Source organism: Desulfamplus magnetovallimortis, from assembly GCF_900170035.1.
GTDB classification, from domain to species: domain Bacteria; phylum Desulfobacterota; class Desulfobacteria; order Desulfobacterales; family Desulfobacteraceae; genus Desulfamplus; species Desulfamplus magnetovallimortis.
Genome location: NZ_LT828540.1, coordinates 438,303 through 553,645 on the forward strand (window position 1 = coordinate 438,303; position 115,343 = coordinate 553,645).

The following is a 115,343-nucleotide window of genomic DNA, read 5'->3' on the forward strand; positions in this document are numbered from 1 at the left end:
ATAACCGACCTTGAGGAGGACAAAAAAGATTACAGGGTGGAAGCTGACTATCTTGTTACCAAACTTAATGCCGCTCTTGACAAGAACAAACTTCATATGGACGAAATAAAAGAGCTTTCCCAGGAGAAGCGGGCCGCAGTTGAAAAGATCAGAATGCTTGAACAGGAGCTAAGAAAGGCAGATGAAGAGCGCTACAGAATCTACAAGGAGCGTGCAAAATGACCGGAAAATCTCTCCAGGCAGATGGCACACTGAAACAGAGTAAAAGCAGCCTTAAACAAAATAAAAATTTCTCGGGTCAAGATAATTATAATCCAAAGGATAAATTACAGACACGGGATTACAAGGATCTTAAAAAAATAAGAACCCGCCTTAAGATCCAGAACGAATTTAACAAAAAAAAATTGAAGAGCTTTCCGAAGAGCTAAAATTTATTAAGGATAATGATTCTGTTGCAAAACTCAACAAAAATATTGAGTGGTACCAGGAAAGAATTGATGCATTTCCAGATAGAATCAAAAAACTTTCCCTTGAAAACGATGCAATGACAGCAGAGCTAAACTCGATGCGTCATAAAATAAAAAGTATCCATTCAGATGAACAGAGCACCATGCTATTGATTGAAACTCTTATGGATGAATATGAATCCCTGAGAAATGATAAAACCGAGCTTGTTAAACGAATAAAGACACTGCATGACGTTATTGAGGAGCTGAACAGGGAGAAAGAGGAAAAACTTCCCAAACTCAAAGAGTACAATAACATGCTCAAAAATGCATGGTATGACATGCAGGAGACAGAAAACAGCATGGAGATATCGTTAAAGCTGTGGCAGAGAAGATCATCCTACAAATCACTAACCAGAGATACAGATAAAAATTAGCAGAGAAACGGAATGCAGACATCCCCTCTATTTCTTGTTCGATATGAAGATCATTCCAGAGAGCTGAATCGAATCATCCAGGCTGAACAACATCAGGGCAGAGCAACAATGGTATGGAACCAGGTGCAGGGTTTCACCCTTTACCATGATTCCAAGATCTATCCCCTGTCTGAAAAAAATGACTCGGTCTTTAAAAACCCGAAGGATGCAGTCAGATTCATAATCAACAGGGTTCAGACAAAGGTTGTATATATACTTGAAGATTTCCACCACTTCCTTGGTGACAAAAATGCTGTTCATGCAGATGTAGGTGAAATTCGAGCCCTGATCAAGGAGATTGCCCGCAGTTTTTATGAAAGGGAAGAAAAGGTTTACCTGTTTGTCCCTCCATCCTATGAACTCCCTGATGAACTTGTATCCTTTTTTGACCTGACATATGCAGCAGAAAAAAATAAAACCGAATTTCTCCAGAAATATGGGACTCTTCTGACTGAAAAAAAGTATCTGGAAAAGTCAAAACCTGTAATCGGAGCAGAAAACCAAATAGAACGCGTAGTGCAGATTCTTTCCCAGATGGAGACAAACAACCCGCTTCTTGTGGGTAATCCGGGAGTAGGCAAAACTGCAATTGTGGAAGGATTTGCAAGGGCACTCCATACAGGCGATGTTCCTTTGGGGCTTCATGGAAAACTTCTCTATCTTGTCTCCCTTAACACCCTTGTTGCCGGCACAAAATACAGGGGTGACTTTGAACAGCGACTTGAAGGGCTGATAAAGGAGGTTCAGGAGAACAAGAATCGAATAATTGTCTTTATTGATGAAATCCACACACTTCTTGGTGTTGGCGCTGCCGAAGGAGCAATCGGGGCTGTTGATTCACTTAAACCTGTTCTTGCGCGGGGAGAGTTTCCATGTATTGGAGCAACCACATTTGACGGTGCCAAACTCATGTTAAAAGATCCGGCACTCTCCAGACGGTTCAAAAAAATCCAGATTAAGGAGGCAACGCCTGAAGAGACCTTTATCATCCTGAAAGGAATCTCAAAATCCCTTGAGACCCACCATAAACTGACCATTGAGGATCGTGCCCTGATGGCAGCAGTATATTTAAGCGAAGATCACATTCCGGACGAATATTTTCCAGGCAAGGCGATTGCCCTTGTAGATGCAGCAGCCGCATATTGCAGCATGAAAAAAATTGATACTGTACGTGAGTCAGATATTGCTATGGAAGTTGAGAGAATGGGTGTAATGTCCTAAAATTCATGTTTGGTATACTGTCCCAGATAATAAAATTGGCAGGCAGTGTAGGGGCAATCCCTTGTGGTTGCCCTTCAGAATTGAGAATGCCAAAATATTTTTCTGGAAATCTATAGTTTTCCAAAAGGAGTACAAAATGCAAGCCAGCACAAAAGACCTTAGGTTTCATACTAAAGAGATTCTGGACGCTGCCATGAGAGGGGAAGAGGTAATTATTACATTTCACGGTAAACCTTACGCTAAAATCGTTCCTTTTGACAATTCTCGTAAGGCAGACAACAAACAAAATGACTTCTGTGGTATGTGGAAAGACAGAACAGATATGGATGATGTAAATAGCTACATCAGTAAGCTTCGAAAAAGGAGATCATTTTGATTGTTGATACTGACGTGCTGATCTGGTACTCAAAAGGTTCTAAGAATGCAATTGATTTTCTTCACGGTTTAGAAAGATTCAGTATCTCCGTAGTAACTTATATCGAGATAGTTCAGGGGGCAAGAAATAAAAAAGAACTAAATGCATTTAAAAAAGCATTGGGAGTTTTAAATGTTAAGGTAATTCAGATTGACGAGTTCATTTCAACAAAAGCCATGTTTTACATTGAACAATACTCATTAAGTCACTCAATGGAACTGGCAGATGCTTTAATTGGCGCAACAGCAATTACAAGAAAAATACCTTTGGCTACCGGAAATGAAAAACACTACAGACATCTACCGGAAATTAGTCTCAAAAAATTTAACGTCCATGCCTGAGCTTATACCCATCATTATTTTAATAATCGGGGGCTGGCGAAGTAGAGACAAGGCATGCCTTGTCTCTACTGCCATGATGGTTTAATCATAAAACAAAATTCTTTTCTGGAAAGCATATGACTGAAAGAAAAAAATTTTCCACTGGTCAGGATTTTGAGGAGCTTAAAAAAAGAGGAGAATTTTATCTGGATAAGACCCCTCAAATCCATAATTTTCTTGAGCAATGTGGTAAACACAATTTCATCTCCCGTCCACGTCGTTTTGGCAAAAGCCTTATGTTATCCGTCCTGAAAAATATCTTCTTAGGCAGAAAAGAGCTGTTTGAAGGACTTTATATACATGATAAGCTTAAATTTAAAAAATTTCCGGTACTGCATCTCAGTTTTGCCGGTTTTTCAGCGGAAAATGATCTCCAAGAATATATCAGGAACAAAGGCAGAATTTTTATTGATGATGAGATCGTAAAACTTAGAGAGTTTGATTATTTTGATATTGGTGAGGTGCTGGAAGAAACCAGCCAAAGAGCAGGACAGCCGGTGGTTGTGCTGGTGGATGAATATGACAAACCTATCCTGGCTCACTTGAAAAACACCCAAAAAGCAGAAGAGATCAGAAAATATTTCCAGGCCTTTTATGCTCCAATTAAAGATAGTGATCCATATATCCAGTTTTTCATGCTAACAGGCCTGACCAAGCTCATGAAAATGAGTATTTTTTCAGAGCTTAATAATCTTGACGATCTTAGTTTTGCAGGCAGACATACCGATTTGATTGGATACACACAAAAAGAGGTGGAAAATAATTTTAGTAAAGAGATCACTGCCATTGCCAGGAAGCAAAATAAGGAAAACTGGCAAATTATGCAACATATGAAGGAAGAGTATAATGGTTTTAATTTCGGTGGTGAAAAACTTTACAACCCCTGGGATATTAATAATTTTATTAAAAATGAAGAGTTCGGCAATTACTGGTCAGATACAGTTATTCCAAGTGCAATAAGCAATTATGTCAAGAGCAATGCAATTGATGTACAAACAATTATCGACAGGGAAAGAACTAACAGCCTTGTTGTAAGTGAAATGACTTTACGTGTACATAATCTGGAACAACTGCGCCCGGAAGTTTTGTTTTTCAATGCCGGTTATTTTACAATCCGGAATAAAGATGAAAAAAATCACTATTTTTTGAAATTCCCCAACAATGAAACCGAACAGGTCATGCTGGAATATTTTTTAAGTCTAAGTTCCGAAGGGCAATATGATCTTGATGCCTGGAAACAAGTGTCTCAAAAGATAGTATCCGGTATTTTTGATCAAGATAGAGACTTGATTCAGCAAGGTATAAAAGAGTTAATTTACAATAACTGCGCTGATATTCCCTATGATTGGCACAGTAAAAATCCTGAAGGCTGGCTTAAATCAATGGTTGGGGTCGCTATCCGTATGAACAGCATCTATTACATTGGTGAGAACCAGAATATTATAGGTAGAACCGATTTGCACATTCCCAAAGACGATACTGTCTATATCCTGGAATTGAAAGTAGATGATAAAGCAATAAATGCCATTACCCAAATCGAAGAAAAATATGAAGCAAGTTATCAAAAAAGTTTTGCAAGGATTGTCAAGATCGGGATAAATTGGGAGAAAACCGTTAAAAATGTTGATGTGGTTATAAAATAAACGGGCATGATTGATTACGTATCAATCACCCCCAAATATAAAAATGATAGTCATTTTCACGGTAAAAAAACCGCAAATATTTGGCATCTTTCATTTGTCGGTTTACACTTTTTTTGAACCATTATTTTCATGATTAAGGGATTACCTTGATTTTTAATCGTGTTAATCCTTACTCAAAATCGACACCTATGATCTTGTAAGCCTTGTCAACATTGTCTGAGTCAGGATTCCCAAGATTAACAAAGATAAGGCAGGATTATCTATCCTGAGCATCCTATCCATCCTGGTTATCCTGGTTCAGACAACTGCAATAACTTATGAAAAAGCAATAAGATGTGGATTTTGAGTAATCTTTAAATCCTTTAATCATGGTTCAGAATTTTTCGAAAAGTGTAAACTAATTTTGAGTTGATATGAAGGATCTCAAACATTTATCAAATTTATTATTGAGAAATTACAACTATTCATGTAATTTGCATAAAAAAATAGAAAACCAGTTTCGGATATTGAGACTATGTCCGTCATATATGAATTTGCGAAGGGGGAAAAATGGCTGATGAGAAAGAGCTGAAAGACTTTCAGAACCGCGTGGAGGAACTGAAACAGAAAGAAGGAGAGATCAAACCTGCTCCAAATAATGAAAAAAAGGCAGAAAACGGAAATTCCGGCGAAAAGACGGAATTAAAGTTCATGAATGCCGCAGAACAGGTATCGGAAAAACCTCTGAAATCCAAAGAGAGAGATGCTTCTGACAGGGCAGAGTCCCCTGAAGGGCCTGTGGGACTTGACATCGGTACCACAAACATTGTTGTTTCACAGAACAGGCGTAATTTCATTGAGTCCAAAAAAGAGCTCAATGCATTCTTCACCATCCCGAAATCAAAGTTTGCAAAAAGCATTCTTAAAAAGAATGATGTCCTCTATTATGAGCAGGATGATTTTTTTTACATATTCGGCTATTCAGCAGAACATTTTGCCAACATGTTCAACACCAATACCCGCAGAACCATCAAAAAAGGAATTTTGAGTGCTGATGAAAAAGATGGCCTTCCTGTTATCCAGGCCATTATTTTATCTCTTCTCAAAAAACCGAAAAATTTTGGTGAAATTCTATGCTTTGCAGTGCCCGGAGAACCACTTGACTCACCATTTGCAGGCTCGGTTGTCTATCATGAGCAGTCCTTCAAGCGTTCCATCACACATATGGGATACACCCCCATATCCATAAACGAAGGCATGGCAGTTGTTCTTTCCGAACTTGGAGATAACGACTATACAGGAATCGGAATAAGCATGGGTGGCGGAATGTGCAATATTTGCCTATCATATCTCTCATTTCCTGTTATTACCTATAGTATCCAGATGGCGGGTGACTATATTGATGCAATGGTTGGAATGTCCGTGGGAGAACCTGCAACCAAAATTAAATCCATCAAGGAGTCCGAATTCAAGCTCTCCACGCAGCCCAGGGGAAGAATTGACACTGCCCTTAATATCTTCTATGATGACCTTATTACAAAACTCATTACAAGCCTTGAACGGGTTCTCTCATCATCTGATCAGATGCCCACGATAGCAAGTTCCGTTCCAATTGTGCTAAGCGGTGGCACAGCCATGCCCGAAGGGTGCACGGACAAGTTTGAAAAGATATTGTCAAAATATCATTTGCCAATTAAAATATCGGAAGTACGCCTTGCAGCAGATCCTCTGAACTCAACTTCACGGGGAACGCTGATGATGGCAATGACAGAAGCGGAATAACAGCTCTAAAATATATTGTGACTGAAAACCGTCTTATATATAGAGATTTCCAGACAAAATTTTAGCATCTCAATTTTGAAGGGCTACCACAAAGGGGCGCCCTAAAATATTTTTGCCAATTTAATTATCTGGAATACTATATTATGAAACTTCCGGATAATAAACAGGAGTTCCAATGCCAATAAAATCTACCATTTCAGAGGATAACAAAACACTAACCATTGCAATTGAGGGCAGGCTGGATGTAAGCAGACACAAAGCCTTTGGTGATGCCTATGCAGGGAAAGTGGAAAACGTTGACAAGGTGATTCTGGATCTTGTTGATCTTGAGTATATCGACAGTTCAGGTCTGGGAATGATGCTGATGTTGAGGGAAAAAGCCATTGCATCAAAGGCAGAGGTTGAAATTATCAATACAAGCCCCGGGGTTCTTAAGATTTTCAAAATGACAAACTACAACAAGCTGTTCAAAATTATTGAGTAACAGCTTTGTATTGACCCTGCCCCTCACCTGCATCAACCTGACGTATGCCAGGTGGGGGCTCTTCCCTGTTTTTCAATGTGGATGGAGAGGCTATGCTTATGCATTCTCATCGTATCATTATCTATTCTGCAGACAGGGTCAGGGGAGGAATTCTGAAAAAAATATTGACCCTGCACAGCATCCAATCAACTCTCTGCCATAACGTCCTTGAAGTAAAAACAACCATTTCTGATAACAAACCTGCGATCCTTATTCTTGATATTCATCGCTCCATTGAAAGTGAAATAATTTTTCTGGCGGATTTTACCAAAATTATTTTGAATAAAACCCCCTCTACCCATCCTTCTGAAATAGATACAGAAAAACAATTCCCTTCAACATATGTGTTACTTCTTGGAAAACCTTCGGACATTATTAGCTTTGACCTTCCTGCCCCTGATGATAACCTGAACCGCCCTGCCCTGCTGCATGGTAAAGTTCTGTTTATGCCTAACTTCGACCCTGAAAAGATCCTTGAAAAAACAAAAAAGATCCTTGCAATCTCAAACAATTACAGCATAAAATACCCTGAAAATACCCCACAGGATAAAGATATCATTGAAGCTAATCCCAAATATATCACTGAAGATGATCCCAAAGATATCATTGAAGATGATTCAGAAGATATTATTGAAGCTGATCTAAAGGAATTTCTAAAACTGGCATGAGCGAATTAAAGGCCAATATTATGGCAATGGTAGGGCCTAAGGGTGGCGTTGGAAAGACAACAATATCAGTCAATCTTGCCATTGCCCTCTCAAGGCTTGGAAAAAAGGTGACAGTGGTTGATCTGGATCTTGGTGCATCCAATCTTCACACTTACCTTGGGCTGAAGCAGTCAAGGGTCTCCCTCAATGACTTTGTGCTGAAAAAAGTGGATAATCTCTCTGACATCGTAATATCAACCGATATTGATGGAATGAGTGTAATCTGCGGCGGAGACATTCCAGGTATTGCCAATCTCCATTACCAGAAAAAGATGAAGCTTATTCGGCATCTTAAAAACCTTAAGGCAGATATTGTTCTGCTTGATCTTGGTGCTGGTGCGTCATTCAATGTTGTTGATTTTGTGATTTTTTCACAACAGGGACTTCTGGTTACAACACCGGAAATACCGTCTCTTTATAACCTGTACAGTTTTATAAAAACCTATCTTTTCCGACGTCTGATCTTTAAATTCAAAGGGTTAAAGAACAACGCAATATTGACTTTACTGGAAGATGCAAAGGATTTTGAAGCAAATCCCCATCTCAATACCATGAACGGTATTCTTACGGAAGCTGAAAAAATTGATCCCGCATCAGTTGAACTGATCAACGGACTGCTTAATACCATAAAGCCTTTTGTAATTGTCAACAGGGCAAAATCCCAAAAGGATTCCAATACCGGCAAGGTGATCCAGAATCTCATGAACACATATCTCAACATTAACAGCAGTGTCCTGTTTTCCGTGCATGAAGACAACAGAGTAGGATATTCCCTTACCAAATCCCGCCCGGTAATGATAGAAGCACCGGATTCACTTTTTGCTTCCGATATTAACAGCATTGCTGCCATGTTGTGTCGGGATTACCTGTGAGCATTAAGTTTTTTTATCTATAAAAGCATTTATTTAAGGGTTTAAAAATGGTGAAAAGCCCTCTAACTATTGGGGAACAGCGTTATGGTTTGTCAGTAACTATTTTTTCTGTGGAGAATACGGCCTATTTCTATAACGTCTCCATCCACATCAAACAATATGCGATAACAACCTGCACGTAATCTATAGGCAGGTTCAAAATTTGTCAATTTTTTAATATTTGAAGTATTTGGAAATTTTTTTAATAGAAGTATTTTTTGATGAATTTTCTCTCTATTGACTTTATCAATTCTCTTTAAGTCCTTAATTGCGCTGCTTCTAATGTTAATCTTCATTTTTAAGATACTCGTCAAAAGGGATGCTTTCATCGTCTCGTGTAGCCTTTAACAGCTCCAGATCTTTTGCCTCACTGCCTATGACAATTTCTACACCATCTTCTTTGATATGATTCAATAACCATAAAATTTTTTCAAAAACAGCATCATTGGTAATTTTAAGGGTGACCGTTTCCATAATTTTAAACCTCAATCTATATAATTTAGCACCTTACATCTTGATTCTTGATTCTTGCTCAAAAAACAAGAATTTGATGAGAGGTGCATGGGTTATGGGTTTCCCGCGTTAGTAGTACAGCAATTTCCATTTTACCACATGTAAAAAAAGGTGATTATGTACTCAAAATTGACATTTTATTGCTTTTTTCCATTTATTGAATTTGTCTGAACCAGGATAAAAAAGATATTCAAGATAGAAAATCTTGCTTTATCCTGTTAATCTTGGGAATCCTGATTCAGACAGTATTGACAAGGCTCAAGAGGTCATAGGCGTCGATTTTGATTATGTAATAACTGCTGAAAAAGCAATATGATAGCGATTTTGATAATATAACATATTAATATTAAAAAGGATAATAAAACCATGACCATTCACATTCTTGTAGTTGATGACGACAGGTTGACCCGTACGATTTTATCCTCATATTTTTCAAAACCCCAGTATCAAGTTGATCTTGCAGTTGACGGAAAAGATGCTTTGCAGAAAATAATTGATTCCAACAATACCACAGAACAGTACGATCTTGTAATTACAGACATTGAAATGCCGAACATGAACGGCATTGAACTGATGAACGAAATGAACCGTATGGATCTGATGCTGCCTGTCATGGCCATTACAGCAGCCACAGATGATAAAAATATTATTATAAATCTTTTAAGGCAAGGATGCTCTGAATATGTTCCCAAACCCATCAAAAAAGAGGATCTGCTTCAGAGGACACAGAAGATATTGAGTCAGAAAGCCTTGAAATCCTCCAAGAAAGAACTTGAAATTCACAAGGAAATTGATCAGATATTTATTCAGCATCCAACGGAAAAAATTGACCTCCAGATTCAGCGATTTCTGACTGTTCTTTTAAGCTTCATGAAAAGCGATTTTGCTGCATACGGCTCAGTTGACAGCCAGAATCACAACATCTCCCTCCAGACCGCAAGTTCCAGTAACTTCTCAACAGCTCTCCACAAAACACTTGGCTCATATACTTTAAAAAAGCTGGGTAAAAAATGCTTAGAAACCAGTTCCATTTTGATCAACAACAATATCAAGTCACCTGCCGAAGCCTTTATGCACCCTGTTCGCTTTGCTGCTGTGCCCATGTACCTCCAGAGCTACAACGCTTTTTTTATTGTTGCCTCATCGCACCGCCATGCTGCCTACTCCCATGAGGACAGCATAATTCTGAAGAGCATTGCAAATCATATCGCTCCAATTCTTGAAATCAAGTCACAGATGGATGAATCTGAATCACAGCGCCGTATTGTACAGGATCATCTTGAATATTCAAACAAGGAGCTAATGAAACTCAATGAGGAGCTGCAACTTGGTCAGCAGCTTGCCGAAAGCATTTTCAGCAACATACTTGCTGATATGCCGGCAGCTTCAAATAACATTGACCTTTATATGAAGCCCATGGAAAAAGTTGGTGGTGATATCTTTCTCTCCACACCAGTATTCCATAACAGGCAATACATGATTCTCGGGGATTTTACAGGCCATGGACTGGCTGCTGCCATAGGAGCAGTTCCTGTTTTGAACATCTTCAGCAAAATAAGGGACAACTCCCACTCCATCAGCGACATTGCCCGAGAAATCAATAGAGAGTTGAAAAAACTTCTGCCTACCGGACTCTTTCTATGTGCAGGACTGCTGGAAATTGATTATGATGCAGATATTCTCCATGTGTGGCTTGGAGGTCTTCCTGATCTGCTGGTATTTGACAGCAACGGAAATCTTAAACACCGTGTAAACTCAAGGCATATTCCCATGGCAATTATCGGAGATGAGGCATTTGATGGCACCCTTGATATAATAGATATAAAAACCGGTGACTCATTCTACATTTTTTCTGATGGTATAATTGAATCCCAGAACGATGATGAAGAGATGTTCGGCCAGGAGCGGGTTGAAAAAATCCTTGGCAGAACAATTGCTGCTTCAAATGAAAATCATCACAAAAGCTCTTCTGATACAAATCCCAATAATGAAGAGACAGATAAAACAGACGGCAAGGTTAATTGTATGGTGAATAACATTGCACCCCTTATAAGCACTTTTAATGATTTTTGTGGAAAAACACCTCCAGGTGACGATATAACTATTGCCGGAATATGCTATCTTCCCGAGAGAATAATTAAGCAGAAAAATAAAAGGATTACGGAGTGGAAGCTTTCCTGGGAGATAGGAGTTGAACTGCTGAAACAGTCATCTTCCATATATACGGAGCTTCTGTCACTATGCATTGAACCCTATCCAGCACTTCATGCAAGAAAAGAGGAGTTATTCCTGGTTCTTGTGGAGCTTTTCACAAATGCCTTTGAGCATGGTGTGCTTGCTCTGGATGCAACCCTTAAAAAAGATATTGCAACCATGGGGCAATATTTTATAAAGCGGGAAGAGGCCATAGCAAATCTTGAATCTGGATGGATCAACATTGAAATTGAACTTATTAAATATGATGAAAAACGGGAACTTATAATCAATATTACAGATTGCGGCTCCGGTTTTGATTACAAAAACGAATGCTGCCTGGCTCTCTCTGATTTAGACGACGTAACCCCCAGTGGACGGGGTCTTCCCCTTCTTAAAAGCATCTGTGACGACATTACCTTCATGGGAAGGGGTAACAAGGTAAGGGCAGTCTATTCCTGGGATAATGATTGACTATGTTGGTTAAGCCTTTACGAATTTGATTTTAAGATTTTAATACTACATTTGTACTTTTCTAAATAACGTACATGGCTGATGACCGCCACAATCGAAGGGATGAAAGTCTTTATGAAAACAGCCATTTGTGGGGACTTTCATATAACGTACATGGCGGATGTCCGCCACAATCGAAGAAATGAAAGTCGTTTTAAAAACAGCTATTTATTGAGACTTTCATATAAAAGCATTATGTACCTGTCCCCATTTCCCTGTCCCCATTTCTCCCATTTCTACAACAATGCTTCTCCCTGCATGATTTCAGCAAATTCAGAATTTTTTGCTGCAAATTTCTTCATTACGTTTAACTGCCGTCTCAATAGGGAGCCTTCGGCATGATTCAAATCCAGATCGCTGATCACCTCATGCTCAAACCGATGGAGCTTCTCCGCAACCGGTTTCATCATGGTGCGGCGATCCCACAGAATATAACCGAAAAGGGCAACGATCAATGCGATAAGTGAGGTGAACAGAACCAACATGGTCGCATTGATGTCGGCTTGCCTTGCACTTAAGTCATCCATTCTTTTGCCAATGGCTTCAAGCCCTGTTTTCATCTCCGCTCTCAACGCTTCCTGACTCGATTTCATCTCCGCTCTCAAATCAGATATCCTAACTGAAAGTGCTTCCTGTCCAGACTTCATTTCTGATCGCAGCGCCTCCTGTCCCGACTTCATCTCTGATCGCAGCGCCTCCTGTCCCGACTTCATCTCTGATCGCAACGCCTCCTGTCCCGACTTCATCTCTGATCGCAACGCCTCCTGTCCCACCTCCAGACGCATCAGTTTATCCGTAATTTCACGATCCGTTATCCGTTGCGCTATCTCCACGGCATACAGCTTGACCGGTATCCCCACCTGAATTATCAGCCATAAACCCATTGTCCATATTAATACGCTAAATTTCATCTCACTCTCCTCCGTCGTTTTTTTCTCTCACAACATGAGTATAACCATCAAGGGGTAAAAGGGCAATCACAAAACAAAACGGAGATGGCACATGCATTATGTATCTCTCCCCTTTTTCCTTTCAAAAAATAAAATTCCAACCCCACTTCACCAAACTCTGGGATTAAACCCTTCCGGCCTGCTGATATCCACACCTTCACCGTTCTGGTACAACACATAAAAACCCTTGCTGTGGGCATAAGTTTTTACACTTTCACTCATTACCATCGCGGCCACACATCCCAGAGCCTTATGGTTTTTATAAAGCGGCAAAAGACGCTTGAGTTTTTCCATCCTGATTACATGTTCGTCCACATGCTCTCTTGCCAGTTTACTTTTACACTCTACGGCAATGAGGGTGTTGTCATTTACCACCAGAAGGTCAATTTCAATCCCTTCCCCATTACGACGGGCTTCAACTCCAGGGTAAACTTCATGCACCTTAATACCCATGCTCTGAAACAACTTCACAACAGCAGGTGACACCATATTCTCCACAAACTCTCCAAGACGGTTGCCCAAAGCACCAAGGTTTTTAGAAAGATTCTTGATGATGCGATCTGTCTCCTGAATTTTCCTATCTGTCTCCTGAAACTTCCTATCTGTCTCCTGAAACTTCCGATCTGTCTCCTTGGACCTTCGTTCTGCCTCTTGAGACTGCTCTTTAATAAGGCGGTCTGTCTCTTTATACAAATCTTTTATTTCCTGAAAAAAATTCAGAATATTATCCGGTGACAAAGCCTGTTCCATCACTTATCCTCCCTCTGCTTCCTGTTATTTCTCCTCTACATAGTTTTATTTTAGTATAACCACTGAAGCGATAGATGACAATCACAAAATAAAAACGCGGACGGCTCATGCATTATGTACCTGTCCCCACTTTACTTACTTAAACACTTTACTTAAACACTTTACTTAAAGAGAGTTATTTCTTGTTCTTGTGGAATATTTCACAAATGCCTTTGAGCATGGTGTTATTGCCCTTGATGCAACCTTTAAAAAAGATATTGCAACCATGGGTGAGTATTTCATAAAGCGGAAAGAGGGTTATGAGGGAAAACCCGAATATTTATGAGCATATTCTTGACAAAATTTATTTACACCATTAGAATTATAAGTCATTGTTAATTTAATAATTGCTCCAGCAATGTAGAACCCTTCACAAATAAAAGAGATACAAATGACATACAAACTTCTGCTCATTGACAATGACGCACCTGCATTGATGACTCCCCTTTTCAAATCATTTTACCAGAATATGGATTATGGTTTTGATACCAGAACCCATGTGACAGATATATCATGGGATCTTGTGGATCGGGCTGACATTATCCTTCTGGGCTACTCATTTTCTGACAACCACCTTGGAGTTGAGTTTCTTCGTGAACTCAGGCAAAAACGTCCGGGTCTCAGGATTCCTGTGGTGCTTCTAAGTGCCCCCAACGATATCAGGAACTCAGAATGGCAGGAGTGCCTGGAGCTTGGTGTCAACGACTTTATCTGTAAAACAACACCACCGGAAATTGTGAAACGAAAACTTGACTCCATTCTTGAGGGTGAATCCTACAGGAAACTTAGCGAAGAACTAAAGGAAAAATTGTCCTTTGAAGAGTCAAGATCCCCCATTGAAGAACTTGATTTCCGTGCAATTTCAGCATTGATACCAGATGCCAGGGAATGGGCATACACATTCAGGATAATACTCAAGGAAGGCCCCTTGCACCGGCGTCAGGCCAATGGTTTTTTTCTGGCCGTCCTTAACAGATTTCTTGTAAATATTTCACAACAGACAGGCAAAAAGATTACCCCCTACCCCTTTGATACAGTGAACGGGCAACTTCAGGAATCTTCATCCCCGGCAGCTTCTCCTGGCCATGAATTTTCCGAAAAAGGCAACCAGGAAAGGATATCTTCAGGGAATCTGCGTAACTTAAAAGAAGAAAGCTCAATGCAGGGCACCATTTCAAAACAAGTAATAAATAATGGTCGTTCTGTTCCATTGGGAATTCCTGCCAGACTTATGACAGAGATGTTTGACAATAATCGCACAAAAATTGCAGATTTTTCAAAAAACATGTTAACAGGTCCTCCCCATGATGTCTTCATGAACCTTCTGCTTCTTCATGTTCTTGAAGCTTTTAGGGATATTATAGGCACGGGAGAAACCCCGTGAAACACTCAGCTACTGATCTTGATCCCAGGGTAATATTGCGAACCATTGAGTCAGCCATATCGGAACTCGGGACATTCAGCACTGCTCTTATACTTCAGGATACTGTGAGCAAAATCACAGGTGATTCAGAAGCTTTTGACCTTGCTGAGACTCTCTCTGAAACATTTCCCATGTACGGTGAACTCATTGCAACAGGAAATGACCCTGACGATATAAAAAATTTCATAAAGGAAAATACAAAATATCTGGCTGAAACCCTCAAAGGTTTTACATCCATTGTGGTTGTTGGCATTGAGGCTGTGATCCTTGATCAACTTGCCAGACATCTGCCGGATTCCATTATTTATATTGTACCCCATACCGGAAACATGGATGCTGAAAGGGTACTTTCCAATTTTCCTGCAAATGTCCGCTTGATTGACCTTCGGGATCTTATGCCCCTTGGTGGTGTCAGAAGTGTTCTGATATCATACATATTCTGCCCAATGGGTGACGACTCTTTTGTATATCCGGTCACCTTCAGGGCAGTTGGTCCTGATATCAGAAGTGCCTATAACCAAATTATCGGCCTCAATATGCTTTCCGGCTACCAGCGTTACCTTTCAGATATGGCACCCCTCTACTCCACAAGCCGATTTTTCACGACCCAATTCAGGATGGTATAAAAAATGACCAGTATTGCCCTGATTATTGTAATGATGCTCACCCTGCTCCTTCAGGCCATCATTCCCACAAGAAAAATGCTCATTATCTTCTGCGGTGCAACCGTTACCATAACAATTGCAGCAGTGCTGGACAACCAGAGCATCATTTCCATATACAACGGTGTTCCCTGGGATGTGCTTGTGATTCTACTGGGGCTTGGTATTTTTTCAACCCTTTTTGCCAGAAGCCGGATCTTCAGCTACCTTGCGGTATGGTGTTCCGGTGCCAGCAAAGGGGATTCACTTCTTATTCTTGCCATGTTTTCAGCCATCATGTTTTTTCTCTCATGCACTCTGAACAATCTGACAGCATTACTTCTGGTGCTGCCGGTGCTGCTGACAATTTTAAAGGCCCTTGGTGTCACACAGGATTTTATCGGTCTATGCTTTTCACTTCTTATTGTTGCCTGCAACCTTGGCGGTGCTGCAACCCCAATAGGTGATTTTCCTGCCATCCTTCTTATGGGAACAGGAAGCATCTCATTTCTCAGATATCTTGCCCTGGCCTTTCCAATGTGTCTTCTTATTTTTGGTATCATTTTATCTGTTGCGGTCTATTACCACAAAAAAAAAGTCAAAGAGAACACCTCTCTTCTGGAGCGCTCCCTTGCCCTGACATCAATGGCAAAGTTATACAGAAACATTGCCATTGATAAAACCATACTATATCCCGGAATTGCAGTCTTTTGCCTAATGTTCGGCCTGTGGATTGCTGCTGCGGAGATCGGTTTAAGTCCAGGAGTAATATGTTTTACAGGTGTTGGTATCTACATGATCATTAAAAACGAGGCTGCCGAGGAGATCATCAGACATCATGTTGATTTTGAATCCATTCTGTTTCTCACAGCCCTTTTTCTTATGGTATCCTGCATGGCCGGCTCCGGCCTTCTTGATCAGGTTGCAGCTTTACTTTCCGACTCTTTCAAAGATACCCGTATGCTTATATGCGCCCTAATGATCTGCTGCGGCATATCAACAGCCATATTTTCAGCAGGCCCCAGTATGGCAACCATGCTGCCCATTGCAAAGCAGATAATTTTAAGGGGAGATGTGGCAGGGGATACTGTTTATGTTGGCCTTGCACTATCTGTGTGTGCAGGCTCAAGCTTTCTTTTGACTGCTGCAACAGCAGGGCCTCTGGCACAATCCATGGTTGAAAAATCTGGATTAAAGACTCGGGAAGGCTCCCCTGCAATATTTAACTTTATGACATTCATTCCATTTGGAATTGTATCTTTTACTATCATTCAACTTTGCGGCCTTGCATTTGTTCTGGCAAGGATATAAAAATAGTCATTTTCAGGCATCTTCCATTTCCCAGTTTACACTTTCCCGAACAGAATGCCCGTTTTTCGGGGATACTGTTCCGGAAAGTGTAAAGTACTTTCTGTATGATATGAAGGATGCCCATTTTTACGGTAAAAAATTGAAAAATAAAGGAGACCAGGAATTGAACTGGATAGAATATGCATGTGAATTTATCGGTACAGCCATCCATGTTTCTTTTGGACTTGCCGGTATTTTTCTGGTGAGTCAGATGAATATCGGGGATATAACAAAATTTTTTATCATTGGATGTTTCTTTGCCACAGGACTTCTTGTTGTTATCTATTCCCCCATTGGTAAAAGAAGCGGGGGGCACCTTAATCCTGCTGTGACAACAGCCTTCTGGCTAAATGGACTTATGACAGGACTTGATACTTTATGGTATATCATTGCCCAGTTTGCCGGTGCTGTTTTTGGAGCATGGGTTGCTTTTATCATATTTCCATGGCAGACTTTCTATACAACATTAACCCTTCCAGCCATGGAATATCCCCTGCTGATATCCCTTTTCATTGAGTTTACGATCATTTTTGTGTTGATTATGACCATATTTTCCTTTGTATCTTCTGATCGCTCAGGCCGTTTCACAGGTATTGCGGCAGCCTGCTACGTTGTTTTGATAACTGTTCTTTTTGCCACAATTTCCGGAGCAAGCATGAATCTTGCCAGAACATTTGGAACAGCAGCAATTCTTATGCGATTTGACTATCTTTTGCTCTATTTTACAGCATCTGTTCTTGGTGCCTTTGCTGCATATTACCTGTTCAGCAAGGCCACAAAAGGGGCAAAACCTGTTTGCAGCAAACTTTGTCACAAGACAGAAGGACCATGCCTGTTTAAATGTACCTGCGAATACAGCCATATTACAAAAATTCAGTCAACAATGCCCAATATGAATAATTCCGGATTGAAAAGCTGCAATGATCCTCTGCTTACAGGCGAAGAGTCTCTGCCATGGAACTGAGCAAATATGAAAAATACGCACTGATCAAAATCAGGAAATGGGAGACAAAACGACGGGGCTTTCTTGTGGATACAGCCGCAAAACCTGTTGATTATCTTATTCAGAAAATAGGCAAGGAAAAGTTCAAACATATTGAAAATGTTGTGGAAACAACTCTGGACAAGATGCTTCATACGGCAACTTACAGCGTCAATGAAAAGGAGCTGTTAAAAAGAGCCCATGACAACGGCATTATTATCAATGATCTTTCAGAGCTTAAAACATGCCCACTTAAGCTTCTTGACAACTGCAATGAAAAGCATATCAGGATGCACGAAAGAGTAAGTGCAGCCCAGGGAGCAGCAGCAGGACTTGGTGGTGCCTTGACAGCCACTGCTGATTTAACTGCAATACTTATCCAGATATTTCATCTGCTCCAGGAAATTGCCTTTTGCTACGGATTTGATCCAAATGATCCTGTTGAAAAGCTTATTCTGCTGCGGATCATTGAAGGTGGTATCGGGAGTACAGAGAGTAAATTCAAGGCACTGAGGGAAATAAGCATTCTTGAAAAAATCCAGTTAAATGGAGATATAGACCCTATATCTGGCAAGCCTGTAAAGGCATTCAGCACCAAAGCCATGTCCGAATATATCGAAAAACTAACCCTTGCCATCATCAGCAGGTTCATGAGGCGTGCCCTGCCAATACCTCTTTTGACAATTGCTGCCGGTGCCCATTCAAACCATGAAATGATGGAAAATTCGGGTGAGACAGCTTTCATGGTTTACAGAAAAAAATTCATAATAAGAAAAAGAGATTTACTGTAAACGTTCATGCTTGCCATCAAGCCACCCCAGAATATGGAAAATGGTATCCATTGCCACGGTAAACCCTCATGGCCAAATGATATTTCGGCCACCCCCGATCATGAAAACAGAATGTGTTTTCACGGTAAACGGTCATGGCTGCCATCCAGCCACCCCCGAATATGGAAAATTGTATCCATTTCCACGGTAAAAAAGAGCATCCTTCATATCGCCGTTGATATTCGCCTTCATTGAACTCTTCTGTTTGTCCTTGCAAAGGATAGAAAAGAGTGAAGATTACTGCCAAACCTGCGCCAGCTATCCGGAGATTTCCACAGCATGGAGAGATAGCCGGCCATTACTTTTGGACGTAGAAAATGCGATTTATAAAAGAATGTGAAAAGCTCATCAAGTCGTTCTTTATTCATACCTTGAGGAACAAAGGTAAATGACATGCAGTCCATTTTTTCCCAGTTTTCTTCAAAAGAGCCGTGTAATTTGCCGGCTTTTATCTCTTTGTAAATGGGTGAACCTGGAAACGGCGTGAATTTTGCCAGATTGAAATCATCAAGAGGGAGCGAAAAAACATACTCCCTGCTCTTTTTTATGGAGCTTTCAGTCTCTCCGGGAAGCCCGATCATTAAAAGCCCTTTTACACGGATACCTGCCTTTTTGATCATATGTACTTTACAGGAGAGCATATTGAGATCTGCATTTTGTCGATGCATGGCAAGCAGGGACTCATCTCCAGTTTCGATCCCAAGACTTATCATCCAGCAACCAGCTTCCTTCATTTTGCCAAGCAATTCAGAATCAAGATGCTCTGCTCTGGCAGCGCAGTTAAAAGTCATCTTCATCCCGCTTGCAATCATATAGTCGCAAAATTTAATGATTCTTTTACGATGAAAGGTAAACTGATCATCATAAAAATTGATATGCCTGATATTAAAACGATCTTTTAAATATTTCACATGCTCAAACAGATACTCTGCACTGTTGAATCGAAAAGTTCTGCCAAAAACTGAACGATCACAATAGGAACAGGCATATGGACAGCCTCTGCTTGATATACAGCTTGCATTGGGGGTGGAAGGATAGTTAAAAATGGGCAATCTGTAGATTTCAGGGTAACCTGCAAGTTTTTCATAGGCAGGGAAAGGCAGTTGATCCAGCTCAATTTGCTTTCCGGGCATTCCGGAAAAACAGGCGTTTCCATTGGAATCCCGATAAACCAGACCCTTTACCAGCGGAATATCTCTGGATTGAGCTTTGATAAGGTTTAAAAAAGTCTCTTCCCCTTCCCCGGCAACAACAAAATCCACATGATCTGAATAGTTAAGAATCTCCTGTTTCAATGCAGAGACATGTGCACCGCCAAAAACTGTTTTTATCTCAGGAAGGAGTTTTTTTTGCATATCCGGCAATAGTCAAACCGTCCAGAAATGTGGATGTTGCACATGAGAACCCAATAAATGCAGGCTTTTCCCGCAAAAGGGCATCTTTTATGATTTTTTCAGCATCCGGACAGGCATAACAATCTATGATTTCACAGTTAATGGAGTGTTGTGAAAGATAGGCCGCAATACTGGCAAGTCCCAAAGGAGGCGTGACACTTGCCAATCTGGAAATATCCACACTGTTTTTACGGTATTTATATCCAAGAGGATGAACAAGTAATACTTTTTCGTTATTCAGCAAAAAAAGACTCCTATCTTTTTTATTTTATTTATCCACAGTCAAACAATTTCACATGGTATCAACTCAAAATCGACATCTTATTGCTTTTTTAGAAGTTATTGCAGTTGTCTGAACCAGGATAACCAGGATGGATAGGATGCTCAGGATAGATAATCCTGCCTTATCCTGTTAATCTTGGGAATCCTGATTCAGACAGTGTTGACAAGGCTTACAAGATCATAGGTGTCGATTTTGAGTATCAAGAGGATTTTCCATACACTGAGAGGTCATCAAAGAGTTGTGATGAGAAAAGCAATTTTCTCAACTTTGACAGATCATCATGGAAAATCCTTGATTCATCATAAACCTGAATTTTATCCTGAAGGATGTTGTAAATTTTGCGTGTGCCAAACCCGAGTTTATCACTGTTTCTAAACGACAGTGCCTGAAAATCGGCAAAGGTTTCCAAAGTGATGACATGTTTTGCTTTGCTGACAATTCCAAAGGCTTTTCTCGCTGCCACCGTACCCATGCTGACGATATCCTGGTTTGATGCATTGCACGAAATGGAATTTACGCTCATGGGTGCTGTCTGATTGCGATTCTCCGCAGTGGTGGATGTGGCAAGATATTGTGCCCCCATGAATCCCATGGATAGCCCTGGTTCATTGACAATAAGAAATTCAGGAAGCCCTTCGTTCAGCTTTTTGTCCAGTATTTTGTTCAACCTGCGCTCTGAAAGATTGCAAAGTGTAGAAAGTGCTATGCTCAAGGCATCCATTGCAAAGGCTATGCTCTGGCCATGGAAATTTCCTCCATGCAGAATCTTTCCTTTTTCAGGAACAATGATAGGATTGTCATTTGTGGAGTTGGCCTCTATTTCAAGGGTTGCAATACACTGATCAATGGTCTCCATAACCGGTGCCAGCACCTGTGGAGTACAGCGCAACGAGTAAACATCTTGAACATTGATGTTGGTCTCAAAAACAGCGATCTCTTCATTGCTCTGTTCCCGTATCTTGTCATGTATGTCGTCCCGGAAAGTAAGATTTCCTGTGCCCCTGTAGAGGCTACGAATGGCCTCTGTTACAGCTATCTGTCCAGGATGTGGTTTTAAAAAATGAAGATCCATATCAAATGCATCGTCTATTCCGCCAAATATCTCAATGGCAAAGGCTGCATTGACACAGGCTATATTGAGCAGCTTTTTTGCACCAAACAGGGCAAAAGCTCCAATGGCAGTCATGGCGGCTGTCCCATTGATAAGAGCAAGCCCTTCTTTGTAACTAAGAGTCAAAGGAGTCAAACCTGTCTCCATAAATGCTTTTTTTGCATCCATGAGTTTCCGGTTCAAATAGACCTTTCCCTCTCCTATGATGGCAAGCGCCATATGGGCAAGATGAATCAAATCTCCGGATGCACCCACACTTCCACACTCAGGTATATAAGGTGCAATACCAGAGTTTATCATATCTCGCATAAGTTCCAGAAGTTCAATCCTAACACCTGAATATCCCTTGACAAGCGTATTTAGCCTCACGGTTAAAATACTTAAGGCAATATAGGGTAATATAGGTGCCCCAAGCCCGGCAGCATGGCTTTTGATCAAATTTTCCTGAAGAATTTTTATTTCTCTCTCATTGACAATCTTGTTGCACATGGGGCCAAATGAAGTATTTACACCATAAATAACTTTTCTGGCCTCAACTGCAACTTTTAAAAATTCCCTGGATCTTCTGCATTTCTCTAAGGAACTATCAGCAAGCTCAACCTTTTTGTCTCCAATGCCAACTGCAACAATATCTTTGAAAGTCAAATCATTTCCGGTCAAAACCACAACGGGTCTCTCATCCATTTTTAAGTCGCTCCTGTCGTATTATCCTCTTTTACCGTGAAAAACTCCCTTGAATCAGCACATAGCTATCCTGTAACACTGAACCAAGAGATTCGTGTTTGAAATTAAAAAGACTTAATTGCCATAGTTATCAATTGGCAACAGCCTCGCCAAGATAACCAAATTTAATCAAGGCTTGAAGCCAACGCGGTGCGTTCCGTTCGACTACAATGGCTTCATAGTCGATATCCGGATCACGATACGGCTGTTTATTCTTGAGCATTGAAAAAATGACCCTAAGAATTTTGTGACCGACAGCAACGATGGTACGCTTGTGTCCCCGACGAATTACAAGCGCTTTGTATTTACCCTTGAACTGGCTGTTGGTCTTTCTTGCCGCATTGGCTACTTCGCACAAAATGCGCCGGACTGTCCCGTTCCCTTTTCGGGTACGTCCGCTTTTCTTCTTTCCGGCGCTTTCATTGTTTCCGGGACACATTCCCGCCCAGGATGATAGATTGCCGGCGCTGCCAAACTGATCCATATCCACGCCTATCTCAATGATCAGCATGGCGGCACTGAATTTATCCACACCCGGCAATGTTTGCAAAATGCCCCACTGTTCAGCATACGGGGTCATTGCTGCAAACAGATAGTCATCCATCTTCTGAATTTCCTTTTCCAGATACCGGATGTGGCTCTGTATATTTTGGAGCAAAAAGCGATGGGACTCGCCAAGGGTTTCATCCATTGAATCCATCAATTCATGCGCTTTAGATTTCAAACGACCACGGGCACATTCCACCAGCTCTTTGATTGGACGGCCATCAATCAAACCATCAATCATCTCTTGCGCAGAGATACCATTGATGTCGCTGACTACCCCGCCCAGGCGAATACCGGCATCATCAAGTATTTTATGAAGCCGATTTTTTTCCGCAGCCAACATATCTTTAACCTTCATTCTTTGACGACCTATCAGACGCAGTTCGCGCAAGTCTTTGGGGGGAATGAAGCTTGGCTTCAAGAGACCGGCCCTGCCGAGGACAGCAAGCCACTCGCTGTCCATTACATCTGTTTTTCGACCCGGGACATTCTTGACATGTCTCGCGTTTACGACATAGGTCTTGATTCCGGCCTTTTCAAGAACATCGTAAACACTTTTCCAGAAAATGCCGGTACTTTCCATTATCACCAACTCAACTTCGTGATTTATGAGCCAGCGGCAAAGCTGACGGCGGTGTTTCCTGAATGTACCGAATTCCCGGGTCTCTTTTTGGAACGTACCATCTGCCTGCTCCACCAATACGGTTGCGACAATAATCATCTTATGGATGTCTAGCCCGGCACAACGTTTGACGATCGGTTCTAAATCCGACATAATACACCTCCAAGCGAATTTCGGGTTGATCGTAAATTTTTGCAGGGGTAGGTCAAAATTTTGAAAAATCCATACACTTAAACAGTGCAGGCCATTTTACCGTACGTTCAATATACGCAACCAAATTGACTGAGGTGCGTATATGAAACAATCGGGGGTACGAATCAAAATTCCTGTTCAGTTTACTCATCAGGGTATAATAAGCCACTATAAAAAAACTCGAACAATGGGCCTACCCGAAGCAAAAACATATAGGGTATAGTAAGCATTATTTCATGTTTTTCATCCTCGGGGGTGACGGAATCGAGCCATGAGGGTTTATCAAAAAATTAACCTCTTTTATCAAAAAAGATAGTACGTTTTCTTTTTTTATTAAATTGATATACAATATTATCTGCTTTTTCACATGAAATAACTTGAATTTCGGGGACAACCCGTACTTTAGCACGAATTTTCTCCTCAAGCCACGACGTTCCGGATGCAGGTTCTGTCAAAGACACAAAAAGAGTGACGCGATCTGTTCCATCCTGATTTTTCAAGGCTTCCACAAAACCTGTATGAAACCTTGCATCCCCCTCCAGGGCACTTATTATGGCATTTGGAAAAACCGTAGTGCCTTTGTATTTAAGCATCTGATTTTTTCGACCAAGTACAGGTGCAAGACGCTTTGTAGTACGTCCACAGGAACAGGGTTTATCAATGATAAAGGAGATATCATTGGTTCTAAAACGAATTAAAGGCATTCCGGTTATCCCAAGGGGAGTTGTGATCACTTCACCAGGCTCACCATCCGGCAGATTTTTTCCATTCTCATCCACAATTTCAATGACATTCATTTCCGGCCGAAGGTGACCCCCACAGCGACTCTCACACTCACAGAAGGTTGTTGCAAGTTCTGTTGAGGCATAGGTGGAAAAAATTGGTGCATCCCACATGGATTCAAGTGCTGTTGCCATGGTAAGCAAATCAAGATTTCCGTCCCTTATGGGTTCTCCTATTGCCACAAGTTTTTTGATGCCCGATGAATCCGGATGCTCTTTGTTCTCAATGGCATATGTCCCAATGAGATGCATCAGGGAAGGCACCCCTATTATTACAGTTGGTTTTGTAAGTTTTACCAGCTCCCACAAATGGGCAGCATTTGATGACCCAGCCCTAACGGCAGTTGTCTGAAGTTTCAGGCTTCCCATGAAATAGGCAAGGCCAGCCATGAAACAGCGATCCATTGCAGCACAGATCATAACGGTATCTGAAGCAGTGATCCCGGCTATACGGAAAGCCATCTCTTCGTTGTACGCAAGACGTGCAATATCTCCGGCAGTCTGGGGAACCATTGTGGGATGGGGACCTGTGGTGGCGGATGTAAGACATATATCCACAATCTCTTCCGGTGAAACAGTTAGAAAATCACCGGCATTTTCCAGGTGAGCCTTTTCGGTAAATGGAATCTGCGCCAGATCCTCCATGCTGCTCAAACCCTGAAACTTTCCGTCAAGACTTTTGAAAAGAGTCAAACTATTCCGGCTTTCTTCAGCATCTTTGAAAGGAGCCAAGACTTTCCCGCTTTCTTCAGCCCCCTTGAAAGGAGTCAAGGCTTTCCAGTTTTTTTCTGCACCATTAAAAAGACGACGGTAGTAAGGGCTCTTAGAGAAGGCATAATCTAACTGCTCGTTGAGCAACCTAAACTGAACATCCAATATCTTTTCAGAATCTGCATACTGCAAATGGGCGTACTGCCGAAGCGGAGAATCCACAATTAACCCTCTTTCATTGCTTAAAATGGTATTTTCTGGCGTTATCGTCATATAGGTTTTCCTGTATATATATACGGGCATGAATGTTGCCGAAATTAGAACCAATATCAACTCAACATCTTTGTATCTTGCCGCTCAAAGTTTTTTCAATTATATCTGTTTTGACAAACTCTTTTGGTATCTTATAAATGTCCAGTCTCTCTTTCAAAAAACGTTTCAGCGCACCCAGGTCAATCTCTTTGACATTGCCCGACACAGTATATTGAGCAACCGGAAGCTGACCGTACATCCTGTGTGTTTCTCCATAGACCTTAACTTCCTCAATTCCTTCAAACTGAAGCATTGCCTGCTCCACCTCTTCAGGAAAAATCTTCATTCCATTGAAATTTATAAGATTTTTCTTTCGCCCGCAGATGAACAGAAAACCATCCTTTATCTCTCCTATGTCTCCGGTGTCAAACCACTCTTCTCTTCTCTGCCAGGGGGATACATATCCTTCAAACATCCCTTTGCCTTTCAACAAAATTCTCCCTCTCCCATCTAAATCCTTATCTTCCAGTTTCATCTGATATGCAGGCAGAATCTGCCCCACAGAAGCAATATATTCGTCATCTGTTCTATGGTTGATAAAGGGAAGTCCCACCTCAATGATGCCATATGCCTGAACAAGAGCGATATGAAATTTTTCCATAAATTCCACAGCAACTTTTTTTTCCAGAGCCATGGCAGTTGAAATTGCCATGCGGACATTGGATAAAAGTTCTCCTGAAAAATCATTGTTACGGGTCATCAGAGTATAGTGAAAAGGAGATGCATATAAAAATGATGGTGGATGTCGTTGAAATGCCTCTGCCGCCCCTTTTGGAAAAGAGTCACCGCACAGCACAATGTGTGCTCCCCTTCGGAGAAAAAGCAGGATAGTTACCACAAAATGGTAACTCATGGACAAAAACCAGGCGATTGTATCACTTTCTGTAATCTTCAGGCGCTCATCAGCAGCATCTGTCCTCTGGATTATGGCACTATGTGTCAGCAATACCCCTTTGCTCATCCCTGTGGTTCCCGAAGAGAAGCGAATGAATGCAGGATCAATAACCTCTTCCTCTTTACAAAAGGGTTGCAACTTCTTTCCATCATTATACAAGGGTTGCAGCTTCTTTCCCGTATTATAAATGGATAGCTTTTCGGAAAGATCAACAAATTTGTGAAAAATGTCCCGACTCCTCTGACAAATCACACAGTTGACCTCCATTCTCTGACATAAAGAGTCAAATTCCCTGGATGAAAGTGATGGAGAAGCCGGAAGCATGACTGCGCCAATATCAAGCAGTGCAAGGGCTGTAATTATATATTCAATGGAGTCTTCACACAAAAGAGCTACCCTGTAATGCTCTTCAATACCACATTCGTTGACAAGAAAAAGAGAAAGTTCTTCCACCTTTTCAAGAAGCTCTCCATATGTGATGCTTTTTTTTTCCTGACTTACGGCATATCGGGAAAGATAAGAAGCTGTCTCCCTGCGGATGGTATCGACAATGTTTATGCGGTTCAGATCACTTATCATTAAAATCATTTCTTATTAAGGAATGAGCACGAAATAAGATGCTCAATTAGAATTTTCAAACGTACTGCCTGCAATGGTCGCCTGTTTTTAAATGGGCAAGTTATTTAAGACCCATTCCTAAATGCACCATCTATCTTTTTAGACTCATGGAGCAGCTCATCGCCGCTTTTTTTCCACAACTGTTCCGGATAGTCCTTGTATATCTGATAGAGTGAAAAAATATACCTTGTTCCCATATATATCGAGTAAAAAAGATCTTTCAGAGGAACTTTTATTCTGTTTCTTCTAAGGGGATTTGCTCTCAAAGCAAGGGAATATAGACGTCCGAAGTGCTGATAAAACTTTTGCAGAGGCAATCGGGTCGGAAGCAGGGAGTGCATACAGTCATAAAAACGAAAGGGTTCACAGATAAAGCGATGGCTGTTCTGCCGAAAAAGTTCTGTGCCAGGGGATGGAGAAAGCACCGTAAAGGTTATTTCAGCAGGGCTTACAAACTCCATATCTTTTTCAAGGGCTTTGAAATCATCAACAGAAAAATCGGGATTGACAATAAAGGCAGCGTGCAATGTGATGTTAATCTCTTTTAATATGGAGACAGCTTTTCTGTTGGTCTCCATGGAGGTTTTTTTATTGTATTCCGAAAGCCTTTTCTCATCCATGGATTCAAGTCCAACATACACCACATCAAGCCCCACCTCTTTCCACTCCCTGAAAAGCTCAGGATGGCTTACAATGGTATCGCTTCTTGCCCAGCTTATATATTTTTTCCGGATATTCTCTTCCTTGAGTAACCTTGCGATTGCAGATACCCGCTTTGTGTTTATAAACATCTCGTCATCCACAAAGTAGATATATTCTTCTTTGATATTTCGGATCTCCTCCACCACATCTTCCGGACTTTTTTGAAGATACGCTCCGTTCATGGCAAAGTGAATAACACAAAAAGAGCAGGAAAAAGGGCATCCCAGGGATGTTCGCAAACTGGCAACCCTTGGGAAAAGGGTATCAAGACGACCTGTGTCACTGTGTGTCCATATACAAAAATATTTATCCCGCTGGACAAGATCACGCCTTGGAAGTGGGATATCCCGTATATTTGCATATGGTGGAGGCGGTAGCTTACTTGCTGCTACAAAATCATCTGATAAGGGTTCAAGTACAGATATGGAATCAGATATTTGTTTGCCCTTTTCAATTCGCTCCAGAATTCGGGACATGGCCGTGGCACCCTCCCCTCTGACAATGAGATCAATGGAGCCTGTATTGTAGTCATAAGGGTAAATGGTTGCATGAATCCCTCCAACAACAATAAGGATATCGGGAGAAATTTCCTTTGCCCTTTCGGCAAGTTCCTTGACAATATGAGCTGTGGAGCTGTAACCGGAAAGAGCAAGCATCCCGGGGGAATATTCTCTAATGAGATCATTGAAACGCTTCAAGGGATTTTTTTCAATACTCAGATCCAATATACGGACATCGTGTTCCGGCCCTATTCCACCGGCAACAATCTCAAGTTCCAGTGGTTCTAAGTGCAGGAAAGCCTCGGAAAGGCGTTTGGCTACATTCAATTCCGCATGGGGTTTTACAAGTAATATCTTCATTGCACAACATTCTTTCCAGTTACAAAAAAATTAATAGGGTGTCGATTTTGAGTTAATATATTGAGCTGCACAGTGTGCTGCAAGCTCACCTGTGGCCATGCACGTCCCCATGACTCTGATGGAAGATTGTGCCGACACTGAGGCACTTATGCATCTGCCTCCGAAAAATAGGTTTTCAGCAAAGGCTGAAGTAAGAGTTTCTTTTGGCACACAATAATACCGGCCAGGGGAATGATACTCATATTGAGTACCGGTTTCAGGATTCCAGAATTCACCGGGCCAGGTGCCTTTTACAAATTCAAGGGTTAAATTGCCTTTTTGCGGAGGAACACAAGAGACATCTGTCTCAATTCCATCCTTTGAAGTGGAATTCCCTGAAACGTAATTAACCGTTCCAACCCCAGCAGATAAAAGCCCAACCCTTGGGTTAAAAACTTCTGATCTATCAAGCACTCGAATTGTTTTTTCAATGTTGAGGCGTTTCATTAACTGATCAAAAATATATTGGCATTTCGGGATCTCGGTTTCATCTACAAGGGAAAATTTAACCACCCAGGTCTTATTGAGTTCGTTTAAACTTATAGTGACAAAAGCAAGATATTTTTTCCAACCCAACTCATTAATAATGGAACGGGCAGTATAAGGAATCTTAAGGAAGAACTCTTTTAAAAAGCCTCCTTCAAGTAAAAAGCAATATCCGCCAAGTTGGACTCTGTCCGGTGTAAAAACAGCATCAGGGGAGCACAAAAAACTGAGATCAGCATTGCCTGTTGTATCAATAAAAGCATCAGCTTTGAGGATAATTATTTCTTCTTTTTCATGGGAAGAGTCATGGGAATAGAAGAGTTTCAAAGAGACAATGTTACCCTTTTCCACAATAACAGATTCACATTTTGAGAGTAAATGGAGTGACACCCTACCCTCTTCAATGCGATCTGTTAAAAAACCCCAAAGCCATGAAGGTTCAAAGGCCAGCAATTCCACCTTTCCCCTTTTGACAAGTACCTTTTTACTGTATTGCCCAACAAGAGCATCATGGATATCTTTGCATATTCCATGATTTGCCAGAGAAAATGGAGAAGATGGATCGTTCAAAAAGAATCCACCCATGTGGGTATGAAAACAATCCCTGGCCACCCCGCCGATAACATCCTTTTTTTCCACAATGGCTGTCTTCAAACCGAGTTTTGCAGCAGTGATAGCAGCAGACATACCTGAGACACCTGCACCAACAACCACAACGTCATATTTTTGATGCCCATCCATGCAGTACTTCTCTTTCAGATCTCTTATATATTCAGTAATTTTTTTTCAGATAGATTATTCACGCAATATTTATCTTTCAGATGCCGTGTCCACTCAGTACTTCTTTTTTAACAGCCCTTGCCAAAAAATCTATTACTGTTTTTCCAGCTTTATTATCAAATGCAGATACCACAAGGTTCAATTTTCCATTGAATCTGGTAAAATAAATTCCAATCCCTGGCTCTATGGGCACCACCGGCATATGAAACAATCGCTTAACCTTGTGTCCCAGAATATGCTCCTGATGAAACGCCTGTTCTCCAATATAGGAAAAAGAGAAAGAGTAAGGTTTCTCTTTCATTATCTGGTTCATAAAAAAACCTGTAACCTTTATGGGAAGAATCCTCATCAAAAGAGTGGCATTTTTGAAATGGTGTGGATTTTTCTCCTTTATCTGCTGCAAAAACTGCTGTTTGATGTATGAGATCATCTTTTCTTTTCCAAGGTTTCGCTTTATACTAAACATAAGAAAAGAGATGCGGTTGAAAAAAATTTCCGAAGATGCCATTTTCATCCCACGTGTATCTATGTTCACAGGCACCACCATATCTCCTGAATCTCCCAATTGAGAGAAAAAAAAATCAAAAACAGTTGCAGCACATGCCAACAGATAAACGCCCCCCATTAGATAACCTGCTTTTTTAAGGGTATTGGCATCAAACTGACGTGTCTCTTCCATGTTGAATGGAACAACAACGAAATTCAATTCAGGTTTTTTCCGGCCTACAGGAAGTGAAGCAGCTTTGCCATTTTGAGGATAGACAGCACGAAGGAATCTATTGATGATCCTTCCGGATACAAATCTACTCTGCCATGAGTGTAGTTGAGAACCCTGCACAGGAAAAGGGAGTAAGGAGAGATCTGGGCATTTGTTCTTTCCATCTACAGCGACACCATCACCATTGAAAAAACATTTGTTCTTTCCATCTACAGCGGCACCACCACCATTGAAAAAACATTTGTTCTTTCCATCTACAGCGGCACCACCATGGGAGAAACAAAAGTCTTTATTATAACAGCTATTTGCGGAGACTTTCATATTAAATATGAGATTAAGAAGAGCTTCTGCTCCCCGGGCATCCAGCATCCTGTGGTCAAAACGAAAAAGAAGAAGTGTACGATCATCTGAATAGATAATATCAAATGCCATCATCAACGAATCTTCCGGAAAAGGAAGGCAGCAACGCTCACAAATGAGTCGTTCCACTTTATGGGTATCACACAAATCCAGACTTTGAATATGAACCTGAGAAGAATGGAAAGATGATTTTTCCCATCTCCAGAACGGGGCAAGATGCCATGCCCTGACAGCTCTCCCCTGAATAAAAAAGAGCTTTTCATTGCAAGGTCAAGCCATTTCAACAGCAATTCCTGTTTCATGGTTCCAGCGATCTCAATGACAATCTGGGAATGATTTCCGATTCCGGCATTTCTTTTATTCAATGCATCAAGGCCGGCCATTACCCAATCCATACCATTAAGATAATAGCGGAATTTTCCATTGACTCTATTCATATTCCAGCACTTTCATATAACGGCCATGGCAGATCCATCTGCCACAACGAAGCGTGAAAGTCCTATAGATCCTTAAAAGACGGGACTTTCTTATAAAACGGCCATGGCAGACACACCTGCCACAACGAAGCATGAAAGTCCTAAAGAAGCTTAAAAGACGGGGACTTTCATATAAAACGATCATTGCCAGACCCATCTGCCACAACAGAAAAATTGTAATTTTTATAAAAACAGGAGATTACTGATACTTTCACATAAAAAAATACCCTAAATTCCCTTGATGGCAGCAGCCAGAGTTGTGACGCTCATGATGTCATCATGGGTAATATTAGATTCAAGAAGGTTAACCGCGAACTCCTTTTCTATAAACACAAACAGCTCCACAAGCATGAGAGAATCTATCCCAATATCGTGAAACAGCGTCTTATCACCAATTTCATCCGGAGAGACACCGGTATTCTCAGTCAAAAATTCGAGCAACTTTTCTCTTATTGTATCTTCTGATACCATATACATACATCTCCTGTGAACTAAAGAGTAACGGTCATAAACCTTGATGAACATGTAAAAAGTCCAATTGCGAGATTTTTTCACGATAATTATTACGGCCCATCGGGAATTACAAAGCCCTCTCCTTCTGTCAGCAAAAAAGCTACAGCCCCTTCTTTTATACCTTTTTTTGAATATGACGGCATGGAAGAATGTTTATGGAAAGTATCAAAGGGAATAGATTTTTCCTCAACATAGCAGAGAAGCACACGGCTGACCCGTTTTAATTTAATCCATATATCTGCAAGGGCAAATGCCTGGAAGAGAGGTTCCTTAAAACAGGTGAACGTCAATGTAGGCCCGCGAAGATCCAACACTGTGGCAATGTATGAAGTAGCAGCATTGTGTACAGAATGCGAAAAAAGTGTTGGGGAGACCTTTGTGTCGGAATGTTCCAGCATACCATCCAGAAATTTAAAGGTGGTTGCATGTGGCCCAAATTGAGTCGTAACAATAATACCTGTGTCAGGATCACCTGTGGGAAATTCAAAATCCTTTGATGCACCAATGGATGCTTTCAAAGCCATTCTGGAAAAAAGATCCGCTCTTCTGGCCCCGGGTATCTTCAAGTCAGAACGGCTGTCTGCCTTATCTTTACCAATCAGCTTCATAATTTGAGGTTCCTGAAAATCAACACAGAATTCATTCCACCAAAGGCAAGCGATGTGGAGATGGCATACTCTGCACAAATTTGTTTTTCATGTTTCACAGGGCAGATACCAATTGCATGATCAATGGTTGCAAAACCTGCACTTTTAAACAGACGCTGTTCCCTCAATGCAGAGATTGTCAATACAGCTTCAATGCCTCCTGCTGCTCCAAGTGTATGCCCTGTAAATCCTTTGGTAGCCCATATATCCAAAGAGGAACCAAACATTTTTTTGAAAACCTTTCCCTCAATAAGATCATTTGTGGGTGTGCCGGTACCATGTGCATTGATGAATCCCACCATCTCTTCACAAATTCCTGCACAATTAAGGGCTTTTTTAATGGCGGATTCAAGTCCTGAACCATCGGGCCGGGGAGAGGTTAGATGATATGCATCCGCTACAGTTGCATAGGAACAACACTCTGCAATCGGTTTTGCCCTCCTCTTTTTTGCAGAAGATTCGGTTTCCAGTACCAGGAATCCTGCCCCTTCCCCCAAATTCAAGCCGTTTCGCTCTGCGTCAAATGGACGGCAAGGTGCTGCGCTTAAAATTCCCAGGGCATTGAATCCGGAAATGGGTACCCTATTAAGCTCATCTGCTCCTCCGGCAACAGCGATATCACAAAGACCAGCTTTGAGCCAGTCCATGGCTACTCCTATGGCATCTGTGGCTGAAGAGCATGCATTGACAATTGTCATTGCCGGACCGGTTGCTTTGAAGCTATCCTTCAATGCTTCTGCAAGATTGCCGGAAAGATAGTGATTAAAAGCATCATAGGATTTAAGTCTGTTCTCCCGAAAGGATTGATAAAAATCAATATCATTGAGCTGGCTTGCTACGGTTGTACCAGAACAAATGCCAATCCCAAAGTCAGAGCCATCCGATAAACCAGCTTGTGTTACCGCCTCCTGAAAAGCCACCCTGGCAAGCTTTAAGGTTCGGCTTTCCCCCTGTTTTTCTATGTCAAGCCAACCTGATTTATCAAATCTCCGTGCTTCATCAATTCCTGGTGATTCATAAAGTCCCCGTGCTTCATCAATTCCTGGTGATTCATAAAGTCCTCGTGATTCGTAAAGTCCTCGTGATTCATCAATTCCTCGTACTTCGTCAAACCCACGTGCTTTAAAAACCGGTTTTTGAATCGTGCAACCCGGCAATTGAGGCGAAGCTGGTTCAACCACGCCATTTGCAAGGGTATCCATGCTTTGAAAAACAGACTCTCCCAAAGCAGAAATTATCCCCATTCCAGTGACAACAATGGCTTCTTTGCAATCCATCATTCCATTTCACCGTCATATTTCATTTCAAAATCATAAATCCTGAGCATGATCGTAGATATATTGAACCAGGACATCCAGTGATGCAAATATCTCCCTGCCTTTTTCCATATCCATATCGGTCAGGTCAATTCCCCAATTCTGCTGAAGAATCAAAACGATTTCCACTGCATCAAGTGAGTCCAGGCCAAGGCCATCTTCCCCAAACAGAATCTCGTCATCTTTTATCTCTTCCGGTGTGATATCTTCCAGAGAAAGTTCTTCAACCAAGCTTTTTTTCAGTTGTACACTGATCTCCTCCAAACTCTGCTTAACTGCCATACAAACTCCTTAATTCCATTACAATTGCATCCAAAATTACAATAAATTATATATTACGGCCATGGCAGACGAACCTGCCACAACAAAGCATGAAAATACTTTAAAAAAACAAGCGTTTACAGGGATTTTCTTATAAAAACAGGCATCAGAATTCCTCAATTCACTGTTTCCAGACATCATAAAAGAGAAAACATTGATACGGTTTTTGCTGAAAAAAAGCGGAAAGAATATCTGCATACATCTGTGACCAGCGTATTAATTGAGATTTTTTATTCTCTCCCTTCTCATATACCGGAGTGATAATATTGGTCAAATCCACATCATATAATTTATACCCTACCCTTGATGCCAGAAGAACTGCAACCGGAACCTTTGCAGCAGCAGCAACGGCAAAGGCACCCAGAGGAAATTGTGCTTTCTCTCCCAAAAAATCCACACTTCCGGAAACAGCGCCATAGGCTCTGTCACCCATAAATGAGACTATGTGTCCCTCTTTGAGTAATTTTATCATCCTGAGAATATCACCTGGAGCCCCGCCCGGCGGTATGGTATCAATGAAATCGCCCTCTCCGGAAATACCAAGGGATGCTTTAACAGCAGCATTGTGTTCCGGAAGCATTACGAGATAGACTTTTTTTTTGAATCCGGCAAGGGTGGTCATGGCAATCTGCCAGTTTCCTGCATGTGCGGTGAGTAAAACAAAACCTTTTTGCTGATTTGCAAGTTTCTCCAAATTATCCTGACCAAGGAGCCTGAAGTTAAAATCAGCTCCACCGGAAAACGCTGCCATTCTATCCACAAGCTGTTTCCCCTGACTTACAAAAAGCCGGTAACATTTCAGCCGAATCATTAATGGTGAACTTTCCGGAAAACGTCGGCGAAGATAGGCAGAAGCAGCTTTTACAGCTTTGCCATCAAAAAGCCAGTAATGGAGAGCCACACCATAAAGCAATGTATATGCGGCAAACAATCCTCCCATACGCAGAAATAACCTGAAAAACCAAAACCCTAGTGCGTTACCACGCTTTTTTGATATCTGTTCCAAAAAAATAGTTCCTATTTCGACATCCTTCATATCAACTCAAAATTAGTTTACACTTTTCGGCATGTTTCATTTACCGCTTTACACTTTCCGGGACACCATTCCCATTTATCGGTATTCTTCATAAAAAAAGTGTAAACTACTTTGGTGCAGATATGAAAGATGCCCACTTTTCGAAAAATTCTGAACCATGATTAAAGGATTTAAGGATTAACACGATTAAAAATCAAGGTAATCCCTTAATCATGAAAATCTGGTTCAAAAAAACGGGATAAGGCAGGATTATATATCCTGAACATCTTTTTTATCCTGGTTATCCTGATTCAGACAAATTAAGCAACTGCAAAAAAGCAATAAGATGTCGATTTTGAGAATCTAAGAAGATCGTCGGGATTTTGGGAGCAACATATCCCACATAAGCCCCTTATGGCCAAGTTTGTGCAGAAATTTAACACTCCTGTCATAGGAATCCGGCGGAAAAACACAGTGCCTATGGGGCTTGAATGCCTTTTCCATAGTCTCTTCCAGCCATTTTTTATCCACATCCGGAGAGATATAATATACAGGCGACAGCAAATTTTCTTGACCGGTCAAAATTCCCTGTTTTACAGCCATGTGTTTCAAGGATGTTCCCGGCAATATTCTAATCCCTATAAACATGAAGGATACTGTATTTTCAAGTGATATGATGTTTTTGATACCTTCATCGGCAGTTTCAGGTGTCTCGCCAGGAGCTCCGAACATGAAAAAATTGGCTGTGGCAATCCCATTGTCTGCAAACAATTGATTGCAGGCCACAATATCCTTGAACAAAAAAGATTTTCCAAGGGCTTTTAAGGTCGTATCCGTGGCTCCATCGGAACCTAATTCCACGCCTCTTACTCCGGTACGGATCATAAGATCAATGATAGATTGCTCCAGTATCTCGGGTTTTATATATGCTGTCCAGGGTACGGAAAAGCCCCGTCTCTCCATTTCGTTCAAAAGATCTATATAATGGCCTTCGCCATCATTAAAAATGGAGTCTGTAAAAAAAATCATACGAGCACCATGTTTTTTCACAAGAATTTCCATGTCGTCAACAGTATCTTTTTCATCCCTTGGTCTTATTCGACTGCCTTCCAGGGCAGGGTAGGAACAGTAGATACATTTATGTGGACAACCACGTTTGGTCTGGACATTTGCAAGGGAGCCATTTTCAAGATAGTATGCCATGATATTGCTGTCATACAAAGCACCCTGTATCTGGCTTGAAGTCATGCTGGATTCGGCAATCAAAACAGGTTCAGGAATCTCCTCTCCTTGCTCAAGGCTTCCAACAAGCTTAATCATAAGCTCCTCACCTTCGCCGACAATTCCGTAATCTGCCCCAAGATGCTCTAAAAGCGTATCAGGCAACAGTGAAAAGGCCGTGCCGCCCAAAATGATTTTCGCATCTGTAACTGCTTTGATTTCTTTTACAATTGATTTGACAACCCCGATATATTCCTGCTCATTCATGAGGTTGACATTATCAATATTTCTCATGGAAATCCCTACTGCATCGGGTTTTTCATTTTGAACACACTCCCTTAAACGGGAAAGGGATTGATCGTTCTGCAAAAAATCATACTGAACCACTTCATACCCGGCATTGACAAGGGCACGGGCAACCATGCTCATACCCAAAGGGTACACAAGATAGGGTGATATGGCCACATTGGAATCTACAAGCACTATTTTCATAAGTTTTTATTCCACCATCCCAGGATTTCCGGTTTACAGCCCTGCTAAATTATTTTGGTATTGTCCCAAACCTGCCAATAACTCTCTTGAAATAGTTATCGCTATGGTCAATAGTTATCGTTATGTTAGTTTGATTATCACATCAACGGATTTGGTACATCACCATGATTTTTATGAAGATGCGGCAGAACGCCGTTTTCCCCACTTGCGTTTGTTTCTTGTGTCATAGCGCCTGTGAGTGCCGTCTTTTTTCTCTTTTTTCAGCACATCCAGAAATAGTTTTGCCATTCTCATCTCTCTTGATGACTCTGCATAAAAGGTCTCCCATGCATAGTCATACATCTTTTCCAATGCTTCAGGGGTGATCATATGGGGTTGAAAGACAGCTTTATCACAGGTGTATTTACTCCAGTCATTGTGCAATATCCGTTTTTCAGATTGATATTGTTTCCGAATATTGCTTCCGGGAAATGGTGTCAGGATAGTAAACTCAGCCATATCAAGGTCAATCTCCAGCAGAAAATCCACAAGCTTCTTGATCTCATCCTCATCATGTGCCGGAGATTTACCTATCTTGTCGCACCCAAGTATTATGGTTCCTTCCACCAGGATACCATGATCTTTATACCTTTTGATTCTGTCCCTTATATGATCTGACATATCCACAACAGCCTGATAGACGTACCAAGCTCCGGCTTTTGCCGCAAGGTCAAGAATTTCTGGATCATCTTTAATGGGATGGGAAATCCACTTCTTTTTCAAAGGAGCCATCTCCCGAAAAAGATCCTTTTCCCACTGATCATCCTGGGCAAGGGAGTTATCCACCATAAAAATGCGGTTATTGGGAATGGATTCAAGCTCCTCAAGTACCTTGTCTATGGGGCGGGGCCTGAATTGCCGGCCTCCGAGATAAGGTGTGCAGCAGGGAAAACAGTTGAACCGACATCCCCTGGATGCATGTACAAGATCCACCATCTGGATTCCACGAAAATTGTAAAGCTCCCTATCAAGGATATCTCTTCTTGCTGTTTTTACAAGATTTATGTCGGGGAAAATAGCATGATAATCATAGACTTTCTTAAGTTGACCTTTCCGGAAATCCCCCAAAACTCCTTCCATACGACCTTCAGCCTCTCCGAGAAAAACGCTGTCTCCATGTTGCAATGTCTCATCTGCATGAAGCTGGGTTGCAATCCCGCCAAAAATAACCGTTTTTCCCCGTTTTCGGAATTCATCGGCAATTTCCCAGGCCCTGGGAATCTGACAGGTGAGCATAACCGACATAAATATAATGTCAGCGTCATCATCAAAATCTATATCTGTAACGTGTTCATCTGTAAAACATATTTCAACATCATCCGGCAGTGCTGAAGCAAAGACCACTGGCCCGTGAGGGGGAAGATGAAATTCAGGTTGATATTTTAGCTTGGGCCATTTGGCGTAAATGATTCTAACTTTCATTTTCGGCTCCGGGGTGTAAGGTTATGAAGGCCGCTTTGATAGAGTCATTATCATGGACAAACAGATATATATGATCATGATGTCCTGTATGGACTATATCTTCAGCCTGATTCAAAGCAAAGGAGTAGAGATCGGACTCTGTTGAACTCATGTAAAGAAGTGCCCCACTTATCCCGAAACAGATACCAATTTCTGCGCAAATACTTGTGGGTAAAGTGTAGATGAATTTATTGGGGCTCCCCATACTCCTGCCGTTTTCAAGGTAATGGTTAAAATAGTGGGTATTGGCATCAAGTGCGCCGTCACGATCAACAACCAGAATAGCTGTTTTTGAAGGCTCCCATTTTTGTCCTTTTGTTTTTGTAATCAGTTTAAAGGCAGCCAGAAAAAGATTTTTACCATATGTATCAAATTTTTTGAAATTTTTCACAGATTTAAGGATGCTCTCTTCCACACGGAGACTCTGATATTCTTCCAACATTTTTTCATTTTCATGGCTACATATAAATTGGATTTCAGATCTGATTTTTATTGGATATTCTCCATAATCAGCCGTTTTAGCAAGATTTTCATGACACATCCTCCCCCTGGCAACTATCAATGCACTGTTTATTCCTCCAAATCCGGCATTTGCCACCAGAGCGTTGCTGGATGGTTTGTTCAATGCCACAGAGTGTACCCATCCCACAGCCTCTTTATCCAGATTGGATATACCTGTACTTGGAGGAGTTGTACCTGTTTTCATGGCCTGAACAGAAACAGCAAGTTGCAGAAGGCCGGCATTTCCCATGGTATGACCAACAGCTCCTTTTATTGAAAAAAGGGGAGATGGGTTTGAAAAAATCTTTTTGTAGGCTTTCAACTCCATGCCATCATTGTATCTGGTTCCGGTACCGTGGCCGGCAATGAAATCAATCTCTCCGGGTTGCAAACCAGCATCACGCAAGGCATTTTCAACAGCCCTTGCAAGGCCGGAGCCATCCCTTGACGGCCCTGTCATGTGGTTGGCGTCACTTGAAGAGGCTGCACCTGCAACATAAAAATGCTCTTCTGAGGGAACATCATCAGCCGTAAGCAAAATAATTCCTGCTGCCTCCCCTGGGGTGAGACCGCTTCTATCCCTATCAAAGGGTCTGGCTCCCTCTTTATCAATTGCCATCAAAGCTGAAAAACCTGAGAAAACAAATTCACTGACGCAATCGGCAGATGCCACAAGTACATCTTTCTCTTTTCCCGACTGGATAAGAAATTTCGCCCTTTCAACAGCCGCTGATGCAGAAGCACAGGCCGCAGAGACAACATAAGGGGGCTTTTTCAATCCCAATGCATCCCCAAGCCAGGAAGCGGTTTTAAGAAGTGTAGAAGCTCCTGTTCCTGAAGAATCACAATTTAACAGAGCCTTTTCCAGTCTATCTATTTCTCCAACTGTGGCGGCAAAAATAAGTCTCGTATCTTCCGGGATAAGTTGAGCATTTCTTGTGATCAGTTTCTCAAACATCTGGGCAAGAGATGTTTTGTTATCTGCAGAAGATGTTCCGTCACCCGCAGAAGATCTTCTGTCTCCTGGCGATATGCCAGGTACCAAAGCTGCCATTTGAGATCGAAAGGCACTGCAATCAAAACGGTTATTGGGAGCAATGGCACTTTTCCCTTTGACAAGCTCCCTGAAAAAGATTTCAAGGGTGTCTCCCATAGGGGTCAACAGGTCAATGTGGGATATTCTTGCATATATCACAGCTATTGAAGCCTCCGGCCGAACATTATGAAGGTTCCGGCATCATTTATTTTCAAACTCGCCACTTTGCTATTTACCAAACTCGCCACTTTACAATTTCCCAAACCCACCACTTTACAATTTCCCAAACTCGCCACTTTACAATTTCCCAAACCCGCCACTTTACAATTTCCCAAACCCGCCACTTTGCCATTTACCAAGGATTGTTTCAAGCAAAGGAGGTGGCAGAATATATGGTTCACCGCTTGCAGCGTCTGTAAACATCTGAACAGTGTATCCTGTTGCCGCAATGATACCATTTTCTTGATAAATGGTATATTCGGTATTCAGGCGTGCCGCTTTGCTCCAGATCAGGGCAGCCTTGATCCTTATTTTTGCCTCAAGCGGCAGGGGTCGATGGTAATCCACATGCATCTGAACGATGGGGGCACGTAGGTTGTTTTCATAGTAAGCTTTATAGGTAAGACCAATATGCCCTGCCAAAGCTTCAGCAGCCATCTCAAAAAATCTTGGATAGCGCCCATGCCATACAATGGCCATTGCATCTGTATCACTGAAGCGAACACGACTTTCCACTGTAATCTCCACAGGGGAAGGATCTCCGGCCACTCTGGGAAAATATGTCTTTTTTCTTCTTGTCACGCTAAATCTCCTTCCATATCAAGGAGTATTGAAATCTTTGCCACTATTTTTTCCTCTTTGCCATGACCGTTATAAAAAATCCCCTTAACCAACGTCCCTTCGGCTTTTTTCCGGCGGGGCAATGTCGCAACCAAAGTCACCAACTGATTGGGAAAAACCGGTACCATGAACCTGGAGTCCTTTATAGATTGCAGACGCGCATTTTTTCCCGTAATTTTTTCACACATAAGTTGCAATGTTTGAATCATGACAATACCTGGCAAAACAGGCTGACCTGGAAAATGCCCCTGAAAACCGATGAATTCATCATCAAAAACCAGTCGGGCGTAATAGTTTTTTTCGTTTCTCTGAAGAGATTCTTCTTCGTTCTTCTGAAGAGATTCTTCTTCATTCTTCTGAGGAGATTTTTCTTCATTATTTTGAAAGCATTTTTCTTTATCCTTATGAAAAAACTTTTCTTTATTCTTCTGAAAAGAATTATCAAGAATAAGACGGATTTGATCACTCAACAGGCTCATTTTCTCTATTCATGTATTTTTTTGTGGTTATGGCTAAAGTATAATGGTGCATGTAATGTTTGAAAAAAGTCTCCTGGGGAAAGATTTTTCCTTTTTCATCTGTTAAATAGCTGTAATAGTCTGCTGACCATACCTTCTCTCCATCTCTGAAGAAAATTTTAGATATCAGGCGAAGCGGTTCCCCGCTGAAAATGTACTGGATGACCCCATCTTCTTCTCCCTCCATCTTAAAGCTTACACTTTCCGGTTTCCTATATATTTTCCTTCCTGCCGTGGTGACAGATCTATCAAAATATAGTCTTTGAATGTCCGTCCGGATGGTTTGAACCGCTTTTTTCAACTCCTTGAATTCAGGGAGAGTGTATGCTTTTTCAATCTCTCCGTTTTTTACCTGTACCTGAAAAAGCAAAACCCCCATGGGATTGAGAGCAGCCATGGAAAAAGAGTTATCAGACTCATCTATCTTCAATGGCCCCAGTGACACAAAGGATTGCCCCCGATAAGAAAAAACCACCGAGTTGATGCACTCGACTTTTGTGGCAATGTCACTGTTGTACTGCTCCAGTTGACGGGAAATGGAGAGATCGGTCATCCCCTCCGGCAGCTTGAGCTGATGCTCCGGTACAAGCGGTGTGCATGCAGAGATGAGCAAGAGCGCCAAAAGTCTGACCTGCAAAAGTCGCCTGTTTTGAAATAGACAAGTTATTGCAGATCTGTTCCTGAAAGAGATAAAATCACGCATTTTAAAGAACCTTTTCCAGAGCCGGAATAGAAAATATAGCACTCAAATAGGCAGAGACAATACCGCTTATCATGGTAACTCCAACAACAAACATTGCCGGGTGGGATGCGAAAAGAAGACCCAATGTACCGGCTATTGTGGTAAGCATTGAAAAAGTTACAGCCTTTATGGCAGGCTCCCGTGCCTCTCCATCCTTGAAACTTGACAAAAAAATACCGTAATCAATACTCAGCCCCAATACGACTATCAGTGTAATTAAAACCACCACATTGGCCTTGATATTAAAAAGAGATAATACCCCAAATACAACAAGTACAGATGTTGCCACAGGTATCAGGGCAAGCAGTGTTTTTTTGACTGTTTTCAAAAAAAGGACCGTGATCATCAAAACCCCGGAAATAGAGAAGATTGAGACCTTTTTCATATCTGCAAAGACCTGCTCTGATATGGTATCTGACAGTTCTTCCCTTGAAACCACATATGCGTCAGGATATTCATCAACAACGGAATGGACATGGGAAAGTGCCTCGGAAGAGTCTTCAAAGTACCCCAGAAGCAGAACGCCCTCTTCTTCGATTTTGAGAAAACGTTCTTTAAAAGGAAGCAACAGTTCCGGCATTTTTTCATCTCCAGTTAAAGCACCGGCATCAAGCATATTATAAAACGGCCTGAATGCATCCTTTGAAAATCCATAAACAGCAGCCTTAAAAAAGATTTTTGACTCCATCTCCCTTGCCCGCTCTTCTGTCCAGTATTTTCTGAACTCATTGAGATTGAGTTTTCTTGTTTCCTGGGAGGGCCATACCAGGGCAAGAGAGGTAAAACTTTTCTCCTTCTGAAAAATTTTTTGACTTAATTGTTCATAGGATGTCCATCCGGTCTCAAGATCACTTGCCTTCAGAACAACAACCCCAGGCTGTTTTCCTCCCTCCATACATTTTGAAACCGCTCTTCTGCCTGCAAAACCTCTTCACTGCTTCCGTCAAAGGAAGCAATATCTGTTGTGAATTGAAGTTTCATGGAAAAGAGAGATGAGATTATCAACACCACAATCCATATGCTGATAACCCAAAAGGAAGAGATGGATGGGAAAAAGGAGGATGGTGATAAAAAATTAAGAGATGCAGGCGTACAGCCATTGCCGTCAACTGTTTTCCATAAATGGGGAATTAAAAAAAGATAGATAAGAACACATATTAAAATGCTGATAATGGAAAAAGTTGCCAACTCCCAGTAATCCTGCACAGAAGAAGCGTAAAATGAAACAAACACGCCTATGGTGGTTATGGATGCCATGAAAATCCGCTTTCCTGTCTGCCTTAAAACATTATAACCGCCAGCTTTAAAAGCAGTGTATGCGTGAATTCCGTAATCCACTGATATTCCGGCTATCACCGCAGCAAATCCAAGCATGAAAACAGATAGCTCTTGGTACATAAAGGATGCCACACAGACCGAAATGGCAATTGCGGCAAAGGGAGAAAGAAAAATAAGCAGAGCTTCAGGGCTTCTGAAAACAAAAAACATCAGTAAAGTAAATGAGATGGTGACCAGGAGTACTGCAAGGCGGATATCTTTTTTAATGACATCCTCATTGCTTACGGCATGGGCATGGCCGCTGATCATGGTGATATCAAGATCGGAAAAAGTATGGATAAGGGAAGATATTGCATCCATCATCTCTCTGCTGCCTTTGCTGTCCGTGACAGGAACCGATGTCCTGGCTACAAGTAATGCATGGTTGCCATCAGCATCAATGAATCGTCCATTAAAGAGCTTTACACGATACCCCATGGTTCCTGCCATACGGTTGATCTCTTCCAAAAATAAGCTGGACCATCCCAAAGGGTCTGTCCGCATGCCACCCTTTATAAAACCACTCCCGGGTGTGGTAAGAGCAATATAGATCTGCTTTAACCGAATGTTGATCTCTTCCTCAGAGTTCAATGGATTAGAAAATTCGTAACGGGATTGGGGAAGCAGCAAGGGCAACATGGATACCAGTTGATGGCGTGCCTTTTCAATATCAACCTGCTCAATGCCATCTACAACTTTAGTAATAGAGGGGAGTAGAGTAAACTCGTTACCAAAAGTTCGGGATCGCTCCATGAGAAGGAGTTTTCCTCCCGCACCATTTGGGTGAAGAGATTTGCTTTCTGCATCTTTCGGGTGAAGCGGTTTCTTTCCAGAATCTTTTGAATTTGTCGGTTTCTTTACAGAATCCATCGAATTTGCAAGGTCAAGAGATTTGTCCGCTGCATCTTTCAGGCGTATGGAAAAAGCGATGGTTCCGGCCATATCACTGTTGCGCAGAAAATCAAGTTGTCTCTGAATAACGGGATTGTCAGGAAGCATTGCAGTTACATCATTGTTGAACGGAATGGATAGAATGCGAAAAACGGAAAGAAACAAAAGCAGAATAAAAAAAAGGCTTATCTTTTTCCAGTGGGAGCCTGCAAAGGTGTAGATCAGATCAAAACCGTATGAATTCATTTTGCAGTTGTCCAGACCGAGGATTCAATAGGAAGATTTATGCGTATATCTTCAAACCTGATCAGCGTGTCATCTCCACTTATTTCGGTTATCCGAATCTGCTCCAGATATCTTTTGTCTTCCCTGAAGTCAACGACAACTGCTTCAATGATTCCGGAAGCCGGATTTTCCGGTTTAGGCTGGAATCTCAAAGAGAGGGGTGTTTCAGAAAGGGCAACAATATCATAATCGGTTAAAAAATCCGAATATTGTCCGGAAAACCACTTTTTTATCTGGGAAACTGCTGTATCCACCATCATGTTGTCATTTAGGGAAATGGTTGTGCTCTTTTTGCTCTCTGCATCCCATTTCACCATCTGTTTTCCGTCCATGACAAGGGAGTATTCAACAGGCTCTTCAACCTTCCAGGCAAACCTGTCCGGTTTATCCACATGAATGGTTCCCCTGATTTCAAGAGGCATCTCAAACATGGCCATCTTCTTGACCTGGACAAACCTTGCCGACAGAGTCCGCACAGAATCCATGCGCTGCTCCACATCTTTTATTTCCGACAGGAGATCCAGCCCACTGCATGGAACGCAATAAAAAAAGATCATGACGAAAACAAAGAGAAGAGAAAAACTCAAACAAAATACTCGATTCATTTTAAATCCAGCCCACTGCATGGAACGCAGTAAAAAAAGATCATGACGAAAACAAAAAGAAGAGAAAAACTTAAACAAAATACTCGATTTATTTTATACAATTTCATCCTCCCTGAACACCTTGAAATTCCCTTCTGCAACGGGCCTGTCTCCACACAGCACAATGCCGTGCATTACTCCAAAGCCGCCCAGCTTAGCTTTTTTTGTAACCTGAATAGTCATGGGCACTTCAGGGTATATTTTGTCAAGTATTTGTATATTCTTGCCACCAAGCAACACGCCTTGATGTGGACTTTCCCCTGTATCAAAGCCCTCGAAACCATTCATGGCTGCTGCTGCCTGAGCCATCATTTCAAAGAGAATCACCTCTTCAAGGGTTCCGTCCTTTTTAAGAAAAATGGTATCATGGGGTATCACAGATTCAATCTCAGCATAACGCTCTTTAACGGCAATAAGCTTTGTTATTACCTGAATGGGTCTTTTCTGTGGAATGAAGGCATCCACAGAAGCGGGAAGATGGACTATCTGATCAATTTTATCCTGATTTTTCCAGCAAAAAGGATCTGAGCCCATATAGTCTCCTGTCAGGGCATAAGCAAGAGCTCGACTTCCGCAGCATTGATCTGCATCATCGCATCTGCGGCACGGGCCTTTTATTTTTATCTTACCGTTTTCTCCCGCAAGATTCATAAGTACTTCACTCTCCTTTAGTATAACACCAAGGGGCTTTTGCCTTATGTTGCCCAAAGATATGGGAAGTCTTTTGCGAGGATAGATATCTCCTGTATCAGTCACAGTGCAACAACGCAAATAAGAAGGTATTTCAGGGCCTGGAATCGGTGGAAGGGGTTTCCAGTTAATTTTATACTTCACAGCATCTATTCCGGAAAGTTCCTCAAAAAGTGCTCTGACATCATCTGGTTCAGGGAGTCTGCAATGTTTTTTATCACTATCTGCACCCACAAAAAGTCCTGGAACTGGAAGAGTCATCAAAGGCACAAGTTTATTATCTCTCGCCCATCGCCAAAAACCTGGAATACCCGTCAGATGCTCCCTGGAAATGATTGACTCAAGAAAAAGTTTTGCATTGTCATCAGGATATCCGGCAGACATGAAAATATTTACTATATCACATATATTATAAAACCCTTTACCCACGACTGAGCAGGGTTCTCCGGAGGGTTTTCCGGAGCTGGAGGTATTATTTTCTCGATATGCATCCTGATCTTTAAGTATCTCCTTATCCACGCAGAAGCAGTTGTCTCCGGAACCGGTTGTTTTTTTGGGGAACAGATCCTGATGCATCAGGATGACATTCACTCCATCAGTGAAAAGCCTTTGAGCCACTTCACGGGTTATTCCCATACCGAAAGTGCAAAACCCCGCACGCAATCCATTAATACGAATATGAGCAAGAATATCAAAAAACCAGGGATGCACAGAAAAATTTTCATCTGTAATGATAATTTCCTCCACCCCAAGGCGTGAAGCCTGATCAACAATGCCAAGGATCTCTTTAAGATCCAGTTTGTCATCTTCAGCGCAGTACAGCTTACAGTCATCAGGCAAACCGGGTTTACCAGCTTCAGCCAGAGAGCAGTCAGTGCTCTCAAAAAGCACCCGGGGAAGCTTAACAGCAATGGTTTTCACCGTCATGTTCATATTTCCGCCCATTATATGAGACTATCCTTTTCACCCATATGCAAGACTCTCCGGTTTTCATGGGCATCAATGAAATCCTGCATGATCTTTCTGACATGTTTTTTCAAGGCAAAAGGGCTTAAGTGAGCATACTCTGCAAAGTTAATAGGAGGCAGCATGTGAACATCCACAACGCCAGGTTTGATAAGAAGAGAACCTTTCTTAGGCTTATCTTCATTTCCCATGATACAAACAGGAATCACGCTCACTTTTTCAGACTGTGCTGCCCGAAAAATCGCACCATGGAAATGGTTGATCCTGGATGAACCGGATCTGGTTCCTTCGGGAAAACAGACCACAGACACTTTTTGTTGTACTAAATTCCTAAAAATTTTTAGGAAATCATCAAAGGGCATCTCACGAATACTGATATAACCCGCAAGCTTGGCGCAAATGCCAAGTATGGGAAGTCTGAATGGCCAAATATTGACTATCTGGACAAACTCTCCGGGCAATACCGCCATGAGAAAAGCATCCGAGGCAGCTCTGTGGTTAACCACATAAACACATGGAAAATTAATCTCTCTGCCCCCTGTGGAATCTATAAATCTGACATGGGCTACCAGTCTGCCCAAACCGAAAACGATACACTTGCCATAAAGGACAATGAAGCTGCGTAGAGTAGAGAGAATGGTTCTTTCAGGAAAAAAACAGCGCATTAGAAGCAATATGAACAATCCGGCACAAAAAGCAATAATGGTGAACAGCGCAGATAAAATATAAAAAACCGTATTTTTAAAAACAACCATCAGCAGGTATGTTCCGTTTTTATCAATGCAATGAAGTCATACAGGTTCTCCAGGGTGACAATATTTTTGACACGCTCATCATCCCGCAAAGTCACATTGAATTTATCCTGAAGAGCGACAATCAAGTCAACAACATCAAGACTGTCGAGACCAAGATCCTCAAAAATGGTGGCTTCCGGAATAAGTTCCTCCTCTTCAAGTTCAAAGGACTCCATAAAAACCTCATTCACCATTTCAATAATCTTTTCATCCATGCTCAAATTCATTCTCAAATCTCCGGTTTAAACTTTGTACATACAAGAGAAGCGTTTATGCCGCCAAAGGCAAAACAGTTTTTCAAAACCACATCAACGGATCGATGCAAGGTCTCTCTTACATGAAAGACAACGTCACACCCATTGTCCACAACTTCAAGATTGCATGTGGGGTATATCATATTTTGCTTCATCATATCCATAACAACAGCAAGCTCTATGGAACCCGATGCCCCGAGTGTATGACCTATATATCCTTTCAGGCTCTGCACTGGGGTATTGGCACCAAAAACAGTTGCAATGGCTTGGGCCTCCTCCTCATCGCCATGACGTGTGGCTGTGGCATGCGCACTTACCAGATCAACCTTTGAGGGTAAAATATCAGCTTCGGACAATGCCATATTCATACAGTGAATCATGGACTCCCTGTGGGCCTGGCTCACATGTGAGCCGCTGCTGCATGTATGATAACCTCTGATCTCAGCCAAAATATTTGCTCCTCGCTCAACAGCATGTTCATAATCTTCCAGCACAAGAATTCCTGCGCCTTCCCCGCAAACAATGCCATCCCGATCCTTATCAAAGGGTCTTGGTGACTTTTCAGGAATATCATTATAGTTTGTGGAAGATGCAAAAAGAATATCAAAAGAGCCTGTAACAGTGGGATGAAGCTCTTCTGCTCCACCGCAAAGCACCATTGACTGCCTTCTGTTTCTGATAAGATCAAAACCTGTTCCCACAGCCTGCAATGAGGAAGCACATGCTGCGGAAGTTGCCATGACAATTCCCCTTAAGCCAAGATACTGGGCAAGATTCATTGCTGCCGTATGGGAGACCGTATGAAAAAATTTCATGGCAGAGAGTTTTGAAAGGTCATGATCCGGCAGCATTGTCTCAAAAGTGTCGTTCAAAGCCTCGGCACCCCCCATTGTGGAACCCACTACGCATCCGCACTTGCCCTCCAGGAAATCAAGGCTCTTTATTCCTGCTGAGGAAAGTGCCTCATCTGCTGCAAACAGGGTAAGCAGGCTCAGTCTCCCCATGGATCGTCTAATCTTTCTGGGAATATGCCTGTAATCCGGCATATCAACTGGAACTCCAATAAGGCTTCTGAGACCTTTATATCTCTCCCAGCCTGGCATTCTTCTGGTGGCACATTTACCCTTTTCAATACCAGAGATCAGTGCATCCATACCGCAGCCCATACCTGTTATCACACCCTTTCCCGTTATGACTACTCTGGCTGCTGTCATTTGTCTCTACCTCCAAGTGAATATTCAATAAATCGGGCATACTCCTGACGATCAAGCAGCAGGCGGCATAAAACAAAAGATGACATCATGCTCCCCATTATACCGGGAAGAAGAGCGCTCTGACCTGCGCAATAGAGATTGCGGAAAGGAAGCCTGCCAAAAAGGTTAAACTGCCCCATTTTCTGTTTGATCCCATAAGCACACCCAAAAGGCGTATTGAGATAATCCCGAAAGGTTAGCATGCTGGCAGCATCCAGCAACTGCAATGAGTTTTCATATTCAGGAAATTGCCGTACTATTCTATCCTTAATTCTGGATATTTTATCTTTTTTGTAGGCATCATACCCAGAAACTCTTTTCCCCACAGTTGAATCTGCCCATTTTTCCACATGCTCATAGTGGGACATTTCAAATGCATTGATAAGATTTACAACTTCTCCCTTAACCACTTCGTGGCTTTTTATCATTACTAAAGGAAAATCTCCGCTCCTTGAAGTATCAAAAACCTCCCTGATGTCATCCTGGGGCAACAGTGTTATCAAGGCAGGAGAAAATGGTTGAGATGCCATATTACTAATGTGAAATGCATCCTCATTATCTTTATGATTGGAGCTGATCGTTGAAGTTGACCATGAAGGGTTACCGTGGAAAGAGATTTGATTTTCACATATGGGGGGGGCTTCAGCCGGAAATGAAGGTTTAACCTTGAAAAAAACAGAAAAAAACCAATGGAACGCTCAAAAGATTCAACCCTCTTTTGAAAGGCTCTTGTCAGATGCTCTGAAGGTAAAATTTTCAGAACCTCTTTGGGATGAATGGTGAAAATGCACTCCTTTGCCTGCAAAGGTTTTCCGTCATTGAGAATAAAGATGCCAACAGTGCGGTTTTCAATCTCCTCCATGCTCTTAATAGAGGAATTTGTTCTGACTGTAACTCCAAATTTATCAAGTTGCTTTTTAAAGGCACGAATAAATGCATCGCCCCCGTTCTTTACCCTTGCAATGGATTGATAAAGCCCGTAAACTACCCGGCTGTGGTTGGCAAAGGAGATGGCAGAAGGTTCTGACCCGTAACACATGGAAAGAGATGCCAATATAGATTTTAAACGGATATCATCGGTCAATGAATCAAGTACATCCGCAAGAGTTACAAAATCATCTTTGGATTGTAAAGGACGCTCAGTCAATATACTCCTGATATCCATTGCCCCTGTCTCCTGTACCAATTTTCTGATACGGGAAAAATAAGAGGTTACAGCATCTGCCTCATCAGGAAAGTCAGATATCATGGCATTGGCCACTGTCAGCCATCCAAAGGGAAGTTTATGACAATCTCCTGTGGATTCAAAGATGAATTGATTATCCTCGGCACTCTTCACAAATTCCGGAAAAATATCTTTGTCCATGGACAAGATTTTCAACATATCCGTAAGGATAGCTTCTTCTGAAAAGCCGCCGGTAAAATGAAATCCAGTGTCAAGTGGTACACCCTGTCTGTAAAATCGACGCAGGGAGCCCCCAATGGCAGGGCCTTTTTCCAGAAGAATCACTTTACGCCCGTTCATGGCAAGGAGCAAAGCCATGGTTAGCCCACTGACACCACCTCCCACCACAATATTGTCATAACACTCATTTTTTCCCATATTTTTCATTTATTTATGAATCAATCCCATGCCTATGATCGGCATCTGCCGATTTACACTTTCCGGTAAAACCTGTACATTTTTTGGCAATTTATAGTTTTCCAGAATAGTTAAATTGGCAATACTACTGTAGGACTGCCCTGTGTGGCTGCCCTTTCCAAAGTTGAGATGCCAAAATTTTTTTCTGAAAGTCTATAAATCCAGAAAGTGTAAAGTACTACCGGGGATGATATGAAGAGTGTACAATGATTCAATCAAAATCATGTTCTCAATCCACCATTTACGCTGATCACCTGACCGTGGATATACATATTTTTCTCACTTGCAAGGAAATCAACAACAGAGGCAACGTCTTCAGGTGTTCCGATTCGTCCCATGGGAATCAGCGGCAAAACCTTATCCATGGGAAATTTATCTGTCATGTCAGTTTCAATAACCCCTGGAGAAACAACATTCACAATAATTCCCTTTTTACCAACTTCCCGGGCAAGGGCTTTTGCTGCGCCAATAAGACCTGCTTTGGAGGCAGAGTAGTTGACTTGTCCTGCCTGACCCTGTTCTCCGGAAACTGAGGAAACAACTATAATTCGTCCCTTTTTTGCCCTCAACATATTGAAAACCATAGGCTTGACAACATTGTAAAATCCATCCAGATTTGTCCTCAATACATCGTTCCATTGATCTTTTTTCATCCACAACAGTAGATTGTCACGGGTAATACCTGCATTGTGTAGCAATACATCCGGAGCAGTTTTGCCAAACTGTTCTTTTAATACTTTCTCACACTCATCGGTATCAGCAACATCAAAGGAGAGCAGATCGCATCGTTTTCCCAACTTTGTGATCTCTTCTTTTACCTCAAGAGCCTGCTCTTCGCTGCTTTTATAGGAAAGAACAATGTCAAACCCTGATCTGGCCAATCTGAGGGCACATGCCTTTCCGATCCCCCGACTTCCACCAATAACCAGGGCGCAACCTTTGTGTTCCATTTTGTTCCTCCTTGTACACCTTCTGTGTGCAAACTCAAAATTATTAACTATAGTAAAACTGCTCTTTTAATCCAAGAAAAAATGAATGTCAAGAGGGTTTTTTTATTGCAGAAATGGAAAAATAAATATATTTTTTTCTTAAATTATCTTTGATATATTTTTTAAAATTATTATTTTATATATATTTTTATCAATTTTTATTGTTTATAAAAAATAAAATCCAGTTAACAATTTCAATAACTTATATTCAATATCTATAGTCAGGAGGAATAATCATCACAAAGCACTATTAAAGTCATTGTATGCTTTTACCGTGGAAATGGATACAATTTTCCATATTCGGGGTAGCTGGATGGCAGCCATGCCCGTTTACCACAATGTAAGAATACAAAATAGTATATTATAAAATTTTGATTCATATATGACTTTTTGTTTTATTATCTAAAAAATAATCACTATCAGAAAATTGATGTTAATGTTGGATTCCTCTGGTTTTCTATGATAAGAAAAATATTACATTTCTTGGCACCCTTCAATAATGAGATCAGAATAAAAAAGGTGAACCCATATGGATTACTCATGCATTATTTTTGAGGTAAAAGATCAAACAGCCATAATTACCCTTAACAGACCCAAGGTACTCAACGCCATGAATCGCCAGATGTGGCTTGAAATCATGGATGCCCTTGAACATATAAAAAATAACAAAAATATAAAGGTAGCGGTTTTTACAGGTCATGGCAGGGCTTTTTCAACAGGAGCGGATCTTAAGGACTCAAAAGACCGCACAATTGAAGATTACCGAAAGTACCTTGAATCACTTCAGGAAGCATCAAGAAAAATCATATACTTTGAAAAACCAACACTTGCTGCTGTAAACGGCTATGCACTGGGGTCAGGTTATGAGCTTGCCCTGGCATGTGATATCCGTTTTGCTGCTTCCGATGCCCTTATTGGCTCTCCTGAAGCAAGGGTAACATCTTCAGTAACAGGTGGAGCTTTCCGGTTAATACAGAATATTGTGGGCCCTGGAAAAGCAAGGGAGCTTCTTTTTACAGCCGAAAACATCACAGGTGAAGAGGCAGAAAAAATTGGCCTTGTAAACTATGCAGTCCCTTCTGAATCACTCATGGAGGAAACCTTGAAAATGGCGGATAAAATTGCTGCCAACTCTGCGTTTTCCCTTGCAATGATAAAAAAAGGCCTTCTTATGGCCCAGGGAGAAGCAAGCCTTAATGCTGTTATGGATTTTGAAATTGAAGCGTGCCTTGCGTGTGTATCCACAAAGGAACGCCAAAGCTCACTTGAGGCCTTTGAAAAACGTAAAGAGTAATCAAAAAAATGGGGTTGACCACAGTAGGAGTAAATCTGCCTGCCTTGACTAAGGCATTCACAGGGGATTGCCCCTACACAAATGGCTGAAAATTGAATCAAACCCCCCAAAAATTACCTTGGAGGTAATACATGCTTAAAAAATTGCTGGATGCCACATCTGTTGCCATTATTGGTGCTTCAAAAAACCCTACCAAAAGAGGTTATCAGGCCATAAAAACCCTTCAGGAAGAGGGATACGAAGGAGATATCTTTCCTGTAAATCCAAAGGAAGATGTGATTCTTGGCCTTAAATGCCATGAAAGTGTCTCGGCCATCCCACAAAGCGTTGATCTGGCTCTTATTACCACACCGGCAAGAACCATACCCTCGCTTCTGAAAGAGTGCGGAGAAAAGGGAATAGCCGGTGCTGTCATTATTGCCGGAGGATTCAGAGAACTTGGGGAGCATGGGCAGGAACTTGAAAACGAAATGCTGGTATCTGCCAAAAAATATGGAGTGCGTCTCATAGGTCCCAATACCTCGGGGATGATCAACATGAAATCAAACATGAACCTCGTGGGAATCAAAAACGCACCCAAAGGAAATATTGCCCTGTTGTGCCAGAGTGGCAACATGGCATTGACCCTTATTACTGAAGCCATGATCCGAAAACATGAAGGTTTTACATATTATGTGGGTGTTGGAAATGAATCTGATATTAAGTTCCACGAATATCTTGATTATTTCAGCAATGATCCTGCCACAAAATCCATTCTTATGTATGTGGAAGGAATGAGTAACGGCAGGGAATTTCTACAACAGGCCTATCAGACAACAACAAAAAAACCAATCATACTTCTGAAAAGTGGTCGATCAGATTCCGGGAAAAAATCAGCAGGCTCCCACACAGGTTCCCTTGCCGGCATGAGTGAAGTTGCAAAAGCTGCATTTGAACGTGCAGGTATAATTGTCATTGAAAACTCTGATGAGCTTTTTCCGGTTGCAGAAACCCTCTCAAGCCAGCCCCCCATAAAAAACAACAGTGTTGCAATTCTGGCTGATGGCGGAGGCCATGCAACAATTGCAGCAGATCTTTTATCAGATTATGGTATAAAATTACCCAACCTTACATCCCAGACCCAGAAAAAACTAAAGGAGATCCTTCCAAATGCAGCATCTGTTGTCAATCCTGTGGATGTTGCAGGAGGAACTGACTCTGATCCGTCAATTTTTGCCGACTGTGCCCGCATTCTCCTGAAAGATCCCAATGTAGGCGGCCTTCTTATTGTTGGGTTGTTTGGCGGTTACGGCATTCGCTTTGATAAAAGCCTTACATTTGCCGAAGAAGAGGCAGCCCATCGCCTTGGAAAAATGGTAAAAACAAAAAACAAGCCAATCGTCATGCACAGCCTTTACAGCTCTTATAACTCTCATCCAATACAACTTCTTGGTTACTATGATATACCTGTAAATGACTCTCTTGATATCTCCTGCAAGTGCATAGCTGCCCTTTGTGAGTATGGTGACACACTTACCTCCTACCAGGCCAAGACCAACTTCCTTTTTAATTGGGGAGCAAAAGCAAAAAAGAGCGGAGTCGATATCATCAACAAGGCAAGAAGTGAAAATCGAAGGGTGCTTTTGGAGCATGAGGCAAAACAGCTTATAAAGATGCATGGAGCACCTGTCTGCGGGGATACTGTAGCAGAAAGCGAAGAACAGGCTGTTAAGATGGCAAACAGTATTAACGGTAAGGTGGTACTTAAGATCGTCTCTCCGGATATTCTCCACAAAAGCGATGCAGGTGGTGTAAAAGTGGATCTTGAGACAGAAGAGGATGTCCGGTCAGCATATCAAAAAATCATTGAAAATGCCAAAAACTACAATCCTGATGCAGATATCAGGGGAGTACTTGTATCTCCTATGGTAACAAGTGGACTTGAAGTTATTATAGGTACAAAAATAGATGATCTGTTTGGGCCTGTTATCATGTATGGATTAGGTGGAATCATGGTTGAAATCATGAAAGATGTTACATTTTGGGTTCTACCAATATCTGAACGATCTGCAAGAAAAATGATTGAAAAAACCCGTTCTTCAGTCATACTTGATGGTGTAAGGGGACAACCCGGATATGACAAAAAAGCACTGAAAAAACTTTTGCTTATATGCTCAGAGCTTATAGAGTCCTATCCTGAAATTGAAGAGATGGACTTAAATCCTGTAATTCTCAACCATCAGGGGGTCAATGTTGTAGATGCAAGGATAATACTTAAAAAATAATCTAAATATCGGGACAACGGCTATAATGTGCATGGCGGATACCCTCCACAATCTAAGAATTGAAAATCATTTTACCGTGGAAATAGATACAAATTTCAATATTCGGGGGTGGCTTAATGCCGGCCATGACCGTTTACAAACAAGTAGTTTTTGAGACTTTCATCTAAACAAAACAGTGGGGAGTTTTTATGAATGAGGAAAGTGAAAAACAGAGAGAAATAGAAAGCCGTATCATAAGGCTTAAGCTGACTGATAAAACTTTTATTACCGGACAGATAAATATAAACAGAGAAGAGTTAAGCCATGATAAAAGATTGAGCGATCTTCTGACAAAAAACAAGGAGCAGTTTCTGATACTTTTTTCAGCAACAGAGATGCGTGATGACTTAGACAAAGGCATTAAACATGGAACTATTTTTATAAATAAACACCATATTCTCTGGGCAGCTCCGGAAGAGGATCAAAAATAGATTGGCATCCATATATATAAGGATGCCATTGTCTGAATCAGGATATCCAAGATTAACAGGATAAAACAGGATTACCTATCCTGAAAATCCTTTCCATCTTGGTTATCCTGATTCAAATGGGAAAGGAAGAGTTTTTTCAGCGGCAACCCTTGAAAAAAGAAAAATGGCAATAACCAGTATAACCAGATCAGAAATCCACATGCCGATAAAAGGTGGTGAGTAGCCTGTCTCACAGGCCGACCATCCAGCGGCGAGAAGCAGATAATAAAAAAGAAACAGAGATAAACCCATTCCAAACCCGGATGAGCGGCGTGATGAAGCAGAGCTGACCCCGACAGGAATGGAAAGAAAACCAAGTGCTATACATGCAAAAGGAATTGAAAACTTTTCGTGCAGCTCCATTCTTGCAGATAAAAGCTCTTTTTTGCCACCCTCTCCTTTTCTGATGAATTCAAATAACTCATCAGGATACATCTCATTATAATCCTTTTTTTGATATTGGATATCACGCAAACGGGCATTCATATCAAAATTTATATCATAGGTCTCAAAAGACATGGTATTTACAGAACCGTTCTTAATGTTGACCTGATTTACAATACCGTCAACGAGGTGGAGTGTATAGATATTTTTCTGTTCATTTGAAATAAGCATCCCTTCTGATGCAATGGTGATATTGTGATTATCACTGTTCTGACTCTCCTGAATAAAAATATCAGACATCTGATAGTTTTTTACATTCACAGAAGTTACATAGATCATTATCCCATCAAACATTGTGTTAAACTGACGCTCTTTTAAAGCAAACTGAACAGTGGATCGTGCAAGCTCCGCCCCTTTTGTGGTAAAAGAGAATTTTCCCCATGGTACCCCCCATAATGCAATCCACAACGTTAATATTGTTCCCAATACAGAAAAAAGCATTACCGGCGGCACAAGCCTGTAAAGAGAAATTCCAGCTCCTTTGACAGCAATGATTTCGTTGTCACTGGCCATTCGCATCATGGTCAAAAGCACAGAAATCATTACTGACATGGGAATGGTAAACTCCATAAATCGAGGCAGGGAGTATAGAATCAACAGAAATACTGCAGGAATACCAGCATGGTAGTTCACTACCATGTTGGTAATATCAGGAATACGCGTCATCAAAAAGACAAAGGTTAAAAATATCAATGAGGTAAAAAAAGGAGATAAGAGTTCCCTGAAAATATAGCGATTTAATATGGTACTGATTTTCATTACCCCGGAATGGTAAATCTTGATTTGTTATTATCGGAATTTTTGTAGGTGGCAAGTTTTGCCATATCAATATCACCGAGGGTAATCTGCAATCCCTCTTTTCTGGCCAGTGCCAGTTTGAACCAGTTCTCAATCTCTTTTGAGAGGATCTCCTCTCCAACTGCTTTTGAACCGTTTTCTCCTGAAACTGTATTATCCATGACTCCTGAATTAATAAAGGTCCATGTATCATCTTTTCTGGAAATCACTCCTGTATGTCCCCTTGTACGTGTTGAAAAAGAGAGAATCTGGCCCTCTTTCAAATATTGCTCCATCTCATGCATAACCTTTTCAGAATCGCTATCCGGATTATTTACCCTTAAAAATCTTTTGTGATATATATTGTTTCCAGTTGCCGCAACAAGTCCTTCACCATTTAAGTAATGATTATCAGGCAGTCCATTATCCAGTGCCTTGCTGACAAGATAGTTCCCAAGCCCATTTTTTCCCTGATAATTGATTCCCATATCCTTAAGACCTTCAACTACCATTTCATAGCAATCCATCTGATCATAATCCATGCCTATAAATTTACTTACAACATGGTTAAGCGCAGTGTTTGTTGTATTTGCTGGCAAGCCGCCTTCAGTATGGTTAAGGGTTTCAGTATGGTTAAGGGTATTGGTATTATCTAAAGATACACTTAAGTTTAAGTTGTCTTCTGAACCTTTTGTTTTACTATCTGACATAAGGGGCATAAAAGAGGATGGGGAAGATTTTTGAAGGATATCTGTCAACACAGGACTATTGTTTTTAATTTCAGGCGGAGGCTCAGACAGTGAGTTATTTTTTTCTCCCCAGATAATTTCAGAGGTTGTGGTGTCAAGGTAAATATCAGTGCCTGGGCGAATTTGCCTGAAAGGCTTCAAAGAATTGACATCTCTGTCAAGAATCTGCCAGCAATCTTTTTTGTATGGAGATTCATACAAAAGCTCTGAAACAGTAGGAATTTTACTGGATATAGTTCCAATATAAACTCTTTTGTTTTCTTTATCATACGTATTATTATGTAAAGATTCAGCAGCAGATCTACCGGCTGCTGAATCTGACTGCTCACTTAAAAGTTCTCTGAAAGACTTATTGACGGTGGCGGTAGAGTTTCTCTGTGTAAACTGTTCCAGATAGTTATATCTGTTGTCAACCTGATTTGTCGGCAGCATATCCCCTCCCATCATATAAAATGAGAATTGCTTTTTCTGAAAACCTTTAAAGGTAGATAAACCTATTGAAAGCCCTTTAAAAACAAGCATTTACAGAGGCTTTCTAATAAACATCCATGTTTGCTGATGCATCACAACGAAACATGAAAGTCGTTGTATATCAGCATGTTATGGAGATTGTCTAATAAACGGTCATGACCGGCATTCAGCCACCCCCGAATATGGAAATTTGTATCTATTTCCACGGTAAAAAAAGGTACAAACAAAGGTTTTCATCTCTTGAATTTTGATCATCAAATAGTAGAATTCAAGAAAAGCAATAAACATGCCCAAAGTACAATAAATCAGAAAAGCGCTTTTGTTCAGGTTTTCTCAAACCTTAAATTACTGTGCTCCAGCTTCCTTTGCAAAAGATGTATCAATAAATTTTTCAAGATCAATAAGACTTGTCATTATCTTCATTTTGTCCATCATATATTGCTGAATCATGTCAAGATCTTCAATAACAGGCAAAAGCTCATTTGTTGTAATGCGGTCTGCCGGCTTGGTCAACACTCTTTTTATTACCTCGACATCCTGGGAGAGAAAATTTGCACCAATAACAGAAGCCGGATCAGGCTGGGCATCAATTGCCTTTCCTGATTTAACAAGACTTGTTGTAATCTCCTGGATTGCTTCCGGATGTTTTTCGATAATTTCATCTCTTACCACAAAAACACAACATGGATGCTTGGGCCAAAGTTCTTTAGAAAGATAGAATTCTTCTCCAAGGCCAGAGGTAATTACCTGTGAACCAAAAGGTTCTGCAACAATAAAACCTCCGATTTCACCCTCTTCATCATACTGGAGTGCTTCAGGCATCTGAAATGGTGCGACAACTTCGAGAGTTACATCAACATCAGGCTCAACAGATCTGCCTGGCTTGAGGCCCTTTTCTGAAAGCAGCCTGTGAAAAAGCATGTTATGGATGGATAACTGATATGGAATCAAAACGGTTTTACCGGCAAAGTCTTCAATTTTTTCAATATGTGCCCGCTTATTCTTAACAAGAATACTGCCGTTTTTATGGGTCAGCAATAACAGCTTTATGCCAACTCCAGATTTATAAAGATCCATGGCTGTGGGTGCAAGAATAAAAGCACCATCAAGTGATTTAACCGTCAATGCGTCTGCAACTTCATTCCAACCATTTTTAAGAACAGTCTGAAGATTACAGTGTTCAAATTTTTCAGCACCTTTTTTCAACTTCAAATCCGTTACACCGAGAATCAAATGATCAGTAATGGATAGGTGGCCAATCCGCAGCGTTGGTTTTTCTGCCATTATAGTCTCCTTGAGTTTATTTATATGAAAGTCTCGGTAACAGCCTGTTTTTAAAACGACTTTCATCTCTTCGATTGTGGCGGTCATCAGCCATGTACGTTTTTATAGGAAAGTCCCCGTCTTTTAAGGATCTATAGGACTTTCATGCTTCGTTGTGGCAGATGGCTCTGCCATGGCCGTTATACAGGAATCAAAGTTTCAGGAAGTGATTCCAGACATGTTTATGCAATTTAGCAAAACATGTTAAATGTCGTGCATCAGATCGCCCTGACACTATAGGACACACCTATTTATTATGTCAATATTTTTTCAGAACGCTGTTCCTGACAGTATAACGCTGCCAATTATGGATGCCTTACAATACCAAAATTTTAATTGCAATCAGGCTTTCTCGAAGTGATATACTCTGCAAATCGAAGATCTTCTCTGGTTGTGATCTTGATATTTTGGGAATCACCCTGAACAACGAATACTTTTTTGCCAAGGCTTTCAACAAGAGCAGCATCATCAGTACCACTAAAACCATTTATCAAAGCATATTTATGGGCAGACATAATCAAATCAAAGGTAAATGCCTGTGGGGTCTGGGCACGATAGAGCTTTTTACGGTCAAGGGTACCGTTTAAAGGAACGATAAACCCATTTTCATCAATTTTTTTTAGAGTATCCACAACAGGAAGAACCGGAATTGATGCACCATGTTTTACTGCTCCTGAAAGTACTCTTGAAATTAGGGCATGATCCACAAATGGACGCACTCCATCATGAATCAAAACTATAGGCTCTTTTTTTTCTGTTTTGTGACCATCTTCAGATTTAACTGAGTGGTTTTTACTTATAACAGATCTTTTATGTTCAAGTATGCTTTCAAGCTTTTTAAGTCCCATCATGACAGAGTTCTGGCGTTCTTCCCCACCTGGCACCAATTGAACCTTACTTTGAAGATCATACTTGATCAGAATATTGCTGTTACAGTATAAGATATCTGTTTCAGGAACCACAAGAACAATATCTTTAATATGATGAAACGAGCAAAAAACGTTCAAGGTGTGAACAATTACAGGAGTACCTGAAAGGTTGATATACTGCTTGCGGAGATCACTCTCCATGCGAAGCCCCTTGCCGCCTGCCACAATAACAACATAAACAGAAAGGTCTTTCAAATCAAATAGTTCTGAGTCAAGTGGTTGATCAGTCATAGGCTCCTGCTTCCTCACCTAAGGTAAGATAACTCTTTTGGAAGAGGGACTCCTTTACCCATAAAGTCCTCTGCATAATTAACACTGGCAAGAACTTTTAAATCCTCAAGAGCCCTTGAATCCCCTTCAAAAACAACTTCTTCAATCTCTTCTTTTTTTATCAGCCCCCCTGCCCACTGCAAATCCAAAACACTTGATGCATCAAAGCGATTTTCGCCCACAACCATCTCCACTTCACCTCCGTAGTGCTGGACAATCTTAGCCACAAGAAGACTTGGACGACTGTGGAATCCTCGCTCCTTTGGTATCCCCACAGTGATTGAGGCTCGCTCTATATTTTCATTAAGAATATCAGATGCTAGACGCTTCCCTGAGGAGAGAAACTGCCAGGCATAAAAAAGGCAATAATTTACGGAACGATCCAGCAGAACATCCGGATCAATGAGATCTGTCAATGCTTCGCTTACACTTTTATACACATCTTTATATGATACATCATAAAGGTGACGTTCATAAAAATGGAGCAGCCTTCCCATTACCTGCAGAATATGAAAGACAACTGAAAAGTGACTTCTCAGTTGTTTCAATTTTCTGTTACCGTGGAAAAATCCCCCGTGTATTACGTAGGAATCAAAGGTTGACTGCAAATTATGAAGAAGCATTTCAAAACGACGGATTGCAACTTCATTAATTTTTGAAGGAACAATATCTCTTATCTCTTTGCTGGTATATCGCTCGTAAAAGCCAAACTGCTCAAACTCCTTGATCAGTTCCAGAAAATCACTTGCTATTATGCTCAGATTCTTCTGTTGCTGATCAAGGTCGTCAAAATCATCAATATTATATTCAAGCTGCTCACAAGTACCAATACCAGGAAAAAAGCCTCTATCATAGCCTGTTGCAGGTATATCAATATCTAAATTTGCCGCTTCTTCAAGGATAACAGGGGCTGCAATCTGCAGGGAGCCCTGTATCATCATCAGGGTATCACGGGACTCATGGAGAAAAGAGATATCCCGTTTTTCAAATTCATAAAACCCGATGCGGTTAAATATATGTTTCTGGGAATACCCTGCAAGGGAAAGATGCCTTACAGCCGCTGTAAGCTCCCTGTAAAAAATCCACTGCCTGTTATTTTTAGCTCCATGAAAATCAAGGAAATCCTCAAGCAGGTGTGATGCTGTAATAAGTTTGGAATAGACCTTTTTGGTCAGAAGATGATCTTCATCCTTGACATCCAGAATATATAAAATACATTTAAGATACTCAAAGGAAAAATGGTTTGCTTTTTCCCCGAATGATATGTCACAGGAAAATTCCATGGGGCTTCCTTTCAGAGTAAACGGACATGGCTGTGATTCAGCCACCCCCGAATATGAAAATTCGTATCCATTTTCACGGTAAAAAAAGTGTCAATCACGCTACATCATATCCTTTTCAGTCTCTTTTACAGCCTGATCAATCTTTGCAGCAAGTTCAGCCGGAAGCCCCTCTATTTCAACATTCAAAAATCCCCTTACAATTGTTGAAATAGCTTCCTCTTCATCAAGTCCCCTTGCCATGAGATACTCTATTTCCCGCTTGTCAATCTTGCCAACAGCAGCTTCATGGGACATTTCCACACCTGGTGTATGGCCGGAAAGTTCAGGAATAGCATGAAGAAGCCCGTTTTTAAGTATAAGGCCCTTGCATTCCAGGTGACCTTTTACTCCAGGCTCCTTACCCATAAGGTGGCCTCTGGAGATAATTGTGCCACCTGCAACTATTGCCCTTGAAATAATCTCAGCTCTTGCACCAGGAGCATTGAGTTCCACAATTGATCCCATATCCATAAAGCTGCCCTGACCTGCAACAAGAACACTGTTGATCCTTGCAGTTGCATTTTTTTCAAGATATGTAACAGGATTGGCAACAATTGAACCTACAGGTTTCAAGGAGATGTAATTTGAAATATAAACACCACCCTCTTCCACATGAACAGCGGTTTTTGGTCTGACACAGACATTTTCACCCCAGTCATGGATCATGGTGTATTTTAACACAGCACCTTTTTTGACATAAAACTCTGAAAGACCTATGTGAAGTCCTGATTTTAAATGTTCAGATGTGGAACAGCCGGCAATGATATGAATTTCAGAGTCCTCTTCAGCCACAATAATATTGTGCACCTTCTGTGAGAAGTTTTCTTTTGCTATGTGAAGGCAGGTTTGAAGGGGCTTTGCAGCCTTGACACCTTTTTTGATGCCGATAAAAAAACCCTGGTCAGGAACCTTGTTCATGTTGCGTGTTATGTCATCCTTGTCGTGGGGAATAAGACGCCAGACATATTCCCCAAGCCATTCGTGCTCCTTTAATGCACTGGCAATACCTTTTACTTCCACCCCTTCCATACTGCGGCTGCAATGGAGAATGGAGCTGTCTTTCTGGATAAATGTGCCTGCCCTGAGTGCTTTGTCTGTTTCAATGCCGACCTTGACAAACTCCCTGACATCGGTTTCAGGTATTGTTTCAAGGTTGTCAATATATCCGTGGTTGTCTGCAACTTCGTTGTAGGCAGACAGATTGATTTCCTCTTTATTATTCATGCTGAACATTCAACGCACTCCTCATACCCATATTCTCTTATCCATTTCAGTATTTCCCTTGCATTTCTTGAGCATCGCAGTTTGCCTTTATAAAGCACCTGCCCCTTGTCTGCTGTGATATAATCCAGGATATGACCTGTGTGTGTAATAACAAGCGCAGATTTTGGAGTTCTCTCCATTATGGTAGTGTGACATGGAGATTGTCGCTTTATTCCACGGTTGAGAAGTGAATTGATGCTGTCTCCAAGCAATGCTATTGATTCAAGATCAACCCCTGATTCAGGTTCATCAAGAAGCAGCAGATCCGGCTGCTGTGCAGAAAGTTGCAGCAACTCTGAACGCTTGATTTCACCTCCGGAAAGGTTATGGTTTACATCCCTTTCAATGAATGAATCAAATCGTAAAGTCCTTGACAGAGCGTCCACATCAACTTTTTTGCCACCTGCACATATTTCAACCATACGACGTGTAGAAAGGCCATTTATTGTAGGGGGGCGCTGAAAAAGCACTCCTATGCCGAGACGTGCTCTTTCATGTATGGGCATATAGGTGACATCTTCACCCTTGAATGTAATTTTCCCGCCGGTGACCTTGTAGCCAGAAAAGCCCATTATAGTCATCATTAATGATGTTTTTCCAGAGCCATTGGGTCCGAATAAAATGTGAGTTTCTCCAGGAGGCACATGGAGGTTGACATTCTGGAGAATCTCGGTGTCTCCCACCTCCACCTTTAAATCTTCAATAATTAACATAGATTATAATCCTTTTTGGATAGCGGTGAAAGCAGTCCATAAGCCGAATTCTGTTCCCTGTTCAGGTTACCCCGAAACAGGGTGGTGACCATTCATCTGGGATGTACGTTGCCGCACACCTCATGCGACCTACCCGGAAGCTTGGACGGGCAGCCCTCAAACACTTCCCTATTTGGTCTTGCACCGGACGGGGTTTACCAAGCTTTTCCAGTCACCTGGAAAACTGGTGCGCTCTTACCGCACCGTTTCACCCTTACCCCCTGCTGCTGAATGGCAAAAGATGTCATTGAAATATCAACAAGTGATAAATCATGAGATCCAGTGTTTTTCAGACAGAAAAAGGGGCGGTCTGCTCTCTGTTGCACTTTCCTTCACGTCACCGTGACTCCACGTTATGGAGCGTCCTGCCCTTTGGTGTTCGGACTTTCCTCCAGATTTTTCAATCCAGCGATCACCTGTACTGCTTCCACCGCTATAAAAAAACAAAATTACTCATTATAATACAGGATACGATTGCACTGAGGACAAAGAATCAGCGTCTTGCACCTGCGAACTTCAATATACAGTTGTGGAGGAATATTCATAAAACAGCCTCTGCACAACTGATCCTTTACTTCCACAACAGCAAGCCCACCGCTTGTTTCTGAAATTTCATTGAACTGTTTTAAAAGCCAGGGAGCAAGATTGACAGCAATTTTCTGACGTTCTTCTTCGTACTCCTTCATACGCAATCTGTGCGAACGGCTTTTTTCATCAATCTCTTCTTGCTGACTCCTTATCTGCTCTGTCAGTTGCTGAAGTTGCTGGAAATGTTCTTCAAGAGCCGTGGCACGAGATTCCTTCTCATCAAGCAGTTCAATGTAGCTGTTTTCAAGGGAGTCCCTGCGTTTTTTGTTATCATCCACTTCCCTTTGCAATGCAGCATAAGCTTTATGATTGGCAAGAGTTTTCAGTGTTTGAGTGCTTTTTTCAATTCGCTCCTCATTACTCTTCATTTCAAGCTCGGCAGCAGAACATGATTTTTCAGCAATATCAAACTCTGCAACAAGTTTTTCGTGGGCAGACTTAAATTCATTCAGTTTATCTTCCAGGGCAGATTTTTCTGCTTCGACATTTTGTAAAAAAGCTCTTATATTAACGGTATCTGTCTCAGCTTTCTGTAGTTGAACCAGAATATCAATATCTGCCCTCGTGATGTCAACCATTTATACTCCTCTTAAGTGTTCTGATGTAAGTGCCTGGACAAAGGCTTTTTTTAAAGTTCTTTCTGGCATATTCCATTTCTCGTCAATTATAAGTTCTCTCAATGGACACAGCAGCTATTATTTTTTCAGGCCTTTATAAGGCATGCTTCATTTTCCAGTTTACACTTTCCGGAGAGAAAACTCTGTGTGGCGGGAATCTCTCACAAAAAAGTGTAAAGTATTTTTGGGTTCAAATGAAGGATGCCCTTTATAAGATTTATTTACCCTAATTTTTAGCTTTGACAATGCAGTCGTTTGGTTTTAGAAAGAGTAAAGTAACTCAAAATCGACACCTATAACCTCTTGAGCCTTGTCAATACTGTCTGAATCAGGATTTCCAAGATTAACAGGATAAGGCAGGATTATCTATCCTGAACATCTTGTTTATCCTGGTTATCCTGATTCAGACAAATTCAGTAAATGGAAAAAAGCAATAAGATGTCGATTTTGAGAAAGTAATCATGAAACATGCCAAATCATAATGTCACAAAAGGATCTTTTTCTTCCTGATATTCAACTATATCTAAGATAATTTTATTTTCAGAGGCCAGGGTTCTTATTTTTTCAGCAAGAAGTTTCACAGCAATTATCTCTGAGGCAAAATGACCAAGGTCAATCAAACCAAGTCCAGCAGTCTCAATATCCCTTGCTTCATGGTACTTGATATCTCCTGTCACAAAGAGATCTGCACCTGACATAAAAAATGTCTTAAGAAGAGAACCACCACTTCCGGTACATAATGCAACCCTTTTGACCTTCATCTCCGGCGAACCTGCAATTCTTACATTTTCTGCATGAAAAACATCCTTGATAACAATTGCAAAATCCCTTAATTGAATGGATTTTTCAAGTTCTCCAATGCGACCTATACCATCAAAAGATTCCTCTTCACCATGGAGCAATGAAATATTGTGCAACCCTGCTTTGGTTGCAAAGAAGTCATTCAATCCACCCCTTACCTTGTCAAGATTTGTGTGAGCAGATAAAATGGCAATTTTTTCCATTGCTGAAACAGCAATTGCAGAGCCGGGCATTTTACTGAAATCAATAAATTTTGGAGTGCTTAACATCAAAGGGTGATGAGTAATAAGTGCATCTGCATTAATTGATGCCGCACAATCCATTGAGGCAAGCGTAACATCAAGGGCCACAAGAATTTTTTTTACAGGCCATGAAAAATCACCTGCCTGAAGTCCGCAGTTATCCCATGGCTCTGCAAGATTAAAAGGTGCAATGGTGTTAAGCAGATCATAAAGATCGCCCACAGATATCTCTCTTCCAGTTTCAACCAAGATTTCTTTGTCCACAGATTCTTTCCTGTAAAAGCATTGTTTGGCATCTTTCATATAACCAACATGGCGGTTCAGCGTCACAATCGAAGTGTTGAAAGTCTATATAAAAACAGCCATTTGCGGGGACTTTCATATAAACCAACATGAGGTTCACCGCCACAATCGAAGAGATGAAAGTCGTTTTAAAAACAGGCTGTTACCGAGACTTTCATATAAACGGCCATGGCAGCTCCATCTGCCACAACGAAGCATGAAAGTCCTATAGATCCTTAAAAGACGGGAACTTTCTTATAACGTACATGGCTGATCACCGCCACAATCGAAGAGATGAAAGTCGTTTTAAAAACAGGCTGTTACCGCGACTTTCATATAAAAAATCGGTAATGTTGTTGCGGAAAATGCAAGCCTGAAAATGAATATGCCTTTTTAAAATGAATACGCCTTGTTTAAAATGAGTGATGCCTTGTTTTTATGATAAAAACAAATACCGGAAATAAAAAAAGCGTGGTATCGCTACCACGCTTTCAATTAACTCTTAATTTCCGATGATAATCCATATTGCCACATTGTCTGTAAAAGATCCTGACTTCAATAGATTTAAGCCATCTATGTAACATACATGGCGAATACCCGCCACAATCAAAGGAGTGAAAGTCGTTTAAAAAAAGCCAATCATGCAGACTTTCACGTATTTTATTTTACCACATCTCCATTGACGAACCACTCACTGAAATGTGGTGGGCCCACCTGGATTCGAACCAGGGACCGACCGGTTATGAGCCGGTGGCTCTACCAAACTGAGCTATAGGCCCTCATCAACTCAGACGAACTTGGCAATTATATATAATTTTTTTGCAATGTCAAGTATGGAGTCTATATTTCAATAAAACTTTTTAACTTTTTGCTTCTTGTTGGGTGTCGAAGCTTTCTCAGTGCCTTTGCTTCAATCTGTCGGATTCTCTCTCTTGTAACTGTAAAGTCTTTGCCCACCTCTTCAAGTGTATGATCTGCCTTTTCACCAATACCGAATCGCATCCTGAGAACTTTCTCTTCACGGGGGGTAAGCGTTGCAAGAACTTTTCTTGTCTGCTCTGCCAGATTGAGATTTATGGCAGCTTCTGAAGGAAGAGAGAATTTTTTTATCTTCAATAAAATCTCCAAGGTGGCTGTCCTCTTCTTCTCCTATGGGTGTCTCAAGTGAGATGGGCTCCCTGGCAATTTTTAAAACCCTGCGCACCTTGTCAAGTGATATCTCCATCTTTTCAGCAATCTCCTCAGGTGACGGCTCCTTACCCATCTCCTGAACAAGATAACGTGATGTACGAATAAGCTTGTTTATTGTTTCAATCATGTGGACAGGTATTCTTATTGTCCTTGCCTGATCGGCAATTGCCCTGGTTATGGCCTGCCTTATCCACCATGTTGCATAGGTGCTGAATTTATAACCACGTCTGTACTCAAACTTATCAACAGCCTTCATCAAGCCAATATTACCTTCCTGTATAAGATCAAGAAACTGAAGACCACGGTTGGTATATTTTTTTGCAATGCTTACCACAAGACGAAGATTTGCACGTACAAGCTCGCTTTTTGCATGCTTTGCCTGCCGCCTGCCTTTATCAATCCCCTTGATAACTTTCCTTAAGGTTGTTACATCGCCTTTTACAAGTTCTTTTTTATGCTCAATCTGCTCTGTTATACTCAATAGATCACTGTAAAGCTGTTCAGCCCTGGGCTCAGCAATATCTGAATGGTTCATTGCCCACTTTACAAAACCTTCCTGGCTTGCAAGCTCCAGAGTCATGTCATCTTTTTTTGCCCGAAATGTCATGGCACATCTCTTAAGAAGGTTATCCATGACATCAAACCATTTAACATGATCCCTGATTCTTTTTTCAATGTCATCAATAACACTGTTTTCTATACGCCACTCACTGAGAAGCTCATAAATTTCATCATTGCTGCTGCGTATTTCAGCCTTGATTTTTCGAACCTGGGAAGGCTCAAGTTCTCCACCAAGCACAAGATCCCTTTTTGCCTGATTGGCCTCATGAATGGTTCTAATACCGGCAAAGGTCATCAATACCTTTTCTCTCCTGGTTGTATCATCAACGCCAGTATCTGCTTCATCAATATCCCTTAAAAACTGCTTCAAGGGCATTCTGCGCGCCTCAATACGATCCCCCCTTGCCAAAATGGCAGATACAGCCAAAGGACTTGCCAGCATGGATTTGAGTATTTCATGCTCACCAACTTCAATCTTTTTGGCAATCTCAATCTCCCCTTCACGACTGAGGAGAGTCACCATACCCATCTCCCTCAAGTACATCTTTACAGGATCAGTGACAGCCCCAAACTCCATGTCCGCATCTGTGGTTCGTTGTTGAAATACCTTGCGCTTGGTCTTCTTCAATCTCTCTGTTTTGTCACTATTGACAATCTCATCTGCATCAGATTTATTATAATCCTCCTCATCCAAAGACTCTATTTCATCACCGGGATAGTTTTTTTCAGGCATATCGTCTGGGTAAGCCTCATTTTCTGATATATTTTCATCTTGTTTCTTTTTAAAAGAGACAGACAATTCATCACATTTATCATTAGTATCACAATTTTCGATGTTTACCTCTGCAACTCTTTTATCATATGGCCTGCAATCATGTTTTTCCCGTGATTTATTCTTCTGATTACCCCCGTCGCCGGTCATGGCTTCGACCGAAGGAATATGTTTCCCCGAGGTGTCATACACCTTTTTGCTCCGCAAATTTTCTGGCAGCTCCTCTTTAAGAGTTCGAGAACTCTCTGCCGTTCCCTTTTTAGAATGAGTAATGCTTTCCGCATTTCCAGTTTTTCGTTTCTCTTTTTCCAAATCAACAAGGGTGATACCCATCTCCTTAAAAATCAACAGAATATCATCCAGTTGATCAGAAGATTTCAGGTCATCAGAAATGGCCTCATTAATCTCGGCATAGGAGAGACACCCCTCTTGTTTTCCCTTTGCAATCAAACGTTTCAACAATACCCTTGAAACAGCTTCATTCCCCCCGGATTTTACCGACTCTGCTGCCATAAAAAAATGCCTCCCCACAGGCTCTTTGTTATTCATAACCCCGCAGCTTCCTGATCTCCATCTGCCTTTTTCTAAGCAACTCAAGCGGGATATCGTTATTACTGCTCTGTTCAATTTTTCTGATTTGATTGATCAGGCGGTTCTCATGTTTTTGCCTGATGTGAATCACTCTGTTCATTAAAACCACTGCCTTTTCCGGCACGCAGTCTCCATCTGCCAGGTCAATCATGGCAAGAGAGGCTATCATCTCCCGCTCCTCATCACTTTGTGCTGCACCCATTGCATCTGACACAACTTTTTCAGGAGAGGTTGATTCAGCAACTCTTACCACAAGTTCTCCAAGGGCTTTAAGGCGGATGGAATAAAAATTATCAAGCACATTTCGTGCCTTGATCTCTTCAATAATTGCAGGAAATTGGAGCATCATGGAGATTATCTGCTTCTCCCTTTTTTCAGAACCTGTACTTCCGGGAAAATCCGTTCCTGAATGTTTCTCCATATCAGGTTCTTGCACACTGTCCAAAGAGGGCTTTCCGGCCAAATAAGAGTTCCTGCCACCACCTTTACTATTTTCTGCTGAAAAGACATTATGCCTGGCCGATTTACCACTGCCTGCTGAAAAGTAATCACGCCTGCCTGAAGCTATTCCTGATTCATGGGGTGTCAACGCCCTTGACACATGACCTGATCTGGTATGACCGGAAGAACTCACTTTTACAAGTTGGCGAACCTTTTCCAGCACTGCTTTTTCATCTATGCCGAGTCGATGTGCCAAATCCCTGACATAAAGAGATCTTGCAGCACTCTCCTGAACCAGGGAAAGATAAGAGCTTAAATCATCAAGCACAGCCATCTTTCCTTCAATTGAAAGGCCGTGCCTGTTCACTGCTGTTTCTGTTAAAAATTCCATGATTGACATGGCTTTTTCAGCAGCTTCTTCAAAACCATGCCTGCCATTTTCCCGTACAAAAGAGTCAGGATCTTGCCCCTTTGGTAAAATGAGAATACGAACAGCAACACCCTCTTTTATAAAAAGTTCTATGCTTCTTACTGCTGCATTGACACCAGCATCATCAGAATCAAAAACAAGAATCATCTGTTGTGCATATCCCTTTAAAAGCCTTATATGGGATATGGTAAGAGCTGTCCCAAGGGATGCTACACAATTTTTAATACCATTTTGAAAAAGGGTCAGAAAATCAAGGTATCCTTCAACAATATAAACACTTCCCTGCTCTCTGCAATGCTGCCTTGATGCATGAAGCCCATAAAGTATTCTGCTCTTGCTGTAAACAGGTGTTTCAGGAGAGTTGAGATACTTTGGCATTGCATCATCCATGACCCTTCCACCAAAACCTGCCACCTGCATATTTACATCAATTATGGGAAATATAATTCGATTCCTGAACCTGTCATAATATCCACTTCCTCTTTCCCGTCTCAGAACCAGGCCTGACTTTTCAGCTTCACTTCTCGAAAGCTTTAGTTTTCTCAGCAGTTTAACCGAGGAATCCCAGGAATCAGGCGCATATCCAATGCTGAACTGGTCAAGGGTTTCCCCTGTAAGCCCCCTTCCTTCAAGATACTCTCTGGCTTTTGCAGCACCAGTTGTGTTACGGAGGTGTTCCATAAAAAAGTTTCTGGCATGATCATTCACCCTAAAAAGAGTATCCTTTAAAAGCATACTCTTTTGTTGAACAGGATCAAGACGGGAAGTTTCAATGGTAATACCGTATTTTCTGGCAAGCATGGTTGCTGCTTCAGGAAAGGAAAGCCCATGATATTTCATGATAAATGAAAAAAGATTGCCACCTGCACCACATCCAAAGCAGTGAAAAATCTGTTTGTCCGGACTGACTGAAAAAGATGGTGTTTTTTCAGAATGAAACGGACAGAGGCCAAAATAGTTTCTGCCAGATTTTTTAAGATTCACGGCATCGGATATAATATCAACAATATCTGATGCATTCAGAATCTGGGCAATTTTTTCTTCCGGAATGAACATTATTATAATTAATTATCCCCGGTTGAATGAATTTTTACAGGATTCCCTTACTTGACAATGTTCCTGATATTTGTGAATCAATTCGACAGGCTTCTCTCAATGCCCTTCCAAGGGCCTTGAAAACTGATTCAAGAATGTGGTGTTCATTCTGGCCATATGCAACATTAATATGAAGATTCATGCCTGCCTGAACACTGAATGCACGGAAGAACTCCTCTGCAAGCCATGCATCAAAGGTACCTGAAGAGCGTATATTTTCCGGAAGATGATAAACCAGGAAAGGCCGGTTGGAAAGATCAACATTAACCCTTGAAAATGCTTCATCCATTGGAACAGCACCTTCTCCGTATCTACAGATCCCCTTCCTGTCTGACAGTGCTTTAGAAAAAAGCTGCCCCATAACAAGCCCGACATCTTCAACCGTGTGGTGATAGTCCACATCAAGATCTCCCTTTGCAACAAGATGAAGATCAAAAAAGCCATGTACTGTAAACAGGGTTAACATATGGTCAAAAAATGCAATGCCTGTATTGATCTCCGGTGTTCCCTTTCCTTCAATTGTGAGCGTTGCATCAATTTCAGTCTCTTTTGTTTTTCGTGTTACTGTTGCCGTTCTAATCAATCCGGACATATTAAAATACCCTTGCAAATAATCGGTAAAAACATTAGAATGCTGTCATTATTTTATCTTATGAATGAGCCCGTTGATTTAGTCGATTTTTTAAAAAATCACCACAAAAAAAATCACCACAATATGATATGTTTCTTGATTACTTGAAAATCTTTATATCGTGGCAAAATCAAATATGTAAATACTTAATCAACAGAGTCATGAATGACTCTCATTTTTATTTTTGGGAGGTTACTTATACACAACCATCCCGCCTATGGGAGATTTCTTTATAACAGCCATGGCAGATCCATCTGCCACAACGAAGGATGAAAGTCCTTAAAAGCTTTAAAATACAAGAACAAAAATCAAATCTTCAAGGCCAGCTCTTCTCAACCACCCTCTAATTTTAAATTCGATTAGAATACTTCCAAACAAGCCGTAATGTCAATTATTTTTTATATTTCAAGGGGTACAGCCTTTACATGACAGCATCATATAAACAACTCGCAGACGCCTTTAAAGTTGAAGGCGCTGACCATGACAAAATAACTTCACCAGAAGCAACAATAGAAAACTTCAAATCAAGATCACGCACTGCAAGTCTCAAGATTTTAAAAGAGACCAGAAGAATAGACAATAATCGACTAGGTATTCCTGTCTATTACAGCATCTGTGGACATGATGCCGGAAGACTCACAGGTACCAGAAAGCAGATGGGAAAGGGAGTCACACCCGCTCTTGCAGAGGCAAGCGCAGTTATGGAACTTGCAGAAAGATTCAGTCTTTACAGCTTCATGGACAATGAATCAAATATATTTAAAACCACGTTTGAGAAAATAGACAATGAAAAGAAGTGTGAAGCCATATCATTTGACTTACTACTTAAATCTGTAGAAACAAATAATGTTGCTAATCCATATTCCAGTAAGGAAAAGGAAAAGCTGCTCAGGATTTTCTCCATGCTTGAACTGAAGTGGGTAAAGGCATTTAACCACACCACCTGTAAAGAGATATTTATACCCATGGATTGGTTCTTTATGATCAATGAATTCAATGGTTCATCAGCAGGAAACTGCCATGAGGAGGCCATCTGCCAGGGTGCATGCGAAATAATTGAGCGTCATGTCTCAGCCATTGTCTGCAAAAGTAAAAACCTTGACATTCCATCCATTGACCCTGATTCTGTCACAAATCCATCCAATGTAGATTTAATCAGAAAATTTCATAATGCAGGAATAAAAATATACATAAACGACTTTTCACTCAATACTGGGGTTCCCACAATCGGTGTCTTGGCATATGACCCTTCTACCTTTCCCGATTCAAGTGAAATTGTCTGGACAGCCGGAACTGCGCCAAGTCCTGATAAGGCACTTAGCAGGGCATTGACCGAAGTTGCCCAGCTTGCCGGAGACTTCAATACATCATCAAATTATGTTGCAAGTGGTCTGCCCAAATATAAAACCCTTGAAGAGGCATCACACATAATTGACCCCATTGAAAAGGGAGAATCTTCAAAAATATCCCTTGGCGAACTTCCGGATATTTCAAGTTCCAATATAAAAGATGAAGTTGAGGCAATTATCAATGCCATGAAAAAACTTGGGTTTGAACTTATCATTGTAGATACCACAGACCCCAGGCTATGCATACCTGCATGCTACACAGTTGTACCAGGGGCACAGTTCAGGGAAAGAGCAGAAAACAGCAGCATTCCAATGTTTGCAGCAAGACATGTATATTCAAACAATGCCCCTGAAAAAGCCTGTGATATCCTTGAAAAGATATCACTAATCATGCCTGATCAATACTGCATTGAGTTTTATCTGGGTTTGTGCAACATGGAACTCCAAGAATATAATAAAGCACTTGTCAATCTTGAAGCTGCCATGCAAATGAATCCTTCAATTCAGGACATTCCAAGTATATGTTCATATACAGGGATATGCCTTAAGGAGCTTGGAGATTACAAGAGAGCAATTGAACTCCTTGAACATGGCGTTTCTATAGATGACGAAAGACCTGATTTGTATAATCTTCTTGGTTTCTGTCATTTTCAGTTAAAAGAACATGAGACTTCAATATCATATTTTGAAAAAGTTCTTAAAATAACCCCGGCATCAGGTATTGATCATGCAAGTATAGCCTCTAATTACAGAGAGCTTGGAAACTTTGAAAAGGCTTTAGATTACTATGAGATGGCACTAAACCTTGATCCATCCCTTGATTTTGCAAAGGAAAATATGATCAGGCTGAAAAAACAGGTAAATCATCCATGAAATACCCATTGCCAGAAAGAATAGGCGAACCAGAACTCCTTGCAGGCCGTGAAAAGGAATTTGCCCTGTTCCATAAATGGATCGAACGTATCCCCAGAAGACTTTCAAAATCCCGCGTGATTCTTGCCAGGCGCAAAAGTGGCAAAACCGCATTCATACAGAGGATTTTTAATCAACTCTGGAGTGAAAACGGCAAGGTGATTCCTTTTTTTTTCGAGATAGCTGAAGAGAAAAAATGGTTTCTTGATTTTGCAATAAAATATTACCGCACTTTTGCGACTCAATACATCTCTTTTATGGAAAGAGATAGTACACTTGTCACAATGCCCATGGATTTGCAAGCTATAAAATCCTGGGGAAAATCAAGATCCCATAGCTATATTGTTAATGATGTCGATATTATTCTAAGGGCAAAGCAGGAGAATTTATATGGCCAAATTTGGGAGATTGCCTACACTGCCCCCGAAAGATTTGCTGCTGCTTTTGATCTCAGATTTATAGTCATTATTGATGAATTCCAGAATATTACCGAGTATATTTACAGAGATCAAGCTTGTGACACTGCAAAGGATAAAACCCTTGCAGGCAGTTTCCACGGAGTATCAGAATCTAAAATTGCGCCCATGCTTGTAACAGGTTCCTATGTAGGCTGGCTTGTGGGAGTTTTAGATGAGTACTTAGAAGCAGGCCGATTGAAACGTTTTTTCATGAATCCCTACCTGACACCAGATGAGGGGCTTCAAGCTGTTTTTAAATATTCTGAATATTATGAGGAGCCTGTCACCAGCGAAACTGCAATTCAAATTAATCAGCTATGCCAATCAGATCCGTTTTTTATATCCTGTGTAATTGAAAGTGACTTTGAAGGCAAAGATTTGACAACACGTAAGGGGGTTGTGGATACAGTCAATTACGAAATTTCTGATAAAAGATCTGAGATGTCCATGACCTGGGCAGAGTATATTGAGCTTACATTAAAGCGCGTAAATGACATTAACGCCAAAAAAATCCTGCTTCACATGAGCAAACATGCAGAACGTGAGTGGACTCCCAGGGAGTTAAAGGATTTACTGGGGCTTGACATTGAAGTAAAGGAGATACACCAGAAGCTTCGTACACTTGTCAAAGCAGACCTATTGACTGAAGGCAACTCTGATATTGACTTTCAGGGTCTCAGGGATGGTACCTTGTATCTTGTATTACGAAGCCGATTTGAAAAAGAGATCAGTAGTTTTGAGCCTGACCTGAAAAAGGATTTTCATAAAGAGCTGGATCGCCTTGCAAGGGATAAAAAAGCACTACAGGGAAAACTGAATAATCTTGTGGGGAAGGTTGCAGAATACCAGCTTGCCACGGATTTCAGGAGCCGAAAACGTTTTCCGGTTTCCAGATATTTTAAGGGTGTCGCAGATTCGACTGTGCTTAACATAATTGATGTAAAACTGCGTGTAAAGTTCCAGAGACCTGATGGAAAAGAGATGGAAATTGATGTCATGGCAAAGTCTGACTGCAGCAGAATTATTCTGGTTGAAGTTAAAAAAACAAAAGAGAAAATCGGTTTTAAAGCTGTGCAGGATTTTATGGAAAAAAGCAATGTTTATGCAGAACAATGGCCTGACATGATCGTGATACCTGCTTTTCTCTCCACAGGAGGCTTTACTGATGAAGCCTTGAAATTTTGCCGTGATAATTCAATTGGTACAGCAACAACAGTTTCATCATATATTCTGTAATTTTATTAGAAAGTCTGCATAACATACTGATATGCAATGACTTTCATGTTTCGTTGTGATGCATCAGCAAACATGGGGGGTATTAAAAAGTCTTCAGGATACACAATCTCCTGCCTTATCCTGTTAATCTTGGGTATCCTGATTCAGAAAGTATTGACAAAGCGGCATTCTTCATATGACCCCAAAAGTACTTTACACTTTTTTGTGAGAGATTCCCGCCACTCAGAGTTTTCTCTCAGGAAAGTGTAAAGCGGGAAATGAAAGACGCCGACAAAGCTCACAAATAGGTATCGTCTTTGAGTAACCTACAAGACAGATACCCACCAGTGGTTTTAAAATTGACCAATCTGAAATCTTTTAGTAACGCACAAGACAGATACCGGTAAATAAAAAATTATCACCTCATACAGATACTTCAATTGCCATCACCACAAAAAGATATCTCATAAATTTTCCAATGGTCACAAGACACAGAAATGATAAAGGATTAACCTTCAATATTCCGGCAACAACAGTCAAGGGATCTCCAATAACCGGCAGCCACGCAAGCAGAAGAACTATCTGGCCATGTTTTTTGAACTTTTCCTCAGCTTTTGACATCTCATGCTCAGATATCCTGAGCAGTCTTATAACTATCCAGCGTCCTCCCCTGATCCCAATAATATAGTTTACAATGGAACCAAGGACATTTCCTGATGTTGCAACCATAAGCAACAAAAAATGATCGTATGCATTGAGCCACAACATTGTCAGTATAATTTCAGATGCCAGAGGCAGGATAGTAGCTGCCCCAAAAGCTGACAGAAAAAGGCCTGCATAGCCATATTCAGCAAGAAATTCCATACTTACAGCCACTCAGGCAGAAAATTTGGCTTCATCAAGCACCTTACGAATAACTTTAATAAGATTTTCGGCAATCAAAGGTTTTTCATAATATTCACATATTCCCATTGCAGCCGCTTTTTCTGCATCAATGAGATCACTGTGTCCGGTACATATGATAATGGGTTGATCTGGTTTTATTTCAAGTATTCTTTTTGCAAGCTCCACACCTGTCATTTTTGGCATAGTAACATCAGTGATTATAAGATCAAAGTTAGCAAAATTTTGTTTGTATTCCAATAAAGCGTCAACTCCATTGGAAAAAACTTTAACTCTGTAACCATAATCTTTAAGCAACTCCTTTGTTGATGTGATTATACTCTCTTCATCATCAACCACCATTATAAATTCGTTCCCACCAGATATGACAACAGGTTCTGGTTCCGTAAAATTTAATGCAGATGAAGATTGAAACACCGGAAGATATATTGATATTTGAGTTCCTCTGCCAACTTCACTGGTTAGGTCGATATAACCATTATGACCTGCAACAATTCCATGCACAACAGCCATGCCAAGCCCTGTTCCCTTGTTTACAGCTTTTGTTGTAAAATATGGTTCAAAAATTTTTTCCATGGTCTCTTTATCCATTCCTTTACCAGTGTCATGTACAGTTAATTTTATGTACATTCCAGGCTCAATGGGAGCAATGGAAAAGATGGCAACATCCGACCCATCAGGAAGCTCGGTTCTCTCAAGTGTAACAGAGATAACTCCACCTGTCTCTTCCATTGCATGATAGGCATTGGTGCACAGGTTCATCATAATCTGATGAATCTGAGTACTATCTCCAAGGATTACACTGTTAGTTGAAATATGGCTTTTAATGTCAATGGTTGAAGGGATTGTTGAACGTATCATCTTGAGAGCTTCCATAACTATGGATGATACTTGCAAAGGCTGTTTTTTATGTTCTGTATTGCGGCTGAAGGTGAGAATCTGCTTTACAAGTTCGCCTGCCCGCTTGCTGCTGATATCAATTTTATCAAGATAGATGCTTAATTTTTCAGGATCTGAAAGGTGAAGCATTGCCAATTGGTTATAACCAAAAATTGCTGAAAGGATATTATTGAAATCATGGGCAATTCCACCTGCAAGGGTTCCTATTGACTCCATCTTCTGAGCCTTCTGAAGCCTGAGGGTCATGGCTCTTTTTTCCTGCTCTGCAACTTTAAGTTCTGTAATGTCCCTGCCTTCAACAATAAGAAAAAGCACATTTCCAAATTCGTCCAGTACAGGCTTTATGGAGATATCAATATTTCTGACATCACCTGTTTGAGTGATATTGGAAGTGTTATATCTTACAAATTCCCCTTTGCCTGCAAGCTCTATTGATTTCTTCAATTTTCTTTGAACTTCAGCATCGTGATTCCACCACGGAGTTTCCCAGAAAAAGCGGTTTTTAACGTCCAGGGCACTGCAACCTATCAGATCAAGAGCTGTCTGATTGACATCCTGTATAATACCTGATGGAGAAAGAACACCTGAAAACTGAAAAAGTTGATCAAAAAGGCCTCTGAGTTTAAGCTCCTTCTCCTTAAGACTCTTCTGTGTTTTGATATGGTTGCAGATCTCTTTGTTAAGATTTTTATGATATAGATCAAGCCTGTCCATAAATGAATCAAAATATTCAGAAAGTTTACCAAATTCATTGGGAGCATTGTAATTCATCCTGATTGAAAAGTCACCTTTTACACCAGATTCAAGCTTTTTCATCAGCACTTCAAGGGGCCTTGTAAGGAGTCTGCTGATAATATAGGTAAGAATAATTGAGGTTGATATTGCAATCAAAAGAATAATTAATATAAGTCTTTTAAAAATATCCAAAGGCTCATATATTTCTTCCACATAGCTTGAAGAGCCTACAATCCATTTATATTCAGGCAGATGGTCAAATATTGCGATCTTTTTCCTTTCAAATTTTTCACCAGGATTTTTCCAGCTATATCTCAACGTGCCTTTTTTTATATTAATTATTTGTAAAATTACTTCATACAGAGAGTTATTTCGCTTAAAATGACCCAAATCGTCAGCAGCCGGATGGACAACAGGGATTCCATCCTCTCTTATTATAAAAGCATATCCGGTTTTTCCGCTTTTATATGAAATCACAATCTCCTTGAAGTCATCTATATCAATAAGATAATTGAATTCATTGCGATAGGATGATACCGAAATAATCCAGTCCAGGGGTTTGAAATAGGTCATATAAAGGGCCTTGGGGCGGGCATAGGGTTCGCCAGGGTTCTGCCAGTTATATTCAATATAACCATCTTTGATCTCTATCTGTTTTCTGACAAAATCAAAAGATGAAACATCAGAGCCTTTTACAGCGTTGTTTGGATGAACAACAACTGTTGCATTGCTGTCAATGCAATAAATATATCCGCTTATACCAACGCTCTGGGACAAAAACACCTCTTCAATCATCTTGATGGCTTCCTCTCTTATAAGTAGCCCAGAGCGATATTTATTATAATAATACTCGGCAATATCAAGATTTTTTTCGGCAATGGCGCAAAGCCTGTTTTTGATTGAGACAGATGCGGAGGCTTTAATCATTTTGACAAGGGCATCTGTTTTTTCATTTAACTCCTTTTCAATATTAGCCATAAGAACTTTTTTGATCTTAAAATAGGATATCCCGCTTCCTGCTATCATCAGCGGAATAAAAACAACCAGAAAGGTCAATAAAAGTCTGTCTCTGATTTTTAAATTTCCTGAGATCATCTTGTTCCTTAAGTCATGGCCGAATTCAACTGCTACTCCCAACCATGAAAATGGTTAGGGTCTTTTCACGATAAAAAAAAGAGGGACGTTTAGGCATCTTTCATTTGCAAGTTTACATTTTCCTGAACACAATGCCGGTTTTTCCAGTAGCCTGTTCCGGAAAGTGTAAAGAACTTTATGCACGATATTAAGGATGCCGACGTTTAAAAGAAATTTACCATGACAATGCTGCTTTAACAAGGAGTTTGTCCACTAAATATCCTTATGAATTGCTGACAAAAATTCATTTGCAATTGCCACAAATGATGTTAATAATAGAAAAAAACAAAAGAGTGCTTAGCGCCCTTCGGGCGGGCTTTTCCATAACTACTTGCTTTTGCAGGTGATAAATTGTAATTCTTATACGATTATATTATTGCAATGTCAGCACTTATTTTAAAACTCATTCTTTTACAGGGATTTAAAGAGTTAACTCACAATGAAAGTTTTTCCCCTGCACACTTCTGATAATAATTGCCTGTCAGATTTTTCCGGCTCCTCGGATAACATTAAAAAGGTATCCGTCAATTCCGACACACATGATTATCCAGGTAGATCTGATGATTCAGAAATATTTGATAATGCAGAGACATCTGATCATTTCGAACACACCAAAACATTTCTTTCAAAAAAAATACTTAATACAAACAATGCAAAAAATGAGATTCTCCAAGACTACAAAAATTGTACCATCAGCAAAGAGGTTACAGAAGAGGATTACAACATTTTTTTCAGCGTGGTATCAACAGATCTTACAAGCAAACAAATATGTTGCATAACAGAGCCTACACAAACATTTCCACGTCAAAAAGCAGTGCTTGCGGTTCACTGGCATCCTGAATTTATTCCCATTGAAATGATTGACAAACGTATTGAACAGATGTTTCCCAACCGTGAAAAAGAGTTGATCATTCCAACCCAACACAACGAAATCATGAGCTACAAGGGATTCTCGGGGGTTGAAGTGGACTGCTGGTCACGGGGATTTAACCAGAAAATTCAACTGCTGCTCCATTTTAAAAATGAATCAACAAAAAATGCTCATATGCTGAAAGATATGCTTGCACACACTTTTAAGTACAGATCCTCCCAGCTTTTTGAGTTTATTGATACAATCACCAAGCCACATGAAGAGCGTATTGAAGCTGCAGCAAAGCAAACCGGAGCCAACTCCGATCTTATCAGGTTTGTCCAGATTCATGTTGCAAAAATTGAACAGCTCATTGACCAGAACCTATCAAGTATTCCTGCCCAATCAATTAAAAACAAGGTTTTGAGAAATTTTTTCGATTTTCTTCGCCCAAGATACGGTGATCAATTGATTGACAGAGCACAAACATTCCTCACTGCCGTGAAGCAGCAAGTCAAAGCTGATTTTTCCCTGGAATATTTCTTCAGGACATCGGAAGTAATTGAAGAGGCAAGATCGCTAAATGCCGGAATTATTATTCCTCATCCAGAGCAGTTCTGGCCGGTTCTTCTGGCTGATTATGATGTTGACGGCGTGGAAGTATGGAATCCACAGTCACAAAGATATACAGATTTTCTCATTTCTGTTATAAGGGATCTTAACAAAAAACAGCACCACAGCGACAGGCCATTACTTATATTCATGGGAGATGATACCCATTTTGGTGAAAAAGTAATCCATCCTGACAGACAAAACCTTATGAAAGCAGCAAGAGAGATCGGTATCCAACCGCCATGGGATGATCTTAACATTGCAAAGGCCCTTGTAATGTCTGGTATAAACCGTGAAAAAGTAATTGACGAGTATAAAAATCGCATAAAATAACGGCATCTTTCATTTATCGGTTTACACTTTTTTTGAACCATGATTTTTTTGATTACAGGATTACCTTGATTATAATCATGTTATTCCTATAATCCTTTTAATCATGGTTCAAAATTTTCAGAAAAGTGTAAACTACTTTTTGAGTCGATATGAAAGATGCCAAAATAACTTCACAATTTATACTATTATTTATAATTATTTTTCATTTAAAAAAACAGCTTAATAAACAGGAAACCACTTTCCATCCATGAGAAACATCCTCGCAAATTTCAAATTTCTTGCCATTGAAACTGAAAACCAGATAAAGCTTACACGTGGTCTGCTGTCGGATTTCAACCTTGAGGTGCTGGAAAAAATAGGCGCCAAGGATGATTACATCGACAATCTGAAAACCACAGTGGAAAACGCCTGTTTTTCAACTATTGCAACACTTAAACCTGCCGGAAACCAGGACGCCATCACAAGGATCAGAGCAATACACATTATGTGTATAAATCTTGAACGAATTGCGGATTTCTGCGTCAATATCACCCGCCAGACAAGGTTTCTTTCAAGCTCGGAGTGTATTCAAAAATACGATTACAAAACCATGTTCAATGTAATCCAGCGTAGTATCTCAACCATTATGAAAGTTTTTGATGCAAACGATCTTAATGGCGCACTGCAAATCTGTAAAGCTGAGTTTGAGCTGGATCGACTCTGGGAAGATAGTTTTAAAATCATACTTGAGGATCTTAAAAAAGGTCAAAGTGTTACAGATCTCATCACCATCATTTTCATATTTAGATATCTGGAACGTATAGGAGACTCAATTCTTAACATCGGGGAAGCACTTATTTTTGCCATCATGGGTGACCGCATCAAAATAAGGCAGTTTGAAGCCCTTGAAAAGACCCTGTCAGAATCAGGCTTTGAAGGAACCCTTAACGATATTGATTTTGCATCAATATGGGGCTCAAGGTCAGGATGCCGTGTTAGTAAGGTGAGCCGGAAAAAACCTTCCGGATTCAAGGCTCAGGGAATATTCAAAGAGGGAAAAACCGAAAAGATCAAAAAAGAGCACCAGAATATATGTAGATGGGAGACCATTCATCCCGGACTTGCACCAAGGGTTTTTGGTTACTACGAAAAGTACGACACAGCATCAATGCTTGTGGAGTTTCTGTCAGGTTGTACACTGGATCAGATTTTACTCACAGAGGAGCCTGAAAATATCAACAACGTTCTCTTTATTTTTGAACAGACTGTTATGGATATCTGGGAAAAAACCTTGAAACCAGTAGAAATACAGACTGATTACATGGCACAATTGAACAAACGCCTGAACGCAATCAAGCGTGTCTATCCGGAGTTTTGCAGAACCGTAAAAAAAAATACAGGGAGCGCCGACATTCGCAGCAAATACACCACCCAGTCCCTGATCATATCATGCCAGCAGATTGAAAAAAGTATCCCTGCACCTTTTTCAGTATTTATTCACGGTGATTTTAATACCAACAATATTGTTTACAACCATGAAGAAGAGAAGATCAACTATATTGATCTCCATCGTTCAAAAGATGCAGACTATGTTCAGGATGCATCTGTATTTCTGGTTTCTAACTTCAGAATGCCTGTATTTGAAGCAGAATTCAGAGAGCGTTTAAGCCGAACAACCCTTTATTTTCTGAATGTTTTCCGAACATTTGCAAAGGATAACAATGATACCACCTTTGAAGCAAGAATGGCACTGGCACTTGCTAGATCCTTTTTCACATCAACACGTTTTGAGCTTCAATATGAATTTGCAGGACAGATGTGTCAAAGAGCACATATGCTCATGGAAAAAGTTCTAAATCATAAGGATAAATGGGAGAATTTTACACTTCCAGACTCAATCCTTATCTATTGACAATCAAAAATGTAAAAATTCATAATGGAAATATCCACATGAAAAAAATAGGCATAATCGGAACCCCTGGTGGTTGGTCTTCAGAAAGACTTGCTGATACTGTTGAAAGGAAAACAGGATACAGACTTCTTGTTCCACTAAACACTATTTCCTTTGACCTTGAAACAGGAAGCGCCTGGTTTAAGGATACTGACATCTCAAAACTTGATGCCCTGATTATTAAAAAAGCGGGACGGCATTACTCTCACAACCTCCTTGATCGTCTTGAAATCCTGAGAGCCATTAACGAGAAAGGGCTTCAAGTCTTTTCCAGCCCTTTAAGGATTATTCGTGTACTTGACCGCCTTACCTGCACTGTAACACTTAAAAATGGCGGAATACCCATGCCACCTACCACCATTACAGAAAATCATGATGCTGCTGTCAAGGCTGTTGAAAAGTATGGAGAAGCGGTTTTCAAGCCCCTATTTTCATCCAAAGCAATGGGCATGAAGATAATGCGTCCATCCCCTGAACTTGAAAATCAGATAGAACTTTTCACAAAAAAAAATTCAATGATGTATATCCAGAAAAAAGTAAATCTTGGGGGAAAAGATCTTGGAATTGTTTTTCTTGGCGGAGAATATCTGGCAACATATGCAAGGTGTAATGACGGTTCTTCCTGGAACACCACAACAAAATTTGGTGGAAAGTATCAGCCATATACTCCATCCAGTTCAATAATTGAGATAGCATACAAGGCACAGGCGCTTTTTGGCCTTGATTTTACATGTGTGGATGTGGCAGAAACAGACAACGGGCCTGTTGTCTTTGAAGTTTCTGCATTTGGTGGCTTTAAAGGTATCCTTACTGCCTGTAAGATTGATGCTGCTGAACTTTATGTTGATTATGTGTTAAATAAAATAAAAGCATAACATAAAGACCTCAAACCGGATGAATCTGCAAAAAGTGGGATTCCAAGAACTATTCAGTCATAACCCACTGGATTTATTAATAACGTTTTTGGCATTTCCGCCTTTTTAAGATACCATAAAAAGCGATTTTTAATGGACTTAAAAAATTATAATTAACAGCACGCTTGCAACTCTCTTTTAATATGTGCTATCTTGACTTTCAGTTTTGACAAAACACCTCCTGATTTATACAAACAAAATCGCAAAAAAAGCTTAGTATTCGGGTTTAATTAACTTACCCAAGCTCCCCATGGCAAGCCTGTAAGAGGTAGCTGGGGGTGAGATGAATGGGCAAGTTATTAAAAATCAATTCATTAGCGCCCTTAGGGCGGCCCTTTCCACAACATCCTGTTTTTGCACGGGAAAAAATGGATTTTTTTTACTATTAAATTATTTGGAGACATTTATGAAATATTTATCCATTCCGCAGATAGCTACAAAACTTGATATAAATGAAAATACTATTCGCAGATACATTACACGTTTTTCAATGTTTTTCAATGATATCCAGATCAGTGACCAAACTGAAAAATATGCTCCTGATGCAGTTAATATCATTCGTGATATTAACACATGCTACAGCAAAAAAGGGCTTCGTAAAGATGCAATAATAGAGCTTCTTGGTGAAAAATACACCTGCAAGACCCCTTCTGCTCCAGAAACCAATGACAACACAGCTAACGGAACATCTATGAAATCTCTTTCCAGTGACACTCAGGCATTAAGTGATATTCAGGGATTAGTTGTACGAATGGAGAACATTGAATCCAAGATTGAATATATACTGGACAAAATCATAAACAATCTGCCATCTTCAACAACAGATCAAGATCATAGTGTTCATTCAGGCAAAAAAAATCATGTGTTACCTGAGGTTGAAAGAGAGACAAACCTGCCGGAAAAAATTGAAGAGCCAGCAGCCCAGAAGAAAATAGAAGAAGAACCTATTAAGATAAAAGAGGAAACAGCTTCAGAGGCAAAAATAGAAGAACCGGACACAATAGATACCTATTCTGAAGTTGATTCCGGATTATCCAATGAAAATTCTATTTCAAAAGACTTAACAACTACTGATAGTGAAAGTGATAGTGAAGAGTTTGATAAAGATCAGGTCAGCAAAGTTATTGCTAACCTTAAAGATAACCAAAATATGACATGGGTTGAGATCTCTTACCAGTTGAAAGAAATGGGCTACAGGCCACCAGACAAAAATAGAGAACGTTTTCACCATTTAGCAATAGCTAATTATTATAAATATGGAAAAAATCGTTTTTCAACTGAAAGTATTGATAATGCATTAACTCCGCAGTTCCCTGACAATCAGAATGATGAACCCAAAAACAAATCATTGGAAACAGATCAACAAAAATCAAGCATATCTTCTGAAGAGAAAGAAGAAAATTCTTATCTATCTGACTCAAAAGAACAAAATGGGGTAAAAACAGACGATAAAAATGCAACTGACAATATACAATCGTCCGATAAAAATGAAAAAAATAACTCTGATGATATAAAATCCTCCGACGAAAGCGAAAAAAATGAAATTGAAGATTTCAAATCTTCTGACGAGAATGAAAATGAAATAGAAAATTTGAAACCTTCTGAGGCAGCTAATACTCCTGATTGGGAACAAAAGGAGGAGTATCGGGAGTTCACATTAAACCTGATCCTTAAACTGAAAAAATCTGGTATGACCTACAAGGAGATAAAAGAGACACTTTACAAAATGGGAATAAAAACCCGTAAAGGCATGGATAAATGGAGTACAGGTACCATTGGCAATATTATCACTGCTGCTGATCAATCCGGGTCAAAAAAACGTAAAAAAGCAAAGAAAAGCAAAAAAACAAAGAAAAAATGATACAAAAAATAAGATTCAGCATTTTCAGGATATAAAAACTGCCCTGGCTGTCATCAGACAGCCTTAATCATGAAAATGCGGAGATCTGTTTTCATGATAAATATGGCAGAGAGGTGATCAATGATTTCCAGTACATGGTCAGCAACACTTGACTCTTTGATATCAATGCAAGAACATGTTTCGTCCCTTGCAGTTGAGGCCGGAGCCACAGCAAAGCAGTCCTTGTCCATTTCCCTGATAGTGGAAGAGATTGCCGTCAATATAATCAACTACGCCTATGACACGGAAGAATCACAGACCATTACCATTGAGTTTGATAAAGATTCAGATCATATATATATATCCTTTATTGACACAGGCTACGCATTTGATCCTTTATCCGCAGAAGAACCTGATACAACAAAAGATTTAAATGATCGCCAAATAGGAGGCCTTGGCCTCTTTTTGGTTAAACAGATGGCTGATGATATTAAATATAACAGATGTGACAACAAAAATATTCTTACAGTTACTTTAAATTTGACCAACTGAAAGGCTATATACGGAGGAAAAATGGTTCATTCTCTCCAATCTAAAATCTTGATTCTTATTGGCGTAATTTTTGTTGCCACCACTGGAAGTATAATTTTTATTACTCAAAAAGATGTTAAAAATGCTGTGTTAAACACAGAGCAGAAAAATATCGAGAACATAAAAAATATTATTCACATAAATGTTGAAGGAAAATATAAAACCCTTCTTCTTGATAAAGTTGTTCTAATAAAGCTTTTGAAAAACCAGATTAAGAATGAGAATGTAATTCTTAAGAATGCAATTAACGAAATTTGCAGGCTATCGGACAACGAAACCGATGCCAGAGAGCAAATGGCATCATGGCTGAAAACAATAAGCATCTCATCAGATTTTTTTATATCTGACAAAAACTGCAAAATTTTTTTTCATTCTAAGGATATTCTAAAAGGGCAAAGTCTGGAAGAGATAAAAGATGTCAAATCAAAACCAGTTTCCTCAAGTATTAACAATACAAACTTACCTTTTGATAAATTTGCTGTTTTTTCCTGCATGTCAATAGACAACAAAAAACTGGCATACATAACAACACTTTCCCGTTGGGGATGGTCCATTGGAGTTACAAATGACATATCAAGGATAGAGACCGAAACCCAGAATAAAATTGATGAGATTATCAAAGTACTAAAGGAGAATTTTGACCAAATTAAAATTGCAGATACAGGAACTATTTTCCTTTTTGACAATTTAAGGAAAATATTGATTCCACCTGCTGAAAAATATACTCCTGAAATATCAAATGACCTTCTTGAAACTCTTATGGAATCTAAAAACAGCGATTCTCCATCAAAAATTCTTCTGAACCAAACAGAGATAAATGCCTACACATCCCATATAAAAGCCCTTGACTGGTATATAACAGCCCTTGTGCCTGTTGAAGAGATTAAAAGCCCTGCAAATAAACTTGCAGCAGGCCTTTCGCAAATCATCGGGGGTATTTTTCTTATTGGTCTTTTTGTTCTCATTATTGCAGTGAGGCGTTTTTCAGGACCATTGAAATCACTAACCATGAAAATCAAGGATATTCCAAGCCAGGATCTTACTTCTCCTGAGTTAACCTTGAGCCTGAAACAGGATTTTTTCACAAAGAGGAAAGATGAAGTAGGTGCCCTTGCAAATTCATTTATTTATATGTTCCAGGAGTTGCAAAAGAATATTAAGCAGCTAATTGCAACAACCGCAGCAAAGGAGCGCATTGAAAGCGAATTAAATGTTGCAAGGGATATCCAACTTGGAATCCTGCCTAAAATATTTCCTCCCTATCCGGAAAAAGATGCATTCACCCTTCATGCCTACCTTGAACCTGCAAGGGAAGTCGGCGGTGATCTTTACGATTTTTTTCTGCTGGATGAAGATCACCTATGTGTCTCAATTGGAGATGTTTCAGACAAGGGCGTACCTGCTGCACTATTTATGGTGATTACAAAAACCCTGATAAAAACCTATTCCGACAGCACAAGGTCTGCTTCAGATATTGTAACAAAAATAAATGAAGTTTTAAGCAAGGATAACCCTAATTGCATGTTTGTTACTCTGCTTATAGGTATCCTAAATATTAGAACAGGTGAGATGCGATATATTAATGCAGGTCATAATCCTCCGCTTATCAAATCAGGAAACGAGACATTTTATCAAAAAGGGTTAAGTGGCCCAATTGCCGGAGCAATGGAAGGAATTGAATACAAAGAGCTTTCTTTGACATTAAAAAAAGGCGATATGCTCTTATTCTATACAGACGGGGTAACAGAAGCCATGAACTCTGAAAAAAAGCTCTTCTCAGATGATCGTCTAAAGAAACTTATAGAATCATCAGACACCGTTATTCCAAAGGATATCATTGCTTCTGTTAATCGTGATCTTAAAAATTTTACCGCAGGAACAGCACAATCTGATGACATTACAATGCTGGCATTGGTTTTCAAAGGTGAAGAATGAATTATTATTCTAAACAAAGACCTTCATCAAAAAAAAATCAATTTACTTTAAATTTTCTTAAAGGGATTATTGTTTTTTTTATTGTTTTTCTCTTTTTTTCAATCAGCATTCTGAATGCTGATTTCACAATTACAGATGAGAACTACACAAAAACATTCTATATTGACAACAGCCAAAGCGAAACTTTACCCTCCTCCACATGGAATGCATCAGATACACAACATATAGTTTTCAAATTTTTAAGTGAAGCTCCTGGAGCAGCCCAGCCCGAAAATCCCGTTGACACATGTGATATTACAATTCCTGAAACAGAAACCGTGACAATCAATGAAGGCGTTTCCATAGATTTAGGTTCTGCTTTCAGACTTATTGTAAAAGGGGCATTAAACATCAATGGAACAGCAAAGAACAATGTAAACATTAAAGCAGGCAGAGGTATCCATTTTGAATCTGCTGTAATACCTTCAAATCTTGTTTACTGTACAGTAACCGATGGAGATTCAACAAGTGGAGGAGCATTATATGTTGAAAATTTTTCAGACCTTACACTTGATAACTGCACAATATCAGACAACAACGCTGTTTATGGGGGAGGTATTTTTTTAACAGATAATGCTGACATCACCATTAAAAACTGTATTATAACGAACAATAAGGCAACCATCTACGGAGGCGGCATATATTGTCTTAACTCCTCTCCAGATGTTGAGAACTGTCAAATTAAAAACAACAGTGGAGTAAGATTTGGCGGTGGAATATACCTGAGCTATGCCCATTCAAACATGAATGCAAACCGTATTACAGATAACAGTGCAGTTTATGGTGGAGGAGTTTTCATGCTGAATTCAAATCCACTGTTCACAAACAATATAATTTGTAATAATTTGGCTACAGCTTCAGGGGGCGCTATCCATCTTGAAAATTCCAATCCAACTATCTCTGCAACCACAACAGCCTGGAATGTTGCCTATGAAAGCGGGGGCGGTATTCATATGGATTCTTCCTCACCCCATATAATCAATACAATTATTTATGACAATATAATGTCACCTGGAGAAGACCCAAACAGCTTTGCCAACCAGATTTATCTTACCGCAAGCTCTCTTCCTGAATTAACCTTTTGTAATGTCATGGGTGGCTACGAAGATCTACTGGGAACAGGCACTGGAGAGATAGTATGGTCATCCACAAACATTGACGCACCACCAATGTTTGAAAATGCCTCTGAAACAGCAGGACCTGACGGAAACGGCTCTGATGCAGACTGGCACATAAAAGCTGATTCTCCATGTATAAACAGAGGCTCTTCTACTGCACAGTTTCAATCAACAGACATTGATGGGCAGCCAAGGCCATATAATGAAGCTCTGTCAGGTCAATATCCATATGATGAAATTTTTACCGATATGGGAGCATATGAGTTTCAGAATAATCCTCCTTTTATTGGAGAGAATGGAGATGATATCACACTTGATTCTATTGAAATGAGCCAGAGAGAACAGATTGTAATTGAAGGAATCCCGGATGGTTTTGATGTTGACGGGAATGATGTAAAAATACTTTTTTATAATCCATCTGAACAAACAGAAACCTCTAAAACCAAACAACTATTTTCAGAAGACCTGGCAGACCAGTATGGTTCAACCTATTCTGTGTACTCGACTGTCCAGTATGGCTCAACTGATTCCGTTGAAGCAACTGACCAGAATGGCTCAACCGATTCCGTGGACGCAACTGACCAGGATAGCTCAAGTGATTCCATGGAAGTAAACGACCAGGATAGCTCAACTGATTCCATGGACGTAAATGACCAGGATAGCTCAACTGATTCCATGGATGCAAATGATCCTGATAGCTCAGCAGATTCAGGAGAAACAATAGACACATCATCATACCCCTCCGAAACAGGAACATTTTACCAGTATGAGATAGACGGGGATGATATCATAAAGGGAGCTGCTCTCTATAACATGGACACAATAACCGACCCTGAAAACAGGCTCATTTATGTCCCCCCCAATGTTGAACAGAGTTTCACTGTTGATTTTCAATTCAAGGCACATGACGGAATAAGTCTCTCTCCAAACAGTGCTGTAATCTCCATTTCAGTGGATGCTGCGGCACATCACCAGGTTCTAACAGAGTCAGGAGTTACAACATACTACATTGATAACACATCAACATATCAACTTACATCTTCTGACTGGAGCAAAGCCCAAGCATCGGAAATCAAATTTGATTTCCTAAAAAACCTTGATGGACAGCCTACTCCTGACACTTCTGTGGAATCATGCGAAATTATTGTTCCACCAGGCCAAACTATAACAATCGGTAATGGGGTTACAGTTAATTTAGGAAAAAACTTCAGTCTTACCATAAAAGGCTCTATTCAGGCTATAGGAACAGAAGATCAGCTCATTCAAATAAAAGCAGGAAAAGGCATTGCTTTTACTTCAGATGCAACCCAATCCCTGTTAAGTTATTGTAACATAAGTGATGGCACCGGAACAGCAGGCGGAGCTCTCTATGTTGAAGGCTTTTCTGATCTTGTAATTGATAATTGCAATTTTTATTCAAATTCTGCAGAGAGCGGAGGGGCAATTTTCCTTTTGGACAATGCAGATGTAACCATAAGAGATACAAGAATAAACAATAATACTGCAGGAAGTTTTGGCGGAGGAATCTGTTCTCTCAATTCATCTCCACTTATTGAAAAAACCGTCATTAACAACAATATGATTATGTCACAGCAAAATCTTTATGGTGGTGGAATTTACATGAACGAATCATCACCGGAGATTAAAAACAGTACCATATGCGATAATAGCGCCGTTTGTGGTGGCGGTTTATATTTGGAGAAATCGGTACCTGTTATCGTAAACACCATTATCTGCAATAACCTTGCTGATGCTTCCGGAGGAGGTCTTTACCTCAAGAGATCAAACCCGGAAATTGGAAATGCTACCATTTCAAACAACTTAAGCTATGATAATGGTGGGGGCATATATCTTGATGAGAGTTCTCCTGTTGTGATCAATACAATAATTTACGGTAACTCATTTTCAAAAGGAGCAGGCGGTACACTTTCCAATGATCAAATATTTCTTTCTGCACTTTCAGCTCCTCAGTTGAGCTACTCTAATATCATGGGTGGGATTTCAGGCCTTTCAGGTTCAGGTACACCAGCACTCTACGAATTAAACATTGATTCAATACCTTTGTTTGTATCACCAAGCCTTCTTGCAGGCCCGACAGGTTCAGGGGTTGATGCAATATGGTCATTACAGCCTGACTCTCCCTGTATCAACAAGGGTACCTCAAGTGCATGGATTCTGGATTCTGATATTAATGGCAATGAACGGCCGTTTAATGCTGATATGAAAGGAGAGTATGCCTATGATGAAATTGCCGTGGATATGGGAGCATTTGAATTCTCAAATAACCCTCCTTTTATTGGATCAGACGGAAACAGCAAAACCTTGCCCCTTGCCTATGTTACCGAGGGAAAGCTACTTTCACTGAAAATTGAGGGAGGATTCGATGTTGACAATGATCAGGTTTCAATAATCTATTATTCACCTTCGGAGAGTGATTCACAGGTGGAAGTTTCAAGCGATGAAACAGCAAAAGGCCGGATATACCAGTACAAAGGGGGCAATGGTGAAACAACTGGCGGAGAAGAAAATAACGATTCAACAGGAGAGGAACTTTTATCTTTTAGTTCCATAGAAGATTCCCTTTACAGAATATATTATGAACCTCCGGAGGTGGAGGAGAGCTTCACAGATACACTTATGTTTAAAGCATATGATGGAAAAAGTATATCTTATAATACCATTATAGCAAATATATATGTAACAGCTATTGATCATACCGAAAAAACTGAAATAACAGGAATACAGGAAAACAGGCTCAGTTTCCTGGGAAGTATTGATGAAAATTCAGCAGCAAGCGATTTTGATGCGGTGATTGCTGCAATTACAGAGGTTGCCGGCGCTGCCCTGACAGCTTTTAACAAGAACAATTTTTTAAACGGTGCAAGGATACTTGCAGCGAATGTGAATCTTGACAGCTCACAGAAACTCACTCTTCTGAATGCACTTGATCTTTTCTGTAGTAACAACCCTGAAAAAACAGAAGAGATTCTCTCACAATCACAGGCATCCCAGCTTCTATTTACACTGGAGCAGATAGAGTCCATCGCACCAATGACAGGAGATGAAATTAGAATATGTGCCAAAATAATTGACGATCTTGTGGGGCAGCAAAAAGGATTGGAGAGTCTCTCTAAGGAACTTCACGATCAGGTCAACAATTTAAGTAATGCATTGGTTGAGCAATCCAAAAAAGCTGACTTTGATATATACAATTATGAAGTTGGTGGTGCCCTGTTCCAGGCTGTGATTCACTCAAACATTGATACTTCAGAGGATGGCAATACAACTGTTCTTGATACACTTTCCGAAAATTCAAAAATGGATATCAATACAGAACAGGTAAACCAGATTCTTGACGATATCAACACAATCCTAAATGATCAGCAGTTAACAGATGACCAACATCGCCAGATAACAGAAATTCTGGATACTCTTATAAGCAGACAGGAGCTTGGAACCCTTATTCTTTCAGATACCCTCATTGACAAGATACAAAACAGGGCAGAACTTCTTGTTAACCGATCTGCATATCTTTTTGGGCAATTTTCAATGGATACTTATAGTAATATCAGATACTGGATTGCTGAAACTGACTTTTTAAAAAAGACAGATGATATCTTTACAGGGGATAATGATCACAAAATGCCAGGAGTTGTCATTTCATCATCAGCAGTTGCTGAACTTGCAGGCATGTTTGGTACAGAAAAGTTAAGGCTAACTGTTGTATATCAAAAGTTAACAACAACTGCTGACGGATCAATGCTTAGTGTATATTTCATTAATGAGGACTCAACGCCAATTATAATTGAGAATCTTGAAAATCCCATAAGAATAACAATTCCCGTCACAGATAAAAACCGAGTTGTTCCCAAATGGCATAATAGAGCAAAAGGAGAATGGACAGAAGACACCATTACAGATGTGGATGATTCAATAAATGGCATGATATCATTTAATGTCAATCACTTAACTGATTTTGCACTCTTCAGTAACAGTGACACAGATACTGACTCATCTTCTGATGAAGATCGCTCAGACACCAATCTCGGTTCATCTGGATGTTTTATCAACACACTGTTTAGTAATTAGCCTTAATAAACTTACTTATTTCTCAAAATCGATATCTTGTTGGCTTTATCTGCATTTATTGCATTTGTCTGAATCAAGATAACCAGGATTTACAGGATGTTCAGGATTTTTATCCTGTAAATTCATTATCATCCTGGGTATCCTGATTCAGACAGTAGTGACAAGGCTCAAAAGAGCATAGGTGTCGGATTTGAAAATTTATAGAAGTCAACAAAGTAGAACTTAAGGTATAACATACATGGCAGACACATCTGCCACAACGAAGCATGAAAGTCCTGAGAAGCCTGGAATCACGGGGACTTTCTTATAACGGCCATGGCAAACCCATCTTGCCACAACGAAGCATGAAAGCCCTGAAAAAAACCTTGCAATACGGGGACTTTCTTATAACGTACATGGCGGATTACCGCCACAATCGAAGGGATGAAAGTCATTTTCAAAACAGGCTGTTACGGAGACTTTCATATAAAAAAATTAAAAATGCCATGATAAAGAGAGCGTTGTTAAAGAAGCACTCTCATCATAATCATCACTGTTTTCAAGGGATCTCAACTCTTGTGACAGATCAAACTGAAAATAGTCTTTCCCCTCTTCAGAGACATCACCAAAAGCAACACCTGCACCAAATGTGATACCCGTTACATCGGGCCATGACCAGATTGTGCTATCTCCTGATACCATGGATTGATAAAATCCAGCCCTTACAGCACTTTTTTTTATAAACCAAAAGCTCTTGCCAGTTCATACTCTGCTCCAATGGAGAGCTTGTTGTATTTAAAAATCCTCGTTTCCACTACTTGCGCCCCCCCAGTCTGTTGACCCGAACTGGGCGCTTAGGCATATGTTTTCCTTAGTGGGAAAAGATTTATTAAAGGCCATGCCAATGTCAAAACTCTGTGGTTTGTCAAAAAAAATTGAGTTAATGCCCTGGTCATACTCATTTACAACTGCTTTATTACCAATATCCGTTGATGTCTTAAAGCGATAGACAGCCCCAAGTGTCAGGTTATATGATGAATCCTTGTTTTCAAAAAGTATTCCCTGGGCTCCTATTGAACCACTCAATCCCCCCCCACTATCTTCATTCATGTTGTAAACGTCAACCCATCCCCACTGATCCCTGTAAGATATATCAGAACCACCAATATCTATAAGCACCCACTCAAGTGTCATGCCAAGTCTCAGTCTGCCATCCAGAAACGCTTTTGCCACTGGAATACCCAAAATCTGGTAGGTTTCATGAACATGCCCCCATGCCTTCTGTCTGCTGCCATCATCATATGCCCAGTATTTTGCTGTGTAAGGAGAGTAGAAAAAAAGACCTGCTTCAAGTTCCATTAGTTTAAACCACTCCAGATTTACGATACTTCCCAAAAACCATGAAGTCTGATCTGTCTCAACGGGACCATATTCTTCATCAATGGTTGGCGCCTGGGACCACTCCAAAGTGCATTGAAGCCTTTTTGTTGAAAAACCGGCTGGATTGTACCATACAGAAGAAGGATCATCTGCAACTGCCGTGAAAGCACCAGCCATGGCTTTTGCTTTGGCTCCCGGATAGGTTGAAAAAGGGCTGGCAAATGCCTTTGGGGCCATACAAAAAAACAGTATTGACAATGAAACAAAAAAGAGAATATAGAATTTTTTTCCGTGCAAAGACATCTTAAAACCCTTTCTAACAAAGTTCTATGTGATATAACAGCCCGTCATCCTGTTCATCCGGCAACTGACCAAAAAGGATCTGATCCGGAATATCGTTAAATCGGAAATAATAGGAGTGTTGATCATCTATGATATTTTTTACAGCCCATGCAGAAAATTCATTTTTTCCAAAAGAGAGCTTAATCCCCTGCATCTGATATTCCAGAACCGTTTTCAAAGGCAGAAGACCGGATGTTCCAACTCCATGTGCATTAACATCAGAGATCAACCCGCCTGCCAGTACACCTTTCCACTCTTCTCCTTTAGCCGGCCCTGTTTCAAACCAGATTCCATATCCTTGATTGGCATGTATATCAATCCTGTACTCAGTTGCAATTTTGGGGACTGGAGTATTAGCCCTTGCCGTAAATTTTGCCCCAAGGGTTTTATCAGATAGAAGTATTACTTCTGATCCTCTAAAAGGGGTTGGAAGATGTTCCGGCATCAAAGAATCATCATCTGTCACAATGAGAATGGGAAATCCAATTCCTTTAATTTTTTGTACAGAGATTGCAAGAAGAGATAAACCATACCTTACGGTTCTTGACTCAAGTGAGTTCAATGGAGCATAAATGACCCAGAGAGCATTCTCCTTTGCTGTGATACTATCCCCTGGAGTCTGCCATGCCATTTTTTTTAATATCATCAACCCAGAAATGGCCATTTGCTGCAAGCCCATATTTTTTTGCAAGGAGAAGAAGTTGTTGAACAATTTTTTCTCCTTTTACGTTTTGAGTGTTTTTTTCTGCAACGGTTTTATTCTTTTCTATATTTTTTTCGGATTTTTCATTTTTGGTGTTTTCTTGGGAACTCAGAGCAGTTATCCATATTTTCTTCTGCATTTAAGACTCCTTATCCACTGAATTCAATGGTAAATGACTCATCTTCATCCACATCCAGAAATATTTTTGATGGCATCTCTCCCTGGCTCATGTGAGTCAATATTTCCCTTGAAATTCTGGGGAAAATATTGGCATTAAGAATATAGTCAATATTTCTGGCGCCAGTCTCAACTTCTGTACACCTTGCTGTTATCTGTGAAATAACACTGTCCGAACATACAAGGGTAATTTTGTTGTTCTCCATCAAGGTTTTTCTGACTTTTTCAAGCTTAAGCCTTACAATAAGCTCCATGGCATCTGATTTTAGGCTCACAAAGGGCAGCACCGTCATTCTTGCAAGCAGGGCAGGTTTAAAATATTGCGAAAGTACAGGACGAATGGCCGATGTCAAGACATCTATAAGCGCACTCTCTTCACCTGAGGTCATCTCCTGAATAATATCGGTGGCAAGGTTACTGGTAAGAATAATTACAGTATTCTTGAAATTGATCTCCTTTCCTTCGCCATCCGTGAGAATGCCCTTGTCAAATACCTGATAGAAAAGATTAGAGATGTCGGGATGTGCCTTTTCAACTTCATCTAAAAGTACAACAGAGTAAGGTTTCCGACGCACGGCCTCTGTAAGCATTCCGCCCTCTCCAAAGCCTACATATCCTGGAGGAGATCCTATTAGGCGGCTGACTGTGTGACTTTCCTGAAACTCACTCATGTTTATTATGACGCTGTTTTTCTCACTACCAAAAAGAAGATCAGCAATTGCAAGTCCTGTTTCTGTTTTTCCAACACCGCTTGGGCCAGCAAGCAGAAAGACTCCAATTGGTTGCCCAGGATTTCTGATACCTGCTTTTGAAGCCCTTATTACCTCGGCAATTGCGGTCAGTGCATGATCCTGCCCTTTAACACGATCACTCAATCTTTTTTCAAGGTTAATTATATCCTCAGCCTCATCCTTGACCATTTTTCCCAAAGGAATGCCTGTCCAGTCTGATACAACCCTTGCAATGACATCAGGATTTACCTCAAGCTGAATAAGGGCATTGTCACCCTGAATTTCAGCAAGCTCTAAATCAGCCTCGTGAAGCTTTAGTTTTAAAGATGATATCAAATCTGAATCAACATTATTATCATGTGATCTATTATTATTTTGTTCATCTATTTCCTGATCTTTTTGCTCCGCACTCTGGTTATCCTCCTGCTGGCCATTGTGCTGATTATCCTCCTGCTGGCCATTGTGCTGATTATCCTCCTGCTGGTCATTGTGCTGGTTACCCTCCTGGTGGTCATTGTGCTGGTTACCCTCCTGGTGGCTATTGTGTTGTATTTCATTTGTGTCGTTTACGGTTTCTTTTTCACAAAATGCGGCCTGAAGCTTTGCTCTCAGAGAAAGAACCCTTTCTGCTGCTGCTTTCTCCCTATCCCAATGTTGACGGATTTCTTCTGCCTCTGCCTTGCAAACTTCTATTTTATCCAGAATTTGATTAAATTGATCGCTATCAATAGTTACATTATTGTTTCTATCTCTCTCCATGGCATTTCTATTTCTTTCAAGGGCCTGGATCATTCTCTCCTTATCTTCAAGTACCGGTGGTTTTGTAGAAAGATTTATTTTAACCCTGGCACACCCGGTATCAAGAAGATCAATGGCTTTATCCGGCAAAAAACGACCGGTTATATAGCGATCTGAAAATTCTGCAGCAGCAGTGACAGCACTGTCAGTAATAATAACATTATGTGCCTTTTCATAACCCGGCTTAAGACCCCTTAAAATCAACTCTGTATCTGCAACATCAGGTTCATCAAGTTTTATTGGCTGAAATCGTCTGGAAAGCGCCGGATCTTTTTCAAAATACTTCTTGTATTCACTCCAGGTGGTTGCCGCAACTGTTCTTAACTCTCCCCTTGCAAGGGCAGGTTTCAAAAGATTTGCAGCATCTCCTCCTCCTGCACTTCCACCAGCTCCAATTAGAGTATGGGCTTCATCAATAAATAGTATCACTGGAGACTCATGTGCCTTTATCTCGTTAATCACGCCTTTTAAACGATTTTCAAATTCACCCTTCATACCTGCACCAGCTTCAAGCAGTCCCATGTCAAGCTCAAGAAGTGTCACATTTTTAAGAACATCGGGAACATCATTTTCGATAATTCTCAAGGCAAGTCCCTCAACTACAGCAGTTTTTCCAACCCCTGGTTCCCCCACGCATATGGGGTTATTTTTTCTTCTCCTTGCCAAAACATCAATTATCTGACGTATCTCTACATCCCGTCCAAAAACTGGGTCTATACCGCCCTGACGTGCTTTTTCCGTAAAATCATTACAAAAGCGCTCAATAAATCCCTCCTTCCCCTTTGAAGCAGCAGCTTGATCCGTTCCGGCAATAGCTGATTTTTCCTTAGTTGAAAGATTTTCGACAGAACCACGTGTAATTGACCAGAACTCTTCTATAAGGGTGTCTCTATTAATTTTTTTAAGGATATCGCCATAATTTCCGGAAATATATGCAAGTGGCCTTGAGAGAAGCGCACACACTATTCCGCCGGAACGAATTTTTCTCTCCCCAAGGTCAATGGAAGATACCATCCATCCATCCTGGAAAAGATCCAGAAGGCGCGGAGAAAAAACCGGTTTGCCGGAGTTACCAGAATTAAATTCTTCAAGGGCAGATTCAATTTTTTTCTGTAACGTACCTAACTCAATATTGAATTTTTGACAGATAAATGAAAAGTCAGAACGGGAGTCTTCAATGAGTTTTAGTAAGAAATGTTCCACAGAAACCTCATAATGGGTTCTGGCAACACACATGCCCGCACCACTTTGGAGTGTACTTGTACAAAAATCGTTCAACTGAAGCAACAGAGACCTTGTATCAACATTCACCATTATATTCCTCCCTTGAAACTATTTAAATTCTTTTTTTTTGATTTTCGTGTTATTTTGGCAAGAGAATCAGAAAACATATTTGGCTCTGGCTTGTCCAGGCTAGGAATAAATTTTAAATAACGTGCCCATTTAAATCAGGGAGAGCGGGCGTCACGGCCACTTCGTTTATCAAAATGGGAAAGTTATTTTGTGCTCATTCCTTATCTTAAACAAAATTAATAGTCATGTTTCAAAACTGTTTTAACAATTTCCGGACACTGCTTTTCAGAAAACAGCCATGTATTCCATCCAAGATTTGACCATTTTTGATTACCTGGAGCAGTTGAAGCTATTTCCTTTCCTGGCAACTCAATTTCAAGTTCCCACTCCAGCGGCTGGTTGACATAAAATTTTACAAGGTGTTGCAAGGCTTCAAATTTCTTCCGTCCAGGAAGAAACTCATGAAGTGTTGTTTCATTTGCCCCCATGATAACAATCTGATATTTGCCAGAAATATCTGTTAATTCCCTGCCAATAACACAATTCTCTCCAAGCATGCAATGACTCTTGCCAATCAGGGCAAGCTGGTCATCCGGTACGGTAACTTTTCTCAAAACACACTGATTTATGCAGACCTGTCCCCTTAGGTTAAAAAAATCTGAAATGAGGGTCTCAAGCCCCTCGGCTGATCGGGGAAACTGGAGTAGAAGTCCAGTATATTTAAGATAATGTTGGTGGTTTAATATCTTTTTTCTTAATTCCGGATTTTCAAGCCCAAGCAAAGCATAAAGCATCTCAACTGTATCATTATCTCGGGCTTCACATACCTGGTATAAAAGATTATATTTACTCCAGATTTTAAACAACAGTGGATAGAGACTGTAATTGATGATGTCAAGAAAATCACGTTTTATACTGCCTTCATCATTAAATTCCTCTATCAGATCTTCTGTATAAAAAGTAGGAAGCGGGGAATAGACACCGTAAATCCCTAAAAATGTTGCCGTAACAATATATTTGAAGTCACTTTTACCGCTGTTTACTCTCTCCACATGCGTTATATCTGTTCCTGGAAATCTGAGGGAGAGTTCGGGACGGATACGGATATAGTTCTCAAGAACAGTGTCTCTGTCAGATATTAGATTATCTTCTGAAGGTTCATAATTTAATAAAAAGTCATTTCCATGACTAATTCCATCTTTGGTGTCAAATCCTTCTCCAGCAGGCAGTTTTTTTACGTTTCCAAACCTGTTTCCATCTGAACTTGTATAATCCTTTTCAACTAATATATAACGAATTAAAAGACGAACCGCCTGAATAAAAGAGAATGTGCCGCATTTTTCAATTAGCTTCTCAATTATCTCATCACAATTTGATGGAGCCATTATGAAAATTTTCCTTTTTAAGGCATGCTTCATTTACCGTTTTACACTCTCCAGGGAAGCAACCTTATTTTTAAGGATATTTCTCAAAAAAGTGTAAAGTACTTTTGATGCGATATGAAGGACGCCCTTTTTAAGGAATGGGTTTGCAATAACATGCCCATTTAAACCCTTGAGCGTGGTTTCCCCGCCGCTTCGTTTAAATCAAAATGGGGGCATCCCTCTCCTGAAAGTGTAAACTGAAAAATGAAGCATGCCAAAATGGGAAAGTTATTTCGTACTCATTCCTAAATGGTGCGTGTAACTATTGATTATGCTACTTCAAAATAGTTTTACCAACCCTTGTCTGCCATGAAAATGACTCTCCTGAAAGTGTTTCTGTGATCACAAATCGTGTAAAAGTATTGATAGTGTTATATCTGCTGAAAAATTCATCCATAACAGCACCAAAAAGCAAAACATCCCCCATAGAGACAAAATGGTCTCTGCTCACTGTCATTTCAATTTTCTGCCCCCTTACAGCCATTCCTTTTATAAGCCTGTCCTCGGGTTGAATTTTCAAATCAACTATCCCCTCTATACGTTTGAGATTGGCTGCAACATTACCTTTGTCCCTGCTGTCGGGAAAAACATAGAGCCGAAGAATATTTTTTAAACTTTCGGCATCTGCAAGGGAGAGAATGTTAAGTGTTATGTGAGAGAGCATCCTCCAAAGTGTTACCCCTTCCAGTGGAGGATCAACACTTGATGTGGGAGGTGTAATGTTACTGAAATCAAGAAGTTCCGGAGAATTAAATGTGGGGTGGCAAATATCCCCAGGCATTATATGATCCGGTTCTGCTCCATTTGTGCAGGTAAGCTCAATGCTCAAGGTTTCCCTTGAAAAATTTGTTCTTTTTTTGAATAAAGGAAATGAATATGGACTTCCTGGGCATTTGTTATTGGCGAAATAGCTCTCGTTGCATTGTAAAACGAACGCTCTTCTCCGTCCGCTGAAAAGTGATCCATGGGTGCATATTCAACTGGAGTAACACTTCCCTGAATAAACCCGACAACCTTGTCAACACTGTAAATTTGATAACCTTTACCGGTTTTTGATGATGGCCTGACCCTTATCCGTTCACGGGTGTGATCCAGAAGAGAAGGCTCTGCATCATGTGGAAAAAGATTTACAACCGGTACTGAAAAAAGGGAAAACGTAGTAGCTGTCACAGTGGGTATCTCAAAAGGTGGCTCATTGAATTCAAAGAGAATCTCAAAGGTTGTAGCATCACCTTTGTACTTCCATTTATCAAGACCTGTAATATCAAAAAAAAGAAATTTCTGAAGAAAAATAAAGTATTCCTGTAACAGTGAAAAGCCAGAAAACGACTGGCCAGGATAGGATAAAAGTGAATTTTTCTTATCAAACCCAGGAAAAATAAAATCCTGCTCAGGTACAAAATAGGTTAAATCCTGGTTTTCTGAAATAATCCTGATTGAGGATAAATAGTTTGCCAGGCACCCAAAAAGTTCTGAAGCCTTTGAATAGGAATCTGATAAAAAAAAGGAGAGTTTTTTAGGTTTCCACTGATCAAGTGTAATATTCGAAAGAGAAAATGATATTGATATGTTAAAAATGTCGCCGGAAGAGGTTGTTCTTGCAGAGGTCACTTTGAGTGGATGCACTTCAATGTCGTAGCATGTCCTGAATTTACACTGAATGTCGTTTTTTTTTCTGTTCCAAGAAAAGTTCCTGAAGGGACATGAACGCTTTCCATCAAAGATGGCTTTGGAAAAAAAGAGACAATAGAGATAGCAGGGACAGGCCTCATGTAATGTGGATATAAAATATCCATAAGCCCATGTATAATTTCAGGAAAATCATCGTCAATCTTCTGCTGAATATGGCCTGTCAAAAAGGCAGTTCCCTCAAGAAGACGTTCAACATCTGGATCAACTGATTCCCGTGCAAGCATGGGAGCGGCTGCGGGATGAGCCTGTGCAAATTCCCTTGCAAGGTTTCTCAGTTTGTCAAGCTCGTTCTGGTAATACCTGCTGTACAATAAGATTCCCCTTGTAATCCGTCAATTTTCCGGCATCTTTCATATCATCCAAAATTAGTTTACACTTTGTTTATGAAAAATCCGGCGTCCTTCATATCGCATCAAAAGTACTTTACACTTTTTTGAGAAATATCCTTAAAAATAAGGTTGCTTCCCTGGAGAGTGTAAAACGGTAAATGAAGCATGCCGAAAATCCCTATACTTACCCTTTTACTTTTATTCTACCATTGGGCTGCAAAAAGGATTCCAGAAAAACAGGCACATTCTCCTGCCTTGAAAGCACTCCTTCCAGACTAAAATGGATACTTAAAACATCTTCCTCACTGGATTCGATTTTTATCTTCAAATCAGAAAGACGTTTTTCATATTTTTCAACAGTTTCATGAATGGCTTTTTCAATTCTTCCTGCTGTTTCAAGAAACCCACCTCCCATAAAACGGGTGATGTCAGGCATACCGTAGTCATCGGCAATCAATACACTGCCCCTGTTAGTATTCAGGAGTTTTCTAAGGTGGAGAATAACGGATTTTATCTCTTTTTCGGCACTTGTCTCTTCTGCTATATCTTTCCGAGACTCAAGAGATGCTATCCGTTCAAGAAGGGTTTGTTCATACATAATATCTGTCCTGGAGTAATTCTACTGCTTCTTAATTCTACTTTGTTAACTTCCTCAAAGCCGACACCTATGATCTTTTGAGCCTTGTCAACATTGTCTGAATCAGGATGTCCAAGATTAACAAGATAAGGCAGGATTATTTATCCTGAGCATCCTTTTCATCCTGGTTATCCTGATTCAGACAGCAAAAAAAGATAAGCTATCAAAGTAGTATTAAACGGGCATGATTGCGTATCAATCACCCCCAAATATAAAAATGATAGTCATTTTCACGGTAAAGTTTAAACTGTAAAAACTTACAAGTTGTGAGCGGTAAGCAGGGCAGTCGTTAAAAAGCTACCCTGCGTATGATCACAAACGGCAGAACAATTTAATAAAAGAAACCACGCAATCAAGATCAGGCATTTGGAGTTTCCCATGAATCTTCAGTTTCAATACCATCCGGCTCATAGGTCCATATAATCTTTGAATAGGTAAAAAGTATGGATTCCATATCCTTATAAGGCTTGTTCTCTTCAAGGAATGTTAAAGGATTAGACTCCTGCATCTCAACGATAATGGCCTTTTCCAGTTTGATGGTAAAGTAATGCTCCTCTTTTCCAGTATCGTTAATGCGGAAAAACTTAAGTTCCACCTTCATCTGCTCCCCTGTACAGCATGCCTGAAAAAGTCCTGGGGAAGCCTTGTCCTTATGCTTGATAACCTGAAAAGGCTTATGAATACGTTGCCCTGTTGGTAATCCTGTGTGGGTATCCCTTGGAATCTCAACTTTGTGGTCAATGCTGTAAACCAGTATCAGATCTTCTCTGCCCTGCTGAATGCAATCGCCTTTTATCTGACCTTGTTCATTTCCTTCAACTTTAAGATACGATGTCATTGCCATGGTGTGACCTCCTTAATTTGATGTTATTGTCCTTTTTCCCCCGTATTATTTATTAGAAAGTCTCCATAACATGCTGATATACAACGAATTTCATGCTTTTTTGTTATGCGTCAACAAAAATGTAGGTTTATTAGAAAGTCCCCGTAACATACTGATATACAACGACTTTCATGTTTCGTTGTGATGCGTCAGCAAACATGGAGATTTATATGAAAGTCTCAATAAATAGCTGTTTTTAAAACGACTTTCATCTCTTCGATTGTGGCGGGCATCCGCCATGTACGTTATACGGGCATCCTTGGTATTACATAAAAATAGTACATTGTCAGCGTGTAATAGTGTGGCAATGTTTGTTTAAGATTTGTCAAGTTTACCAACAAGGGATAGTTCAAAAGAAGCACCCATATACTTGAAATGTGGTTGAAGTTTCAATGATACCCTGTACCATCCTGGTTCTCCTTCAACATCTGATACGCTTATCTGGGCCTTTCTCAGAGGCCTTCTGCTGCGAACACCAGGTCCTGGTTTTTCCTGATCAGATACATATTGCCTGATCCAGTTATTCAGCTCATCTTCAAGTTCACCACGCTCTTTCCATGTACCAATGTTTTCCCTTTGAATCACTTTCATGTAATGGGCAAGACGGCTTACAACAAAGTTGTAGGGTAACTGCGTGCCAAGTTTGTAATTCAGTTCTGCGGCTTTACCCTCTGGCGTGTTTCCAAAATTTTTGGGTTTTTGAACGGAATTAGCGGAGAAAAATGCAGCATTGTCACTTCCCTTTCTCATGGTAAGTCCAATGAAGCCCTCTTCTGCAAGTTCAAACTCCCTTCGTTCTGAAATCATCACTTCTGTTGGAATTTTTGTCTGTATGCTGCCCATGGCTTCATATTGATAAAGAGGCATATCCTCCACAGAACCGCCACCCTGGGGACCTATGATGTTGGCGCACCATCTGTATTTTGCAAAGCTTTCAGTCATTCTTGAAGCAAAGGCAAATGCTGCATTTCCCCATAGAAATTTATCATTACCATCGGAAACATCCTCGGTAAAATCAAATTTTTTAGCAGGTACAGTATCCTGACCATAGGGTAGCCTGAGCAGAAAGTGGGGAACAGTCAGTCCAATATTTCTGGCATCTTCAGATTCCCTGAAAGATTGCCACTTCATATACTGAGGCCCCTCAAATATTGAACTTAAATCTTTGAGGTTTGGTAATCCTTCAAAGCTGTCAAGGCCAAAAAAAGCAGAGCCTGCCGCAGCAATAAAAGGTGCATGGGACATTGTGGATACGCTCGCAAGATTTTGAAGCAAAGATATATCCTGGGGACCCGGGCCAAACTCATAATTTCCCACCATCAACCCATATGGCTGACCGCCAAACTGGCCATACTCAGCAGTATAGGCAAGTTTATAAAGGCCTGACTTTGTAATTTCAGGAGCATCCTCAAAATCGTCCATCAAATCCTGTTTTGAAACATTTAAAATCTCAATTTTGGTATTTTCCCTGAAATCCGTATGATCCACAAGATACTTCAATGAGCGCCACGAAGACTCAAGCTTCTGAAAATCAGGGTTGTGTAAAATGGCATTCATCTGAAGACTGAGTTTTGAATCAATTGTTGATATCATCTCATCAATGATATCCTTGCTTATCTTGATCCCCTCCCTTTCGGGTTTTAAAAGCTCATCAATAAAAGCTTGAACTCCTTGACGGGTGGTTGCATATCCTTCATCTTCCGGCTTCAGACGTGTTGCCTGGACAATTTCGTCCAGAAGAGATAAACCTTCTCCGGTGGAAGCTGCCTGTGCCTGTTCTGTACTTTTTTCCTGTTCCGCCATTACGTTGCCTCCTTATTCCTCAATTCCAAGCTCTTTCAAAATCCGCTCCTTTGCCCCCGGATCTGTCACCAGTTCATTTAGTCTCTTTTTGAACTCGGGAATATTTCCAAGGGGGCCTTTTACCGCTTTCAAGGCATTTCTCAACTCCACAAGTTTTTTAAGTTCAGGAATCTTTTCAACAATGGCATCAGGGTTGAAATCAGAAAGTGAGTTGAAATCAAGCTCTACCCTCATCTCATCATCCGGTTCATCAGACAACTTGTTCTCAACCATGGCATCCAGTTTGACGTTATAGGATTTCAGGGCATCATTAAAATTATCCTTGTCAATATTAACTGCCTCTCTGTCCTCAATGGGGGTATCATCAGCTTCCATGGTAAAATCCCCCATAACCAGCACCTTCAAGGGAAGTTCAACCTCTTCCTTTGCATCTCCAACAGCAGGTTTGTAAACAATATTAACTCGCTCCTTTGGTGCAATTGACGCTTCTTTTGCCATAGTTACCTCCTGAATTTAATACGAATCAATTTATGATGAACCTGTAAAAAGTCCGAAATAGTAAACTTGCTATTAATAATTTCAGCATGTTACAACTCAAAAAATGCTGAAATCTGGCTTTTTACGAGACCATCAATTTATAATTATCTTCTAAAAATTGTAACACGATAAATAAAATTTGCCAAAAATCATATAATATTCAATGCTTTAATAGGATCAAGCAGGGATATCTCTTTTATTATTGATGCAATCTTCTGTTCATTTCCCTCATTTTGTTGAAGTCTGAGGATGGTCAATGCAATGGAGAGGGCATCAACGGCAATTTCCGGTTCCCATGATTTTAAATTGAACGTCTCAACACCCTGTAAAATATCATCAACATATGATGATGCTATCACAATCTGTTTTGCACTGATCAAAATTTTGCACAAACCAAGTTTCCACAAAAAACGCTCCCGCTCTGAACGTGATGCAGCCTTTGATGCCATGATATACGAGAGTGCCTCATCAATCCTGTTTTCAAGAACCATTTTTTCTGCTGCTGATATTTCAAGGGCTATGCGATGCACCTGTCGCCCATCCCGCAAGCCATGGGATTGTTCGTCTCCATGGGTTTGAGTAGTGAGACTATCAAGTGCCCCTGATGCTTTGGAACTAATTCCTAACCCCTTACTTCCGGAAATGATGTTTTTCAGCCACTCCTTTGTTTCAATGTCCGCAAAAGGAGTACCATCAGAAAATGAAAGGTTTTCTATCCCCTTAAGCCTTTTTGCATAAATGGCTGTTTCTGTGGCAACAGAAGCACAGATATCCTGATAACCAAGATTTTCCATGGCTTCAAAGACATAACGACTTAAATCCAGCCAAAAAAGATATTGCTGAACTCTGGATTCACAGGCATCAACCAGATTTTGCCAATCAGAGGCGCTGTAAAGTCTTGTTATAACTGAAATAATTTGTTCATCTGGGGGTGGCAACATTGTCTTGCCGCCGGTTGCAGTGGGAAGAGAGTCCACCGGAATCCATGCTGAAATCCTGCTCAGTCTGTAGGGAACGGGGTCAAACGGGCTCTGTTGCCTCATGGCTGATGCTGCCTTTGCAAGGAGTGCAACTCCCTGTTTTAGCACAACTTCAGCATCTTTGTATGCCTGGGATTGCGTATTTGAAGAAAGCGTATCACCCGTCTTTTGAATTGGTGGGGGTGCTGATACAGAACCTGAAGGTTGTTCTCCCTGGATATCCTGGACTGTTTTTTGTGCTGAAGTATTCGTACTTCCAGCAGTTTTTGACAAGTCATTACTGACAGCAGGATCTTTTTGTGAACTCTCCACATCTGTTGATCTTTTTGATGTGACATCGCTACCAGCGAAATGCTTTGATGGTGACTCAGCATCACCTAAGGGTTTTAATGAGGTAGCGGAAGAGGATGAGGGTTCTTCCATGGATGGTGTCGTATCCGAAGCTCCTGTTGGTGTTTCATCGGGTATTTCCAGCTTTTCAACTTCTATGGTGGATTTTAATTGATTAACAAGGGAACGAAGAAGCGGAGCATCTTCCATGTTCTCCCCAAGAAAAACATCAACAGCTCCAATATTATCAAGGAGCTGGTCTCTTTTTTCTTTATTCCAGACAACGCTTTGGGTATTTGAAAGATAATCTCCAGTTTTTTCAACCCACCACTCAATAATCCCCCTCCTGCCCTTCATGCGTTTCACCGGCGGGAACAGGGAATCCCAAAAGTTTTCAAGAAGATCCCGCAATACGTGTATCCCCTTGAAAAGCCCATCCATTTCTTCTGTCTTCATCATGGCATAACAATAATATGTAGCCACTTGAAGGTGTTTGGATTGAGTGCTGAGTATGGATGTTGAAAGTTTTATTACCTTTTTCCAGTCAGTGGGAGAATCGGCTGTGGGAGAGCCAAGTTTGGAAATTTCCTGGGAAAGGGCATCAAAGTCAGGCTCATACCGGACATCCTGTCCTGAAGGTGCTTTCTCTGATATTGGAAGTTTTCCTAAATCCGGCAAATCCATATATGTACTCCAGATAACAAAATTGATCGTTCAGTTAGCAGTATTGATATTTTTTACAGTATTTTCTTTTTTTAACGTGAAAATGACTATCATTTTTATGATTGGGGTTGGTCGTTGAATTCGCCCGTGAAGGTCTATAGAGGAATTGCCTCTTTGCCTTTTATGATTGTTGTTTTTTCTTCATTGGGGGAGAGCGTTTTCTCTTTGGACAACGGGATTGATTGTGCTTCCCTGAGAGGAAGATCTCCCGAAAAATTGTATGTAATGGTTATAGAGGAGACACTATTTTTTAAAAGCGCTTCTTTTTGATCAGGGAAATCATCGCTTGTAAATGTACGTGAATGATAGTTGAATTCCTGGAGAAATTCAAGAAAATGATCGTATTCTTTAAAAAGGGTAATCTCCGGAAAATGAATCAGGAGAATCAACTTCCCGCATGTTGCAGGATCCCATTCAAACTCTGCGGTTACAGGATAATTGTTGTTTTCCACCCGAACGATATTGTTGTTACAGTTCATCCAAAAAATGGTGGAAACAGGCTTGATCTCAGCCGTTTCATTTACTTCCATTGGAAGCGTTTCCAGAAAAATATTAAACTTCTTTTTCTTATCTACCATCTCCTGAAGGGGATCAGAAGGCTCAGAGGTTTGGTTTACTTTCGGTTTTATTGCATGGCTTTCCTGGGGCACAACAGCAACTGGCGGATACTTCCCACTTCTTTTTTTAATCTCTTTAAATATAGTTTCAGGGATTGCAGGAGGTGTTCTTTTCAGAAATCTGAGAACAGGCTCAATACCCTTAATGTCATATGCAACAAAGATATCTGACACAGCATTGCTTGTAAGATATGACATTTGTTCAGGAAAATCTGATACATTAAAAATTTTTCGCCCATCCTTGAAATCCTGAAGGAAACCGGCAAAGCCAAGTTGTCCTGTGTATGTTTTTTCCACTTCAATATCTCGAAATTGAATGGAAAGTGTTACATCTCCGCATGTTTCTGGATTCCATTTAAAAAGTTTAGTTTCAGGAAAATTATTGTTTAAAAGTTCACTCTTCTGGTCAGCACACTCAAGAACAAGCTTACTTGAATGGGGCTTTATCATGGCTTCATTGTTAACATTTACAGGTAGGGTCTGGATAGTGACGGTATAATCCTGCTGCCTATCCAGAATCAAGCCTTCACCCTTGTCAAGCAGTCTGAAGAAACTGTTATCAAAAGGCAGAGTCATGCCAAATGCTGTTCTGGCAAAATAGCCTGTTTTGTTTCTATCCAGAAAAGGATTGGCATATTCATTGGTAAACTTCCATATAAGACCATTGGCTCTGTCAAACATTACTGAGTTATATTTTCCAGGCTCAACATTTTCAGAAGCACTTAGAACCATCTCCTCCCACTTGTCCTGAAGAAAATAGATGCTATGATGGATACCGTAGTGTTTGAAATAATCAAACGGGCCTTTGATAAGTTCATAGACCTCGGATGAAGCTTCACTCTGTTTTATAAGGGTGTCAAGATCAACAAGTGCATCATTGACCTGCTGGTATGCTTTGCCCTCTTTGGAAGGATCAGATAGTACTGAAAAAAAATCCGATACCATATAATAGCATTTTTCCCTGTGCGAAGTGGCTGAAGAGAGAAGCTTGAGTGCTTCTTCGTATCCAGTCCAGCTTCTGGCAAGCAGAAGGTTAAAATCCATTTCGGTTGCCTGCATGCTGTCAAAGGTTTCATAGGCTTTCTTTGCTTTACCACCAAGTAACTTACCGGCGACCTTCTCCTTTTGAAGGGAGAGCTTGGCCATAAGGGAACCGCTTTCCTTCTTTTTTTCTGTCTCAGCAAGATGCCTGATTTTTTTTACACGGATAACCATTTTTGTCCATGCAGGGACTTTGTCTTTGTTTTGCCAGGGCAATTTAACATCTTCATCGCTTTGGGTGGAGGGTGAAGGGGCGCCCTCTCCCTGACTTTTCTGCAAAAGCTCAAACTGATCTGCCATAACATCCAAAAGGAGAAAATATGGATTATGGGATGTTACCATCAAATTTGCAGCATCCTGCCAGTTTCGGGTTACCCTATCCCATTGGTTTCCCTTGGGAAAGCGTACAACAAACTCATTCCATGCCCTGTAAAATTCCGTGGTGTACCATGCCCAGAAAGATTCTTCCATCTTCACAAATGCTTCCGGTGTTGGAAAAGCATTTTTAATCAATTTAACAAATTCCCGTATATCATCTCTTCCGGCACTTGTAAAAGCGCCTTTCACTCGAAAACGAAGCTCGTTTGGCTGTATATCATAACCTTTGAAAAAATCCGCAATCGTTATATCAGATGCACTACAGACAGATGAACTGACAAGCCACCTGAAACCTCCGCTTCTATCTGCTATTTTAGCAAGCTGTGCCTGAAAGTCCTGCAAAACTTTTTTATTAAATTGATCATTGCCAAACCAGCGAAGATATGCCCTGTAAACAGATGCAAATTTTATGGCAATCGTTCCCCTGATTTTGTTGTCAAAAGATGGAAAAAGAGATTCAATACTCTTTTCAAATTCCCTTTCACCATCTATTTTTTCGTTCAGGAGTTTGGCATCACCAATAGCGCGTTTCAAAAGAGCTATTCTTCCCACTGCATAAACGGCATAATTAACAACATCCTGATATGAAGTTTTTGAATTAAGCTGATCAACAGCATCAAAAAAGAAGCGATCAAGTGGCTTGACAAGTTGTTCCTGAACCTGCTCAAGGTAACGCTCTTTAAGCCTCTTTTCCAAAAGCTTTGAGTGGACAAGGCCTAATCGGGGAAGAAAGAACTCTTTATTTTCAGCTTCAAGTTTCTCTATCTCAAACCTTTGCCTGTCAAGGGCGAGAAGATTATCGTTTATATCTGAAACATCTGCCATCTTTAAAAAAACAGACCGGTCAAAGCTGTTTAGGGCTTTCACATTATTGTAATATGAAAGGGTAAGAAGTTCACAAAAGGCCAGAATAATAACCATAAGGGAGAATACGCCAAATCCCACAGTGGTTTTTCTCCACATTATAAATTCCGTTATGGGTGTAAAAATATTGCGATCCCAAGGTAATACAAAGTGGAAAAAATTCCTGAGAAAAAAACTTTGTCGATTGCCTGTACCTTCATTTGCTGAAGACGTATTCTGGCCTTTTATTAAAATATTGCTGGCTGCTGAAGAATTATTGGGCAGTGGTGAAGAGTCAACTCTGTTGTATTCTAAAGTGATTTTTGTGCGGTGTGCTGAAGAGAAATATATTCCCCTGAAAAACGGGGTTGCCTGATAGGTATCTTCACCAAAAAGAGCTTTTACACAGGATGTCAAACCTTGCTTCAGGCGTATGAATTCGGTTGGAAACAAAATGGCGCTGCTGTTCAGTCTGTTCTGTACAAAAATTGTTCTCAACTTTTTTAATTGATTAAATACAGATGCCATACACGAATCAAGTATCTCAAGAGCATCTACATTATCCTTTTCGTTGAGGTATCCCATTACCTGACTTTCTCTCTGCACAGGAATATGCTCGCAAAAATCAGTGAATCCGTTTACAAGATCCATTTTTGTCACTAAAAGATAGACCGGAAACTTAACTCCCATCACCCGCATTATCTGATTAATACGTTTACGGATGTTTTTAGCTTTTTCACTCAGATAGAGATCATCATCATTGAGAAGAGAATCAACTGAAATTGTTACGACAACTCCGTTGAGAGGTTCTTTCTTTCGATATTTTGCAAGTAGAACAAGAAATGCCTCAAAATCTTGCCTGTCAACTGATTCATCCACAGGAAGAGTATATCTGCCTGCTGTATCAAGGACAACAGAATGGTCAAAAAACCACCAGTCACAATCTTTTGTACCGGAATGAATTGCATCTTCGCTGACATCAGTAAGCGGTGAGCTCAGATTTGTATTTTTTAAGGCAGAGGTTTTTCCTGAGCCAGTCTCTCCCATAACAAGAAACCATGGCAGCACATAAAGAGGATTTCCTTTTCTCCTTAAATGGGAATGCTGTAGTTTTGCAATGGAATATTTCCATTTGGCAAGCATCTCTTTTTGACTGTCTTCTTCTGGACCCTGGGGTATTTTTTCCGCATCTTCCCGAATAACCCTCTGAACAAATTTTTTTTCATTACGCCTCACAAGATATCGGCGTATGGCAAGAACAGCAAAAATTATGCCTATAATCCCCCCTGCAAAACAGGCAAAAAACCACCACTGCCACCCCTTAATATAGATCATCCAGTAACCCGCAAAGGAGAGTAGTGTCAGAAAAACGAGGATCAAAAACAGAAATAACAGGAATTTAAAGAATTTCTTCAAGTCAGGATTTCCGCCATTACATCAATTAACGGAGATTTTGATCATCTCCAGAAGTTTGTTGTTGTAGAAGTAAAAAAGAGAAACAAAAAGCAAGATAGGCAGTAAAATAAAAAGGTACGAAAAACCGGCCAGCCCCTTCCATCGTTTTCTACCGGGGAGCTTAACAATCTCCTGTGCTCCAGCATATGGAAAGATAATATCAGTGAGCTTCGGAACCTGGTCAGTCTGTATGTTTTTAAGGGTATTTTCCTTATATATATTAAGTTCTTCCTGCTGAAAAGGTTGAAAAAGTGCACCCTTGAAACCCGAGGCAAGGCAGTACTGATATACTTCCAGAACGTATGCTTCTTCACTGCCGAGTTTATCAAGGTTTTTAAAAAAGGTCTCACCTGCATTTGTTGTATTAAAATATATTTTCTGGAGTGGGTTTTTTACCCAATCTTCCCTGTATTGCCAGTTAGTTTCAAGCAAAACCTCATCAATCCATGCAAAGACTGCAAAAAATGCCCTGTCCATTCTGGCTCTGGAAATGCCAGCAGATTTTGCAACTGCCTTTGCCTCATCTATTAAAAGGGAGTAAGTGCTTTTTATCTCTTCAAAGCCCAAAGCAGTGCCGTATGGTTGATCAGGTTTTGAAATATCAATCGTTGATTGATCAGCTACATTTGTGGACACACCCTCTCCTTGTAACACTCCAAGCTGGTCTGAAAGAGAATATGTATATGCAAAAAGTTTGGCAACACAATCTGTAATAGAGATATCCAAAAAGACCTCGTTTATAGAAAAAACTGTTGATATTTTGGGGGTTGGTTTTAATTTCGGCCAATGTGAATTTTTGTGAGGCTGTCTGAATCAGGATACCCGGGATTAACAGGATAAGGCAGGATTAAGGAATTAGCACGAAATAACATTCCCATTTTAAAACCTGCTTGTTCCGTGATTCAAGGAATCTGTCTTATGAAATGGGTAAGTTATTTAAAACCTATTCCTAAGCAAGTATCCTGAACATCTTTTTTATCCTGGTTATCCTGATTCAGACAAATGGCCGAAATTAGAACTAACCCCATATTTTGACGAGTTTATACTCTGGAAATCACAATTTCAATTGAGACAGCATCAGGAGCATTGCTCCAGTACAATGATATACCGCCTGATCGTCGGATATCAGACCATAAATGATATTTTGTGTCTATCCTAAAATAATTAGAATCCTGACGTTTCGGCATTCCAGGTGGTGGAACCAGCCTGTGTTTTACAGGGACTCCGGGAAGCGCTCTGGATATCATATTTTCAATACCAGAAGGAGTTCCTATTTTTATGATATTATGAAAATCATTTATAAGTTTATCTGGATCAGGTGCATTATGAACAACAATAAAAAACAGGCATGACTCATGGAACTCTTCAAATGGGATTGTTGCCTTAAAGTAGTCATTATCCCGTATAAGACTTATAATGCTTTCACCTCCAAGGGAGATTCCCCTTAGCAGTTCACCAATTAGAAGGTGTGCCTCATTAAAACAGGTAAAAAGTGATTCGTGATCATATTCCGGTAGCATCAAGGTACCATCTTTCAACTGCCCCAATGCATTAATTCTGTCAGTAAATGTACTTAGTTCGCCAACAATCGCCCTGATCAAACCATATGCAGCATGGGGATGAACATCGCCTGTTTCAACAATATGATTCAACATCGGCAGGATTCTGTTCAACCCATTTAGAACAAGCAGATGAGGAATAAAATGCGCATCAAAATCAGATGATTGAAATCCTTGAGCAAACTTGTAGGACTCAAAGACCCTGCACCTTGAAATTGCCATTTCCCGAAGATTTTTCAACATCTGCATCAATATATCAGAGCTTGAAATTTTATAAAGAGGTGGAACGTACTCTCTGGAAACAACAACGCTGTCACCATCAAATTTAAGTTGCATTATCGGAAGAAGGGAGTAATCACTGAATTTTTCAATTTCATGATCCCAAAAAATCTTTAAACAGTGCTCCATTCTACGGACATTAGCAGAATCTCCTCCTTCATGTATATCCCTTGTCTCTTCTGGTTCAAGGGGAGAAACAAAACGGGTTCCTATCTTATCCAGGGTATCTGTATCATTTATGGATGTCACATTTTTTTTATACTGTTCCCACTTTTTTAAACCTACATAAGCTGTAATTGG

The 115,343-nt window shown here is 40.5% G+C and carries 93 protein-coding genes, 1 tRNA gene, 1 other RNA gene and 3 pseudogenes (2 of these 98 cut by a window edge); 30 read left to right on the top strand and 68 right to left on the bottom strand.

The genetic code is table 11. The features are described from left to right. The 11 genes from MTBBW1_RS01825 to MTBBW1_RS01875 all read left to right on the top strand — a co-directional run. Positions 1 to 222: the final stretch of a hypothetical protein gene (locus MTBBW1_RS01825; RefSeq protein WP_139786623.1), read on the top strand. It extends 579 nt beyond the left edge of the window; 222 of the gene's 801 nt are visible here — the last part of the coding sequence; its start codon lies off the left edge, out of view; the stop codon is at positions 220 to 222. Further along, a complete protein-coding gene (locus MTBBW1_RS01830) occupies positions 219 to 428 on the top strand; it encodes a hypothetical protein (protein ID WP_080798338.1) in 210 nt (69 codons plus the stop codon). The genes MTBBW1_RS01825 and MTBBW1_RS01830 overlap by 4 nt, the downstream gene beginning before the upstream one ends. A gap of 116 nt (positions 429 to 544) precedes the next feature. Next, entirely contained in the window at positions 545 to 883 is a 339-nt protein-coding gene (locus MTBBW1_RS01835) for a coiled-coil domain-containing protein (RefSeq protein WP_139786624.1), read from the top strand. 12 nt (positions 884 to 895) lie between these two features. Beyond that, on the top strand, positions 896 to 2,143 hold the full coding sequence (locus tag MTBBW1_RS01840) for an AAA family ATPase (RefSeq protein WP_080798345.1): 1,248 nt from the start codon (positions 896 to 898) through the stop codon (positions 2,141 to 2,143). A gap of 136 nt (positions 2,144 to 2,279) precedes the next feature. After that, positions 2,280 to 2,519 carry a type II toxin-antitoxin system Phd/YefM family antitoxin gene (locus MTBBW1_RS01845; protein ID WP_080798349.1) on the top strand — a complete coding sequence of 80 codons (240 nt, stop codon included), beginning with the start codon at positions 2,280 to 2,282 and terminating at the stop codon, positions 2,517 to 2,519. Continuing rightward, positions 2,516 to 2,899, top strand: a complete 384-nt coding sequence (locus tag MTBBW1_RS01850; protein ID WP_080798351.1) for a type II toxin-antitoxin system VapC family toxin — start codon at positions 2,516 to 2,518, stop codon at positions 2,897 to 2,899. Before MTBBW1_RS01845 ends, MTBBW1_RS01850 begins: the two co-directional genes overlap by 4 nt. A 116-nt stretch (positions 2,900 to 3,015) precedes the next feature. Then, positions 3,016 to 4,581: an AAA family ATPase gene (locus tag MTBBW1_RS01855; RefSeq protein ID WP_080798356.1), complete on the top strand. Its 1,566-nt coding sequence runs from the start codon at positions 3,016 to 3,018 to the stop codon at positions 4,579 to 4,581. Positions 4,582 to 5,130: 549 nt separating this feature from the next. Next, entirely contained in the window at positions 5,131 to 6,342 is a 1,212-nt protein-coding gene (locus MTBBW1_RS01860) for a disk-shape morphogenesis protein volactin (protein ID WP_245809212.1), read from the top strand. A gap of 175 nt (positions 6,343 to 6,517) precedes the next feature. Then, complete coding sequence (locus tag MTBBW1_RS01865; protein ID WP_080798361.1) at positions 6,518 to 6,826, top strand: STAS domain-containing protein; 309 nt, start codon at positions 6,518 to 6,520, stop codon at positions 6,824 to 6,826. Positions 6,827 to 6,918: 92 nt separating this feature from the next. Then, a complete protein-coding gene (locus MTBBW1_RS01870; RefSeq protein WP_080798366.1) occupies positions 6,919 to 7,533 on the top strand; it encodes a hypothetical protein in 615 nt (204 codons plus the stop codon). After that, on the top strand, positions 7,530 to 8,444 hold the full coding sequence (locus MTBBW1_RS01875) for a nucleotide-binding protein (RefSeq protein WP_080798368.1): 915 nt from the start codon (positions 7,530 to 7,532) through the stop codon (positions 8,442 to 8,444). Before MTBBW1_RS01870 ends, MTBBW1_RS01875 begins: the two co-directional genes overlap by 4 nt. Before the next feature lie 92 nt (positions 8,445 to 8,536). On the opposite strand, the gene MTBBW1_RS01880 is transcribed toward MTBBW1_RS01875, so the two are convergent. Then, positions 8,537 to 8,779, bottom strand: a complete 243-nt coding sequence (locus tag MTBBW1_RS01880) for a type II toxin-antitoxin system RelE family toxin (protein ID WP_080798371.1) — start codon at positions 8,777 to 8,779, stop codon at positions 8,537 to 8,539. Further along, positions 8,769 to 8,957, bottom strand: coding sequence for a hypothetical protein (locus tag MTBBW1_RS01885; RefSeq protein WP_080798374.1), 189 nt, complete (start codon positions 8,955 to 8,957; stop codon positions 8,769 to 8,771). The genes MTBBW1_RS01880 and MTBBW1_RS01885 overlap by 11 nt, the downstream gene beginning before the upstream one ends. A gap of 405 nt (positions 8,958 to 9,362) precedes the next feature. On the opposite strand from MTBBW1_RS01885, the gene MTBBW1_RS01890 reads away from it, so the two are divergent. Beyond that, a complete protein-coding gene (locus MTBBW1_RS01890) occupies positions 9,363 to 11,663 on the top strand; it encodes a SpoIIE family protein phosphatase (protein WP_080798377.1) in 2,301 nt (766 codons plus the stop codon). A gap of 275 nt (positions 11,664 to 11,938) precedes the next feature. Here the strand turns inward: MTBBW1_RS01890 and MTBBW1_RS01895 are convergent, their stop codons facing one another. Beyond that, on the bottom strand, positions 11,939 to 12,613 hold the full coding sequence (locus tag MTBBW1_RS01895; protein WP_080798381.1) for a hypothetical protein: 675 nt from the start codon (positions 12,611 to 12,613) through the stop codon (positions 11,939 to 11,941). A 147-nt stretch (positions 12,614 to 12,760) separates the two neighbouring features. Further along, entirely contained in the window at positions 12,761 to 13,402 is a 642-nt protein-coding gene (locus MTBBW1_RS01900) for a DUF3782 domain-containing protein (RefSeq protein ID WP_080798384.1), read from the bottom strand. Positions 13,403 to 13,592: 190 nt separating this feature from the next. Here MTBBW1_RS01900 and MTBBW1_RS29905 point away from each other — a divergent pair, with 190 nt between their 5' ends. The 6 genes from MTBBW1_RS29905 (at position 13,593) to MTBBW1_RS01925 (ending at position 18,628) form a co-directional block, all read left to right on the top strand. Beyond that, a complete protein-coding gene (locus tag MTBBW1_RS29905) occupies positions 13,593 to 13,727 on the top strand; it encodes a hypothetical protein (protein WP_281255606.1) in 135 nt (44 codons plus the stop codon). Positions 13,728 to 13,832: 105 nt separating this feature from the next. Continuing rightward, complete coding sequence (locus MTBBW1_RS01905; RefSeq protein WP_080798387.1) at positions 13,833 to 14,825, top strand: response regulator; 993 nt, start codon at positions 13,833 to 13,835, stop codon at positions 14,823 to 14,825. Then, complete coding sequence (locus tag MTBBW1_RS01910) at positions 14,822 to 15,490, top strand: hypothetical protein (RefSeq protein WP_080798393.1); 669 nt, start codon at positions 14,822 to 14,824, stop codon at positions 15,488 to 15,490. Before MTBBW1_RS01905 ends, MTBBW1_RS01910 begins: the two co-directional genes overlap by 4 nt. A gap of 3 nt (positions 15,491 to 15,493) precedes the next feature. Beyond that, on the top strand, positions 15,494 to 16,816 hold the full coding sequence (locus MTBBW1_RS01915) for an SLC13 family permease (protein ID WP_080798396.1): 1,323 nt from the start codon (positions 15,494 to 15,496) through the stop codon (positions 16,814 to 16,816). A gap of 163 nt (positions 16,817 to 16,979) precedes the next feature. After that, positions 16,980 to 17,819 carry an MIP/aquaporin family protein gene (locus MTBBW1_RS01920; protein ID WP_186441030.1) on the top strand — a complete coding sequence of 280 codons (840 nt, stop codon included), beginning with the start codon at positions 16,980 to 16,982 and terminating at the stop codon, positions 17,817 to 17,819. Further along, on the top strand, positions 17,810 to 18,628 hold the full coding sequence (locus tag MTBBW1_RS01925; protein ID WP_080798400.1) for an EcsC family protein: 819 nt from the start codon (positions 17,810 to 17,812) through the stop codon (positions 18,626 to 18,628). Before MTBBW1_RS01920 ends, MTBBW1_RS01925 begins: the two co-directional genes overlap by 10 nt. A 227-nt stretch (positions 18,629 to 18,855) precedes the next feature. Here MTBBW1_RS01925 and MTBBW1_RS01935 read toward each other — a convergent pair whose 3' ends face one another. From MTBBW1_RS01935 to fabG, 31 genes are all read right to left on the bottom strand, one after another. Beyond that, a complete protein-coding gene (locus MTBBW1_RS01935; protein ID WP_281255607.1) occupies positions 18,856 to 20,022 on the bottom strand; it encodes a B12-binding domain-containing radical SAM protein in 1,167 nt (388 codons plus the stop codon). Continuing rightward, entirely contained in the window at positions 20,000 to 20,305 is a 306-nt protein-coding gene (locus MTBBW1_RS29355) for a cobalamin-dependent protein (protein WP_281255608.1), read from the bottom strand. The genes MTBBW1_RS01935 and MTBBW1_RS29355 overlap by 23 nt, the downstream gene beginning before the upstream one ends. 238 nt (positions 20,306 to 20,543) lie before the next feature. Next, entirely contained in the window at positions 20,544 to 22,139 is a 1,596-nt protein-coding gene (locus tag MTBBW1_RS01940) for an HAL/PAL/TAL family ammonia-lyase (RefSeq protein ID WP_080798406.1), read from the bottom strand. Between the two features lie 130 nt (positions 22,140 to 22,269). Beyond that, positions 22,270 to 23,499, bottom strand: coding sequence for an IS110 family RNA-guided transposase (locus tag MTBBW1_RS01945; RefSeq protein ID WP_080798409.1), 1,230 nt, complete (start codon positions 23,497 to 23,499; stop codon positions 22,270 to 22,272). Positions 23,500 to 23,828: 329 nt separating this feature from the next. After that, the gene (locus tag MTBBW1_RS01950; protein ID WP_186441031.1) at positions 23,829 to 25,304 is read right to left on the bottom strand and encodes a phenylacetate--CoA ligase family protein; all 1,476 of its coding nucleotides are present in this window, start codon (positions 25,302 to 25,304) and stop codon (positions 23,829 to 23,831) included. A gap of 61 nt (positions 25,305 to 25,365) precedes the next feature. Then, a complete protein-coding gene (locus MTBBW1_RS01955; protein WP_186441032.1) occupies positions 25,366 to 26,817 on the bottom strand; it encodes a class I adenylate-forming enzyme family protein in 1,452 nt (483 codons plus the stop codon). A gap of 104 nt (positions 26,818 to 26,921) precedes the next feature. Next, positions 26,922 to 28,418 (bottom strand): B12-binding domain-containing radical SAM protein, encoded by a 1,497-nt coding sequence (locus tag MTBBW1_RS01960; protein WP_080798420.1) that lies wholly within the window; start codon positions 28,416 to 28,418, stop codon positions 26,922 to 26,924. A 30-nt stretch (positions 28,419 to 28,448) separates the two neighbouring features. Continuing rightward, on the bottom strand, positions 28,449 to 29,684 hold the full coding sequence (locus MTBBW1_RS01965) for an FAD-dependent oxidoreductase (protein ID WP_080798422.1): 1,236 nt from the start codon (positions 29,682 to 29,684) through the stop codon (positions 28,449 to 28,451). 76 nt (positions 29,685 to 29,760) lie between these two features. Then, positions 29,761 to 30,876, bottom strand: coding sequence for a hypothetical protein (locus MTBBW1_RS01970; RefSeq protein ID WP_080798424.1), 1,116 nt, complete (start codon positions 30,874 to 30,876; stop codon positions 29,761 to 29,763). Further along, positions 30,876 to 31,238, bottom strand: coding sequence for a hypothetical protein (locus MTBBW1_RS01975; protein ID WP_139786627.1), 363 nt, complete (start codon positions 31,236 to 31,238; stop codon positions 30,876 to 30,878). Before MTBBW1_RS01975 ends, MTBBW1_RS01970 begins: the two co-directional genes overlap by 1 nt. Before the next feature lie 267 nt (positions 31,239 to 31,505). Continuing rightward, the gene (locus MTBBW1_RS01980) at positions 31,506 to 31,748 is read right to left on the bottom strand and encodes an acyl carrier protein (protein WP_186441033.1); all 243 of its coding nucleotides are present in this window, start codon (positions 31,746 to 31,748) and stop codon (positions 31,506 to 31,508) included. Between the two features lie 92 nt (positions 31,749 to 31,840). Further along, complete coding sequence (locus tag MTBBW1_RS01985) at positions 31,841 to 32,398, bottom strand: beta-ketoacyl synthase chain length factor (protein ID WP_080798431.1); 558 nt, start codon at positions 32,396 to 32,398, stop codon at positions 31,841 to 31,843. Then, positions 32,395 to 33,717 carry a beta-ketoacyl-[acyl-carrier-protein] synthase family protein gene (locus tag MTBBW1_RS01990; protein ID WP_080798434.1) on the bottom strand — a complete coding sequence of 441 codons (1,323 nt, stop codon included), beginning with the start codon at positions 33,715 to 33,717 and terminating at the stop codon, positions 32,395 to 32,397. The genes MTBBW1_RS01985 and MTBBW1_RS01990 overlap by 4 nt, the downstream gene beginning before the upstream one ends. Before the next feature lie 30 nt (positions 33,718 to 33,747). Beyond that, positions 33,748 to 34,035 carry a phosphopantetheine-binding protein gene (locus MTBBW1_RS01995; protein ID WP_222423965.1) on the bottom strand — a complete coding sequence of 96 codons (288 nt, stop codon included), beginning with the start codon at positions 34,033 to 34,035 and terminating at the stop codon, positions 33,748 to 33,750. A gap of 160 nt (positions 34,036 to 34,195) precedes the next feature. Beyond that, entirely contained in the window at positions 34,196 to 35,014 is an 819-nt protein-coding gene (locus MTBBW1_RS02000) for a lysophospholipid acyltransferase family protein (protein WP_186441034.1), read from the bottom strand. A 438-nt stretch (positions 35,015 to 35,452) separates the two neighbouring features. After that, positions 35,453 to 36,802, bottom strand: a complete 1,350-nt coding sequence (locus MTBBW1_RS02005; RefSeq protein ID WP_080798440.1) for a lipid biosynthesis B12-binding/radical SAM protein — start codon at positions 36,800 to 36,802, stop codon at positions 35,453 to 35,455. Between the two features lie 171 nt (positions 36,803 to 36,973). After that, positions 36,974 to 38,263 carry a B12-binding domain-containing radical SAM protein gene (locus tag MTBBW1_RS02010; RefSeq protein WP_080798444.1) on the bottom strand — a complete coding sequence of 430 codons (1,290 nt, stop codon included), beginning with the start codon at positions 38,261 to 38,263 and terminating at the stop codon, positions 36,974 to 36,976. Then, positions 38,253 to 39,998, bottom strand: a complete 1,746-nt coding sequence (locus MTBBW1_RS02015) for a beta-ketoacyl synthase N-terminal-like domain-containing protein (RefSeq protein ID WP_080798447.1) — start codon at positions 39,996 to 39,998, stop codon at positions 38,253 to 38,255. Before MTBBW1_RS02015 ends, MTBBW1_RS02010 begins: the two co-directional genes overlap by 11 nt. 162 nt (positions 39,999 to 40,160) lie before the next feature. Next, complete coding sequence (locus tag MTBBW1_RS02020; RefSeq protein ID WP_080798450.1) at positions 40,161 to 40,640, bottom strand: acyl-CoA thioesterase; 480 nt, start codon at positions 40,638 to 40,640, stop codon at positions 40,161 to 40,163. Next, entirely contained in the window at positions 40,637 to 41,149 is a 513-nt protein-coding gene (locus MTBBW1_RS02025; protein WP_186441035.1) for an ApeI family dehydratase, read from the bottom strand. The genes MTBBW1_RS02020 and MTBBW1_RS02025 overlap by 4 nt, the downstream gene beginning before the upstream one ends. Then, positions 41,142 to 41,900: a DUF3261 domain-containing protein gene (locus tag MTBBW1_RS02030; protein ID WP_080798454.1), complete on the bottom strand. Its 759-nt coding sequence runs from the start codon at positions 41,898 to 41,900 to the stop codon at positions 41,142 to 41,144. The genes MTBBW1_RS02025 and MTBBW1_RS02030 overlap by 8 nt, the downstream gene beginning before the upstream one ends. A gap of 1 nt (position 41,901) precedes the next feature. Beyond that, complete coding sequence (locus MTBBW1_RS02035; protein WP_080798456.1) at positions 41,902 to 42,834, bottom strand: MMPL family transporter; 933 nt, start codon at positions 42,832 to 42,834, stop codon at positions 41,902 to 41,904. Then, on the bottom strand, positions 42,798 to 44,393 hold the full coding sequence (locus MTBBW1_RS02040; RefSeq protein ID WP_080798458.1) for an MMPL family transporter: 1,596 nt from the start codon (positions 44,391 to 44,393) through the stop codon (positions 42,798 to 42,800). Before MTBBW1_RS02040 ends, MTBBW1_RS02035 begins: the two co-directional genes overlap by 37 nt. Further along, positions 44,390 to 45,037: a LolA family protein gene (locus tag MTBBW1_RS02045; protein WP_186441036.1), complete on the bottom strand. Its 648-nt coding sequence runs from the start codon at positions 45,035 to 45,037 to the stop codon at positions 44,390 to 44,392. Before MTBBW1_RS02045 ends, MTBBW1_RS02040 begins: the two co-directional genes overlap by 4 nt. A 93-nt stretch (positions 45,038 to 45,130) precedes the next feature. Beyond that, positions 45,131 to 46,711: an ApeP family dehydratase gene (locus tag MTBBW1_RS02050; RefSeq protein WP_080798463.1), complete on the bottom strand. Its 1,581-nt coding sequence runs from the start codon at positions 46,709 to 46,711 to the stop codon at positions 45,131 to 45,133. Continuing rightward, positions 46,711 to 47,487, bottom strand: a complete 777-nt coding sequence (locus MTBBW1_RS02055) for a lysophospholipid acyltransferase family protein (protein WP_080798466.1) — start codon at positions 47,485 to 47,487, stop codon at positions 46,711 to 46,713. Before MTBBW1_RS02055 ends, MTBBW1_RS02050 begins: the two co-directional genes overlap by 1 nt. Continuing rightward, positions 47,487 to 47,753, bottom strand: a complete 267-nt coding sequence (locus MTBBW1_RS02060) for a phosphopantetheine-binding protein (RefSeq protein WP_080798469.1) — start codon at positions 47,751 to 47,753, stop codon at positions 47,487 to 47,489. The genes MTBBW1_RS02055 and MTBBW1_RS02060 overlap by 1 nt, the downstream gene beginning before the upstream one ends. A 2-nt stretch (positions 47,754 to 47,755) precedes the next feature. Beyond that, positions 47,756 to 48,994: a beta-ketoacyl-[acyl-carrier-protein] synthase family protein gene (locus MTBBW1_RS02065; RefSeq protein WP_080798473.1), complete on the bottom strand. Its 1,239-nt coding sequence runs from the start codon at positions 48,992 to 48,994 to the stop codon at positions 47,756 to 47,758. Beyond that, the gene (locus tag MTBBW1_RS02070; RefSeq protein WP_139786629.1) at positions 48,991 to 49,461 is read right to left on the bottom strand and encodes a phytoene desaturase family protein; all 471 of its coding nucleotides are present in this window, start codon (positions 49,459 to 49,461) and stop codon (positions 48,991 to 48,993) included. The genes MTBBW1_RS02065 and MTBBW1_RS02070 overlap by 4 nt, the downstream gene beginning before the upstream one ends. 71 nt (positions 49,462 to 49,532) lie before the next feature. Then, a complete protein-coding gene (locus MTBBW1_RS02075; RefSeq protein ID WP_080798480.1) occupies positions 49,533 to 50,645 on the bottom strand; it encodes a phytoene desaturase family protein in 1,113 nt (370 codons plus the stop codon). A 251-nt stretch (positions 50,646 to 50,896) separates the two neighbouring features. Continuing rightward, entirely contained in the window at positions 50,897 to 51,625 is a 729-nt protein-coding gene (fabG, locus tag MTBBW1_RS02080) for a 3-oxoacyl-ACP reductase FabG (RefSeq protein ID WP_080798483.1), read from the bottom strand. Between the two features lie 568 nt (positions 51,626 to 52,193). On the opposite strand from fabG, the gene MTBBW1_RS02085 reads away from it, so the two are divergent. The 3 genes from MTBBW1_RS02085 to MTBBW1_RS02095 all read left to right on the top strand — a co-directional run bounded on the left by MTBBW1_RS02085 (position 52,194) and on the right by MTBBW1_RS02095 (position 55,692). Next, positions 52,194 to 52,958: an enoyl-CoA hydratase/isomerase family protein gene (locus tag MTBBW1_RS02085; protein WP_080798486.1), complete on the top strand. Its 765-nt coding sequence runs from the start codon at positions 52,194 to 52,196 to the stop codon at positions 52,956 to 52,958. Between the two features lie 131 nt (positions 52,959 to 53,089). Then, positions 53,090 to 55,222: an acetate--CoA ligase family protein gene (locus MTBBW1_RS02090; protein WP_080798489.1), complete on the top strand. Its 2,133-nt coding sequence runs from the start codon at positions 53,090 to 53,092 to the stop codon at positions 55,220 to 55,222. A 188-nt stretch (positions 55,223 to 55,410) separates the two neighbouring features. Then, a complete protein-coding gene (locus MTBBW1_RS02095; protein ID WP_080798492.1) occupies positions 55,411 to 55,692 on the top strand; it encodes a DUF6812 domain-containing protein in 282 nt (93 codons plus the stop codon). A gap of 102 nt (positions 55,693 to 55,794) precedes the next feature. Here MTBBW1_RS02095 and lptF read toward each other — a convergent pair whose 3' ends face one another. From lptF to hisB, 15 genes and pseudogenes are all read right to left on the bottom strand, one after another. Further along, positions 55,795 to 56,934 (bottom strand): LPS export ABC transporter permease LptF, encoded by a 1,140-nt coding sequence (gene lptF, locus MTBBW1_RS02100; protein WP_080798494.1) that lies wholly within the window; start codon positions 56,932 to 56,934, stop codon positions 55,795 to 55,797. Further along, the gene (locus tag MTBBW1_RS02105) at positions 56,934 to 58,133 is read right to left on the bottom strand and encodes a hypothetical protein (protein ID WP_139786630.1); all 1,200 of its coding nucleotides are present in this window, start codon (positions 58,131 to 58,133) and stop codon (positions 56,934 to 56,936) included. The genes lptF and MTBBW1_RS02105 overlap by 1 nt, the downstream gene beginning before the upstream one ends. 384 nt (positions 58,134 to 58,517) lie before the next feature. Continuing rightward, on the bottom strand, positions 58,518 to 59,456 hold the full coding sequence (locus MTBBW1_RS02110) for an ABC transporter substrate-binding protein (protein WP_080798498.1): 939 nt from the start codon (positions 59,454 to 59,456) through the stop codon (positions 58,518 to 58,520). 371 nt (positions 59,457 to 59,827) lie between these two features. Further along, positions 59,828 to 60,655, bottom strand: a complete 828-nt coding sequence (gene ispD / locus MTBBW1_RS02115) for a 2-C-methyl-D-erythritol 4-phosphate cytidylyltransferase (RefSeq protein ID WP_080798502.1) — start codon at positions 60,653 to 60,655, stop codon at positions 59,828 to 59,830. Between the two features lie 14 nt (positions 60,656 to 60,669). Continuing rightward, on the bottom strand, positions 60,670 to 61,977 hold the full coding sequence (locus MTBBW1_RS02120) for an HPr family phosphocarrier protein (protein ID WP_080798505.1): 1,308 nt from the start codon (positions 61,975 to 61,977) through the stop codon (positions 60,670 to 60,672). 99 nt (positions 61,978 to 62,076) lie between these two features. After that, positions 62,077 to 63,249, bottom strand: a complete 1,173-nt coding sequence (locus tag MTBBW1_RS02125; RefSeq protein ID WP_080798508.1) for a SufB/SufD family protein — start codon at positions 63,247 to 63,249, stop codon at positions 62,077 to 62,079. Further along, the gene (locus tag MTBBW1_RS02130) at positions 63,237 to 63,992 is read right to left on the bottom strand and encodes an ABC transporter ATP-binding protein (protein ID WP_080798511.1); all 756 of its coding nucleotides are present in this window, start codon (positions 63,990 to 63,992) and stop codon (positions 63,237 to 63,239) included. The genes MTBBW1_RS02125 and MTBBW1_RS02130 overlap by 13 nt, the downstream gene beginning before the upstream one ends. A gap of 24 nt (positions 63,993 to 64,016) precedes the next feature. Further along, an RNA gene (rnpB, locus tag MTBBW1_RS02135) (RNase P RNA component class A) lies at positions 64,017 to 64,459 on the bottom strand. Positions 64,460 to 64,480: 21 nt separating this feature from the next. Continuing rightward, entirely contained in the window at positions 64,481 to 65,197 is a 717-nt protein-coding gene (locus MTBBW1_RS02140) for a zinc ribbon domain-containing protein (protein WP_080798516.1), read from the bottom strand. Positions 65,198 to 65,712: 515 nt separating this feature from the next. Beyond that, positions 65,713 to 66,543 (bottom strand): Nif3-like dinuclear metal center hexameric protein, encoded by an 831-nt coding sequence (locus MTBBW1_RS02145; protein ID WP_245809213.1) that lies wholly within the window; start codon positions 66,541 to 66,543, stop codon positions 65,713 to 65,715. Positions 66,544 to 67,263: 720 nt separating this feature from the next. After that, positions 67,264 to 67,340: transfer RNA gene (locus MTBBW1_RS02150), tRNA-Ile, on the bottom strand. 61 nt (positions 67,341 to 67,401) lie between these two features. Then, positions 67,402 to 69,148 (bottom strand): annotated as a pseudogene (rpoD, locus tag MTBBW1_RS30160) (RNA polymerase sigma factor RpoD). A gap of 216 nt (positions 69,149 to 69,364) precedes the next feature. After that, positions 69,365 to 69,634: pseudogene (locus tag MTBBW1_RS30280) on the bottom strand (RNA polymerase sigma factor region1.1 domain-containing protein); the annotation flags it as partial. After that, a complete protein-coding gene (gene dnaG, locus MTBBW1_RS02165) occupies positions 69,627 to 71,603 on the bottom strand; it encodes a DNA primase (RefSeq protein WP_080798522.1) in 1,977 nt (658 codons plus the stop codon). The pseudogene MTBBW1_RS30280 and the gene dnaG, both read right to left, overlap by 8 nt. A 34-nt stretch (positions 71,604 to 71,637) precedes the next feature. Then, positions 71,638 to 72,234 carry an imidazoleglycerol-phosphate dehydratase HisB gene (gene hisB / locus MTBBW1_RS02170; protein ID WP_222423966.1) on the bottom strand — a complete coding sequence of 199 codons (597 nt, stop codon included), beginning with the start codon at positions 72,232 to 72,234 and terminating at the stop codon, positions 71,638 to 71,640. A 464-nt stretch (positions 72,235 to 72,698) separates the two neighbouring features. On the opposite strand from hisB, the gene MTBBW1_RS02175 reads away from it, so the two are divergent. After that, positions 72,699 to 74,495, top strand: a complete 1,797-nt coding sequence (locus MTBBW1_RS02175; RefSeq protein ID WP_080798524.1) for a YcaO-like family protein — start codon at positions 72,699 to 72,701, stop codon at positions 74,493 to 74,495. Next, complete coding sequence (locus MTBBW1_RS02180; RefSeq protein WP_080798526.1) at positions 74,492 to 76,228, top strand: ATP-binding protein; 1,737 nt, start codon at positions 74,492 to 74,494, stop codon at positions 76,226 to 76,228. Before MTBBW1_RS02175 ends, MTBBW1_RS02180 begins: the two co-directional genes overlap by 4 nt. 402 nt (positions 76,229 to 76,630) lie before the next feature. Here MTBBW1_RS02180 and MTBBW1_RS02185 read toward each other — a convergent pair whose 3' ends face one another. Together MTBBW1_RS02185 and MTBBW1_RS02190 are read right to left on the bottom strand one after the other, a co-directional pair. Beyond that, positions 76,631 to 77,071 (bottom strand): YqaA family protein, encoded by a 441-nt coding sequence (locus MTBBW1_RS02185; protein ID WP_080799668.1) that lies wholly within the window; start codon positions 77,069 to 77,071, stop codon positions 76,631 to 76,633. Between the two features lie 12 nt (positions 77,072 to 77,083). Continuing rightward, positions 77,084 to 79,840, bottom strand: coding sequence for a cache domain-containing protein (locus MTBBW1_RS02190; protein ID WP_080798529.1), 2,757 nt, complete (start codon positions 79,838 to 79,840; stop codon positions 77,084 to 77,086). A 478-nt stretch (positions 79,841 to 80,318) separates the two neighbouring features. Here MTBBW1_RS02190 and MTBBW1_RS02195 point away from each other — a divergent pair, with 478 nt between their 5' ends. From MTBBW1_RS02195 to MTBBW1_RS02225, 7 genes are all read left to right on the top strand, one after another. Next, positions 80,319 to 81,674 carry a hypothetical protein gene (locus MTBBW1_RS02195; protein WP_245809216.1) on the top strand — a complete coding sequence of 452 codons (1,356 nt, stop codon included), beginning with the start codon at positions 80,319 to 80,321 and terminating at the stop codon, positions 81,672 to 81,674. A gap of 247 nt (positions 81,675 to 81,921) precedes the next feature. After that, entirely contained in the window at positions 81,922 to 83,565 is a 1,644-nt protein-coding gene (locus MTBBW1_RS02200; protein ID WP_080798531.1) for a phosphate signaling complex PhoU family protein, read from the top strand. Positions 83,566 to 83,603: 38 nt separating this feature from the next. Beyond that, on the top strand, positions 83,604 to 84,479 hold the full coding sequence (locus MTBBW1_RS02205) for a GAK system ATP-grasp enzyme (RefSeq protein WP_080799673.1): 876 nt from the start codon (positions 83,604 to 83,606) through the stop codon (positions 84,477 to 84,479). Between the two features lie 445 nt (positions 84,480 to 84,924). Beyond that, a complete protein-coding gene (locus MTBBW1_RS02210) occupies positions 84,925 to 86,379 on the top strand; it encodes a recombinase family protein (protein WP_186441037.1) in 1,455 nt (484 codons plus the stop codon). A 120-nt stretch (positions 86,380 to 86,499) separates the two neighbouring features. Continuing rightward, the gene (locus tag MTBBW1_RS02215; protein WP_080798535.1) at positions 86,500 to 86,910 is read left to right on the top strand and encodes an ATP-binding protein; all 411 of its coding nucleotides are present in this window, start codon (positions 86,500 to 86,502) and stop codon (positions 86,908 to 86,910) included. A 21-nt stretch (positions 86,911 to 86,931) separates the two neighbouring features. After that, on the top strand, positions 86,932 to 88,884 hold the full coding sequence (locus tag MTBBW1_RS02220) for a SpoIIE family protein phosphatase (protein ID WP_080798537.1): 1,953 nt from the start codon (positions 86,932 to 86,934) through the stop codon (positions 88,882 to 88,884). Next, positions 88,881 to 94,130, top strand: a complete 5,250-nt coding sequence (locus MTBBW1_RS02225; RefSeq protein ID WP_080798540.1) for a right-handed parallel beta-helix repeat-containing protein — start codon at positions 88,881 to 88,883, stop codon at positions 94,128 to 94,130. The genes MTBBW1_RS02220 and MTBBW1_RS02225 overlap by 4 nt, the downstream gene beginning before the upstream one ends. Positions 94,131 to 94,604: 474 nt before the next feature. On the opposite strand, the gene MTBBW1_RS02230 is transcribed toward MTBBW1_RS02225, so the two are convergent. From MTBBW1_RS02230 to tssK, 16 genes and pseudogenes are all read right to left on the bottom strand, one after another. After that, a complete protein-coding gene (locus MTBBW1_RS02230) occupies positions 94,605 to 94,811 on the bottom strand; it encodes a hypothetical protein (protein ID WP_080798543.1) in 207 nt (68 codons plus the stop codon). 93 nt (positions 94,812 to 94,904) lie between these two features. Beyond that, the gene (locus MTBBW1_RS02235) at positions 94,905 to 95,792 is read right to left on the bottom strand and encodes a hypothetical protein (protein ID WP_080798545.1); all 888 of its coding nucleotides are present in this window, start codon (positions 95,790 to 95,792) and stop codon (positions 94,905 to 94,907) included. A gap of 13 nt (positions 95,793 to 95,805) precedes the next feature. Next, positions 95,806 to 96,462 (bottom strand): hypothetical protein, encoded by a 657-nt coding sequence (locus MTBBW1_RS02240; RefSeq protein ID WP_139786631.1) that lies wholly within the window; start codon positions 96,460 to 96,462, stop codon positions 95,806 to 95,808. Then, positions 96,437 to 96,673 carry a hypothetical protein gene (locus tag MTBBW1_RS02245; protein WP_080798550.1) on the bottom strand — a complete coding sequence of 79 codons (237 nt, stop codon included), beginning with the start codon at positions 96,671 to 96,673 and terminating at the stop codon, positions 96,437 to 96,439. Before MTBBW1_RS02245 ends, MTBBW1_RS02240 begins: the two co-directional genes overlap by 26 nt. Before the next feature lie 10 nt (positions 96,674 to 96,683). Continuing rightward, positions 96,684 to 99,554, bottom strand: a complete 2,871-nt coding sequence (locus MTBBW1_RS02250) for a type VI secretion system ATPase TssH (protein ID WP_080798555.1) — start codon at positions 99,552 to 99,554, stop codon at positions 96,684 to 96,686. A 215-nt stretch (positions 99,555 to 99,769) separates the two neighbouring features. Further along, on the bottom strand, positions 99,770 to 100,918 hold the full coding sequence (gene tssG, locus MTBBW1_RS02255) for a type VI secretion system baseplate subunit TssG (protein WP_186441038.1): 1,149 nt from the start codon (positions 100,916 to 100,918) through the stop codon (positions 99,770 to 99,772). A gap of 313 nt (positions 100,919 to 101,231) precedes the next feature. Beyond that, positions 101,232 to 101,786, bottom strand: coding sequence for a type VI secretion system baseplate subunit TssF (locus MTBBW1_RS29920; protein ID WP_080798561.1), 555 nt, complete (start codon positions 101,784 to 101,786; stop codon positions 101,232 to 101,234). Beyond that, positions 101,783 to 102,960, bottom strand: a pseudogene (tssF, locus tag MTBBW1_RS29365) (type VI secretion system baseplate subunit TssF). Before tssF ends, MTBBW1_RS29920 begins: the two are co-directional and overlap by 4 nt. A 202-nt stretch (positions 102,961 to 103,162) precedes the next feature. After that, entirely contained in the window at positions 103,163 to 103,576 is a 414-nt protein-coding gene (gene tssE / locus MTBBW1_RS02275; protein ID WP_080798571.1) for a type VI secretion system baseplate subunit TssE, read from the bottom strand. 397 nt (positions 103,577 to 103,973) lie between these two features. Continuing rightward, the gene (locus MTBBW1_RS02280; protein WP_080798574.1) at positions 103,974 to 104,459 is read right to left on the bottom strand and encodes an Hcp family type VI secretion system effector; all 486 of its coding nucleotides are present in this window, start codon (positions 104,457 to 104,459) and stop codon (positions 103,974 to 103,976) included. Between the two features lie 354 nt (positions 104,460 to 104,813). Beyond that, complete coding sequence (gene tssC, locus MTBBW1_RS02285) at positions 104,814 to 106,301, bottom strand: type VI secretion system contractile sheath large subunit (RefSeq protein WP_080798577.1); 1,488 nt, start codon at positions 106,299 to 106,301, stop codon at positions 104,814 to 104,816. A 12-nt stretch (positions 106,302 to 106,313) separates the two neighbouring features. Further along, positions 106,314 to 106,799 carry a type VI secretion system contractile sheath small subunit gene (tssB, locus tag MTBBW1_RS02290; protein WP_080798580.1) on the bottom strand — a complete coding sequence of 162 codons (486 nt, stop codon included), beginning with the start codon at positions 106,797 to 106,799 and terminating at the stop codon, positions 106,314 to 106,316. A 188-nt stretch (positions 106,800 to 106,987) separates the two neighbouring features. Continuing rightward, the gene (locus MTBBW1_RS02295) at positions 106,988 to 108,832 is read right to left on the bottom strand and encodes a TssA family type VI secretion system protein (RefSeq protein ID WP_080798583.1); all 1,845 of its coding nucleotides are present in this window, start codon (positions 108,830 to 108,832) and stop codon (positions 106,988 to 106,990) included. Positions 108,833 to 108,966: 134 nt separating this feature from the next. After that, a complete protein-coding gene (locus tag MTBBW1_RS02300; protein WP_080798585.1) occupies positions 108,967 to 113,085 on the bottom strand; it encodes a type VI secretion protein IcmF/TssM N-terminal domain-containing protein in 4,119 nt (1,372 codons plus the stop codon). A 102-nt stretch (positions 113,086 to 113,187) separates the two neighbouring features. Beyond that, entirely contained in the window at positions 113,188 to 113,841 is a 654-nt protein-coding gene (locus MTBBW1_RS02305; RefSeq protein WP_186441040.1) for a DotU family type IV/VI secretion system protein, read from the bottom strand. Positions 113,842 to 114,245: 404 nt separating this feature from the next. Next, on the bottom strand, positions 114,246 to 115,343 hold the 3' portion of the coding sequence (gene tssK, locus MTBBW1_RS02310; RefSeq protein ID WP_080798593.1) for a type VI secretion system baseplate subunit TssK. Its footprint extends 300 nt past the window's final position; only the last 1,098 of its 1,398 coding nucleotides appear in the window; its start codon lies beyond the right edge, outside the window — the gene reads right to left on this strand; it ends in the stop codon at positions 114,246 to 114,248.

Coding starts and splice junctions, on each gene's coding strand:
- MTBBW1_RS02030 (WP_080798454.1), bottom strand. CDS start 41,900: ATGCGTGATTTTATCTCTTTCAGGAACAGATCTGCAATAACTTGTCTA.
- MTBBW1_RS01900 (WP_080798384.1), bottom strand. CDS start 13,402: ATGGAACAGGCTTTGTCACCGGATAATATTCTGAATTTTTTTCAGGAA.
- MTBBW1_RS02185 (WP_080799668.1), bottom strand. CDS start 77,071: ATGGAATTTCTTGCTGAATATGGCTATGCAGGCCTTTTTCTGTCAGCT.
- MTBBW1_RS02075 (WP_080798480.1), bottom strand. CDS start 50,645: ATGAAAAATATGGGAAAAAATGAGTGTTATGACAATATTGTGGTGGGA.
- MTBBW1_RS02070 (WP_139786629.1), bottom strand. CDS start 49,461: ATGATAAAAAGCCACGAAGTGGTTAAGGGAGAAGTTGTAAATCTTATC.
- lptF (WP_080798494.1), bottom strand. CDS start 56,934: ATGAAAATCAGTACCATATTAAATCGCTATATTTTCAGGGAACTCTTA.
- MTBBW1_RS01855 (WP_080798356.1), top strand. CDS start 3,016: ATGACTGAAAGAAAAAAATTTTCCACTGGTCAGGATTTTGAGGAGCTT.
- MTBBW1_RS01955 (WP_186441032.1), bottom strand. CDS start 26,817: ATGATAAGTGATCTGAACCGCATAAACATTGTCGATACCATCCGCAGG.
- MTBBW1_RS02250 (WP_080798555.1), bottom strand. CDS start 99,554: ATGGTGAATGTTGATACAAGGTCTCTGTTGCTTCAGTTGAACGATTTT.
- MTBBW1_RS02215 (WP_080798535.1), top strand. CDS start 86,500: ATGATTTCCAGTACATGGTCAGCAACACTTGACTCTTTGATATCAATG.
- MTBBW1_RS02210 (WP_186441037.1), top strand. CDS start 84,925: ATGAAATATTTATCCATTCCGCAGATAGCTACAAAACTTGATATAAAT.
- MTBBW1_RS02235 (WP_080798545.1), bottom strand. CDS start 95,792: ATGTCTTTGCACGGAAAAAAATTCTATATTCTCTTTTTTGTTTCATTG.
- MTBBW1_RS02050 (WP_080798463.1), bottom strand. CDS start 46,711: ATGGGCGGAAATATGAACATGACGGTGAAAACCATTGCTGTTAAGCTT.
- MTBBW1_RS02220 (WP_080798537.1), top strand. CDS start 86,932: ATGGTTCATTCTCTCCAATCTAAAATCTTGATTCTTATTGGCGTAATT.
- MTBBW1_RS01880 (WP_080798371.1), bottom strand. CDS start 8,779: ATGAAGATTAACATTAGAAGCAGCGCAATTAAGGACTTAAAGAGAATT.
- ispD (WP_080798502.1), bottom strand. CDS start 60,655: ATGACTGATCAACCACTTGACTCAGAACTATTTGATTTGAAAGACCTT.
- tssG (WP_186441038.1), bottom strand. CDS start 100,918: ATGGCTCCATCAAATTGTGATGAGATAATTGAGAAGCTAATTGAAAAA.
- MTBBW1_RS02295 (WP_080798583.1), bottom strand. CDS start 108,832: ATGGATTTGCCGGATTTAGGAAAACTTCCAATATCAGAGAAAGCACCT.
- MTBBW1_RS02120 (WP_080798505.1), bottom strand. CDS start 61,977: ATGGAATTTTCCTGTGACATATCATTCGGGGAAAAAGCAAACCATTTT.
- MTBBW1_RS02085 (WP_080798486.1), top strand. CDS start 52,194: ATGGATTACTCATGCATTATTTTTGAGGTAAAAGATCAAACAGCCATA.
- MTBBW1_RS01965 (WP_080798422.1), bottom strand. CDS start 29,684: ATGGATGGGCATCAAAAATATGACGTTGTGGTTGTTGGTGCAGGTGTC.
- MTBBW1_RS01865 (WP_080798361.1), top strand. CDS start 6,518: ATGCCAATAAAATCTACCATTTCAGAGGATAACAAAACACTAACCATT.
- MTBBW1_RS02005 (WP_080798440.1), bottom strand. CDS start 36,802: ATGAAAATAGTGCTTGTAGATTCCAATGTGGCCATATCACCCTATCTT.
- MTBBW1_RS01945 (WP_080798409.1), bottom strand. CDS start 23,499: ATGTCGGATTTAGAACCGATCGTCAAACGTTGTGCCGGGCTAGACATC.
- MTBBW1_RS02130 (WP_080798511.1), bottom strand. CDS start 63,992: ATGTTAATTATTGAAGATTTAAAGGTGGAGGTGGGAGACACCGAGATT.
- MTBBW1_RS01905 (WP_080798387.1), top strand. CDS start 13,833: ATGACATACAAACTTCTGCTCATTGACAATGACGCACCTGCATTGATG.
- MTBBW1_RS02010 (WP_080798444.1), bottom strand. CDS start 38,263: ATGAAAGTTAGAATCATTTACGCCAAATGGCCCAAGCTAAAATATCAA.
- hisB (WP_222423966.1), bottom strand. CDS start 72,234: ATGTCCGGATTGATTAGAACGGCAACAGTAACACGAAAAACAAAAGAG.
- tssE (WP_080798571.1), bottom strand. CDS start 103,576: ATGTATGAACAAACCCTTCTTGAACGGATAGCATCTCTTGAGTCTCGG.
- MTBBW1_RS01980 (WP_186441033.1), bottom strand. CDS start 31,748: ATGGTATCAGAAGATACAATAAGAGAAAAGTTGCTCGAATTTTTGACT.
- MTBBW1_RS02225 (WP_080798540.1), top strand. CDS start 88,881: ATGAATTATTATTCTAAACAAAGACCTTCATCAAAAAAAAATCAATTT.
- MTBBW1_RS02055 (WP_080798466.1), bottom strand. CDS start 47,487: ATGGTTGTTTTTAAAAATACGGTTTTTTATATTTTATCTGCGCTGTTC.
- MTBBW1_RS02000 (WP_186441034.1), bottom strand. CDS start 35,014: ATGGGAGGATTGTTTGCCGCATATACATTGCTTTATGGTGTGGCTCTC.
- MTBBW1_RS02045 (WP_186441036.1), bottom strand. CDS start 45,037: ATGAATCGAGTATTTTGTTTGAGTTTTTCTCTTCTCTTTGTTTTCGTC.
- MTBBW1_RS02180 (WP_080798526.1), top strand. CDS start 74,492: ATGAAATACCCATTGCCAGAAAGAATAGGCGAACCAGAACTCCTTGCA.
- MTBBW1_RS02060 (WP_080798469.1), bottom strand. CDS start 47,753: ATGAATTTGAGCATGGATGAAAAGATTATTGAAATGGTGAATGAGGTT.
- MTBBW1_RS01940 (WP_080798406.1), bottom strand. CDS start 22,139: ATGGATGAGAGACCCGTTGTGGTTTTGACCGGAAATGATTTGACTTTC.
- MTBBW1_RS02095 (WP_080798492.1), top strand. CDS start 55,411: ATGAATGAGGAAAGTGAAAAACAGAGAGAAATAGAAAGCCGTATCATA.
- MTBBW1_RS01840 (WP_080798345.1), top strand. CDS start 896: ATGCAGACATCCCCTCTATTTCTTGTTCGATATGAAGATCATTCCAGA.
- MTBBW1_RS01935 (WP_281255607.1), bottom strand. CDS start 20,022: ATGCAAAAAAAACTCCTTCCTGAGATAAAAACAGTTTTTGGCGGTGCA.
- MTBBW1_RS01995 (WP_222423965.1), bottom strand. CDS start 34,035: ATGGCAGTTAAGCAGAGTTTGGAGGAGATCAGTGTACAACTGAAAAAA.
- MTBBW1_RS01870 (WP_080798366.1), top strand. CDS start 6,919: ATGCTTATGCATTCTCATCGTATCATTATCTATTCTGCAGACAGGGTC.
- dnaG (WP_080798522.1), bottom strand. CDS start 71,603: ATGTTCATTCCGGAAGAAAAAATTGCCCAGATTCTGAATGCATCAGAT.
- MTBBW1_RS02195 (WP_245809216.1), top strand. CDS start 80,319: ATGAAAGTTTTTCCCCTGCACACTTCTGATAATAATTGCCTGTCAGAT.
- MTBBW1_RS02240 (WP_139786631.1), bottom strand. CDS start 96,462: ATGGCATGGCAGACTCCAGGGGATAGTATCACAGCAAAGGAGAATGCT.
- MTBBW1_RS02190 (WP_080798529.1), bottom strand. CDS start 79,840: ATGATCTCAGGAAATTTAAAAATCAGAGACAGACTTTTATTGACCTTT.
- MTBBW1_RS02230 (WP_080798543.1), bottom strand. CDS start 94,811: ATGGTATCAGGAGATAGCACAATCTGGTCATGGCCCGATGTAACGGGT.
- MTBBW1_RS02140 (WP_080798516.1), bottom strand. CDS start 65,197: ATGGTTGACATCACGAGGGCAGATATTGATATTCTGGTTCAACTACAG.
- tssC (WP_080798577.1), bottom strand. CDS start 106,301: ATGGCGGAACAGGAAAAAAGTACAGAACAGGCACAGGCAGCTTCCACC.
- tssB (WP_080798580.1), bottom strand. CDS start 106,799: ATGGCAAAAGAAGCGTCAATTGCACCAAAGGAGCGAGTTAATATTGTT.
- MTBBW1_RS02110 (WP_080798498.1), bottom strand. CDS start 59,456: ATGGCAGAAAAACCAACGCTGCGGATTGGCCACCTATCCATTACTGAT.
- MTBBW1_RS02300 (WP_080798585.1), bottom strand. CDS start 113,085: ATGATCTATATTAAGGGGTGGCAGTGGTGGTTTTTTGCCTGTTTTGCA.
- MTBBW1_RS01985 (WP_080798431.1), bottom strand. CDS start 32,398: ATGAAGCTGATTGGTAAAGATAAGGCAGACAGCCGTTCTGACTTGAAG.
- MTBBW1_RS02090 (WP_080798489.1), top strand. CDS start 53,090: ATGCTTAAAAAATTGCTGGATGCCACATCTGTTGCCATTATTGGTGCT.
- MTBBW1_RS01830 (WP_080798338.1), top strand. CDS start 219: ATGACCGGAAAATCTCTCCAGGCAGATGGCACACTGAAACAGAGTAAA.
- MTBBW1_RS02105 (WP_139786630.1), bottom strand. CDS start 58,133: ATGCTGCCGACAAATCAGGTTGACAACAGATATAACTATCTGGAACAG.
- MTBBW1_RS02200 (WP_080798531.1), top strand. CDS start 81,922: ATGAGAAACATCCTCGCAAATTTCAAATTTCTTGCCATTGAAACTGAA.
- MTBBW1_RS01970 (WP_080798424.1), bottom strand. CDS start 30,876: ATGATGGCATTTGATATTATCTATTCAGATGATCGTACACTTCTTCTT.
- MTBBW1_RS01990 (WP_080798434.1), bottom strand. CDS start 33,717: ATGATGGATTGCAAAGAAGCCATTGTTGTCACTGGAATGGGGATAATT.
- MTBBW1_RS01950 (WP_186441031.1), bottom strand. CDS start 25,304: ATGACGATAACGCCAGAAAATACCATTTTAAGCAATGAAAGAGGGTTA.
- MTBBW1_RS01915 (WP_080798396.1), top strand. CDS start 15,494: ATGACCAGTATTGCCCTGATTATTGTAATGATGCTCACCCTGCTCCTT.
- MTBBW1_RS01960 (WP_080798420.1), bottom strand. CDS start 28,418: ATGAAGATATTACTTGTAAAACCCCATGCGGAATTGAATGTAGCCAAA.
- MTBBW1_RS01860 (WP_245809212.1), top strand. CDS start 5,131: ATGGCTGATGAGAAAGAGCTGAAAGACTTTCAGAACCGCGTGGAGGAA.
- MTBBW1_RS02205 (WP_080799673.1), top strand. CDS start 83,604: ATGAAAAAAATAGGCATAATCGGAACCCCTGGTGGTTGGTCTTCAGAA.
- MTBBW1_RS02035 (WP_080798456.1), bottom strand. CDS start 42,834: ATGGAGGGAGGAAAACAGCCTGGGGTTGTTGTTCTGAAGGCAAGTGAT.
- MTBBW1_RS01885 (WP_080798374.1), bottom strand. CDS start 8,957: ATGGAAACGGTCACCCTTAAAATTACCAATGATGCTGTTTTTGAAAAA.
- MTBBW1_RS01925 (WP_080798400.1), top strand. CDS start 17,810: ATGGAACTGAGCAAATATGAAAAATACGCACTGATCAAAATCAGGAAA.
- MTBBW1_RS01975 (WP_139786627.1), bottom strand. CDS start 31,238: ATGAATAGAGTCAATGGAAAATTCCGCTATTATCTTAATGGTATGGAT.
- MTBBW1_RS02040 (WP_080798458.1), bottom strand. CDS start 44,393: ATGAATTCATACGGTTTTGATCTGATCTACACCTTTGCAGGCTCCCAC.
- MTBBW1_RS01890 (WP_080798377.1), top strand. CDS start 9,363: ATGACCATTCACATTCTTGTAGTTGATGACGACAGGTTGACCCGTACG.
- MTBBW1_RS02175 (WP_080798524.1), top strand. CDS start 72,699: ATGACAGCATCATATAAACAACTCGCAGACGCCTTTAAAGTTGAAGGC.
- MTBBW1_RS02245 (WP_080798550.1), bottom strand. CDS start 96,673: ATGCAGAAGAAAATATGGATAACTGCTCTGAGTTCCCAAGAAAACACC.
- MTBBW1_RS01845 (WP_080798349.1), top strand. CDS start 2,280: ATGCAAGCCAGCACAAAAGACCTTAGGTTTCATACTAAAGAGATTCTG.
- MTBBW1_RS02065 (WP_080798473.1), bottom strand. CDS start 48,994: ATGACAGCAGCCAGAGTAGTCATAACGGGAAAGGGTGTGATAACAGGT.
- MTBBW1_RS01895 (WP_080798381.1), bottom strand. CDS start 12,613: ATGAAATTTAGCGTATTAATATGGACAATGGGTTTATGGCTGATAATT.
- MTBBW1_RS02125 (WP_080798508.1), bottom strand. CDS start 63,249: ATGTTCAGCATGAATAATAAAGAGGAAATCAATCTGTCTGCCTACAAC.
- fabG (WP_080798483.1), bottom strand. CDS start 51,625: ATGGAACACAAAGGTTGCGCCCTGGTTATTGGTGGAAGTCGGGGGATC.
- MTBBW1_RS01875 (WP_080798368.1), top strand. CDS start 7,530: ATGAGCGAATTAAAGGCCAATATTATGGCAATGGTAGGGCCTAAGGGT.
- MTBBW1_RS01835 (WP_139786624.1), top strand. CDS start 545: ATGACAGCAGAGCTAAACTCGATGCGTCATAAAATAAAAAGTATCCAT.
- MTBBW1_RS02280 (WP_080798574.1), bottom strand. CDS start 104,459: ATGGCAATGACATCGTATCTTAAAGTTGAAGGAAATGAACAAGGTCAG.